Below are 115,343 nucleotides of genomic sequence, written 5' to 3' on the forward strand. Positions count from 1 at the left end.
AATTCATAGTTAAATAGGGCATCATGTTATTATGTGGCTGGTCGCCTCCTGCAGTTGCAATTGAATTTCCTCCCATTGCTGTTGCCGGACTTCCTGAAGTATATACCCTGACAGGATTGCCACGTCCTAAACTATTGTTTGCAGGAGTTGTGGACTGTGAGTTTAAACTTGCTACAGATAGAGTATGACTATGATTAGGTATTTCTGACTCAAGTAAAGTTACAGTTTCACTGCCTCCCATTTCTCCTAAATCATGCAATGATAATCCGGGACCTTGTCCGGGATGCATTGGTGCTCTGTCTTGTAAATTCGGAAGTGCAAAATTAGATGCTCCATTACCGCCATATGTTGTACCTAATAAAGAAAATAAAGCAGTATTTTGACTAAGAGGTAAAATCTGCCCATTACAAAATGCCCAGCCTCTAGGTGCAAAATTGAATGAGAATATGCGTATTTCGCTTACAAATGGATCTGCCATGTTGAATATATTTATTGGATTAAATAGCTAAGGGAATTAGAAAAAAAATTATGTTTGCGATGGAAATATTCCAAACAGTGAAATGATAAAATCAATACATAAATAGGGTTGAAAATTGTCATGAGGCTGACTGCCGCCTATCGGGCCTATTTCCTGTGGATGTAAAGCAACAGAAGGACTTGCTGTCGAATATATTTTATTACCTGTAGCAGTTGTGCTCAAATATGCATCTGTTGGACTGGCGCTATTGGCTAAGTCTGTCGTTGCAAGCAAAGAATGTGAATGTGCCGGAATTTGCTGCGTTGTCAGTGTTACTGATTCAGTCCCGCCTGTTTCTGCTAATATAAAACCATTTCCCTGATGGATAGGAATACGCCCACGTAAATCAGGTAAAGCAAAAGTTGATTGCCCATCACCACCATAAATAGTTCCAATTAATTGAAATAAGGTTTCATTTTCTGATATAGGAAGCAGCTGTCCTTCACAAAACATCCATCCGGCAGGAGCAAAATTTCCTGCAAACATTCTGATTTCACCAACGTAAGGTTGTGCCATAATTGTTTTTTTTAGAATTAAAATTAATTTTGAGAAGGAAAGATTCCCTGTAAAGCAATACAAAAATTCAATACCAGATAAGGTTGCATATTGAGATGCGCCTGACTGCCCCCGATATTTGAAACTGAAGCAGGATTCATAGCTGTTAGGTTCTGACCTGATGAATTATACACCTGATTTGGAGCTGTATTTCCTAATACAGAAACCCCACTTGAAGGGATATTAGTATCTACCGCCTGACTGGTGCTGATTAGGGTATGTTTGTGTGTTGGTAATTCACTTATTGTGAGGGTATGTGATTGCTCACCGCCTATCCGGCCAAGCCAAAAATTATTTCCAAAATGAATGGGAGTTCTACCTCTTAAATCAGGTAATGCAAAAGAGGTTTGTCCATTACCTCCAAAAGTTGTTCCTAATAAAGAAAATAAGGCCTGGTTTTGGTTTATAGGTAAAAATTGGCCGTTACACATTGCCCATCCTTTAGGAGCAAAATTAAAAGACATAATTCGGGTTTCAGCTAAAAATGGTTCTGCCATGTTGAGATATTTTAGATGTCTATTAGTTTGAATTATTTTATTAAACCAAAACAGAATTTACAGTAAGACTATGTTGGGATATTACTTCTTTTTCAAATACAATGTTTGATCCTTCCTTTACCACAATTTTCGTTGAAGTCTGATCGTAACAAAGTTGTGTTTTTAAAAACACACTTCCACTTTTGGTTTCAAAACCATATGGATTTAACTGATTTACAGGAGCAGGAAATAAATAGTTTGTTAAATCAAGCGTACTGTTTTTTGCTTTTAATTCTTTCATAGCTACTTTCATGGCTTCTAAATCAAATCCGGACAATGATTTTAATAAAATCCATTCGCCGTTTGATTTTTTACCAAGACATAATAAAAGATCGTCTAATTTACCTGCTCCATTTACCTGCAGATGCATTGGAAACATTTTTAATTGATTGTCGGGAGAACTGAAACAAAAAGTTCCTGAAGGCTTATATCCTGTTTTTTTCAGATTCTCGCTTGCTTTTTTATAACATTCTAAAAGTGCAGCATCTGCTAGAAGAGCATCTGAAGAATTAGATTTTGAAAAAAATGATAAAATATTTTCGTCTTCATTATCTGAGTCAATAAAAAAAGGGAAAGGAGTCTGAGATAAAAGAGAGCTTCCGCAAAAAAGTGTTGCAGTGCCTACAAATCCAACATTTTTGATAAAATTTCTACGTGTTAAATCAATCATAATAAAATGTTTTATAAGTAAAAAATTATGGTAAATTTAATAAAATTCTCAATACCTTTATTTAAATTTTGATTAATTTGTACCTTACTAGGTAATAATATCTATTTTTTATCGTTACGAAATCTTTTAAAAATTGCAAAATATAAGAACGGCAGTACATATTTTTAAAATTTCAACACAAAAAATCCCAACTAAAACCATAGTAGTTTCAGTTGGGATTCTAAAAAAAGAACACTTTGCAGCGTCTTATTTAACTTCTTCTTCTTGTTTTTTAACAGCAGACTGATCGTCTTTGGCAGCGTTTTTAAATTCTTTAATACCGCTTCCTAAGCCTTTCATTAATTCTGGAATTTTTTTACCTCCAAAAAGTAACAACACAATACCTACTATAACAAGGATTTCTGTAAGACCTAATCTTCCCATGATTGTATATTTAATGCCGAAGCAAATTGTTCTAATATTTGAGCAAAGGTATAGAAATATACGGACAACAATAGTTTTTCGGCTAAAATATTTGTTTTGAGCAGCGTTAAATATTTTATAAAATAATAATTTAAATAGTTTTATGCAAATTTCTTCAGCAGTAATTAAAACCATTAATTGTTATATTTGCGAGTATAAATAACCGTAATGCCAAGAAAAAAACATAATTTAAGGAAAAAATTATTCACCAAAAACCGATTGGTTATTTTGAATGAAGATACATTCGAAGAAATTTTTTCGTTTAAACTTAATCTAATGAATGTTTTTGTTGTTCTTTCTTTGGGCGGAATATTCTTAATACTAATCACTACTTATATAATTGCTTTTACACCTTTGCGTGAATTTATTCCGGGATATTCTTCTTCTGAGTTAAAAAAGAATGCTTTGGAACTGGCTATAAAATCAGATTCATTGACCACTTCACTTAAGAAAAATGAGGTCTATATCAAATCCATTCAAAAAGTATTAAAGGGAGAATTAGAATATTCCAAATTCAATAAAGATTCCATTTTGGCTGATTCTGAGGAAATTCCTAAATCCAATATGAATGCTTCAGAAGAAGAAATCAAACTCCGGGAAGAAGTTGCCAGAATAGAGAAGGAGTCAGGTGGTAACAAACCGAACAAAAAGAAATAATGCCGTACAAAATGTCAATTAAATCAATAGCAGCAAAAATTTTTGCTAGAAGAATATACAAAAAAACACTTTCCTGGTCTGATAAACCAGTTGAAACTCAACTGAAAGTTTTTAAAGATCTGATTGAAAACGCAAAAACAACAGAATTTGGAAAAGACCATCATTTGGATGCAATAAAAACAATTGCAGATTTTCAAAAGAATGTCCCTATTCGGGATTATGAAGATTTAAAATCGTATATAGAAAAAGTAAAATCAGGTCAGGAAAATATTCTCTGGAAAGGTAAACCCATTTATTTTGCCAAGACTTCCGGAACAACTTCAGGAGCTAAATATATTCCGCTTACCAAAGAATCAATGCCATCTCATATTAATGCGGCGCGTAATGCGATTTTGCATTATATCAACGAAACCGGAAATGCGAATTTTGTAGATGGAAAAATGATCTTTTTGCAGGGTAGCCCTATCCTGACTGAAAAACATGGAATTAATTTTGGACGACTTTCCGGAATTGTAGCGCACTTTGTTCCGAAATATTTACAGAAAAACAGAATGCCCTCATGGGAAACGAACTGCATTGAAGACTGGGAGACGAAAGTCAACGCCATTGTTAATGAAACGATTAAAGAAGACATGTCTGTAATTTCAGGTATTCCATCATGGGTTCAGATGTATTTTGAAAAATTACAGGAAAAAAGCGGTGGAAAAAAGATCAGCGAAATATTCAAAAACTTTAATTTATTCATTTACGGAGGCGTTAATTATGAACCTTATCGAGCCAAATTTGAGCAAATGATAGGCAAAAGAGTAGACAGTATTGAGTTATTTCCGGCTTCTGAAGGATTTTTTGCTTATCAGGATTCACAAAAAGAAAAAGGAATGCTTTTGTTGCTGAATTCAGGTATTTTCTACGAATTTATAAAAGCTGATGAATTTTTTACCCAAAACCCAAAAAGATATACCATTGGCGAAGTTGAGACTGGCGTAAATTACGCTTTAATAGTTTCTACAAATGCAGGACTTTGGGGCTATAATATTGGTGATACTATTCAGTTTACTTCTTTAGCACCATATCGTGTTATCGTTTCCGGACGCATCAAACATTACATTTCGGCTTTTGGAGAGCATGTAATTGCTAATGAAGTCGAAAATGCAATGAAAGAAGCAACTGCAGGAACCAATATCGTAATAAATGAATTTACAGTTGCTCCGCAAATCACGCCAGCAAGCGGATTGCCGTATCACGAATGGTTGATTGAATTTGAAAAAGAACCTGAAAATATGGAGGCTTTCGCCGAAGCAATTGACAATTCGATGCGAAAACAAAATATTTACTATGATGATCTAATTACCGGAAATGTTTTGCAGAAAGTAGTTGTAACCAAAGTTTCAAAAAATGGTTTTCAGGAATACATGAAATCTCAGGGAAAATTAGGCGGACAGAATAAAATTCCAAGGTTATCAAATGACAGGAAAATTGCTGATAATTTAAAACAGTGAAATAATTTTACGTTAAATTTTCTAACAATTTGATAAATGCTATTTAAGCAAAATTACAGCAATAATTCATAACTTTCGCTTAATTAATACCTAATCATCTTTAATAAAAGAAGATTTTTAAAATAAAAAACATGAAAGAAACCAAACATATATCAAGATCAAGAGCTCAGGAATCATCTGCAGCGATTGAAAAAATGTACATCACCATGCGTCATTTATTCAATCGTGGTTTTTACAAACCAATGGGAGTTTCAGGCGATAGTTTAAGAGAATCATTATTGGCGTTACGTCCTGAAATTTATGGAAATATAGCCGAGGAGAAAGTCGAATTAAACGGGCTTTTGTACGTTATTGAACGACTTCCGATAGGAATAGAACAATGCCGTTTCATCAATTTAACTTCAGACGAAGGTTATTCAAAATCACATTTTCAGCCGATTGTTCCTCCAAAAAGAAGAAGAAATTGTTACCGGATTGACGAAGAACAAATGAATGTTGAAATCACACGTGGCCGTTCAGACATTTACGATATCCTGACACATTTGACATTTATTTTTATCGAATCACATAAAATCAAAAACAGGGTTTTAATTGACGATGGAGGAGAAGTTTCGCGTGACTGGCTTAAACTGGAACAAGCCATACTTCAAACCAAAAAATTATCTCAGATAGAAAAAGAAAAAGCAATTTCGCATGCAGCTAATATTTTAGCCAGGACATTCGAAGAAGTTTTGGATATTTACGATGCTTTTGGTTCTGAAAATGCACCGGATCGTTTTCTGCATGTAATCTACTGGCTTGGAAAATTAGCCATTGAAGAAATGATTGACAACAATAAAAGAACCATCACTTTTAGTCCGGTTTTAAGAGAACGATTAGGACATCATATCCATGGTGAAATATGGGCGACCAACATCAAGGAAGTTTTAAAAGCAAATAATCTTTTAAAAAGACCAATTCATATTATTAGTGCAAACATGCACAGTGTTATGAATTCAATCTTTGCAACGCCGCTGTTGAAAACGAAATTTAAAGACAAATCGGATTTCTTCATTTATGAAGAATTGAGTAAATCTGCTGCCAAAGATATCAGAAGTTTAGTGGAAGAATTAGCCTTGAAAAACGGAATGATTTCTTTGCCAGACACATCAGGGACTAATATCGATGTGCAGATTTTTGATACTGCCAAAATAGACTGGAGCAAAACTGCCTTTACTTATGCGAATGTAGGAGAAGAAAAACCGGTTATAATTGTAATGGATTATGCTTTTGGTGAACAGGCTTATGAAACGATTGATGAGCTTTTAAAACCTTATAAAAAAGAAACTTTACTCAATGTAAAATCGGTTTCAATAATGGGAAAAGCCGGAATTCTGGAAGGCGGGAAAGGAGATATTATGATTCCGTCAGCGCATATTAATGAAGGAACTGCAGATAATTATTTCTTCGAAAATGAATTAACAGGAGCGATGTTCGAAGGAAATGATATTGCCGTTTTTGAAGGCGCCATGGTAACCGTTTTAGGGACTTCATTACAAAACAGGGATTTGTTGAAATTTTTCCACGAATCGACCTGGGGTGTAATTGGCCTGGAAATGGAAGGATCTTATTATCAAAAGGCAATTCAGTCGGCATCAAAAATTAGAAAAAGTGTACCTCAGGATATTAAAGTCAGATATGCTTATTATGCTTCTGACAACCCATTAGAAACCGGAAGTACTCTGGCTTCAGGTGGTTTAGGAACTACAGGGGTAAAGCCAACGTATTTAATCACGATTAAAATTCTGGAACAGATTTTAAATTTAAATAATCAGCTTGGAACAAATTTAATCAGCACAGAAAAAGATAAAAGTTAAATTTATTTTATAAAATTGAAAAAAGTAAATTTGCTGCAGGAAAAAAATTGATATGAAAAGAATACTTATTACGGGTGCCGCGGGATTTTTAGGATCACATTTATGCGACAGATTTATCAAAGAAGGCTACGATGTTATTGGAATGGATAATCTGATTACGGGAGATCTTAAAAATATTGAACATTTGTTCAAACTAGAGCACTTTGAATTTTATCATCATGACATTACGAAATTTGTTCATATTCCTGGCGAATTAGATTATATTCTGCATTTTGCTTCACCAGCAAGCCCAATTGATTACTTGAAAATTCCAATTCAAACCTTAAAAGTAGGATCATTAGGAACTCACAATTTATTAGGTTTGGCACGTGTAAAAAAAGCAAGGATTTTAATAGCATCTACTTCAGAGGTATATGGGGATCCTTTAGTCCATCCGCAAACAGAAGAGTATTACGGCAACGTAAACACGATCGGACCACGCGGCGTTTATGATGAAGCCAAACGTTTTCAGGAATCCATAACAATGGCTTACCATACTTTTCATGGTGTAGAAACCAGAATTGTGCGTATTTTTAATACTTACGGACCAAGGATGCGTTTAAATGATGGCCGTGTAATTCCGGCTTTTATTGGCCAGGCACTTCGTGGAGAAGATCTGACTATTTTTGGGGACGGAATGCAGACACGTTCTTTCTGTTATGTTGACGATCAGGTAGAAGGAATTTACAGATTATTGCATTCAGATTATGTGTATCCGGTAAACATTGGAAATCCGGATGAAATTACCATCAAAGATTTTGCTGAAGAAATTATAAAACTTACTGGGACAAACCAAAAAGTAGTTTACCATCCATTACCCATAAACGATCCTTTACAGCGCCAGCCGGATACTACAAAAGCAAAAGAATTATTAGGCTGGGAAGCTAAAGTAAGCCGTGCCGAAGGAATGAAAATTACTTATGATTATTTTAAATCGCTTTCAAAAGAAGAACTTTTAAAAGAAGAACATAAAGATTTTTCAAATTATATAAAATAAATGCGGACAAAAACAGGAAAATATTCAGGCTATATTCGTCCGTTCTCCTATTTGATTGATTTAATTATTATCAATTTTTTTGCGGTTTATATTGCGCATTTTCCTGTAGATCAAATTTTATTTTTAGCTGTACTAAATATTGGCTGGATTGGTATTGCCTCTGATTTAGGTTTTTACGAAGTATATCGTTATACTAAAGTGATAACGATTTTAAATTGTGCCTTAAAGCAAGCCTGCTTATTTGGTTTTGTAGTTTTTGCCCTTGCCTTCTTTTATGCAAAGCATACCAGTTTTAAAACCCTGTTGTTTTATTTATGGTTTATTTTTATTCTTATTTTATTCATAAAGTTTTCAATCTACTACTTCCTGCAAACCTATAGGGTTGTGTATGGAGGAAATCATAGACGGGTTGTTCTTTTAGGAAACAAAGAAAGTATTTCTCCTCTACGACATTTCTTTACTGAGAATCCGGATTATGGATATGAACTAATTCGTGTTTTTGAATTTGAAAAAGTAAAAACAGATCATATTGAACAAATGTTTGAATTTGTCCTGAATAAAAACATGGATGAAATGTATTGTTCAATTATTGGTTTGACTCAGGATCAAATAAACGAAATTATAGACTTTGCAGACAGTAACCTGAAGACACTGAAATTTATTCCGGACGACAATCAGATATTTTTTAGAAATTTCATTTTAGAATATTACGATTATATCCCTGTAATTGCCCTTAGAAGTATTAAACTCGATGAGCATTTATACAAGATAATGAAACGAACTTTTGATGTTGTTTTTTCAATCATCATCATCATTGGAGCTCTTTCGTGGGTGTTGCCAATTTTAGGAATTTTAATAAAACTCGAATCAAAAGGACCAGTTTTGCTCAGACAAAAACGCAATGGGCTTAATAACAAAGAATTCGATTGTTATAAGTTCCGTTCCATGAAAATGGGTAACAATGATTATTCAAATCAGGTTTCTAAAAACGATCCAAGAGTTACGAAAATTGGCCGGTTTATTCGAAAAACCAGTATTGATGAGCTGCCTCAGTTTTTTAATGTTTTGATTGGTGAAATGTCTGTAGTCGGGCCAAGACCGCACATAGTAAGCTATAATAAGGAGTATATACTTAAGGTTGATAAGTTTATGGTACGCCATTTTATAAAACCGGGTATTACAGGTTTGGCACAGGTAAAAGGATTTCGTGGAGAAATTGAAACCGATAATGATATTATAAACCGTGTAAAATATGATATTTTTTATATTGAAAACTGGTCCATTCTGTTAGATCTGAAAATTATTGTAACTACAATTTACCATATCATTAAAGGTGATGAAAAAGCATATTGATGAGTGAATTAGTTTCTATCATAACACCCACATATAATGCCGAAAAATACATTCGGGAAACCCTGCTGTCCGTAATAAATCAAAGTTATCAAAACTGGGAAATGATTCTGACCGATGACGATTCAAAAGATAATACGATTGCGATAGTTGAAGAATTTGCATTAAAAGACAACCGGATAAAAATTTTTAAATTACCGGAAAATCGCGGAAACGGTTATGCGAGAAATGCCGCTTTAGAAAAAGCAAACGGAAAATATATTGCTTATTTAGATGCTGATGATGTATGGTTTCCGGATAAATTAGAAAAGCAAATACAGTTTCTAAAAGCAAATAATTTGCATTTTACTTTTAGTTTTTATGATTCTATAGACGAAGAAGGAAATGATTTGAACAGAAGGGTAGAATCACCCAATCCGCTGACTTATAAACAATTATTTTTTTGCAATTATGTTGGCAATTTAACGGCAATTTACGATGCAGATTATTTTGGCAAAATTATTCTGGAAACATCACAAAAACGGCAGGATTGGAGAATTTGGCTGACCATTTTGAAACAGATTAAAATAGCAAAACCAGTTGCTGAATCTTTAGCTTTTTACAGAATCAGAAAGAACTCTGTTTCTTCTTCAAAATTCAAATTGATCAAGCACAATTTTGGAGTTTATAAAGAATTTCACGGACATAATTTTGTGTTTGCTGTCTTGCTTATGATTCGGTTTCTATATACACAGTTGATTCTAAAACGAAAATATATAAAGAAGATTTAAATTCACAATTTGTAACCTTGAAGAATTATTTTTTATATCCAATTTTTACCCTTTCAGTTTCGTGTTCTTTTTTCTCTGTTAATTCATCCAAATAAGAAAATACCAATTCTATATTTTTATCATGATTCTCTAACTTCTTCTGAATCTGAAGAATATCAACCTTAATTTCAGTGGTGTCTAAAAGCATTTGCCTCACTTTTGTGAAAATCCTCATGATTTGAATATTAGTTTGTATTGCTTTGTCACTTTTTAAGACACTCGAGAGCATTAGAACACAATGTTCTGTAAATGCAAATGGCAATTTTCTTGTTCCTCCCCAACTTGATGTCGCAATTTGCGACATCAAGTTTTCGAATTCAATTTCTGCAAGTTGAAACATAAAATCTGAAGGAAAACGTGCTATATTTCGTTTTACTTGTTCGTTTAATCTTTTCGTTTCAACTTCATATAGTTGAGCAAGATCAAAATCCAGTAATACCTTTTGTCCACGAATAAAATATATTTTATTAGAAATTGTTTCTTCCGAAAGTAAAGAATGATCGTTCATAAGTTTTTTAATTAAAAAACAAATGTAAGATTTTATTTATATTATAAAAAAGATTTAAATTGTTTTAGTTTACCACGATTGGTTCGTTCTAAAACAGTTTTTCGGATGAAAGTGAAGTTTAGATTTGGTTCTAAATATAAATCAATAGCTTGTTTTATTTTGTCGATTTGTTCTGAAATTAATTCTTTTTCAGCAACATACTCAACTTCAAAAGTATCGATTTTGGTTTGTTTAATAATGAATTCTTTGACGTTTCCGTCATCTTCAATAATGCTTTTGGTTACGTAATAAAATGTCAGACCAGGCGATTTTTTACCGTTTGGTAAAATGGCAACGTCATTGGTTCTTCCAACAAGTTTTTTCAGAATTGGTTTTTGTGGGGTGCTTTTTTCATCGAGAATTCCAATGTCGCCAATTTCATATCGAATAAACGGATTGGCTTTATTGTATAAAGATGTAATCACAATCTTACCTTCTGTTCCATGTGGAACAGGTTTGTTGTTTTCATCTAAAATTTCAACAAAAAGTGTTTCTGAATTTACCTGCCATTCACCCTGCGGATTTTCAAAAGCGATTAAATCTAATTCAGAAGCGCCATATTCATTGATAATTGGAATGCCGAATTGTTTTTCCAGTAATTTTTTATCCGATTCAAAAAGCATTTCAGAAGTAACAAAACAGGCTTTCAGCGTTGGACAAATTTCCTTTAAAACAATATTTTTTCGTTCTAAATATTTAGCAAACAAAACAATAGAACTGGTGTACCCGTTGAGGTAATCGAATTTTTTTGCTCTGAATTTTTTCAGGAATTTCTCCAGAATTTCATCAGACAGATCAAAAACAGGAAAACGAAAACGATGTGTTAAAAAATCCTTGAAACGTTCTTTTTGATATCCAATAATATCCATTGGAATTCCATAAAAACGCGCCTGATAAGATTTGTTAAAATCAATTCCAAACCAGCCAAACCGCATTATATTTGAAGCCCAGGTTAAGGCATGCGAGTATTTATCTTTGGAAAAAAAAAACGGAGTTCCGCTCGATCCGGAAGTCTTGTTGAGGTAGATGTTTTTTTTTGAATATCCTTTTGAAAGTCTTTCTTCAAGGGGTTTCTGTAAGTTTTGCTTGTTTAGAATGGGAAGATTTTCCCAGTTTTCAGCAGTTGTATTTCCGGCTAAGTCTTTGTAAAAAGAATTGTTTTTGAGGTGAAAATCAACAATTTCTTTTTTTTTATTTTGAAGAAAAACGGCAAACTCTTCATCAGAAAAACAAACAATTTTATCCAGTTCGGCTTTGGCTTCCTTTATTGGAAAACCATTTAATTGAAGTGAAATGTCAAAAAGGCGAATCATTTTCAGGATTATTTTCATCAAAAATAATATTTACTATCTACTAACAGCCAAGAATCAACAAGTTTTTGATATTTAATTATATTTTACGTTCAAAAGCAATTATTTTTGCACCACAACTAAATACAACAACACCATGACAATTTTATTATTGGGATCAGGCGGAAGAGAGCATGCATTTGCATGGAAAATGACACAGAGTCCGCTTTGCGAAAAACTTTTTGTAGTACCTGGAAATGCAGGAACTGCTGCAATTGCTGAAAACGTAGCAATATCTGCAACAGATTTTGAAGCAGTAAAAGCTTTAGTCCTTAAAGAGAATATAAGTTTAGTAGTCGTAGGACCAGAAGATCCATTGGTAAAAGGTATTTACGATTATTTTAAAAACGATGAAAGTTTAAAACATATTCCGGTTATTGGACCATCAAAATTAGGTGCGCAGTTAGAAGGAAGTAAAGAATTCGCAAAAGAATTCCTGATGAAACACAACATTCCGACTGCAGCTTACGATAGTTTTACTGCAGAAACAGTTGAAGAGGGATGTAAATTCTTAGAAACTTTACAACCCCCTTACGTTTTAAAAGCAGACGGATTAGCAGCTGGAAAAGGTGTTTTGATTATTCAGGACCTTGAAGAAGCTAAGACTGAATTGAGAAACATGTTGGTTCATGCAAAATTCGGTACAGCAAGTTCAAAAGTGGTTATTGAAGAATTTTTGGACGGAATCGAATTAAGCTGTTTCGTTTTAACAGACGGAAAAAGCTATAAAATTCTTCCAACGGCAAAAGATTACAAAAGAATTGGAGAAGGAGATACCGGTTTAAACACAGGTGGAATGGGAGCAGTTTCCCCGGTTCCTTACGTAGATGCAGTTTTAATGGAAAAAATTGAAACCCGTATTGTAAAACCAACAATCGAAGGTTTCCAAAAAGACGGAATCGAATACAAAGGATTTGTATTTATCGGTTTGATCAATGTAAAAGGTGAACCTATCGTTATTGAATACAACGTAAGAATGGGAGATCCTGAAACTGAAGTTGTAGTGCCAAGATTAAAATCAGATTTAGTAGAATTATTCCTGTCTGTTGCAGATCAAAAGTTAGGTGACTTTAATTTAGAGGTTGATCCAAGAAGTGCTACAACTGTAATGGTAGTATCTGGCGGTTATCCTGAAGATTTTGAAAAAGGAAAAGTAATTTCTGGTTTAGAAAATATTACAGATTCAATTGTTTTTCATGCAGGAACAAAATTAGATAACGAAAATGTCGTTACTAATGGAGGGCGTGTAATTGCAATAACATCTTACGGAAATAATTTCCAGGAGGCCATAAAAAAATCTTACCAAAACATAGATAAACTAAGCTTTGATAAGATGTATTTTAGAAAAGATATCGGTTTCGATTTAATCTGAAAATAAATTGACAAGCCCTTTTTAATTAAAGGGTTTGGTTTTTATTTTAAAAATGAATGAGCCGTTGTATCCTGGTTTTCTGTTCCAGCATCATCAAAAATACGTAATTGTTTAATCCAATAAACGATTGCACATGCACAGATGATCATAAAAATCCAGTTAATAGTGTTTGCACCAAACCATGTAATCAATTCCAAACGACGTAAAAAGTCAAGAGGAGCAAACAAAATGTTAACGAATAAGTATTGTATTCCTTCAAAAAAAGCTGTCATAATTTTTTAAAATTATATGTTATTTATTGTTGTGTAATGCTTTGAAGATAAAATTCGGTTTATTGAATCTTTTTTCAACTCGTTCGGTTTTTCATTTTAAACAAGTAGTATCTTTACAATCACAAAAGTATAAAATATCCTTATGATAACAAGTGTTTTTAAAAAATCTACACCATTAAATTATTCCCTGGTTGTAATTTTAATACTGGTTTTCTTTTTTATGTATCAAATTCAGGAACCATCATGGATGACTTCTTATTTTTTAGTGTTTCAAAAAATAAGTTTATTCTGCTTTGTGCTGGCTTCTTTTTTCCTGATAAATTTTATCGTTAAAAAGAATGGGCTCAGTAAAGACAACGGATATGCGATATTATTCTATTTACTGTTGCTATTATTTTTCCCAACGATATTCAATAACGCAAACGTCATTTATGCTAATTTTTTTCTTTTGCTGGCGCTTCGCAGATTAATTTCTTTACAATCTTTAAAATCTTCAAAAGAAAAAATATTTGATGCTTCTTTTTGGATTTTAGTGGCTACATTATTTCAGTTTTGGTGTATTCTTTTCATGATTTTGGTTTTTATATCTATTATTTTTCACGTTTCGAGGGATTATAGAAATTGGGTTTTGCCTTTTATTGCGCTTTTGGCTGTTGCTTTATTATTTTTAACAGTATCCTTGATTTTCAATTTTGATGCTGTGAAATTTATTCAGGACAGGGCATTTATCGATTTAAGGATTGATTATTTTAAAAATAATTATGAAAATGGGGCATTCTCAATTTATGTTGCAGTAGTTTTATTTTTTGTGGTTTCAATACTATCAACCTTGTCAAACAGACCACAGATTGTCCATACTTCATACAAAAAAGTGGTTGCCTGTTTTTTTATAGCGATATTTGTTTTCATTCTTTCGCCAGAAAAAAGCAATGATTTATTGTTGTTTAGTATTACGCCGTTGACCATTATGGCTTCGAGTAGTGTAGAATATATGCAGCAAAAACTAAATAGGGAAATTACATTCTATGTCCTTATCTGCTGCAGTTTGTTTACGTTTTTCTCTCAGCTATAATTTGTTTCCGTAAGCAAGATCACCGGCATCGCCAAGACCAGGAACAATATAATTTTTCTCGTTTAATTTTCCGTCCAGGGCAGCAATCCATAAATGACAGTTCTCCGGCAGATTTTTTTCAAGGTAGGAAACTCCTTCTGGTGCAGCAATAACAACTGCAATATGAATTTCCTTTGGAATAGCATTCTCAACTAATTTTTTATGAACCGCGACTATAGACTGGCCAGTTGCCAGCATTGGATCTAGAAGTAAAACTGTTTTACCGTTTAGGTTGGAAATTGCCTGATATTCAACTAAAATTTCAAACTCATCATCATTATTCGGGTGATGCCTGCTTGCCGAAACAAAGCTGTTTTCGGCATGGTCAAAATAATTTAAAAAACCGTTATGAAGCGGTAATCCGGCCCTTAAAATGGGACATAAAACCAAATCAGTTTCGATTTGAGTTGTTTTTTTTATACCAAGCGGCGTCTGAATTTCGACATTTTTATAAGGTAAAACCTTGCTCAGCTCATACGCCATAATTTCACCAATTCGTTCTATATTTCTCCGAAAACGCATACTATCGTTCTGAATATTTACATTTCTGATTTGTGATAAGAAATGATTTAGCACACTATTATTTTCAGAGATATAATGGATTTTCATAATAAATTTTTAGAATTATCAATTGCTTATAACTGGAAATGAAAAATTAAAGGTTTTTTACCTCACTATAAAAGTATAAAAAGTATCTTTGTAACTCTAAAAATAAATACATGTTTTCAAAATTAGCATATTCAGTTTTCGAACAAAGTATCAAAGATTATCATGAGTTTGATAGTGTTGATCAACCCATAAACAATCCTTTCCCAAAGGATAAATTCGAGCATTTATTGTATTTAAAAAACTGGATTGATACCGTTCAATGGCATTATGAGGATATTATCCGTGACCCGCAAATTGATCCTGTAGCAGCTTTAACTTTAAAAAGAAAAATTGATGCTTCTAATCAGGAAAGAACTGATATGGTAGAATATATAGATAGTTACTTCTTGCAGAAATACAGTCATATAAAAGCTAAAGACGGAGCTAAAATAAATTCTGAAAGCCCTGCATGGGCATTTGACAGATTATCAATTTTGGCTTTAAAAATTTATCATATGCACGAAGAGGCTACACGTGCTGAAGCTACGCAGGAACACAGAGATAAATGTCAGGAAAAATTAAATATTCTTTTAGAGCAAAGAACAGATTTATCTACAGCAATTGAAGAATTATTGACAGATATTGAAAACGGTGATAAATTCATGAAAGTGTACAAGCAAATGAAAATGTACAACGATGATGATTTAAATCCGGTTTTATATCAAAATAAAAAATAATTTGGCAGACTTGTCCACCCAAATTAAACATATAGCCGTCATGAGACTATCCGCAATGGGAGATGTCGCCATGACGGTTCCTGTTTTACGCGCTTTTTTAAAACAATATCCAACAGTAAAACTGACTGTAATTTCGCGTCCATTTTTTAAACCGTTTTTTGATGGAATTCCAAATCTTGAGTTTTTTGTTTTTGATGAAAAAGAAAGACACAAAGGATTTCGGGGACTTTTGAGATTATTCAGGGACTTGAAAAAACTTCAAATAGACGCTTTTGCAGATCTTCATAATGTTTTAAGATCTAAGGTTGTGAGTTTGCTTTTCGCTTTAAGCGGAAAAAAAAGAGCAACCGTTGATAAAGGCAGAGAAGGTAAAAAAGAATTGACCCGTGCCGAAAATAAAATTTTCAAACAATTACCAACGATGTTTGAAAGGCACACAAAAGTATTTGACGAACTTGGTTTTCCCTTAGATTTATCAAATCCTGAGTTTCCCGAAAAAGCTATTTTAAGCGCTGAAATTACAGATTTAATTGGACAGAATTATCAAAAATTAATAGGAATTGCTCCTTTTGCCCAATACGATTCTAAAGTTTATCCGCTGGATTTAATGCAGGAAGTAATTTCAAAATTAGCCGAAAATAAAGATCAGACGATATTACTTTTTGGAGGAGGAAAGAAGGAAATCGAGATTTTAGATTCACTTTCAAAACCATTTGAAAATGTGATAAACGTAGCAGGGAAAATTAAATTTCAACAGGAATTACAATTGATAAGTAATCTGGATATCATGCTTTCAATGGATTCCGGAAATGCGCATATTGCTGCAATGCTGGGTGTAAAAGTGGTTACACTATGGGGGGCAACGCATCCGTATGCTGGTTTTTTGCCATTTAACCAAAGTTTAAATAATGCCTTAACTTCGGATAGAAATCTATATCCAAAATTGCCTACTTCGGTTTATGGAAACAAAATTGTAGAAGGTTATGAAAATGCAATGCGTACAATTACTTCAGAATCTATAGTAAATCTTTTAAATTCATAAATACGCACTTTTTTAGTTAATACATATTAATAGTTGCATTTATTTTATCTGATATAAATAATTTTATCAATAATTTAACAAGTAGGTTTAAATACGTATTGTTAAATGAATTAATTTCGGCCGCTGTGAGTTACATCTTACAAAGCTGAAAGATATTAATGTTTAAATCAGAAACTGTCTATGCCAAAAATTACGGTAACAATTGCAATTTTGTTCTTATTCTCTTTTTCATCATTTTCTCAAAAAACAAGTCTTTCAGGTACATTGATTGATGAAAGCGAAAATACTCCCATTTATAATTCTGTTGTTGCTTTACTAACTCCTAAAGACTCCATCTTATATAAATTTACCAGATCTGATAAAGAGGGTAAATTTAATATCCGGAATATAAAAACAGGAAACTATATCCTCATGACCACACACAGCCATTATGCTGATTATCTGGATGCCATAATTCTTGAAGAGACTGAAAAGAATATGGGTACAATTGCTCTTATAAGTAAAATGAAACTATTAAAAGAGGTGATCATAAAAACAGGTTCCATTAGAGTTAAAGGCGATACCACAAGTTACAGGGCAAGTGATTTTAAAGTAGATGCTAATGCAAACGTTGAAGAATTGTTGAAAAAACTACCTGGAATACAAGTTGATAAAAACGGCTCCATAAAAGCTATGGGCGAAACAGTAGAAAAGGTATTAGTTGATGGAGAAGAATTTTTTGGTGATGATCCAGGGATGGCAGTAAAAAATTTAAGGGCAGATGCAGTCAAAGAAGTACAGGTCTTTAACAAAAAAAGCGATCAGGCTGAGTTTACCGGAATAGATGATGGCGAAACAAAAAAAACAATTAACCTGAAATTAAAAGAGGATAAAAAGAAAGGTTATTTCGGGAAGGTCGATTCAGCGAATCAGCCATTTTCAGATGCCGACTCCCGGTACAACATCAATTCGATGTTTAGCAGTTTTAAAGGGAAGAGGAAGTTATCCGCTTTTTTACTAAACGGAAATACAGGGCAGGATGGACTAAGCTGGCAGGATAATGAAAGGTTTGGCGGACGAGATGATATATCTATGAATATGGATGAGGACGGAAATGTCAGTTATGAATGGACAGGCGGCAATAATGATGAAGAACCTTATGTTGATACCCAAAACGGATTTATCAAAAATACTAATGCAGGATTGCAGTACAGCAACAAGTGGAATGACAAGCAAACTTTGAATTTGTCTCCTAAATATAATAAGCAGATTTATACGAACAATAAAAGTACATTTATACAACGCCAGGTCGGAGAAACCCAATTAAACGAAACTACTTCAACGGTGAGTAATGTAAACAGAGGCAACTTTAAATTAAATGCTGTTTACGATGTAAAATTAGATTCTTTAAATTCTATAAAATTTACAGCCAAAACTAATTTTTATGATACTGAAAGTGATGAATTTACAAATGGCGAAACTAAAGGAAGTGATGGATTGATCAAAAACAAACAGAGCAAAACTTTCATTACAGATTCAGATAAACAGTCTTTGAACGCAAATGTATTATTTAAGCATAAATTTGCTAAAGAACGCCGCACGATTTCGCTAAATGGTAGTTGGAATAGGTTGCATACAAATTCAGATAATTTTTTGAAGTCATTAAATGAAAGTTACAATGAAGGAATTATTTCTTCCAGCAATGATGTGGATCAAAATAAGACAGGAGAAAAAACGAGTCAAAATCTTTCATTAAATATAGTTTACACAGAACCTCTGAGTAAAAGGTTTGCATTACAATTAGGATATCAGATTAGTCATAACACCGGTAAGAGTAATTATTTAACCTATGATTATTCCGAGGACACAGGTAATTATGATTTGATTAACACCTCCTTGTCCAATCAGTTTAGACAAACAATAACAACAAATACGCCCAATTTAAAGTTAAGCTATAATGCAAAAAAAATAAACTACAGTTTTGGAAGTGGTTTTGGTTTTACTTCATTTGATTTGCAGGATGAAACCTTAAATAAACAATATAAACGTCATTATACTAACTTTTTTCCAACAGCAAATTTTAATTATAAGTATAAAAGCAACAGTAATTTGCGTTTCAGTTATCAGGGTGCAACTAAACAGCCAACGATTGATCAGTTACAGCCTTTAAGAAACAATCAGGATTTTTTTAATCAGATTGTGGGTAATCCGGATTTGAAACAATCTTTCACAAACAGGATATCTATATTTCATAACACCTATAGTATTTTGACAGAATCGCAGTTTTATCAGAATATTTCTTTAAATATGACTTCGAATTTAATTTCTTATAACAAAGATATTGATCCTGAAAGTGCAAAAACGATTACCAGGCCTATTAATACAAATGGTAATTTTTCAGGTAATTTTTATTTTGGTTACGGATTTAAGGTAAAGAAAATAGATTTATATGTAAACCTGAATCCAAATTTGAATTACAACAAAACGGTACTTAGTATTAATAATAAAATCAGCAATTCTAATACTTTAAATTCAGGGCTTGGAGTTTACCTGAGCAAATTTAAGGAAAAGAAATACGAATTCAGTTTAGGTAATAATTTTTCAAATAATAGAAATACTACTTCTCAAAATGATGAGGTAAAATCATTCAACACGAATAATTTTAGCTTAGAAGCAGGAGTTTATTTTAGAGAAAAATGGAAATTTTCAACAGATTATAATTTATTCTCCCGTCAAAAAACTGTTGATTTTCAAACCAATCTTAACAATCAATTGTGGAATGCAAGACTGCAGCGCAATTTCAAAAATGATGAGTTTACAGCTTATATCATGGTTAGGGATATTTTGAATCAGAATATAGGAATTAGAAGATACGTCTATGAAAATACAATTGGGGAAGAACAAAATGACAGACTGAAAAGATATGCAATGGTAGGTTTTACCTGGAATTTTAAAAACAAGGACGTACAGGCAAAAAAATAATTAGATGCTGCTCAGTAAAAAGGACGAACAGCACAATATAAAAATAAATCACAGGATTATGAAATCATTACTTTTTTTTATTGCAGCCTTAATGTTAACGAATACATCAAAAGCACAGCAATTTATAGATAAGGCAGTAATTGAATATGAAGTAAATACCAACCTCAAAAAAACAATGAGTAATGATAGCTGGGATGAGATGATGAAAGAGAATCTTTCTGATTTAAAAGTCTCCTATTTTACCTATACTTTTGCTGACAATAAAAGCATTTATAAATTTGAAAGATGGAGTCCGAAAACAAGAATACCAAAATATTTAAAAGATCAAGATGAAGAAAATATATGGTTTCATGATTTTACATCAGGAAAAATGACGATGCAAAAACAAATAGCAGGAACTAATTTTGTAATAGCAGACAGTATACAAAATATAGAATGGCAAATTACAAATGAACACAGGGAAATAGCGGGCTATAATTGCCGTAAAGCAATAGGAAAAAGGCCTGATGGCGTATATGTGTTTGCCTTTTACACAGATAATATTACCATCTCCGGCGGCCCATGTTCTATAAATGGTTTGCCAGGCATGATCTTAGGACTTACAATACCAAGATTATACACTTCATTTATGGCTGTGAAAGTAAATTTACAACTGGACAACACATCTGATATTAAGCCACTTTCGGATAAAAAAATGTATGATTTAATAGGATTAAAATCGCTTTTGGAAGAAAAAACAAAAGACTGGTTCAGCTATGGAGAGGATAAAGAAGAAAATAAGAAAAGAAAGGAAATGTTTTTTTGGAATGCTTTTTTATAAATATAATTCTGAATCTTAAAAAGTAAATATAAAGTTTGCTTTAGTTATTCACTTTCAGAACCATTGAATACCCTTAAGCAAGACTTTTACCCATTTGATAAAAGTTTAGATAATGCCTTAACTTCCGATAGTAATCAATATCCAAATTGCCTACTTCAGTTTATGGAAATAAAATTGTGGAAGGTTACGAAGACCCAATGAGAAGTATTTCTCAGGCAAAAATCGTCGAAAAAAAATAAAGAATCTAGTTCTATAAACTTAGAAAAAGATATCCCAATACTTTCTTTTTGTTTTTATCGACAACAATTTCTACAAAATGATTTTCTTGTTCTGTAGCCAGTAAAATGTGCTCAAAATCTTCGGTTGAATTTCTGTAAACTTTATGCACCAGTTCAGATTCTTTTATTTTTTTCGATAAAATTTTAGCTGCTTTTAATTCACTTACATACGGCCAAATATTGAAAAAACTATCTGAAGCTGCTATTTCTTTCATTCCCCCAATAATTGAAGAATTATACTTTTCTGGTGAAAGTAGTTTAGGAGCTTTTTTTTCTTTCTTTTTTTTAATTATGAAGTAAATACAAACGAAAGAAGTTAATACAAAAATTAAAATAAAAGTTAGGCGAAGATAATGATGTGTTGCCATGATATTTAATGTTAAATGTGTGACAATTAAATTAAGGCTTACAAAATCTATCATCAAGATAAAAAATGTATCAGTCTTGTAGATTCTACTAATTTACTAAATTCTAGGCATATATTTTAAAAATCTCCAAAAATATTAATGCTATTTTTGATATTTTTTAAATTGAAAATTCTACTTTAAAAATAGAATCAAATAAAAAATTCCAACTTCGGCTTACGGAAAAAAATGGTGGAGGGTTATAAAGATGCAATGCGATCGATTTTGCCATCAGCAGTGATACAAAAAATGGGTTTATGGCCCATGAGTTTTTCTCAGATTTTTAAAATCATCAACGGTATTGTTTCCAACATTAAAATTAAAAGAATATTTGAGGGTTGTAATTATAGCATTTCCGTTTAGATAAGCAGGTTTATAAAAATCAGGCATGCTTTTTATTATTTGTTCGAGCTCATTGCAAATTTCGGCATTCGGAGCAAATGCTTTTACATTTATGATTTTACCTTTATCATCTATTTGAAACGAAAAACGGATGTTGATGACGCCCTTAAGTTTTGTTTTATTTCGGATAGTTCTTTTAAAATTATTAACTACAAGATTTTTAATGTTTTGATTCATACAATCAATTAACTCATTTGAATTTGATGATTCACAATTCTTATCAAAAACAGGTGGTGTATGCACAAACGGTTTATCGTTAGACACAATTATATTTTTGTTAAATCTATTAATCATTAAAGGATAACTGTACGAATCTATTGCATTAACAGGTTTAATATTTAATTTTTCAAAGGGAAAATATCTAAAAATTGTAACAAGCTGATTATTAAGCTCTGTATTTGCATTCGTCTTAATATTTATTGGTTTACCTTTTTTATCAATATTAAAATATAAAAAAAGACCAGGATGTGCTAGGGGAAAAACAATTTTATCAAGCTCTTCAGCACTTATATATTTTTTAAAATGAAGTGCTAATTCGGTATTTGGGTTTAGGAATTCGCTCCTTACATTTAAAATATTTTCTTGATATTGATTCACTTCCTCTTTATATTTTTCATTGTCAGATTCTATTTCAAGAGAAATGGTTTTTTCACAAACAAAGCTGGTTGGATTACCATTAAGGGTTGCTGGAATTTTGGCTTTTGGAAAGACTGCTACTACTCGATTTAATTCTTTGGTCAAACTATCTGTTGGGGCTTTACAATTTACTTGATCAATCTCACCTTTTTCATTTACTGTGAATTTTACATGTAAATTTAATGATCCTAATATTTTTGCTTTTTTAATTTCGACGGGTGAAATATTATTTGCTACGTGTTCAGAAATTTTCTTTAGCAGGCAGTTGGATAGTTTTGTTTTATTTACAGCAGATTCACATCCTTCAAAAACAGGCAGTTTATCAAAGACAACATTTGTGCTGCAATTAATAATCATTTTATCTCCTTCTGTGGAAAGAATTTGTAGCGTATAAGTGTTCAGTTGGCTTTTTTCGGGAATATTTAAATCTTCAACATTGTAATTTATAAAGGCCTCACGGATATTTTTGTTTAATTCTGAGTATGGCGAATTGACAACAATATTGGTTACTTTATTTTTCGGGTCAATTTTAAAAGTCAGATAAACGAATTTTTTGTTTTTTATTGTATCGCTAATTTTATAATGGCTAAGTAAATCAGAATGGATTCTTTTTGAAAAATATTTAGAAAGAGTGTTGTTTTTATTAGGCTTTGCATAAAAAGAAAATTCTTCATATTTATCAATAAAACATTGATATTCTGATTGTGAAAAACTTATAGTAGAATAGATAAAGAAAAATAAAAACAAAAAGGGCTTCATAGCTACCTGATAATTAATGGCTGTAAATGTATGAAATCACTTTGTAATTTTGTTTCGGATAAATTTAAAATTTGTTATTAAACGTGGAAAAAAAAATTCCAAATCCCAATTATTAAGTTGGAATTTGGAATTTATAATTTTTTGGAAATTTCAACAATTATACATCATCAAAATCCACATAAATAGTTTCAGAAGTTGGATGCGCCTGACAGCTCAGTACCAAACCATCAGCAATTTCTTTATCGGTTAAGATTGAGTTTTTTGTCATTTCTGCACTACCCTGTGTTATACGGCAAAGACAGCTGCTGCAAATTCCGCCCTGGCAGGAATATGGAGCATCGATGCCCTGTTTTAAGGCTGCATCCAGAATGGTTTGTTTTTGAGACATTTCAAAAGTAACTTCGTCATCATCAACCAAAACAGTGATTTTTGTATGTCCTTCTAATGAAGTTTTGATTTCATTTTCCTGCGAAGAAGATGTAAAAAGTTCAAATTTAATAGCGGAGTCTTTTACGTTCTTTTCTTTTAAAATTCCGGAAACTGTATTGATCATTTCTTCCGGGCCACACAAATAAAATTTATCAAATTCCAGTTCCTTGTGTTTATTGTTCAGCACAAAATTTACCGCCGATTTATCGATTCTTCCAAACAAAGCATTTTCGGCTTTAGCCTGACTAAATACATAATGGACAAATAAGCGTCCTACGTACTGCAATTGTAAATCGTGAAGTTCTTGGTAGAAAATAGTTTCTTCAGGAGTTTTGTTTCCGTAAACCAATACAAAAGTACTTTTTGGTTCGCTTTTTAAAACCGACTTTATAATCGAAAGTACAGGAGTAATTCCGCTTCCGGCAACAAAAGCTGCGTAGTTTTTTTGTCTTTCAGCATCCGGTTCAAAAGTAAATTTTCCTTCAGGATGACCCACTTCAAGAACATCCCCTGCTTTTAATTTGGTATTGGCAAATTGCGAGAAAAGACCATTTTTAACCGCCTTTACGGCGATTCGTAATTCACCGCTTTCAGGTCCTGAGCAAATGGAATAAGCACGACGAATTTCCTGATTGTCAAGGGTTAATTTTAAGTTTATATATTGTCCGGCAATAAATTTATAGTCTGGTTTTAGTTCTTCGGGAACATTAAAAAGGATGGAAACAGCATCGGTAGTTTCGCGTTTTACCTCTTTAATTATGAGTTTTAAGAATGAAGGCATGATATGATATTTTATGCAAAAGTAGCAAACAGCAGTTAATTGAAAGGTACTAAACTATTTTTTTTAACTTTTTTTGTAACGTTTCGCTAAATTTGATCTCTTACTACAAAACTGAAAACCAAACAACCATGATTAAAAAGTTTATTTATCTCGAATGGAAGGCCTTTACCAGATCAGCGTCTTTTGGTGCAAATCTGGCAATGAAAATTTTGATAGGTTTTTTGATAGTTTATTTTTCCCTTATTTTTATCGGAATGGGAGTGGGATCATTTTATATCCTAAAGAAAATGAATCTTGAACCCCTGTCAACCATCAACAAATTTTTAATTTATTACTTTTTGTTCGATTTAGTTGTTCGTTTGCTAATGCAGGCGATTCCGGTATTGAATATTAAACCGTTACTGGTTCTGCCTTTTAAAAAACCTACAATTGTCCATTTCTCCCTTGGCAAAACAGTACTATCATTTTTTAACTGGGCGCATGCACTCTTTTTTGTTCCTTTCTCTATTGTACTGATTATTGAAGGTTATGATGTTGCGGGTATTCTTTGTTGGCTGATAGCAGCTTTTTCGATTGTTTATATTAATAATTTTTTGAATATCATTTTGAATAATATTGATAAATTATTTGTCCTTTTTCTGGGAATTGCCATGGCTTTAGGAGCTGCACAATATTATAACTTATTTGATATTACTACTTTTACAGGGCCTGTTTTTCAGGAATTTTATGAAACAAAAGGATTGTTTTTGACTCCTGTTCTGGTTTTAACGGGTCTATATTTTTTTGCATTCAGCTATTTTAAGAATAATTTATTTCTGGATGCCGGGCTTTCTAAAAAAGAGGATATTGCTAAAACTGAAAACCTTGCCTGGCTCAATCAGTTTGGCACTTTAGGAACGTTTCTTAAAAATGATATTAAACTTATCAAAAGGAACAAAAGATCGAAAACAACTATTTTCATGAGTGTTCTGTTTTTGTTTTACGGATTAATATTTTTTGGAAATTCACATCAGCCTGAGATCATGCATATTTTTGCCGGAATATTTGTTTCGGGCGGTTTTTTATTTGTTTTCGGACAGTTTGTGCCAAGTTGGGATAGTTCGTATTATCAATTGATGATGACCCAAAATATTCCGTATCGCGGGTATATCACTTCAAAATGGTGGCTGATTGTTATTGCAACTTTTATCTCTACAATCTTAGCATCATTCTATCTATTTTACGGACTGGAAATTTATCTGACTATTGTGGCTGGAGCAATTTATAATATTGGAGTCAATTCACATTTAGTACTTCTTGGTGGCGCATTTACTAAAACGCCAATTGACCTAAGTAATGCCGGAGGTGCTTTTGGAGATAAAAAAGCATTTAATATAAGTGCTATGTTACTGACGCTGCCAAAATTATTGCTTCCACTATTATTGTATTGGACAGGGCTTCACTTCGGAGATAAAACATTAGGACTTACTTTGGTTGCAGGGGCAGGCGTATTAGGTTTTGTGTTTAGAAATACCGTTTTTTCTATCATTGAAAAAAGATATAAAATAGAGAAATACAGTACAATCAGTGCTTACAAACAAAAAAATTAAAAGTAGTCAATTTGAAAAAATGTGTCAGTTAGATATTGAAATTAATTGACGGGTTTAAACTAAAAATTTAAAATAAAAGAACTATGATACAAGTAAATCAACTTTCAAAAATATACAACGGAACTACAGTTTTAAACATAAATAATCTAGAAATTCCGAAAGGTCAGAGTTTTGGATTAGTGGGAAATAACGGAGCAGGAAAAACTACTTTTTTCAGTTTACTATTAGACCTGATTCAGCCTTCAACTGGAAAGATTACCAGTAACAATATTCAGGTGAATACAAACGAAAACTGGAAATCATTTACAGGTTCATTTTTAGACGAGAGTTTCCTGATAGGTTATTTAACTCCAGAGGAATATTTCTATTTTATCGGAGATTTGCGCAATCAGAATAAAGCAGATGTTGATGCGTTATTGGCACAGCATGAAGAATTTTTTAATGGAGAAATTCTTAAAAATAAAAAATACCTACGTGATTTATCTAAGGGAAACCAGAAGAAAGTGGGAATCATTGCCACACTTATTGGCAATCCTGAAGTGATTATTCTGGATGAGCCTTTTGCCAATTTAGATCCGACAACTGTAAGCCGATTAAAAAAAATTATAAAAGAGCTGGCCGACAATCCAAATATTACCGTTCTCGTTTCCAGCCATGATTTACAACATACTGTTGAGGTTTGTGACAGAATTGTAGCGTTGAACAAAGGTGAAATTGTAAAAGATATTCAAACCTCAAAAGAGACACTACAGGAGCTGGAATCGTTTTTTGCGGTTTAAATTTCTATATTTCAAAAAGAAGCGTATTTTTACCGGTCTTATACTAAAAAACCTTTTTAGAAGTTAATTGATTTAAACTCTTTTCTATTGAAAAAGAATACGCTAAAATATAGTTTTCCATTTGTTTTTATATTTTTTTTGATAGCCTGTTCTACCAAAAGAGACACTTTTTTGGCCAGGAATTCTCATGCATTAAGTACAAAGTATAATATTTTATATAACGGTGGAATTGCTTTAGATAAAGGGCTGGCAACGATAAAAGGCAATGATCAGGATAATTTTTGGGAAATGCTGCCAATTGAAAAAATGCAAATCAATGAGGATATTTCTGAGAAGGAAAAAACAAAAAATCCCGATTTTGAATTAGCCGAAACCAAAGCAACAAAAGCGATTCAGAAACATTCGATGAATATTGGAGGCAGAGAGAAAAACACCCAGATTGATGAAGCCTATTTAATGCTCGGAAAAGCACGATATTATGACCAGCGTTTCATTCCAGCACTTGAAGCATTCAATTATATTTTATACAAATATCCCAACAGCAGTAATATTTATACCGCTAAAATCTGGCGCGAAAAAACCAATATGCGCCTAGGAAACGACGCAATTGCGATAAAAAATATCAAGCTTTTATTAAAAAACACAGATTTAAAAAAACAGACATTTTCTGATGCAAATGCTTTGCTGGCAGAGGCTTTTTTAAATCTGGAACAAAAAGACAGCGCCGTTACCAGACTTAAGGTAGCTGAAAAATTTTCAAGAATAAACGAAGACAAAGCCCGTTATCGTTTTATTCTGGGTCAGATGTATCAGGAAGCAGAAAAAAGGGACAGCGCCATTTATTTTTACAATAGCGTAATCGATATGAACCGTAAGGCTGACCGAAAATATATGATGCAGGCTTATGCCAAAAAAGCACAAATGTTTGATTATGAAAGTGGTAATGATACCCTGTTTTTAAAAACCTATAATAAGCTGGTTAAGGATCGGGAGAACAGACCTTATTATGACATCCTGTTTTTTGAAATGGGCGTTTATTATGATAACAAGAAACAGCAGGAAAATGCACTGGAATTTTATAATAAATCCTTAGCGAGAAAATCTAAAGACTCCTATTTGGTAGCTTCAACATACAGAAACATAGGAAATATGTATTTTAAAGCTACAGATTATACAATGGCTGCCAAATATTATGATAGTACATTGGTAAAATTAAACCCAAAAACGAGAGAATTTGCTTTTATCGAAAAAAACCGAAAAAACTTAGACAACGTTATCAAATATGAAGGAATTGCAAAACGCAATGACAGTATAATTAAAGTCAAAGCCTTACCGGATACCGAAAGAAAAGCTTATTTCGAAAATTATATTGCAGAGTTAAAAAAGAAAGATGAGGCAAAACGAATTTTAGAAGAAAAGGAGAAAGAACGATTAGCAAATATTGAGCAAAACTCAAATTCTAACAATGCGCCAGAAGCTGTAAATCCTCAGTCAGCAGGAAATAATTCGCCTGTGGCTATGCCCGGAGCTTTCAATCCGCCATCCGGAAATGATGCTGCTAGTGCTTTTTATTTCTACAATCCGTCAACAGTTGCTTATGGAAAATTACAGTTCAAAAAAATGTGGGGCAACAGAGCATTAAAAGGAAACTGGAGATTATCTGCTTCAAAGTCAAATGACAATACAGCATCGACAGATTCAATAAGTATGAAACAGGATTCCATAAATGCTTTGAAGGATTTAATAGTTGTCGAAAAATATACAACAGATTTTTACGAAAAACAACTTCCTACAACTCAGGTTGCCATGGATAGTATTGGAAAAGAACGAAATTTTGCCTACTATCAATTAGGGTTAATTTACAAAGAAAAATTTAAGGAATACGATTTGGCCAGTGGCAAATTTGAGCAGTTACTTCGTAATAATCCTGAAGAAAAATGGATTTTACCATCGATGTACAATTTGTATAAAATGTATCAGATTACAAATCCTGCAAGGGCTGAAAGGATAAAGTCTGATATTACTTTCAATTATCCAAATTCACGATATGCCCAAATTTTAAACAATACAAATCCTGAAAATGGCTCAAATTTATCACCTGAAAAAGAATATGAAAAATGGTATAAATTATTTCAGGAGGAACAGTTTGATGTAGTGCTGGACAACATTGACAATTTAATAAATCAATATTCAGGAGATGAGATTGTTTCAAAATTTGAATTGTTAAAAGCAAATACATTAGGAAAAGTGAATGGTTTGGCAGCCTATAAAAAAAGCATGGAAGAAGTTGCTGATAATTACCCAAATAGTGAAGAAGGCAAAACTGCACGTGAAAATTTAGAAAAGCAAATCCCAACACTTGAAAAACTTGATTTTACAACAGATGGGAAAAGCTGGAAGATTTTATATTTAGTGGATAGAAATGATACTAAAACAGCCAAAAAAATTGAAGAAGCGATTAAGGTTTTTTTATTAATTGAAAATTTTGAAAGATTAACCACTTCTTTTGATAAATATAATAAGACTCAAAGCTTTTTTGCTATTCACGGTATAAAATCTGAAGCTTATGCCAGAGATGTTGCAGGAGTTTTGAGAGATGATGAAAAATATAAAATTTTACATCCGTTCATTATTATTTCAAGTGAAAATTACAAAATAGTTCAGATGAAGAAAAACCTTCAGACTTACTTAGCGCCAAAAACTCCATAATTATGTTTGAAAAAGCAAAAAAAAGCGGGACAGAACTTTTAGGAAAAACCAACAGAATTGTTGAAGGAACTTCCATTATAGGGGATATAGTTTCTAAAGCAGATTTTCGACTTGATGGAGAATTAATTGGAAATTTTACTTCACAGGGAAAATTAGTCATTGGACCATCAGGTATTATAAAAGGAGAAATTATTTGCCATAATGCAGACATCGAAGGAGAATTCCAGGGAAAATTAAAAGTTTTAGAAGTCCTTAATATAAAAGCCACTGCACGTATTCATGGAGAAGTAGCAGTTGGAAAATTGTCTATCGAACCCGGAGCTGACTTTACGGCAACTTGTACAATGCTCGCTCATTCAAATCAGGTAATCATGTTAGAAGATGGAAAAGGATCCGAATAACAATAAAAGAAACAAATGGCTGGCTCTCATAAATATTCCTTTTCAAATGGGGGTCATTATTTTTTTGTTTTCTTACTTAGGATCCTGGCTGGATGAAAATCACCCAAGTACAAAAGTCTACTATAATAAGATATTAGTTATGGTTGGTGTAGGTCTTGCTCTGTATAACGTTATTCGACAGGTAAACGAAATCAATAAAACAAAGTAATTTACATTAAAACAGCTTTAAATAAATATTGCATCTTTGCATAAAATTATTTTGAAATGTCTTTAAAAAATTACAAACCTGTTTTATACTTATTTTTAGTCAGCTTCTTTACCTATATAATACACAAGTCGGTTTTTTATTTTTTAAAACTTGATGACAGTAATTTTCATTATACTCTGGAAACTTTATATTTAATCTTTTCAGTATTTGCGACAGTATTATTAGTTGTCATATTAAAGTTTGAAAAAGATAAATTTGACAGTATAGGAATGTTTTTTATGTTTGGGACTTTTATTCAAATGTTTTTGTCCTATCTGATATTGAAGCCGATTTTATCAGACAAAATTCATAGCGTATCTGTTGAAAAAATCAACTTTTTTGTAACATTTATTTTGTTTTTGTTATTTGAGACGGTTTTAACTGTCGGATTATTAAATAAAAAGCTATAAAACAGGGATTCTGTATAATAAGGTTCAAAAATAATTTTTTATATCCTTTTTAATATTAATAAAAAATGTACCTTTGCACCAAATTTTAGAAACGTAAAAAAATAAGATTTTCCACGATATGGTGATTTCAAACAAACCACTCAGATTTATTCTTGCAGCTTTAGTAGCTTGTCTTCCACTAATGAGCTTTTCAAATACAGAAAAAGACTCAGCGCATGTTCAAACTGAAGAAGCTCATGGAGCCGTTTCAGAAGGGCATCATGCAGAACAGACAGATATTAAATCTAAGATTAAGGCATTTATTGGTCACCACGTTTTAGACTCTCATGATTTTACTTTGACGCAGGATGATGAGACTGGTAAATATTATGGTTTTCCATTGCCTGTAATTATTTGGGATAATGGTCTTCAAATTTTTTCTTCTTCAAAGTTTAATCACGGACATTCAGTAGCAGAATCAAATGGTAACTATTATGTAATTAATCACCATGATGGTAAAATTTACAAAACAGATGCTGAAGGAACAATTACTGAAGATGAGAAAACAGGTCACCCAACAAATGTTCGTCCTTTAGATTTTTCAATTACAAAAACAGTAGTTTCTATTTTTGCAGCAGCATTATTGATGTTTTGGTTGTTTTCAAGTTTGGCTAAATCATATGCTAAAAACGGAGGGATCGCTTCTGGTGTTGGAAGAATCTTCGAACCGTTGGTAGTTTACATTCGTGATGAAGTTGCTATTCCAAACATTGGACAAAAACACTATAAAAAATACATGAGCTATTTATTGACAATCTTTTTCTTCGTATTGTTTTTAAATATTTTTGGATTGACTCCACTAGGGATTAATGCTACTGGTAATTTAACAATTACCTTTTCTTTAGCAATCCTTACTTTCTTAATTACAAATCTTACAGCAAATAAAAATTACTGGGGTCATATTTTTTGGATGCCAGGTGTGCCAAAACCAATGAGAATTATTTTGGCACCAATTGAATTGTTGGGAGTTTTCATCAAACCATTCTCATTAATGATTCGTTTGTATGCTAACATCTTTGCAGGTCACATCGTATTGATGAGTATTATTGGATTAATGTTTATCTTTAAAAGCTGGATTGGAAGCAGTTTGTCTTTTGGATTGTCATTTGTACTTTCTATACTTGAAATTTTAGTTGCGTTTTTACAAGCCTATATTTTTACTATGCTGTCTGCACTTTATTTTGGTTCAGCAGTAGAAGAGCATCATCACGAAGAAGAAGCTCACCATTAAGTCGAAAGTAAAATTGAAAAGTTAGAAGGCTGTAATAATGACTTTTAAACTTTAAGACTACTAGACTCTTTAAAAAGAATGTTTAATTTTTAATTTATATATTATGGAAATTCCAAATATCGTTGGAGCAGGATTAATCGTAATCGGAGCAGCATTAGGAATTGGTAGAATCGGTGGTTCAGCAATGGACGCTATCGCTCGTCAGCCAGAAGCTTCTGGAAAAATCCAAACAGCTATGCTTATCGCTGCTGCACTTATTGAAGGTATTGGTTTCGCTGCGTTATTCGCTGCTTAATTAAAACACAAAAACAATAGTTGCAACGGTTGGTTGTAACTATTGTTTTAAAATTAAAACATTACAATTCTCTGTAAATTGCAATTAAAAAAAGATAATTTAAAATTTATAATCATATATAATGGATAAGTTAATATATCAGTTTGAGTTCGGTTTGTTCTTTTGGCAAATATTAATATTTGTTGGATTGATTCTTTTATTGAAAAAATTCGCCTGGAAACCAATTCTTGATGCAGTAAATGAGAGAGAACAAGGTATCAAGGACGCATTACTTTCCGCTGAAAATGCAAGACAGGAAATGCAGAATCTTCAAGCTGACAATCAAAGAATTCTGAATGAAGCCCGTGCAGAACGTGACGCGATGTTAAAAGAAGCCCGCGAAATGAAAGAGCAAATGATTGCTGATTCTAAAAACGAAGCACAGGCTCAAGGTCAAAAAATGATCGAGCAGGCAAAAGCGGCTATCGAAAGTGAAAAAAATGCTGCTATGGCTGAATTGAAATCTCAGGTTTCGACTTTATCATTAAGCATTGCTGAAAAATTATTGAAAGAAGAATTATCTAACAAAGAATCTCAAACTAAATTGGTTGAGAAAATGTTAGGTGACGTAAAGCTAAACTAATATTATGGCAAGTACAAGAGCAGCAATTCGTTATGCAAAAGCAATTCTGGACTTAGCAAACTCTAAAGGTGTTGCCGAAGCTGTCAATAACGATATGAAGTCAATTGCATCAGCAATTGGCACAAACACAGAATTGAGTGACTTTATTCTAAACCCAACTACAAGAGTTGAAGTGAAGGAAAGTGCTCTTTTAGAAGTTTTTGCAGATGTAAATGGAGTAACTAAAGGTTTGTTTCATTTATTATTCGAAAACAAAAGGTTTGAAATTTTAGAAGCAATTGCAGTAGAATACAGTAAAGTATTTGACGAAGGAAACGGTATAGAAGTAGCAAAAGTTACGACAGCAATCCCAATGGACGCTGCTTTGGAAGCTAAAGTTTTAGCTAAAATTGCAACTTTATCAGATAAGAAAATAACAATTGAAAATGTAGTAGATCCAGCAATTATTGGAGGATTTATTTTAAGAATAGGTGATCAGCAATATAACGCTTCAGTTGCAAACAGATTACAAGTATTAAAGAGAGAGTTAAGTAATTAGTTTTTATAACACAAAAAGTGTCTAAATTATAAATTAAGATGGCGGAAATCAAACCTGCTGAAATTTCAGCAATATTAAGAAAGCAAGTAGAAGGTTTTGAATCTGGTGCTACGCTAGAGGAAGTAGGAACAGTACTTCAGGTTGGGGATGGTATTGCTCGTGTTTACGGGTTATCTAATGTACAATATGGTGAGTTGGTTGAATTTGAAAACGGACTTGAAGCTATTGTATTGAACCTTGAAGAGGACAACGTAGGTGTGGTACTTTTAGGGCCATCAACTGGTATCAAAGAAGGATCAACAGCAAAAAGAACCCAACGTATTGCTTCTCTTAAAGTAGGTGAGCAAATGGTAGGACGTGTAGTAAACACTCTTGGTTTTCCAATTGATGGAAAAGGACCAATTGGTGGAGATTTATACGAAATGCCTTTGGAAAGAAAAGCACCTGGTGTAATTTTCCGTCAGCCGGTAACTGAGCCATTACAAACTGGAGTTAAAGCAGTAGATGCTATGATCCCGGTTGGACGTGGTCAGCGTGAGCTTGTAATCGGTGACCGTCAAACAGGTAAATCAACTGTTTGTATCGATACAATCTTAAATCAAAAAGAATTTTACGATGCAGGAAAACCTGTATTTTGTATATATGTTGCAATTGGACAAAAAGCTTCAACTGTAGCAGGAATTGCTAAAATGTTAGAAGAAAAAGGCGCAATGGCTTATACAGTTATTGTTGCTGCTAATGCTTCTGATCCAGCTCCAATGCAGGTTTACGCTCCATTCGCTGGTGCTGCAATTGGAGAATACTTTAGAGACTCAGGCCGTCCGGCTCTTATCGTTTATGATGATTTATCTAAACAAGCTGTTGCTTACCGTGAGGTTTCTCTTTTATTAAGAAGACCACCGGGACGTGAAGCTTATCCTGGAGACGTTTTCTACTTACACTCTCGTTTATTAGAGCGTGCTTGTAAAGTGATTGCTGATGATGGTATCGCTAAAAACATGAACGATCTACCAGATTCTATCAAGCCAATCGTAAAAGGTGGTGGTTCTTTAACTGCATTGCCAATTATCGAAACTCAGGCTGGTGACGTTTCTGCATATATCCCAACAAACGTAATTTCGATTACAGATGGTCAGATTTTCCTTGATGGAGATTTGTTCAACTCTGGAGTTCGCCCTGCAATTAACGTAGGTATCTCTGTATCTCGTGTTGGAGGTAATGCTCAGATTAAATCAATGAAAAAAGTTTCAGGAACTTTAAAATTAGACCAGGCTCAATTCCGTGAATTGGAAGCTTTTGCTAAATTTGGTTCTGACTTGGATTCTGTTACTTTGAATGTAATTGAAAAAGGAAAAAGAAACGTTGAAATCTTAAAGCAAGGTTTAAATGATCCTTATCCTGTGGAAAACCAGGTTGCGATTATTTATGCAGGATCTAAAAACTTATTAAAAAATGTTCCTGTAAATAAAGTAAAAGAATTTGAAGCAGATTTCATCTCTTACTTAAACAGTAAACATAAAGATACGCTTAACGCATTGAAAGCTGGTAAACTAGATGACAACATTACTGATGTTATTGAAAAAGCAGCAAAAGAAGTTTCAGCAAAATATAACTAATTAGATAATTGGTAAATTAGATAATTAGAAAATGAACCAACATTATTCTAATTATCTAATTTTCAAATTGTCACATTTTCTAATTAATAGATGGCAAATTTAAAGGAAATCCGTAATAGAATTACTTCCGTTTCATCGACGATGCAGATTACATCGGCTATGAAAATGGTTTCTGCTGCAAAGCTTAAGAAAGCACAAGATGCAATCACTGCAATGCGCCCTTATGCCGAGAAATTAACAGAGTTACTGCAAAATCTTTCTGCTACACTTGATGGTGAAGTTGGAGGAGATTACACAGCACAACGTGAAGTAAAAAAAGTATTGCTTGTAGCAATAACTTCGAACAGAGGTTTATGTGGTGCATTCAATTCAAATGTTATTAAAGAAATCAAAAACCGTACTGAATTTTACGCTGGTAAACAAGTTGATGTTTTTCCTATTGGGAAAAAAGGAAACGATGTTTTGGCTAAAACACACAAAGTTCACGGTCATCATAATGCAATTTTTGATCATTTAACTTTTGATAACGTTGCTGCTATTGCAGATAATTTAACTGAAAGATTCTTATCTGGAGAGTACGATAGGATTGAATTGGTTTACAATCAGTTTAAAAATGCTGCAACTCAAATTGTTCAGGTTGAACAGTTTTTGCCTTTAGCTCCAATTAAATCTGACGAATCAGTTTCTGCCGGAGATTACATTTTCGAACCTTCGAAAGAAGAAATTGTTTTGACTTTGATTCCAAAATCATTAAAAACACAATTATACAAAGGTATTCGTGATTCTTTTGCTTCAGAACATGGAGCACGTATGACAGCTATGCACAAAGCAACTGACAACGCAACAGAATTAAGAAACCAATTGAAACTGACATATAACAAAGCACGTCAGGCTGCAATTACTAATGAAATCTTAGAGATTGTTGGTGGTGCTGAAGCCTTAAATGGATAGTGAATATTCAAAATTATATACAAAAAAAGAGCCTGCATTTGATTGCAGGCTCTTTTTTTGTATTTAAGAATTCCCCATTATTCTTAAATTAGATTTTAAAATGGTGATTCTGGAGAATTCTTTTCCCCAAGAATCATTACCATTTTAAAGAATTGAAGTGGATTTAACCCACTTTGCTTTGTTTTTATGGGAACAAACTAGCTTTATTAATCCCATTGCTCACTTTTTAAAGGGTTATATTCAGCTCTTACAATCCCTGTGCTTTGTTTTTATGGGAACAAACTAGCTTTATCAACCCGATGCTTACTTTTTTATAGGGTTATGTTTCAGCTCTTACAATCCCTGTGCTTTGTTTTTTTATGGGAACAAATTAGCTTTATCAACCCAATGCTTACTTTTTTTAGAGGGTTGTATTTCAGCTCTTACAATCCCTGTGCTTTGTTTTTTTATGGGAACAAACTAGCTTTATCAACCCAATGCTTACTTTTTAGAGGGTTGTATTTCAGCTCTTACAATCCCTGTGCTTTGTTTTTACGGGAACAAATTAGCTTTATCAACCCAATGCTTACTTTTTAGAGGGTTGTATTTCAGCTCTTACAATCCCTGTGCTTTGTTTTTACGGGAACAAATTAGCTTTACCAACCCGATGCTTATTTTTTAAGGGTTATATTTCAGCTCTTAAAATCCCTAGTGCTTTGTTTTTTACGGGAACAAATTAGCTTTATTAATCCCGATGCTTTGTTTTTTTAAGGGTTACCTCTTAGCTTTAATCAATCCCGTGCTTTGTTTTTAGGGTACAAATAGCTAAATTATCCCAAGCTCTGTTTTTTTACAGGTTACATATCAGCTGTATCAATCCTGTTATGCTTTGTTTTTAGGGTACAAAATAGCTTCATCAACCCGATGCTTTGTTTTTTTGAGGGTTACATATCAGCTGTATCAGTCCCTTATTTTTTATAAAAAAAGATTTACTTTTTTAGTATTACAAATATTTGATTATATTATTAAAACCACAATACCCACATTTAGTGATTTTTCAATTTTGTTATTTATATTAATTATAGTGTTTTAAGTAATTGATTTTCTATGTTTTATATTAGTTTTCCAATTTTAGTACTTGATTACTTATGTAGGGATATATTATATAATAGAGATTTGACAGAATACTTTTTGAAAATTATCGCAAATTTTAATTATAAATGATAGTAAACCAGTTTTGGTCTTATGAATTTGGTTGAACTTAAAATAAAAAAGCAAAAGAGCCAACAAATTAAAGTTGGCTCTTTTTAATATATAGTAGTTTCTAAATTTTTCATTAACTATAAAATGGTGATCCTCAACTTCCCCAAAAAATTGAGAATCAATACCATTTTATAAACAATTGACAGATTATTCTCTGTAGTGCTTTGTCTTTTATGGGAACAAACTAGCTTTATTAGTCCCAGTGCTCTGTTTTTTTAAGGGTTACATTTCAGCAGAATCAATCCCTGTGCTTTGTCTTTTATGGGAACAAACTAGCTTTATTAGTCCCAGTGCTCTGTTTTTATAGGGTTACAATACAGCAGAATCAATCCCTTTTGCTTTGTCTTTTATGGGAACAAACAAGCTTTATCAGTCCCAGTGCTTCCTTTTTTATAAGGGTTGTATTTAGCTTTCTCAATCCCTATGTGACAAATTTATGATGAGAATAGAAAAAAAATGTTACATAATTTTCTTGATTAAGTTATATATTTCACATGTGTAAGTTTTTTCTACTTAATTATTAAGATAATATTCTATATCTTTCTTAACAATAACTCACTATTAGATAATCTCATCAAAAAACAGAAAGTTATTTTCTGAATGATTTCATTTGTATGTCAATAAATTGCAATTGAAAATGACATCTTTATGCTGATAGGTGATGACGAGATAGTAATTATAAAGTGTAAATATTTTAAAGTTTACATTAATTGTAAAATACTTCATACTATTATAAAGGAGTTGGTAAATGAAGATCATAATTCATTATAACCAATAGGTTTTCATTTATTGTAAGTTGTAGATGAAAAGAAATTATCTTATTAAAATTGTCGTGAAGTTTTTTATTGATTCATTAAAAACACCAATAAAACCAAAGAATTGGTTATTTTTGTTTTCCGAACTTTATTACTAATTATTTTGGGATTATATAAAAATCTTTTCAAACAAACTGCAATTTATGGACTGGCAACCGTTTTACCACGAATGCTAAGTTTTTTATTAGTCAGATTATATACAGGTATTTTACCTACAGCTGAATATGGCGAAGTTTCGATTGTTTTGTCCTGGATGGTTTTCTTTAATGTAATTCTTTCCTATGGAATGGAAACTGCGTTTTTTAGATTTTACAGCGCCGAAGATGACAAGAAAAATGTAATTGCAACAGCTACAATATCGGTATTTTGGACTTCGATTGGATTTTTATTCGCCGCATTAATCTTTAGAAATACATTGGCAAACTGGGCAGAAGTTGATACGCAGTATGTTACCTATTCAGTTTGGATTTTAGTTCTCGATGCTTTGGTTTTAATACCGTTTTCTAAACTTAGAGCCAATCAGCGACCAATGGTTTACGCAGCCATTAAAATTGGAAATGTTGTTATAAACCTTTTACTGAATATTTTTTTCTTACTCTATTTGCCAAAACTGGCTAGCGATAATCCAAATTCTGTCTGGGATAATTTATATATTGAAAATTTTCAGATTGCCTATATTTTCATCGCAAATCTTTTAGCAAGTTTAGCCACATTCATTGTACTTTCACCAAATTATCTTTCCCTCGGAAGAAGATTTGACGCTGTACTTTGGAAAAAAATGATGAAATATGGTTTGCCAATTCTTGTTGCCGGAATTGCATTTGCAGTGAATGAACATTTTGATAAAATCTTATTGGGCTATTTATTACCAGAAAATTTAGCGAAGTCAGAAGTTGGCGCTTATTCGGCTTGTTATAAGTTAGGATTATTTATGGTTTTGTTTGCTACAGCATTCAGACTCGGAATTGAGCCTTTCTTTTTTAGTCATGCAAAAAATGAAAATGCGCCACAAACCTATGCCATTATCACGAAGTATTTTGTGATTTTAGGATCACTGATCTTATTGGGAGTAATTGTTTTTGCAGATATTTTAAAACTCCTTTTACTTGATAATAAATCGTATTGGGAAGCCATGAAAGTTGTTCCATTAATTATTCTGGCCAATTTTTTCTTAGGAATTTATAATAATTTATCTGTTTGGTATAAATTGACAGATAAAACAAGAATTGGCGCATATATTTCTATTGTTGGTGCTATTGTAACACTGTTCTTAAATTACTTGTTAATTCCAAAATACAGTTATTACGGATCAGCAATTGCAACTATATCAGCTTACGGAAGTATGATGTTCATTTCCTATATATTAGGAAACAAATATTATCCAATACCTTATGATATGAATAAAATTGGAGCTTATCTTGGAATTTCAATTGTATTTTCAGCTATTTCATTTTATTGGTTTAGAGAAAATTATTTTGTTGGAATTCCGTTATTGATAGGATTCATTTATTTTGTCTATCATAATGAAAAAGACACAATCAAAGGAATTATGAATAAAAAATAATGCCTTAAATTTTAAAATAAAAATGAAAATACAAATCATCAATAAATCGCAGCACGACTTACCAAATTACGAAACAATTGCTTCGGCAGGAATGGATTTACGTGCCAATTTAACGGAATCAATAACTCTAAAGCCATTAGAAAGAACCATCGTAAAAACAGGTCTTTTTATTGAGTTGCCAATTGGTTACGAAGCTCAGGTTAGACCAAGAAGCGGTCTCGCAGCTAAAAAAGGTGTTACGGTTTTGAACTCTCCCGGAACTGTAGATGCTGATTACAGAGGAGAAATAGGTGTAATTTTAGTAAATTTATCAAACGAAGATTTTGTAATCGAAAACGGAGAACGAATTGCACAATTAATTATTTCCAAACATGAAAGGGCAGAGTGGATTGAAGTTGAGGAACTTTCTGAAACATCAAGAGGAGCGGGTGGCTTCGGGAGTACAGGTGTGAAATAGTTTCAGTAATTATATCATTATTCTAAGCTGTATCGCTTTCCACTAAAGACTTTGCAACTTTACCTTTAAAATTTTCAACCAAACCAAGGAGATTTTTTTTAGTCTCGCCATAAAAAATAAATACAAAAAATGAAAATAATCGTTCCAATGGCAGGTCGCGGATCAAGATTACGACCTCATACTTTAACTGTTCCAAAACCATTAATTCCTGTTGCAGGAAAATCAATTGTTCATCGTCTGGTTGAAGATATTGCCAAAATATTAAAACAGCCAATTGAAGAAGTTGCCTTTATTTTAGGAGATGAAGCTTTTTTTGGTGATGATGTTGTTTCAAGTTTACAGGATTTAGCCAAAGGTTTAGGGGCAAAAGCATCTATTTATCGTCAGGATTTACCATTAGGAACAGGGCATGCAATTATGTGTGCTAAGGATTCTTTATCAGGACCGGCCGTAATTGCTTATGCAGATACTTTAATCAGAGCCGATTTTGAACTGGATCCGGCTGCTGATTCCGTAATTTGGGTGAAACAAGTGGATCAGCCTGAAGCATTTGGTGTAGTAAAATTAAACGGCAATAATGAAATTATAGAATTGGTCGAAAAACCAAAAGAATTCGTTAGTGATTTAGCCGTTATCGGAATTTACTATTTCAAAGAAGTGGGTGATTTGAAAAAAGAACTTCAGGGCGTTTTGGATAATAATATTCAAAATGGGGGAGAATATCAGATTAATGATGGTATTAAAGCTATGATGGCAAACGGAAAAGTTTTCAAAACCGGAAGCGTTGACGAATGGATGGACTGCGGAAATAAAGATGTTACGGTTGAAACAAATACCCGAATGCTTGGTTTTCTTCATAATGATGGAGAACATTTAGTGGATTATAATGTGACTTTAGAAAATTCAACTATTATTCCACCTTGTTATATTGGAGAAAATGTAGTACTAAAAAATGCAACTGTTGGGCCAAATGTTTCATTAGGAAAAGGATGCCACGTTACGGATAGTTCCATAAAAAACAGCTTGGTACAAACCTATTCGCAAATAAAAAATGCTGATTTGGATAATGCAATGATTGGAAACCATGTGAGCTATGATGGAAAATTTAAAAGTATCAGTATTGGTGATTATTCTGTTTTTGAATAAAATAGTAATTTAAAATGAAATTATGTAAATGATGAGAAAGAGAGTGTTAGTAATTTTATTTTTCGTTTTGCTAGTCAATTCTACCATGGTTATGGCGCAAACAGAACCTGAAGATATTGCTATGGCAACAGACGAATATCAGGACTCTTTTTATGAATCATTAAAACAGAAAGGAATTGAAAATTATGATAAGGCAATTCTATCTTTAGAAAAATGTATTAAACTCAAACCAAATGATGCCGTTGCTTATTTTGAACTGGGTAAAAATTATTTAAAATTAAAAGAATATCAAAATGCTCAAAACGCATTTGAAAAAGCGATTCAGATAGATCCAAAAAATAAATGGTACTGGTTAGGAGTTTATGATGTAAGTTTCGAAACCAAAAATTATACTCTGGCAATTGAAACGATCCAGAAAATTATTCCGTTTGACGAAGAATATAAAGATGATTTAATTTCATTATATATGATTACCAATCAGTTTGAAAAAGCACTTTTGGCAATCAATGAAATGAATGATAAATATGGAAAATCTGAAGATCGCGAAAGATACAAGCAGCAGATTTTATCTCAGGGCAAATTTCAAAATACCGAAATAGACAATTTGATCAGTCAGATCAAACAAAACCCTAAAGACGAATCTAATTATGTTAACCTGATTTTATTATATTCAAAAACAGCAGAAACAGATAAAGCTTTGGATGTTTCAAAACAGCTGGCCAGGGAAATTCCAAACTCAGAGTGGGCGCAGCTGAGTTTATTTAAAGGATATTTAGATCAAAACCAGGCAGACAAGGCGATAAAGGCAATGAATTTTATTTTATCCAGCCCAAAAATAGATTCTAAAATTAAGCATCGAACGCTGAATGAATTTTTAATTTATGTGAATAAAAATCCGCAATATGCATCTGATTTAGAGATAGCGATTGGCTATTTTGACAACGATCCAAATGTAGATGTTGCTAAAGAAATTGGAAAATTTTATCACAGTAAAAACCAATTTGAGAATGCGATTAAATATTATGAAAAACATTTAAGTTCCAATTCAGATAAAGATCGTGAAACAAATTTGCTTTTGCTTGAAGCGTATTCTCAGGCAAAGCAATTTGAGCCAATGACCCAAAGGGCGATGATGTTGATTGAAATTTATCCATCCCAGCCGCAATTTTATTATTATGCAGGATTAGGAAGTAACCAACTAAAACAATTTAAAAATGCAAAAACCGTTTTAGAAATGGGACTTGATTATGTAGTTGATGATAAAAAAATGGAAGCAAATTTTAATATTCAGTTAGGCGAGGCGTGCAATGGATTGGGAGATGCTAAGAAAAAAGAGGAATACTTTTTGAAAGCAAATGAGTTATTAAAACAAAAAAAGTAAGATGAAAAAATATATAGCAGTACTATTGGTAACAGGTTTAATGATTTCGTGTAAATCAAAAGCTGTTGCGGTGCAAAATAGTAATACGGAAACACCCGTTAAAATTGACAATAAAACGGTAGAAAAACATTATGAAAACAAATTAGATTTTTCTACATTATACGTAAAAGCGAGTGCGAAATATGTTGATGAAAAGCAAAGTCAGAATGTTACTGCTGAAATTAAAATTGAAAAAGACAAACAGATTTTAGTAAGTGTACGTTTTCTTGGAATCACAATGGCAAAAGCTTTGATTACCCCAACTACAGTAAGTTATTACGAAAAAATAAACGGTACGTATTATGAAGGCGATTTTACCAGTTTAAGTAAATGGCTGGGAACCGAACTGGATTACAGTAAAGTTCAAAATCTATTAGTGGGAGAAGCTTTGGATGATTTAAGAAAAGGAAAATATACACAGACAATTGTAGAAAACCTTATTCGTTTAGAAGATGAAAAAAGTACAAATCTGAAAAAGACTTTTTTTTTGGAGCCTGAAAAATATTTGCTGCAGAAAGAACAAATTTCGCAGTCTTCAGAAAATAGAATGTTAGAAATTAAATATTCTGACAATAAGGTTTTTAATCAGGGAACACTTCCAACCAGTATTGAAATTAATGCAATACAGCCCAAAGGAAAGACGGATATTAATTTAAATTATAATACAATTTCGTTTAATGAAGAACTTTCTTTTCCATATAGTGTGCCAAGTGGCTATAAAAAAGTTATAATTAACTAAATTTGCAAAAAGAACATTAAAAATGCCAAAATTTCTCCTAAGCCTAATTTTTATATGCACCACAGCTTTTGTGTGGGCGCAGGACTCGCAACAAGAAAAACTGGAAGAGCGCAAAGCCCAGATTCAGCAGGAAATCCGAGATAATGAAAAGATGCTGCAGTCTGTAAAGAAAAAAGAAAAATCAGCGGTTAGTGTCTTTTTGATTCAGCAAAATAAAATTAAACTGAAAGAAAAGCTTATTAATACTACGGCTAAGCAAGAGAGGCTTTTAAGCAATGACATGTACATTAATCAGTTAAAAGTGAATAAGCTTAAAAGAGAATTGGCAGTTCTGAAAGAGGATTATTCTAAAATGATCCTTAAATCATACAAAAGTCGTTCTGAACAAAGCAGAGCAATGTTTATTTTATCTTCTGAAAGTTTTTTGCAGGCGTATAAAAGAGCACAATATTTAAAACAATATACCAACTTCAGGAAAAACCAAGGTTTAGAAATCCAGTCTAAAACGGCAGAGTTAGTTGATTATAATGCTAAATTAAGTGGACAACGACAGGCAAAGAAAAAAATCATTGCTGAAAATCAAAAAGAAAAACAAAGCTTAGAAATTGAAAAGCAAGAACAACAAAAGTTAGTTAATTCAATTAAAAAGGATAAAAATAAAATTATTGCAGATACTAAGGCCAAACAGAAAGAATCAAAATCTATTGATGCTAAAATTAAGCAATTAATTCGTGAACAAATTAGATTAGCAAATTTAAAAGCAGAAGAAGAAAGACGAAAAAGAATAGCAGAAGGCAAAAGTACGGAAAGCAGTGAACCAGCAGCTAAAAGTTATTCATCAGATAAAATTGCATTAACACCAGAGGGGAAAATTTTAGCAGCGGATTTTAAAGCCAACAGAGGAAAATTGCCATGGCCGGTAGAAAAAGGATTCATTTCATTAGGTTACGGAGATCAGCCTCATCCACTATATCCGTCACTTACCGTTCATAATTCCGGAGTAGAGATTACTACGGAACAAGGTGCAACAGCGCGTGCCGTATTTGAAGGAGTAGTGTCAAAAGTTATAGCGTTGTCTCCTGTAAACAGAGCTGTTTTTATTCAGCATGGAGATTATTTTACCGTATATCAAAACCTAAGTTCGGTGTCAGTTGAACAAGGTGATAAAGTTAAAGTTAAGCAAAGTATTGGAAAAGTAAGAACCAGCGGTGATACCGGAAAAACAATTATTAAGTTTTTGATACTTCAAAATACATCCAATAACAATCCGGAAGGGTGGTTACAAAACAGATAAGAATAAAAGGAGCTCAATTGAAGCTCCTTTTTTTTGATCTAACATTTTTTCATAAAACTTGCAATTACCATTGTCATTGTTGTTGCTGCAGTTGATCCATATAATTTAATTGCTCTTGTACACTCGAGGATACTTCCTGTAATTTTACATCGTTTATTTCTTCAAAATGTCTTCCGTCTTCATAACCTATAGAAACACAAACGGAAAGAGTTTGTCTGGCTAATCCCTTAAAAGTTCCTTTTATTGGTGTACAATCACTAAAATTTCTTCCTACCGAAAGGCGGACATGATTATCCATTGTCCAAATATTATTTGTTGGATCTAACCCCAGCCAGCCCTGAGTGTTGGTGTAAATTTCAACCCAGGCATGTGTGGCGCCTTCACCTCTAAGCCCGCTTTCGTTGGGACAAATATAACCGCTTACATATCTTGACGGAATACCGGCTGTGCGTAAAAGATGCAGCAGTACGTTTGCAAAATCCTGGCAAACCCCTTTTTTGAGCATTAAAATTTCATCGACTGTCGTTTCAATATTGGTAATTCCTTTGGTATACGTAAAGTGTTCAAAAACATAAGCATTGCATTGTTGCGCAATTTCAATTATAGATTTATTTTCCAGACCTATTTTTTCTAATATGTCTTCAATTTCTGCTTGTTTTTCGATTTTATCAATATAGCATAGGCGTAATAATGAAATACTTTTTTCTTTTTCAGCCTGGATATCTTTCACGGAAGTGGAATCCATTTCAGGAATTTTAAGGGAATGATTTACCCGAACCAGCATTCGTGATTCAATAGTCATTTCGGTATGAGTGTCTAATACATTAAAATTGCCAACGCGGTTTCCATAATAATCCTGAGAGATATCAACGTTAGGTGCATGCGTAATTAAAAGCTGATATTGTAATACTTCCTGATTTTCAAAATGATGAGGAAATAGACGGATTTCGTTAATACTTTCTTTTATGGGATGATTATATTGGTATTTGGTGAGGTGAACTATTTTGAAAAGAGCCATATTTTTAAGTGTAAGAAAAGAATAATTTGGAAAAATCGGTCGAAAACTGAATTAGCTGGTTTTTTGTATTTCGCAAAACGTCCTCTAATTCCTGATTAGTCAGGTGCTGATAATCGGTAAATTCAATATAACTTTTCAATCTTCCAAATTGATTCATTAAAGTTCGTGCTTCGCTTAAATCAGTGTTTTTAAACAGACAGTCCAAATAAGTATTAATAAAATCCAGCGTGTAGATTACAGAGTGGGCGAAATCCATATTAAAAATTACCTGATGGACCACTTTTCGATTATGAGAAATATTACTGTAACTTTTCAGATATAATTCGTATCCCGAAAGTGACAGCAATAGTCTTCGCCAATATATCAAATCTTCTTCACCCTCAAGATTATAATTGATAGGAGCAAAGTATGCCTGAGTCATCGATATGGTCTGCAGGCATCTTTCGATATGTTTGCCAATACTCGAAAAACACCAGCCTAAACCACGTGGCATTGTAACCTGAAGAATTCCGTTGTAGAGCAATAAATCCTTATTTAGTTTTGTGATTACGCTTAGGGCATCTGAGGTTTCGAGCTTTTTTGGCAAATCAGGCGAGTTCATAAAATGATACATAGAATTAATATGCTCCCACAATTCTTTGGTTATTTTATCCTGAGAACCTCTGGCATTTTCTCGTGCTTTTATGACTAAGTTTTTTACCGAATTATCATTCTGGTTATCACAAATTATATATTTCAGCACATGAGGTGTGTCATATTGTATGGAATGAATTTTAGCCTTTGACAAACTCGTATAATATTCTAAGAGCGGTTTGTAGCCCTGAGAATCATTAATTTCTTTATCGAAAGATAAAATATAGGAAGTGTTTAAAGTAAGTAACATTCCGTCTGTTCTTTCCATGTATCGGTTGAGCCAAAACATTCCATCAGCAACTCTACTAAGCATATCTTTTATTTTTTGAATGTTTATATTATTTAATAATCCAGGTGTCTTTGCTTCCGCCGCCCTGCGATGAATTTACAACCAAAGAACCTTCTGTAAGGGCGACACGCGTTAGACCTCCAGGAACAATCTGAACTCCTTTTGGTCCACATAAGGCATATGGTCTTAAATCTACATGACGTAATTTAAGCTCACCGTCAATCAGACACGGAACTGTGCTGAGCTGAATAATAGGCTGAGCAATAAAATTTCGGGGATTGTTCGTAATAGCAATTTTTGCCTCGTCCATTTCTTCCTGGGTTGCTTTGTTTCCCATAATCATTCCGTATCCGCCACTTTGATTGGTTTCCTTGATAACCATGTTTTCCATGTTGGTAAAAACATATTCACGTTCGTCTAAATTTTCCATTCGATACGTCGGAACATTTTTTAAGATAGCTTCTTCATTCATATAATATTTGATCATATCGGGGACATAAGCATAAATCGCTTTGTCATCTGCTACTCCGTTTCCTACGGCATTAACCAACGCTACATTTCCCTGACGATAAGCACTTATTAAACCCGGAACACCAAGAGCGCTGTCCGGTTTAAAAACTAAAGGATCCAGATAATCATCATCTAAACGTCTGTAAATAACATCAACCTGTTGTAATCCTGAAGTCGTTTTCATGTACACTTTACTATTGTTAACAACCAAATCCCGACCTTCAACAAGCGGAATTCCCATTTGGCGCGCCAGATAACTATGTTCATAATAGGCTGAATTATAAACTCCGGGAGTCAGCAAAACGACATTTGGATTAGAAACATTTCGGGGTGAAAGTGAAACAAGAATACTGTGAAAAATCATCGGGTAGTTGCTCACCATACTCACATGATTTGATGAAAGCATATCCGGAAAAATTCGTTTGGTAATCTCACGGTTTTCAAGCATATAACTTACCCCGCTCGGACATCGCAAATTATCCTCCAATACATAAAATTCGCCTTTTGCTCCCCTGATCAAATCAATTCCGGCAATGTGCACATGTATGTTATGAGGTACTTTTATTCCCTGGACTTCCTGAATATAATGGGGGCATGAAGCAATTAATCCGGCTGGAATAATTCCATCTTTTACAATGTCTTGCTCATTATAAATATCTTCTAAAAATAAATTTAATGCCAGTAAACGCTGTTTGATTCCTGACTCTATTTCTAACCAGTCTTCTTGCGTTATGATACGTGGAATAATATCAAAAGGGAAAATTCGTTCAATTCCATTTTCATCATCACTATAAACCGTAAAAGTAATTCCCTGATTCATAAATAAATCAGAAGCCTGTTTTTGTTTACTGGTCAAAGTTTTATGATTCAAACCTTGTAAAGTTTGAAAAACCTGACGATAAGAATCCCGAACACCTTTATTAGAAAACATTTCATCCCAACCGCTATGATTTAAACTAGGTGCTAATTTTGCCATATTTTAAAATTATTAAATAAATACAATTTTAAGTGTTTTTATTAAAAATATTTATTTTTTTAATCCAAATTACAACTTTTAAAACCAATTATATGTAATTTATATGTGAATTTTGTAATTTATATCACATTCTTTTTTTGAGGTTTTAATTTTGAAAATCTTCTTTTTTAAGGCTGTGTTTTTTTGAGATTTGATATTGTTCAAATTTTTTTAGCCCTAAGAAACTTTGATTTTTTATGATTTAAATAATTTGATTTTTTAGAGAATTAATAATAATAGAATAAAAATCATTTGATTGTTGAATGTGAAATTGCAACGATTGAATTTAAAAAGTAGTATTTTTGCAATATGGAAACAAACAGACAGAAAAAAATAGGCGGTGTCATCCAAAAAGATCTGGTTGATATTTTGCAGGGTGAAGTGAGAAAAAACGGAATTAACAACTTAGTAATTTCGGTATCCAAAGTAAGTGTTACTACTGATTTATCAGTGGCAACTGTATATTTAAGTATTTTTCCGCAAGAAAAAGCAAAAGAGACTTTAGAAGGAATAAAATCGAATACGAATTTAATTAAGCACGATTTATCCCAGCGTGTACGTTTGCAATTGCGTCGTGTACCAAATCTGGTATTTTTTATTGATGACTCATTAGACTATATCGAAAAAATTGACAATGCTCTGGCAGGCAAAGAGAACCCAATCGAAAACCGTGATCTTTTAGAAAAAAGAAGAAAATCGTAAATTGAACTTCCCTCTCTACATAGCCAAACGTTATCTTTTTAGTATCAGTAAAAATAACGCTATCAATATCATCAATTCAATTGCCAGTCTCGGAATTATTGTTGGTACTATGGCTTTGTTTGTTGTTTTATCAGTTTTTAGCGGATTGAAAGTTTTCAGCCTTTCTTTTACCAATGAAATTGACCCTGATTTAAAATTGACAAGTACGTATGGTAAATCATTTTTGATTACACCGGAAGATGAAAATCAAATTAAGAAAATAGAAGGGGTTGCTTCGCACACCAAAATTATCGAAGAACGTGTTTTGTTTTTATTTAAAGACAAACAGCAGGTTACTTATCTAAAAGGAGTTGACAGCCTCTATCCGGTTGTGAACGATATCAAAAAAAAGCTTTTTAATGGGCAATGGCTGAAGCCAGACAGCTATCAGGTTGTAGTTGGATATGGGATTTCACAGGATTTTTCGATGGGGATTCTGGATTTTGAGAATCCGTTGCAGGTATTTGCACCAAAACCCGGAAAAGGCGCTATTGAAAATCCCGAAGAAGCTTTCAACAAAACAGATGTACTGCCTGTCGGAATTTATTCTATCAGTGAAGAACTCGATTCTAAATATATTTTTGCAGATTTAGGTCTGGCTCAGGAATTATTGATGTATAAGCCAAATCAGATTTCCGGAATCGAATTGAAATTGAAACCTAATGCTGATGAGAAAGCGATACGCTCTCAACTTCAGACCATTTTCAAAAATAAAATTACAATAAAAAACAGGGCACAGCTAAATGAGTCTTTGTACAAAATGCTTAATACCGAAAATATTGTTGTTTATCTGATTTTTACGCTCGTCATAATTGTAGCACTTTTTAATTTGGTAGGGGCTTTAATTATGATGATTTTAGAAAAGAAAGGAAACTTAAAAACCCTTTTTAATTTAGGTACTGAAATTAATCATCTTCGAAAAATATTTTTATTGCAAGGAACATTATTAAGTGTTTTTGGAGGTATTATCGGTCTTTTCCTGGGTATGATTTTAGTATTATTACAGCAGCAATATGAATTGATTATGATAACACCAACTTTGGCTTATCCTGTTGTTTTCTCATTCGAAAATGTACTTATTGTAATGGCAACTATTGTTATTCTGGGCTTTGTGGCTTCCTTAATTGCCAGCAGCCGTGTAAGCAAAAAGTTGCTGGATTAATATTTCTGCATAAAAAATATTACTTATATTTACCGACTCAAAAATCTACAGCATATGATTGTTTCTGCTTAATCCTATTTTATTTTTTAGAATAATTAGGATACTTACGCTTTTATTTTCAGTTCAGACTACTACATACATCTGGACAATTTTATCATTTATCCTAAAATATCATGACAGAAACAACTATAAAGAAGAATCTATTTTCTAAAATTTTTGCCACATTAAAACAAGCCCTGAAAGGCGACGAATCCTTTGATTATACATCCGGAAGCATCAAGAAAGCAGTAATTCTTCTTGCCATTCCAATGGTTTTGGAAATGATGATGGAGTCTGTTTTTGCTTTAGTCGATTTATATTTTGTCGGACATTTGGAAAACAGCAGTTTTGCGATTCAGACTGTTGGTTTAACCGAATCGGTATTGACGGTTATTTATTCGCTTGCCATCGGAATGAGTATGGCGGCGACAGCAGTTGTGGCCAGACGTATCGGGGAAAAAGATCCGGTTGCTGCAGCAAAAGCCGGAATGCAGGCTATTATTATTGCTTTTGCAGTTAACAGCGTATTGAGCATTTTCGGAATTATGTATGCAAATGATATCCTGATTTTAATGGGTTCTTCATTAGAATCAGCTGAACATGGTTTCAGGTTTACTCAAATCATGATTGGTTCCAGTTTGTGCATTATGCTTTTGTTCCTGATAAACGGAATTTTTCGAGGTGCCGGAAATGCAGCAATCGCTATGAAAAGTCTCTGGATTGCCAACATCTGCAATATTATTTTATGTCCGGTTTTAATTAACGGTTTAGGACCGGTTCCGGCTTTTGGATTGGTTGGAGCAGCATTAGCCACAACATGTGGAAGAAGTATTGGAGTTTTGTATCAAATTTATCATTTATTTTCAGGGAACGGAATTTTAAAAATAAAAATATCCTATTTCGCTCCGGATTTTACACAAATAAAAGCGCTAATAAAAATTGCAGCTCCCGGAATTTTACAATTCGTAATTGCATCCTGCAGCTGGATTTTCTTAGCCCAATTAGTAGCCACGACCGGAGGCGATCATGGTTCTGCAGGTTATCAGACAGCGCTTAGAATTATGATGTTTTTTATTCTCCCTGCCTGGGGATTAAGTAATGCGGCGGCAACTTTGGTGGGACAGAATTTAGGTGCTAAACAAATTGAACGAGTCGAAAAATCAGTTTTTACAACAGCCCGGTACAATGTCATTTTCATGGCAACTATTATGGTGATTACCCTAATTTTTGGAAACTATATTATTTCGTTTTTCACTAATGACGAAATGGTAAAAACAATAGCAGCTGAAGCGTTGCAAACGATGAGTATCGGATTTGTTTTCTACGGAATCGGAATGGTTTTGATCAATACCTTCAATGGTGCGGGAGATACCTGGACACCAACCGGAATCAATTTTTTCGGGTTTTGGCTGTTCCAGATTCCGCTTGCTTATGTATTGGCAAAACATTTTAATATGGGACCAACCGGAGTTTTTATTGCCATTCCGGTTGCTGAAACTGCCATTACTTTAGCCGGAATCTTTTTCTACAAAAGAGGAAAGTGGAAACGAGTACAGGTGTAAAAATTTAAATTGCCGATTGTTCGGCTGTAAAAATGAATATTAGTTTTTACTTTGTTTTTTCATAGTATACAGTGAAATAAACAGTTTTTTAAAATATTAATTTATGAAAGGATTTATTGTCATTTTTGTTTTCCTGGTAGTTTCCTGCAATAAAAAAAGTAACGGTGAAATTATTACATCTGATATGAATTCAGCAACTTTTTTTCGGGAAAAGTTATATAATAAAAAACTTATGGATAGTTTAAACTATCTTGTATTGAGTAAAGGTGATACTTTGGCTTATAATGAATTAAAAGGAATCCACTATATAGGAGAACAAAAATTTACTGGATTTCTATATTATGCATTAATAATGTCAAATAAATACAATTACAAAGTAGCTTCTTTCGACGTTTATGATATTTTAACAACTGATAAGAAATTTTTAGATAAGAAGACAAAAAAAATGGCTAATGAATATTTATTAAAAAGTAAAAGACCTTCAAATTTTTGAAGGTCTTTTTTATGTTTTAAACAAATTCATATCCTGCATAAACCTGTTCAATTTCTTTCATAATGGCGAACAAATCTTCAGGTGCATCAGTGGTAACTAATTTTTGTTTGAATTCTTTAAACGAATGGATTCCTTTGAAGTAGTTGGTATAATGACGACGCATTTCTACAATTCCCAAACGTTCGCCTTTCCAGTCCATTGACCATTGCAAATGATTTCTGGCAGCTTCAACACGATCAATAACGGTTGGAGCAGGCAGGTGTTCTCCGGTTTTAAAGAAATGTTTGATTGCATTAAAAATCCACGGATAACCAATCGCAGCACGGCCAATCATGATTCCGTCAATTCCGTATTCGTTTTTATATTGTAAAGCTTTTTCCGGACTATCGATATCGCCGTTTCCGAAAATAGGCATGGTAATTCTTGGGTTGTTTTTTACACGTGCAATATGAGACCAGTCAGAATGGCCTTTGTACATTTGGGCACGGGTTCTCGCATGAATAGTCAAAGCCTGAACGCCAATATCCTGAAGCCTTTCTGCCACTTCGTCAATATTAATGGAGTTGTCATCCCAGCCTAAACGTGTTTTAACAGTAACAGGCAAATCTGTACCTTTGATAACCGCTTTAGTCAGACGTACCATCAAGTCAACATCTTTTAAAACTCCGGCACCAGCACCTCTGCAGACTACTTTTTTTACAGGACATCCAAAATTAATATCCACTAAATCCGGTTTTACAGTAGAAACAATTTTAGACGACATTTCCATCGCTTCTTCATCACCACCAAAAATCTGAATTCCCACTGGACGCTCGTAGTCAAAAATATCCAGTTTCATGCGGCTTTTTATAGCATCACGAATCAATCCTTCCGATGAAATAAATTCAGAATACATCATGTCAGCACCGTGCGTTTTGCATAATCTGCGAAACGGCGGATCGCTAACATCTTCCATCGGTGCGAGTAATAAAGGAAATTCGGGTAATTCTATGTTGCCAATCTTGACCATCTTCAATATTTTTTGCAAAATTACAACATTTAGTTCAATTCACAGCAAAACATTCAATAAGCTGAAATTAAACCATATAAGTGATATAAGTTCATTTCAGCTTTACGCAAAGTTTAATATGAACTTACATAATAACTTATATGGTGAAAAAAATTATATAGTTGTTTTCCTGTAATCAAAAAACCGAATGGGTTTTCGGCTCATCGGATTAAAAACCAAAGGATTTAAAACTTCTTTTGAGGCAAATTCTATTTTTGGTGTTACTCTTAATTTGGCTCTAAAGTGATCTTTAATTTCCTGAAGAAATTCCGGAGTCTGGTTTTTAACCGCAATTTTTATCAGGATTTCATCCGTGCCTAAATCATTGGTAGAGATTTCAATCAAATGATTTTCGATATTGTCGAAACTCCTCAAGACATCGTTCATCGCAGGTGGATACAATGTTGTTCCTTTGTATTTGATCATCTGTTTTTTACGGCCGACAACCGGACCGACACGCAAAGTATTTCGCCCACAAGAACATGGTTCATTGTGAAGCTGTACAATATCTCCGGTTTTAAAACGCAGTAACGGCATGGCTTCAATTCCTAAAGTAGTAAAAGTCAGTTCGCCAGTTTCGCCATTTTTTACGGGAATATTATTTTCGTCCAGAACTTCAACAATAATTAATTCGGGATGATGGTGTCCGCCTTTTCCGTGTTCACATTCTGTAAAAGCGGTACTCATTTCGGTAGAAGCATAAGTCGAAAACAACTTAATATTCCATTTATCCGTAATTTTTTTGGATAAAATATTCATTGAAAAATCCTGTTCTCTTAAGGATTCTCCAATACAAATGGCACCTTTTATACTCGAATTATTATAATCGATTCCGTGGATTTCGGCATATTCAATTAATTTCAAAAGGAAAGAAGGAACCGTAATCAAGTAACTCGGATTGTATTTTAAAATCGAATCCCATTGCATTTCGGGAATTCCGGCACCCACACGGATAACGCCAACTTTCAATTTTCTCAAACCTAAAAAATAGGCAAGACCTGCCATAAATTTTCGGTCAATTGTTGTCATCAACTGAACTACATCGCCTTCAGCAATTCCGGCGCAGGCAAATGAAATGGCTTCATTATACGCTAATCGGTCCAAGTCAGAGTCAGTTAAACCAAAAGTTACCGGATCACCTAAAGTTCCGGACGTTGAAGCGTAATCAATAATTTTATGCTGCGGTACACACACAAAATCATCGTTGTATTGTTGTAAATCTTCTTTGGTAGTAACGGGTAAAAATTGTAAATCTTCCAGCGTTTTTACTTTCGAAATATCAATATTCTGCCCTGCGAAAAGTCTTTTATAAAATGGAGAATTCTCGCTGATATAAGTTAAAAGTTCAGCTAATTTTTGTTCCTGAAAAATTTTAATTTCCTCTAAAGAATTTTTTTCTATTGCCGGAATCATTGTAATTTTCTTTTGAGTTTTTTTAAATATTTTTCAATTTCTGCTTTTTCAGGAGCAGTGGTAATTTCTTTGGTCAGTGCTTTTTCAAAATTTACCTGAGCCTGCTGAAATTCTTTTTTTTGGTAAAAATACAATCCTGTTTTATAATACACAACCCAATAATCCGGGTTTAACGATTGATAATTTTGAATGAATTCAGCAGAAATGGTTTCTTTCTTTTTCAGGTAAAAATCCATTTGATGATCTTCAATTTTAAACTTTTTATAGTTTTGGAAAGCTTCTGTTTTTATAAAAGGATCTTTCGCAATATTTAAATTCTCTTGTTCAAATGAAATTTCGGTATTCGATTTTTTGCCATTAAAAACAGCATCCAGATTGTAACAGACAAATTCCCCCAATTGATACGGATTTGCCGAAACCCAGACTAATTTTTCTTTCGGTTTAAAAATAACTCCATGATGCGCCATTAACTGATTCAAAGCTTTTTCATTGCCGTAGCCCAATGGAAGATTATTTAAACCGTTTTTATCCCTGAGAATTTCAGAAGCAATCTGCGGATTTATCTTTTTATTTTCTGATAAAAGTTCCTGAATTCTTTCGAATCGGTATTCAGAATGACTGTTTACAATTTGTTCCTGATTTCGCTTATCATCCTTAAATGCTTCTCCCTGAAAATGATTCGAACAGATTAACTGACTGGTATTCGGCATATCATAAACATCCATTTTTTTAGGAGAAACCTCAATCAAAACGGCTTTATTATCCTGAGCACTTCCTACCATGATAGATTCTGAAACAAACACTTTTCTTTTTTTTGCAATCGCAATGGCTTCGTCAATATTTTGAGCGTGTTGTAAAATTTCGCGTGTCAGAATTGAAATAGGTGTTTTGGCAACTAGCGGAATTTTAGATTTTGATGCATTAATGGTTACAGTCAGACCTTGCTGGTTCATTCCGGAAACGGTTCCAATCATTCCGGGCCACGTAACCATCATAAAATTATGACCCTGTTTTGGTTTTACAAACGCAATGATTTTATTTTCTGCGAAAGCATCATTTACATAAAAATCAAAATTGCGTCCCAGAATTAAATTTCCGTCTTCAGATTTTTCATTCCATGCTGCAAAAGACGAACAGCCAACCAAGGCTAAATCCTGCAAAGCATGACCAATGTCGTGAGCAGCGTGCAGATATAATCCTCTTTGATATTGTGGGGCGATGTTATCAAATTCATGTGAAGTGTATTGCGAAACGCCATAAATTTCTGTTTGATATTCTTCCGGAACATTCAGATATAGCTTTCGATTGAACCAACTCAAAAAATGACGCAGCATTTTCTGCTGAAATTTTGAAGGGACAATATCTGTTATTTTAGAGAAAAAAATACGTTGTTGTTTCTGCAAGAGAGAATCTGACAAAGCGCCGGTTGTAAGCCCAATTTCCAAGGGATCGCCTTCTACATATAATTCCCAAAGGCCTTGTTTGTTTTTTGAAAACGAATTATTCCCCGAAATAAAAGTGCTGTCAGAACGTTTTGTAACCACTGGTTTTGTAGCATTATAAGCGGAAATATCAGGCAGATGTTTTTTTGATTTTGCTGTGCCGCACGAAACCACAGTTCCTAAAAAACCGATGAATAAAAGATATGAAACCCAGTTTTTCATCACAATTAAGCCTGATTGATTTTGGTAATTAAATATTCTTTCCCAACAATTTCAGAACAGGTTACAACAGCCCCGATTGTTACACCCAAAACCCCATGCATGCTGATGCTCTGACCCGTGAGATACAAATTTTCTAATTTGGTTTTGGACGGAATCAACGTTTTCATCGGATTTTCGGAATCTTTGACATAGCCGTACATATTGCCTTTATCACCGCCAATATAATCACGGTAAGAAAGCGGACTTGAGGTATGAACAGACTGTATACAATCCCGGATCCCCGGAAATTTTATTTCGATTTCATCCAAAAATTTAGCTGCTTTTCTGGCTTTGAATTCTTCATAACTTTCACCACGTTTATTTTTTTCGATAGTTGTATTAAAAGTATTTACCCAGGGCAGTACATCATCAAATTTCATGTAGGTGATAAACGTCATTCCATCAGCCCATATTTCGTCTTTTTTAGACGCATTCATAGAAGCCATATACATTTTTGGCCATGAATTTTCATCGTATTCATGCGACGTCCAGACTTCACCGCTATTTTTAAAATGATAATAATTGTGGTTGATGTATTTGAAAGTTTCCGGTTTAAAAACCAGATACAGACTAAAAGCCGAAAGAACGCCTTCAAGGTTTTGAATCCGGTTGAAAAATGGCTTTCTGAAGTTCTCTTCACCTGCCATTTTCAATGTTGTTTTGGGTTCAATATTCGAAATAAAAAGCTTTCCGGAAACCTGTGTCCCGTCTTTCATTTTAACCGAATTCACTTTGTGATTTTCGACTTCAAAATGGATAACTTCTTTATATTTATAAAATTCGCCGCCGTATTTTTTAAGCTGTTTCAAAAGCTGTTTGGTGATCTGGCTTCCGCCGTTGATGCAGCGCCATGAACTTTCGATATACGAATTTACAATCAGGGCATGAACATAAAAAGGGGACTTATCCGGAAGTCCTGCATATAGAAAATTAGAACCTGCCAGAACGGCTTTTAGTTTTTCATTTTCTGTAAAAGAATCAATTGTTTCTTTTGCATTCAGCCTTAAAATTTCATCTTCATATTTACCTTCCCATTCTAAATTATAGAGCGGAAAAGAATCGCAGACTTCTCGTAAACTTTTACAATATTTTTCAATGTTCTCTTTTTCTCCGGGGAAATATTTTTCTAGTTGGCGAACAAAATTCTCATAGCCCTGTGCATGCGGATACTCGGTACTATCATCTTCAAAAGAAATAATATCGAAAGCATTTTTGTCTAATTGCTTCAGGTTTAGTTTATCGATAATCCCCAGGTATTTAAAATACTGATACAGATTTTGGCCTTCGCCCAAACCTCCTATGTAATGAATTCCGGTATCAAAAATCGTCTTATCGCGAACAAAAGTCTGAAGATTTCCGCCGTATTGACTGTTTTTTTCGAGCACACAAACGCTGTAGCCTTCTTTAGCCAGAATGATCGCCGAGACTAATCCGCCTAAACCGCTGCCTACAATTACTACGTCGTATTGCTCTTTCATTTTAATTTTTCTTTAAAATGATGATATTATTTTCTTCTAAAACAGAATCAAAACCCAAGTCAGTTACTTTATTTTTTAAACGGGAAGAACCAATCAAAATTATAGAAGAAGCACTCGTAATTTTCGAAAAATGCTCAAAGTTTTCATCTGAAATCAATGTAACATCATACTCCCCATTTGTTAATTCTAATTGATCCAGATACGATATTTTTCTTTTTTGGGCGATGTAATTGGTTTTGGCAACCTCTCTTTTTTCTTCATCAGAAATGTACGAATCAATTTTTCGCTGCGGTTCCTGCAAAGTAAGTAAAACGTCTAATTGCCCGAAATCATTTGCTAAATGCAGGATTTTGGCTTTCGCCGAAATGTACCGGTTTAGATGATAATAGGTTTCTAGATTTGATTTCAGATTTTCTTTTACACTTTTTACCACTTCAATTTCTTTGTAATCATAACTATGAATCAGCATTTTTTTGAAATAATCAGATCCTTCAATTTGCTGACGTATTTTAGAGAATTCAGATTTAAAAAAGGCACTAATCTGTTTGGTTCTTTCAGCATAATTTTTTCCAAAAGAATGATTATCAGGACTTATTCTTTCTAAAATAGAAATGGTAATACTGCCGTCATAAATTATAAAATCGCCTTTTGGCAAGACTTCCGAAACACCATGAATTAAAATTGGAAGAATGTCTAAATTTAATTCTTCAGCAAGATAAAAAGCACCTTTATGAAAACGTTTAATCTGATTGCTTTCAGAACGAGTTCCTTCAGGAAAAATGATTATCGAATACCCTTCTTTTGCTTTTTGGCGCAAATGCTCAACGCCGTTTTCAAGCCCTTTTGAAACGGGATAAAAACCTGCTTTTTTAACAATTGGGCCAAAAAACAGGGAGTTGTACACCCAGTCATTTACTAAATAAATGACTTTCGGAGTCAGCATTCCGATTGTCAGCGTATCTAAAAATGATGCATGATTGGCAATAATTATGGCTGGTTTTTCAAAATTTTCATGAAAAGGATTAATCACTTTTTTGACCACAAACGGATTGGAATACAAGACTGATTTCATAAATTTTGAAATCACAAAACGGAATCCGCTCATTTTAGATTTTTCCTTTATTGGAAGAATCGGCATAATAAGCAAACAGTAAAGCGACATTAAAATTCCGCCAAGTCCGTAGTAAAAAAAGGATATAATACCATTTAAAAAACTGCGTAGTGCGAAAGGTGGATTTCCGTTTTTTGAACGGTTTGATATAAAAAGTTTAAAGAGAATCGGATAGAAGATGAACGTAATAATCAGTGCCGCAAAAACCCCGATTAACGAAACTGATGAAATTGAAGTTAGTGCAGGATGCTTCGCAAATATCATGGCGCCGATTCCTAAAATTGTCGTGATTACAGCTAAAATGATTGATGTTCTGTAAATCGCAATTTCATTTTTTCCGGTAGTATATTCTTTTTGAAGTGCACTTGTCATAAAAATGCTAAAATCAACTCCATGACCAAAAATCAAAGTGCAGACAATCATACTGAAAATATTCATCTGAATGCCAAAAATGCCCATAATTCCTGCTGTAACAATTCCGGTTAAAGCAATCGGGATACAGCTGACAATCACCAATTCGATTCTTCTGAAAAAGAAAAACAGAATTAAAATCACGGCGATAAAGGAATAATTGACAAGCGAATTGAAATCGGTTTTCAAAGTGCTGAAAAAGGTTTCATTCATTTGCTGGCGGTCAATTGCAATCAGGTTTTCTTTGGCGGAAGCCGATTTTACAAAAGTATCACGCTGTTCAGGAGAAACTTTTACCAAAGTTGAAATCGTGTAAAAACCATTTTTTTCGGTTACAAATTCTTTTAATTGTAAAGCCTGAATTTTTAGATAGGCCGAAGCAGAAATGGGCTTGAAATCCAAATTTAAATGATCGAAAAAAAGATTGTATGTCGTTGGCTTGAATCCAAGTTTTGAACCTTCCGCAATTAATTGAGATTGTAAAAATTGTTTTTTACTGGCATTCCAAAACGAATTCCATTTTTCAATTTTTTGACGCTGTTCCTTCTGCGAAAGCATAATTCCTCCAACAGAACTGAAATTTAAAATTTTCTTCTCTTTTTTTTCTTTTGTTAAATCGGTAAAAAGCTTGCTGTTGTGTTGCAGAACTTCTTCCATACTTTTTCCGTACGAAGCCACATAAATGGTTTTTGAAGTCAGACTCGTGCTTTCTTCCAGTTGTTTCTCGGCAGCTTTGATTTCTTTAGGAACAAAATTTAGCTGTGACAAATCATTATTGAAACCAACATTATTATAAGTAAAAAAGCAAATGATTGTAATTATAACACAAAAGCCAATCAAAAATTTATTGTTGTGAAAGGAGAAATGAGCCAGTTTATCGATCACATTTTTCTTATGTTCAAAATTATTTTCTTTGGGTTTGTATAAATGAGGAACAATCAGAAGTGAGAAAAACGCGGATGCCATAACGATCACGGCAGCGAAAATTCCGAGGTCATTCAGTGCATCTGATTTTACAAAAAGCAGACATAAAAATGCAACTGCCGTAGTCGAACTGCTCATGATGACAGGCATCGTAATGTCTTTATACAAGGTTTTGATGTCACTGTTGTGTTTGTAATGCGTGAGAATATGTAATGAATAATCAATTGTGATTCCCAATAAAATAGATCCGATTCCGAGTGAGATTGCCGAAATCTGTTCTTTTACAAAATATAAAAAGGCAACGGCAAACAAACCGCCAAATATTGTTGGAATAAAAATAATGAGCGGAATTAATATTTTTCGGTAGAATAAAATTAATATCAGCATTAGCGTAATCATGGCGATGGTCGTCGTCAGGACAATATCACTTTTAATCTGAGTGGCATTTGCAACGGCAATCAAAGCGGACCCAAAATAACTGACAGAAGTTTTTCCTTTAAACTGCTGATTTAAATTTTCCTGAATCGATTTTAGCTTTTCAGCAAAAAGAGTGTTTTTTTCGGTTTCGCTGGATGAAATATCTGAGGTGATAAAAAGCAATAATTTCTTTTTGTCTTTGGTCATTACAAAACCATTTTCCAATGTAAAATCATCACCAATATTTAATTGCTGTAATTTTTTTAAAGCTATAAACGAAATCCCAAGCGGATCCTGCAGAATAAAATCTTTTGTTACAAAGCCAGAAGGTGAAATAATCGATTTATAATTTGCCTGAACTGTCGCTGCAATACTGTCTTTTTGCATTTTTTTTTCGATAGAATCATAATCTTTATCATCTAAAAAAAGCGGCAGATTATTGTAAACAAAATCGATTGTTTCCTGAATATTCTCTTCGTCAATTTTTCCCTGGATTCCGGTAATATAAGGTTTGCAGGATTTAGAAACACTATCCGAAAAAGCAGTGGCCATTTCTTTCAAATCGTCTTCAGAACCATTTTTTTCGAGTTTGAAAATGACAGTGGTTTTGTCTGCGAAATTTAACTGTTTGAGAACTTTTGCCGTAACATCAGCTTTGTCATTGGTTGGAATGAGTTTGGTTATGTCTTCTTCAAATTTAATTTGAGACGCAAAAAATCCAAAAATAAAAAGCATCAGCACAGCCAAAAAAACCGAAAGTGATTTTCGTCGGTTTACAAATAAATGAATGGCGTAGAAGTATTGATGCATGATTATAGCTTAAATTTTTCAGCCACAAATTCACGAATTTATTTTGAATAAATTGTACTAATTTGAGAATTCGTAGCGAATTGACATAGAATTTTATTCTGTACGTTTCTTACTAAAAGCGGTTAAAAGTAAATAACTTATTAAACCAGCTGATAAAGCCGAAACGGATGCTAAAATAAGACTTCCTACGATATATTGAGCGGCATTTTTTTGAATATCGTCAAACGTCATCGAACTGTCCAAAAAAAGTGAAGTATCAGAAGGGACAAAAATGCTTCCTATTTTTAGAGAAGCGTAGATAATAAAAGGAATGAAAGGAGGAAAACTAATATTGGAAGTTAAAAAAGCAATGACTTTGTTGAGCCTGAATAACGCAGCTAAAGCAAAAAGCAAAATGGTCTGAAAACCCCAGAAAGGTGAAAGACCAATAAAAATTCCTAAAGCAATTGCAGCGGATTTTTTAAAATTTGAATCCTTGCTTTCTAAAATATCCTCGAGAAAGAATTTTTTAAAACCTTTTTTTTTTGCTCTTCTGAAAAAATCCCTTGGTTTGATGTAAAGCAACGCATTTGTTACCAAAACGGTATTTAGAATACTGATTCTGGTAAAATCACGAAACGGACGAAAATGAGACACACGCTCTGCAGGATCGTACAAAACCTGAATCGGAATGTTTTTTACTGTAATTCCTTTCCATGCAGCACGTACAATAACCTCAATTTCAAACTCAAATTTATTGGTATAAAATCGTTTTGGTAGCAATCGAAGCGGATATAATCTAAAACCGGATTGCGTATCATCAAGTTTGATTCCGGTTTCAAACCTGAACCAGAAGTTCGAAAATTTATTTCCGAAACTACTTTTCTTAGGCACATTTTCCTGCGTCATATTTCGGCTTCCAATCAAAAGAGCATTTGGCTCCTCTTGGATAGCTTCTAAGAAAATGGGAATATCAGCAGCAAAATGCTGTCCGTCAGAATCGATTGTGATGGCATATTCGAATGTCATTTCGATTGCTTTTCGAAAACCGTTTCTAAGCGCCCGTCCTTTTCCTAAGTTTTTAGGATGATGAATTTGAGTAAGCTGTGAATACGATTTTAATATTTCGCTCGTAGCATCAGTAGAACCGTCATTGACAATAATGACATTTGTGGTGAAATTTAAAACAGAGTCCAGAACTTTTTTTAGCGTTTTTTGATTATTATACGTAGGTACAATAACGCAAAAGTTAGTCGAACTAAGTAATTCCTGATGTGATTTCATGTGCCGTTTTTTGAGCTTTATTTTACGAATTGCTTCTCTTTTTCAGAGAAACTTTTAGATTGTAAAACAAAGTCTTTAAGATAATCTTTCAAAGCCGCACCCTGCGAAGCATAATACGTTGTTATGAATTTTTTATCTTCTTTAATATTTTTCTTGTAACCTGTAATGCCCGGAACATCTTCCTGAATGCTCAGTCTGATCATTCGCATTTCGATATTACTTGGATCACTTTTTATTGTAGCTTCAAGTAATTTTGCGCCTTCTTTAAAACGCTCAATTTTTGCGCCTAATTTTTTTTCAAATTTTGATTCCAGTAAAATGGAAGCCGCTTTGTAAGCCACTAAAATTTTATCATCATTATTGGAAATGCCTGCAAGTTTGGCTACAAATTCTTTGGCATTATTTTCAGATTTTGTAATGTCAGCATACATTTTTCGAATGGTAGCCAGATCCGGATTGCCTGCAAAATTTACCAGTAGAAGTAATGTCATTAGCAGTTTCATACTTAAAGTTTTTTATATACGTTGCTCAGTTTTAAAGCAACAGTATCATTAAAATAAGTTGTGTTTTTTACTTTAACCAAATTGTCTTCGGTTGTTGCAATATCTAGTTCCAGACGTAATTCCGGAGTGCTCTCCGGATTTATGAGTGCCATAAATTTTACATTTGAAAGCGTCTGAATCATTAAAGTTTCCTGAGTTATTTTCTCTGTCAGTTCTTTAATAATCTGAATCATGCAAACACCAGGCATAATCGGATTTCCCGGAAAATGACCTTTGAAAACTTCATGTTTTTCATTAACCAAAATCGTAATAATATGTTTCGAATCGGATATTTTTTCTTCCGAAAGTATTTTGTAAAAGTCTTTTAAAACCATAATTTTTATTTTCCAAATGTATATGCCACACCTATTTGATAAACCAAATTAGGATTTGTAGTAGCCGCTCCATTAGCATCATCAAATGCGTCTCTTGTCCCTTTTTTGATTCTTGCTTCGAATGCAATTCCTTTTGGGAAGTTAAATCCAACTCCGCCAATAATTCCAAAATCAATATCTTCTCCTTTTGAAACAGAGGTAAAAAATCCATTTGATTTATCATATTCGATTTCATCTCCAATTACAAAGTCAACAAACGGACCAGCCAAAAGATATATCTTTTCAGTAATGTTAAATTTATTTATAGTTATAAATGACAAATATTGTAATGAAATATCCAGATTTCTATTTTCAGTTATCGTTTCTGCTTGGCCGTCAGGTAAGAAGTTATAATAAAATCCCTCGACAGTACCTTTTGCCCCTTGTCTGGAATAAGTTAATTCAGGCTGTAACGTATAAAATTTACTCAATTTCAAAGCTCCAAAACCACCAATGTAGAAATCTGTTTTACTGTTCACATCAAAATCAGTTTTTGAAATTTTAGAAATGTTAATTCCTGCATGAATTCCAGGTTTAAAAGTTACCTGAGCCTGCATTTTTAAAAATGCAAAAAAAGAAAATGCAATAATTGCTAAATTTTTACTTTTCATAATTTTTATTTTCCAAACGAATAGGAAACCCCTAATTGAAAATTAATATTTGTGTTATAATCGCCAAAAAGATAATTATTATTAGAATCATTGTAATAATAATCACTATCTAATATATCGTAAAAACCTTTTTTAAATCGGGCTTCAAATGTTAAACCTGATGGCAGACGATAGCCAATTCCGGTAACAAAAGCCAAATCATTCGCATCTTTTCTTTTGACTAAATTATGATTTACAAGAAAATCTGCCGATGGACCAAATTGTATCTGAATACCGGGTCCAAAAGTAAACTTATTTAACAATGTAAACGAAAAATAATCAAGTCTTAAATTTTCTTTATTAAATTTTTCAGTACCTGAATTCTCATCATTGTAATTTCGGACCACATTGTCAGAACCTTGTCTGCTATATGTTATCTCAGGCTGAAGAGCATAATATTTACCCAGCCTGATTTCGCCAAAACCACCTACATAAAAATCTTTTTTATAAGTGGAATGTGTTTCCGAAATCGTAGAAAAACCCAATCCAGTTCTTATTCCTGGCTTGAAACTAACTTGTGCGTGTGCCTGTATGATAAAAAATAGGGCTATTATACTTTTATAATTCAATTTCACTACATTTTAAAAGTGTAACTGATGCCAAGCTGAAAGACCTGATTCAAAATTATTTCGTCATAATAATAGTCATCATCAACTCCGTCATAGCCATAAATATCAATGAATCCTTGTTTAATTCTGGCTTCAAATGCCAGTCCGTTTGGCAATGTATAACCAACACCTGCAACAATTGCCATGTCAAAACCTTCTGGATCAGAGTTGATGTAATTATCATCTACTTTAAAATCTAAAGAAGGTCCTGCCAAAACATGAAAGCCACTACCACCAAAGTTAAATTTAGCAACGGCTCCAAGTGTTATATAATTTAGCTCATATTTTTCAGAATAATAGCGGCCATTTTCAAAATACCTTCCTTCATCACCTTGTCTTGAATACGTTATTTCAGGCTGTAATGAGAAATACCTGTTGAATTTAATATCTACTAATCCACCAACATAAAAATCAGTTTTAGTACTGTTGTCATCGATATTAGTCAATGTAGAAAAGTTTAATCCGCCTCGAAGTCCCGGGCTAACCCTTACCTGTGCCTGAGATGTTATTAGACCTATAAATAAAACGAATATTATTAAAGTTACTTTTTTCATTGTGTATTTGGTTTAGGTTAATTTATTTTTTATTCTGATTTAAAATAATTTAGCTCAATTTTCAATTTTATATTTTGATGTAAAATGACTACTTTTTTAGCAAAAATATCGTTTTCTAAAGTAAAAGTAATTGTTATTTTATCTTTTGTTTTAGAGGAGCGGACTACTTTTTCTAATTTTTGATCTTTTTTGGAGAAGAAAAGATAGTTGTCACGTTTCCCGTCTGCCGATTTATAAATGTTACTTTCCTCGTTTTCGAATTGTTGCTGAATTAAATATTTGTTTTTAAGAAGCAGTCGAAAATCTTCTTCCAATGTATTAATCAGGATTTTCCTGTCGAGTTCAGAAACAATCGAATTGACTTTAAAATCGTTTTCAGAAATTTCAAAATCCATTAATTTGTTGCCGAATTCAGTTGTAAAAACGACCCGGTGTGTGGTATCATTTATTTTTTTAGCGATGAAAATTCCGGACATTTCGTGACCATAGACCAAGATATTGGTTTTGTAAACATAATCGGTTTTGGAGTCTGAGAAATAAGGAACTTCAATCGTCGTTTTATCTAATTTTTTAGGCGTATAATTTTTTGTGACGGAGCCACAGGAAACCAAAACAATTGCCAGAAAACAATTAATTAGTAAAAACTGAATCGTCGATTTTTGCATTGATTACTTTATTTTTTAATACAATTCGGGTATAATCGTCAGATGATTCCAATAATTTTACCTGAACAACAGTGGCTTCTTCTTTATCAAAAGTCAGTTCGATTTGTTTGATGTATTTTTTCAGTGTCGCATCTTTCGGAATAAACTTCGCCAGATTTTGTCCTTTTAATTTAAAATATGAAATCGTAAATTCTTTGTCATCAAACATATTTCCGCTCACGCTTCCCACAATTAATTTATTGATGCGGGCAAAGATTTTGCTGTTTCCAATATCAACGGCACTTTTCTTTCCTTCGTCGTTAATCAGGATTTTTCCGTTTTTGAAAACGATGCTGTAATTGTATGGTTTCTTGTATTGCCAGGACAATAACGCCGGTTCCTTGAAAAACATCTTTCCGGACGTTTCAATGTCTTTCGACAAAAAATCCAAATGTTTGTATTGCACAAAATCAGTATTTAAACTTTTAATTTTTTTGGAGACAACATTCACATCTTCTTTAAATGAGGCTATTTCGGCAGGAGTCATTTTTTGTTCCTGAGCAAACAAATTGCCTGAAATAAAGAGAATTAGTAGTGCTATTTTAGTTTTCATATTTTGTAAGAATAAAATCAGTTTTTATCTGTGTTTTCGCTTTAGCGAATCTGTTTTATCAGCGTTCAATTTTCATACGCTTTAAGATTCAATAGTTCTTCAATCGAAACGACCTGATAATTGTTTTGCTGCAAAAATTGCAAAAACTGTTCCAATATCAAAACAGAGTGTGGCGCCGTGTCGTGCAAAAGTACAATTCCGCCGGGAGAAACCCGTTTTTTAATTCGATTCAAAATTAATTTTTCATTTTTTAATCCACCGTCAAGCGAGCGAATATTCCAGCCGATTACTTTATGACCGGTGATTTTTAAAGCTCTGCCAATTGATGGTGTTGTAACCCCATAAGGAGGACGAAAAAAGTTTATTTTTTTGGAAGTGAATTTTTCCAGAAGTTTATCTGTTTTCTGGAGCTCTTTTCTTATCGTTGGTTCGGTATAAAAATCAAAAAACTTAGAATGCGAATACGAATGATTTCCCACCAAATGACCTTCGGCGATAATTTGTTTTACAATTTCAGGATGATTTTCAATATTTTTTCCAATGCAGAAAAAAGTCGCTTTTGCATTGTATTTTTTTAAAAGTTCTAAAACTTCTAAAGTAAATTCACTTGGACCGTCGTCAAAAGTAAGTGCGATTTTTTTCTCTGTTTCTAATGGATTACCGCAGAAAGCCTTTACATGATAATTAGATGAAATCCTGGCAGAACCGAAAGCATTTATTCCGATCCAGATAAAAATTATAGCAAAAAAGAACCACAGATTTATTGCAGTATAAAGATTCAGAAGAAATACTAAAAGCAACAAAAAGATAAAAAACAGCGATATGTTTTTATGCGTTATCATTTTGACAGCAGCGTAAAACTATGGTTTTTTCCGTTTAATTGATTGTATAATAAAATGGTTTTGTAAAACGGTTTTGAAGCCGAATTCACTTTTACGATTTCAGGAATTTCCTGTATTTTCAAAATTTTAGCAGCCATCCAAAATGCAAAAGCCGAAGCCGTATCGTATTCGCCGCTTAAATGTTTGTAATACAAAACCGGAGTGTTTGCAAAAGTGTTTTCGCTCAGATTTTTATAATAATTTTCGAAAGATGTATTTCCGTCAAAGCCTAAGACTAAAGCATCAATATCTGAGATCTCTAAATTATTCGATTTCAGGAAAGATAAAATTTCACTTTCAATCTCGTTTTCTTCTAAAGTATTGATAATAGCAACATCCAAAAGTTCAGCGTAAGTATTGTCTTTTCTTTCATTTTCTAAAACAAAAAAACTAGCGCCTTCTCCATAAACGGCACCGCTTGTAGTAGAAGTTAAAACATCATATGGAGCCGCATTGTCTTGTTTGATTCTTCCGTTTAATTTGAAAAGGGCAGTAGTGTAATCTCCATTTTCATCAACGCCCCCAACTAAAATAGAATTAGTTTCCTCTTCTTCAATCTGCATTTTTGCATCAATCAAAGCCGATTCAAAAGAAACCGCGCCATTCACGTAAGTAAAATTGTAACCTTTGCATTGCTGTAAAAGTGCAATCTGTGCGCCAACTGTATTGTGAGTCGATTGAATAAACGAAGTCGGGGTTAAAAACTCTTCATTATTATCTAAAATGCTTTTCAGGAATTTTTCAGAATCTTCGATACATCCTAAACCAGTTCCGGTAATAATGGCATCAACATTTTCAACATTCGCATCTTTCATGGCCAGAGCCGAAGCTACGATTCCGTTTTTTACCCCTTTTGCCATTCTTCTGCTGGCAGCTGGAGAAATATATTCTTTGTACGCCGGCGGAACAATTGCCAGTACATTTTCGTTATGATTTACAACCGCTTCTTCCAAAAAAACTGTATCAAATGTTTTTTGAGTCGAAATACAGCCTACTCCATTTATATATGTTTTTTTACTCATCAGCTTTTTGAAAATATAAGGGTGGAACAGTTTCCTCCAAATCCAAAAGAATTAGAAAGAACATGTTCAATAGTTTTATTTTTTAAAGTAGTCTGTGGTTTTAAATCGAATTCTTCCATTGGAATTTCGAAATTTAGATTCGGATAAACCACATTATTTTGAATGGCCAAAACGCTGTACACTGCTTCAATTGCTGCGGCCGCCGCTAAAGTGTGACCTGTAAAAGGTTTTGTCGAACTGAAATCGGGAACTTTTTCGTTTTCGTAAATTCTTTTTAAAGCACGCCCTTCAGATAAATCGTTGTTTGGTGTTGCGGTTCCATGAACGTTGATGTAATCAATTTCAGAAGGTTTTAAACCTGAAACGTCAAATGCTTTTTTCATGGCCAAAAATGCACCGTCTCCATTTTCGGAAGATGCAGTCTGATGGAAAGCGTCATTGGCATTTCCGTAACCCGAAACTCTTGCCAGCACTTTTTTATTTTGCTTCGCCACAATTTCATCCGATTCTAAAACTAAGTAAGCTGCTGCTTCGCCAAGATTTAAACCTTTACGATTGTTGTCAAAAGGTTTGTTGTAATCGTCCGATAAAATCATTAAAGTCTTAAAACCGTTAATGGTAAATTTTGCCAAAGCATCAGCACCGCCCACAATCACGCGATCTAATTTTCCGGTTTTGATCAATCTTGCGCCCAGCATAATCGAATTGGCTGCAGACGAACAAGCCGTACTGATGGTCGTAACCATTCCTTTTAAACCTAACTCTTCGGCAATTTTATCCGCCACATCACCACCGTCATGGCAGGTAATATATTTTACCAGTTCCGGTTTTTCGAAATAATCGTAATAATGCTTTTCGGTCATATCCATTCCGCCCACACTGGTGGCAGAAATCAGTCCGGTCCTGAATTCGTTTATCGATGTAATGCCTGCATTTTCAACAGCTTGTCTGGCTGCCAGAGTGCCAATCATAGCGGTTCTCGAAAAATTATTATTTTCAGAAAGCTGTAGTTCGGCAATCAGTTCTTCATTGGTTTTTTTGATTTCACCAACTTTGATGACATCGGCATGAACTGTCGGAATATTTTGAATACGCGAAATACCAATTTTGTTTTCGATCAAAGAAATATAATTTTCCTCGACTGAATTCCCAATCGCTGAAATAATTCCCATGCCCGTTATTGCGACACCTTTCATTTTTTAGACATCTTAGATTATTAGATTTAGACATCTTAGATTTTACTTTCAGACTTACTTGGATTTTAGATGGACTTTCTAAGTAGTCTAAAAATCTAAGCCAGTCTAAGTTAGTCTAAGTTAGTCTTATTTCGTTCTGTTAGCGTCAATGTAAGCCGCCATCGTTTCGATAGACTGGAAAATAGATTTTCCTTCTTTCGGATCCACTAATTTAATTCCGTAATCTTTATCTAAAATTACGATAAGTTCAAGTGCATCAATAGAATCTAAACCTAAACCGTCTCCAAATAAAGGATCGTTATCAGCAATATCTTCTACAGCGATATCTTCAAGGTTTAGGGTTGTAATGATTTTGTTTTTTAATTCTGCTTTTAATGCTTCCATGATTATTTATGGTATAATGTATTGATATTTTCGTTTTTATATTTTTCGTTTTCTGCAGTACTTATGATGCAGAGAAACGCTTTGTAATTGTCATTAAAAAATTCTGTCCAGCCGCAAAGCACTAAATCTGCTTTATTTGTATTCAGTAAAATGTTGGAATAATTCGATAAAAATTCGCCGTTAAAAGCATCAAATATAAAGAAAGAATTTTCACTTTTCAGCTGATGGCGGATACTTATTTCGCCCAAACAAATATTGGGCAGTGTATACACAAAAACCGCGGGACTTGGAAAATAGTTTTCTTTGTCTGAAATGGATTCCTGGTATTTTACATCGGTATCCAGACTTGACGATTTATTAGCCAGAACCAAAGCGATATTGTTTTCCTGTTCAGTAGAAACTATCGGACTCAAAAGCAGTTCTGAACCTAAAAAAGCCAGTTTGCTCAACCCATCCATTTTGAAAAATTTTGGATATTGTATTTCAAAATTACGATAGGCTTGTTTGGAGAAATCTGCAAAATCGGTTGGTTCAGTTTTGAAAACAGAAGTTCCGTTGAGAACAATTTCGTTGTTTTCGATTTTGATATAGGATTGTATGTATGTTTTGTTTTGAGTCATTATTAAAAACTAAGTCAAAAGAATTTTTTCACTTTTCATTATTTCTACTGCTTTTTCAGTTTCTTTCGAGCCGTCACTCAAAGAGCCGGGAAGCATAATTAATCTTTTCTTTAGCTTTCCATTCTCATCTTCAAATGTAATTTCAAATCTTGATCTTGTTAATCCAGTTTTGCCATTTATAAATTGCGTGTCTTTTATTTTATTTCTTTCTATAATTGGCGTAGCCGAATTATTTAAGCTTTTTAAAATTGCATAAACCAAAAAAACAGCAAATAAAACATAAAATATTGCAGAACCATTTTGTTGGTTTTTAAAACTTACAAATGCATTATAAAACATAAAAACAGCAAGCCCGCCATAAATAATTAAAATTCTGGAAATATTATTTCCAACAACTGTTTTAGAAACATTTCCAATTATTCCATCTCTGGTTAAAACTATTTGATCAGGAAGAACATGACAAAATCCTGTTTTTGTTTTGAATGTTTTTTCTTTTTCCATTTTATTATTTAAGAATTGGACTTGTACGTTTATTATAAGTTGATTTCTTTTGTTTGAATTATTCGAAATTTTAAAACAGTTAAAAGAATCAGCAATTTAATTTGTGATAATTAGTGCAATTCGTGTTTCACTTTCTCAAAAACCACAGCCGTATTACAACCTCCAAACCCCGAAGCTGTTTTCAAAAAGAAATCAATATTGGTTTCTTCATTTTTCTCAATCACATTGATAGATTCGCTCACACCAATTTCATCAAAACCTTTGGATTCAAAAAGCCTATTTTGATTGACAGATTCAATCGCAATTACCGTTTCCAACAATCCTGAAGCACCAAGTGTGTGCCCGTAAAAACCTTTTAAACTATTAACCGGAACGTTTTGCAGATTCAGTCTGCTAAAAGCAATCGCTTCCATTTCGTCGTTAAACGGAGTTGCAGTTCCGTGTGCTGAAATATAATCTAATTTCTGGGCTTCAATTTTGGCTTCTTTCAAAGCATTCTCAATACTTCTGAACAAACCTTCGCCCGTTCTTGAAGGACCTGAAATATGATTCGCATCGTTGATTGAACTGTCACCAATGACTTTTATTTTAGCGTTTTTGGCTTCCGCCGAAACTAAGACGGCAGCGGTTGCTTCTCCTAAACTGACTCCGGTTCTGTTTTTAGAATACGGTTTACAAGGCAGTTCGCTCATCGCCTGAAATGCATTAAAACCGGACAAAACAAACTCCGAAACTTCGTCGCCTGCCACAACAAAAATGTTATCATAAAGCTCTGATTGAATCATTCTTTTAGCAACAGAAACGGCTAAAATTCCGGAAACACACGCATTAGAAATTACAATTGGCTGTGTTTGAAAGTTGAAAAATTCAGCAACATTTTTTGCCAATATATCTAAATGTGCGTTATTGAAACTTTCTTCAGAATTGTTTTTTAATGCGGTAACATTTCCTTTTGTGGTCGAAAGTATAAAAGCGGTTTTTGAATTTAATTCAATTCCCGAGTTTTTGATAACCGGCTCCAAAGCCAAAATCATCATTTTTTCTAAACGGGAATATTTAGTTTCAGAACTGATTTTTGCAAAAGCACTGTTTATTTTTTCATCACTGATAATGGAAGCATAAAATGAATTCGGCATCAAAGAAACATCATGGTGCAGTTGAATTCCCGAATCACCACGAAGAATCGCTTCGATGTTTGATTCAACATCAAAACCTAGAGGCGTGATACAATTTGTTTCTGTGATGTATATTTCTTTTATCATTTAATTCCGGTTTCTCCTGCAAGGTTTTCTAAACCTTGTAGGTATTTATTTTAAGCTCCCGCAGATTTGCTTCGTCTGTTCGCTATCGCTCGGGTTGAAGATTAAGCTGATTTGTTTTTACCTAAAAGTTTCACTCAGATTTTACTATTTTAATTTGTGAAAATTTGTGAATTTGCGGTTAAACTTTATTTCAACAACCCAACTTTCCTTTTCCATTCTTCATAAAAAGGCGGATTTGTTAGCATTAAATTTCCGTCTTTATCTAAAAAAACCTGAACGGTTTCTCCTGTACAGGCCACTTCGCCTTTGGCATCTATAATTTTAAATCTGTAAATCATTTTGGCAGCTGGTGTATCTACAACCGTAGTTTCAATTGTCACAACATCGCCATAACGCAAGGACAATTTATGCTCGCATTTCGATTTTACGATGGGTGTTGTATAACCAGTATTGCCAATATCTAAATAAGTAAGTCCATGCTGACGTCCAAAAGCCTCACGTCCATCTTCGAAATACGTAATATAATGACCGTGCCAGACGATTCCAAGCGGATCTGTTTCGTTAAAACGAATTCTGATTTCGTGAGAAACGGTCAGGTTGGCGGCTTCGTTATACTGTTCTTTTCTTTTTGTCATAAAATAAGGCGATGGCGGTTGTAATAATGAAAAACAAAAATAACAAACTTATTTTTGTAATAATTTCGATGAAAGAACTGTTGCGTAATAAAACATCATAAAATGCTTCTAATCCCCAGTTCATTGGAGACGATTTTGCGATATACTGCATGATTTTCGGCATCGCAAAAACCGGAACCCAAACGCCTCCAATTGCTGCTAAAATGATTACACTTGTGGCACCAAAAGGAGCAGATTGTTCCTGCGTACTGGCGACAGTTCCTAATAAGATTCCGTAGCCGATTGCTGCGAAACCTGAAAATAGTGCTACAACACTTGTCAATATAAAGTGTCCTTCGATGTTTAAAGAAGGTAATCCGATTGAGGGGAATAAAAACATTGCAACAGCAACCATCATATAAAACTGAATCATGCAAATGATCGAGTAGGTGATGGTTTTGCCAATAATCACAACTAAATTAGAAACAGGATTGGTTCTTAACCGAACAAAAGTTCCCTGTGTTTTTTCTTTTACAATATTGATCGATAATGGAATTACAATAAAAAAGATCGCAAAAAGTGTCCAGGCCGGAACATTGTGCTGAACCGAATTCGGAAGCACTTCTTTGTTATTGATTCTCGGAATTATTTCTTTGAAAGTAATAAAGTTTTTTTGCTCAAAATGGATTGTTTCTTCCCCTAATTGTTTTTGAAAAGTCGAATAAATCGATTTGGTTTCAATCTGTGAAATCATTTTGTCAATCGAACTCATAACGGCATTTTTGAAACTCATCTGAACAGCCGGATCAAAATACAGTTTTACCTCTTTTTCTTTAATGATGCGTTGAGGTTCAGATACTGCAGTACTGTCTGCCAAACCTAAATTGCTGACAATTTTTTCTACATTCTGCTCGACTTTAGCTTGTAAATCTGAACTTAGATTTTCCGGAATTACAATCGCCAGCTGGAATTTTCCTTTGTACACATTTTCTCTGGCAATTTCTTCGCTAACCGGTTTATTGTCGATTTGTGTTACAACGGTAAAATACTTGCTTTTTTCTAAATTTTCAAACACGGTCTTTGAAACAGATCCTTTGTCTTTATCTACCAAAAGAATCTGAATTTTAGAATTGGATACCGTTTTAAAAGTACTGTCCTGAATTATGGTTACGGCAATGACCAAAACCAAGGGCATGACAAATAAAATAATTAGTCCGCCTAAATCTCTTTTTAACAAAAGAAATTCTTTTACTACCGACATCCAGATTTTATAGATCATCTCTCAACGCTTTACCGGTTAATGAAATAAAAACATCTTCGAGATTTCGGGCATCTTTTGTATCTTCAATCAATGCTGATGGAGTATTTTGTGCATAAATCTGTCCCTGATCTAAAATTGCGATTTGCGTACAGAAATCTTCGGCTTCAGCCAAATGATGCGAGGTATAGATAATAGTCGTTCCGTTTTGATTCAGCACTTTCAAATAATCAATAATCGCAGTTTTAGAATGTACATCGACACCCACAGTTGGTTCATCTAAAAATAAAACTTTCGGATTGTGCAGGATTCCGGCAATCAGATTGACACGGCGTTTCATTCCGCCCGAAAAAGTCTGAACTTGTTTGTCGGCAAATTTCAATAATCCTAAAAGATCCAAAGCCTCGATTACTTTGTCTTTTAAATCGGAACCTTTCAAACCGTACATACTTCCAAAATAAAGCAGATTTTCCCTCGCGGTCAATGTAGGATACAAAGCATATTCCTGAGGCACAACGCCTATGATTTTTTTGATTTTTGAAGCATGATGCTGATAGTCTAGACCATCAATTGTAAAATGTCCCGAAGTAGGTTTAATCAAACCGCAGAGCATGGAAATGAGAGTTGTTTTTCCGGCTCCGTTTGGTCCCAATAAACCAAAAATCTCACCTTCGTTGATATCCAGCGAAACGTTGTTCAAGGAATACATTTCTGCTTCTTTGTACTTTTTCGAAAGGGATTCTATTTTTATAATGGGCTGCAAAATATCGTTAGCTGATGGCTTTTTTTAGTTTTTTGAAAAAGATTTCTTCACGATTGGCGATGTCTAAAAGTTCATCGGCAATAGCATTGTAGGCATCTTCTTTGGCGCTTCGGTTTTTGTAAATTCGGGAAGCTTCTACGGCAAAATCACGCCATGAATCCCCAATTTGGGTCATTTCTTTCGAAAGATTTTTCAATTCCTCATTATTCAGAATCACCGATGCTTCCTGTAAAAAAGCCGCATAAATAAAACGGAAACCTCCGCCTCCGGTACCAATTTCTTCCTGCATGCGAACCATTTGCGCCAGATAATGATTGGCTTTTTTTACCCCGTGTTTTGCAGGCCATTTTCTGATTCGTTTTGATACGAATTTGATACCACGAACACCTACAATTGGCATTGGTGCCAACATATAACGACAGGTATTTTTGATTCCTTTGATGATTGCACTTTTGAAATCAACATTATCCGGAACCTGAATTGGATAATACATCTGGCCTCTTGGCGCAAAAGCTCCTTTAGCAAAACGAACTTTGTCCAGTTCATCGTGCGTTAAAGTCGTAACCGTTTCCATTACCGGATCACTGATCAGATAATCCGTTTCGGTTTTTCCGTAAACAACTAAATTGTGGGCGTTGAAATGAAAGCGGTATTCATCAGGAAAATAACTCAAATGATACACGCCGACTTGTAATCCCGTCGGAATATTACTTTTCAGGTTTTCCTCTAAAGCTTTATTCGCATTAGAAACAGAAGAAAATTTTTGTCTTTTTATTTTTAAGTTTAACCGATTGGCGACTTTATTGAAAATCTGTCCCGGCAAAGTTCTGTAGCTTATTGCCGGAGCATGATTGACTTTTAAAAAAGGCAGATACACGAATAAAAGTCCCGAACCGATTCCGAAAACCATTGGCTCGCTGATATTAAGTCCGCTGTTTTTTAAGAGGTTTGAAGCTACTCCGTTTTCACAATGAGCAGATTGATGATGTGTAAAAGTAACTTGCATTATTTTGTGATACTATTTTTGAGTTCAGCAATTGAAATATCAAAAGCGTCGGCATATTTTTGTAAAGTATTGTCGTTTAATTTGGCAAAAACAGAGGGTTTAAAATGTCTTTTTACGCGCCATTTCCACATGTCAACATAACCAGCAAGAATAGAAAGATCCATTTTATTGAGTTCCATGAAATAACAAATCGGACTCAACTCGCCATTCTGAACTTTTAGTCTTGCTTCTTCGGCACGTTCTTTTATGTCGTCAATCGCGTTTGAAAGTGCGATGGCTTTTGGTTCCCAGCCTGTACTCAAAGCGGTAGTATAATTACCGTTTTCATCTGTGGCATAAACGAGTTCCTTGATATTTTTTTTGCTTAAATTTCCATCGTGCTGCGGTACATTTTCTTTTTCCATGACGGTTTAAATTTTAATTAGCATTATGTTGCTGCCGAAATCATCTTTTGAATAAACAAATTAATTTCGCATTCTAAAAGAATTTTTTCCTGTATTAAACTTTCACATTTCATAGTACACAAAGTATAATCATCGCCTATGAATTTTGAAACTAAAGTTGCTTTTGTGATAATGATTTCACCAACTTTTGGCAGTGAATGAATTTTCAGGTTTTTTATGGCGCTGATAAAACCCAGTACGCTGATATCCTTATTTTCTGTACCGTCTTCTTCAAAAAAATATTTCTTTCCAACAATTGAAGAACAAGTCTGAGCTGTATTTTCAATTAATCCGGCTTCAATAAAAGTACCATTGTCAACAAAAATATTATCTTCTTTAATTAAAAATTCGGTTTCGACAAAATTGGCATCGATATCCAAAATCAAATCAACCATCAGCATTGGAGCGCGATGAGGTAAGTAATTTTGAATGTCAATTCCTACTTTCATATCTTTTTATTTGGCTATAACGGTTTTCATTTGTCCGCTTGCAATTTCTTCATTGTTTAAAAAAGTCACGATATCTACTAAAGTTACTCCGGCAAATTCCTGCAAAATCGTAACATTCGACTGAATACTATCGTTAATTTGAGGCAATTTTTTAATCTGAATATCTTTAATAGAACCAATATATCCGGTTGGAGCAGTTTCATTTTTCAAAAAAAACTGATAACCGGTATGCAAAGCGACTGATTGCGCCATATGTTCAATTAAGCCTGCTTCTAAAAAAATGTTTTCTTCTAAAAAAATATTGCTGTCCTGAATTTTCAAACCGGAAACTAATCCTGTTTCTGAATATGAAAACATACAATCTATCATTACGAAAGGAAACTTTTGCGGAATCAGGTTTTCAACCGCTTCTTTTTCTAAAATTACGGAGGCCTCCATTAGCAAACCGTTAAATACGCATACGCAAAAGAGAATCTTCCGCTTTCGGGAACAGATAATAAAATTTTATCTCCTTTTTTCAAATTTCCAGAATTCATTAATTCTTCAAGAGCAAGGTAAATAGAAGCGGAGCCTACATTTCCAACCCTAGAAAGATTCATGAACCATTTATTATCACTCATTCCAATACCTTTTTCATTTAATCCTTTTTTCAATCCTTCGACAAAAAAGTTAGAAGAAACATGAGGAATAAAATAAGTAATATCTTCCGATTTAATATTGTTTTTATCCATCGCGTCTTTCATGCTTTCCGCACCTTTTGACAGGATAAATTCGTCTAATAATTTAACGTCTTGTTTTATAGAAAAAACAGAATCGTTTAGCCATTGGTCTGGAGCATAATCGCTCCAGCCTTTAATTTCACCGTTTTCCAATTTATCACCTCCGGCATACATGCAAGTTTCTAATTCGTAAGCATACGAAAAAGCTTCCATCCATTCGATTTTTAGCGAGATTGGGCCTCTTGGTTTATTTTCTAATAAAAAGGCACCAGCACCGTCTGAAAGCATCCATCTTAAGAAATCTTTTTTGAACGCAATAATCGGCTGTTCTTCCAGATTTTTTAAATTTTCGGCTTCGTGATTGTATTTTTGTGCATTCAGCCAGGTCGAAACTTTTTCTGATCCTGTGCAGATTGCATTTTTAGAATTTCCAGATCTTACCGAAAGAAAACCAAATTTAAGAGAATTCATTCCGGCACAGCATACGCCTGTTGAAGAGTTAAGTTCTACAGATTTATTTTTTAATAAACCATGAACCATTGCAGCGTGAGAAGGAAGGAATATGTCGGGAGTTGAGGTTCCACATGAAAGTACTTCTAAATCCTGCGGCGTAAAATTTTCGTCGAATAGCGGTAAAATAGCATTACGTGTTAATTCGGCATTGCTGTGAGTGCTTTTCCCAGATTTATCAACAGCATAATATCGGCTTTGAATTTTATTATTACGCAAAATAATACGTCTTGCTTTAGAAGCAGTATCGTTGATAAGGCCTAAATAGGTTTCCATTTCATCATTAGAAATGGCGTCATTTGGCAAATATTTTGCAGCTTTTGTAATGTATACTTCAAACATAATCTAAATCTCTTCTAAACTCCCTGATAATATTGAGTTTGTTTTTTTATTGTTTTTAGCTTAAAAGGATAGCTAACGAGGTGCAATATATACACTATTGGCGAGATTAACCATATTGCTAAGAATAAATAAATATAAAATATTTTGAGAAGCTGTTTTCTCTTTTTCGGATTCTTATGAATAAAATTTGACCACTTATTAAAAATTTTGTTGGCTGTTTTATCAACGGTCACTAAATAAGGGCTAATCCGTACAGCATCAGCAGCTACTAATTTGGGCTGTACATCATTTAATTTGTTCTGACTGAAATGTGAAAGAATAATATCTCCAAATTTTGTTGATTCCTGAATGTCTTTTTCAGAAACGCCCGGCAACGGAAAGAAGCCTAAATATTTCTTTTTTACTCCGGAAAACATCCATTCGACAATCGTCAAAACGCTAATTAAGTTTCCTACACGGTCAACCAATGCGATATTTCCAACCAATTGAGCGTTGGCTTCTTTTAGCAGAACCTTAATTTTTTCCTGACCCATAATCCACATATTGCGGGAACCACTGATGGTAACTACAGGTGTATTATTCAGGATTTTTTTTCCTTCTTCACTTTTCAAAAAAGAATTTATAGGAATCGATGGCGATAAATACCAAACCTGATAGTGAAACAAAACCAAATCAAATTTGGTATTCAGAATCTCATTAGGAACAGGTTTTAATGTTGTTGGAATCTGTAAAAAGGATTCCGGGAAAGCATCAAAAAAGGAGTCTTTGTTCCAAGGAAAGGGGAAAGGCTTTTCTAATTGTATTTCATGAAAAGTTACTTTTATTTCATCGGAGTTTAAAAATGGTTTTGCAATATTTTGCGCAATCGATTTTAATTGCCCGGACTGAGAATAAAAAATAACAAGGACATTTTTCATTTTGGTTTTACCTTAGGTTGCAGGCAAAAATAGTAAATTTATTGAAACGGATTTTATGGTTTCAAATCACTCCAAAAATCGAAATAATTGAACCATTGCAATGGATATTTTTGCAGAATACTTTCAACACTTTTAATATATTCTTTCAGTAATCCTTTTTCGTCCCGATGTTTTACCGTAGCTTCTCTTGCGTATAAATGATAATGAAGGTTTGGTTCTTTCATTACATAAACAAAAACTACAGGAACTTTTAATCGGGAAGCTATTAGAAATGGGCCTGCAGGAAAATTAGCTTCTTTTCCTAAAATAGTTTCAGAAAGTGATTTGGAGCCTTCAAAATAACGGTCGCCGGTAAAGCAGATTAGTTCGTTATTGGCCAAAGCGGCATTAATCTCAAAAATATGCGAGAGATCTTCTTTGATGATAATGAATTTTACAGCAGATTTCTGCGTAACGCTTTCTAGATAATTTTTAATTGCCGAATGTTCTAAATCGGTAGTGACCAGATTGATTTGGAAATCAAGATCGATGTCTCCAAAAAAGTGTTCCGCAATTTCGAAATTTCCGATATGCGCGCTGATTAAAACACCGCCTTTTTTTTCGGCTAAAAGCCTTTTCAGGATTTCGATTCCGTCAAATTCATAGGTGAATTTATTTCGCAGTCCGGCAGAAATAGAAACTTTGTCAATAATGGTCTGGCCAAAAGTATAATAGCTTTTGAAAACCATTTTTTTTGACTCGAAATACGAATAGCGAAGTCTTTCTTTAAAATAATAAGAAATGGCCTTATTGCTTTTCTTTAAAAATAGAAAGTAATAAGAAGCAACAAAATAAAGTAAAAAATAAGCTGATTTAACACCCGCTTTCCGAATCAAAAAAACGAATATTCTATAGCCTAAAACTGTTCCTTTTGATTTGCCGTCCCATTGACTCATTAAGCAGTTTTAGCTTTTAATTTGGATTCGATAAGGTCATAAAAGTTTTGAAAAGTAGCGATTCCGACAAAATCCACTTCAACCAGTTTAACACCAAAGTTCGATTCGATTGAAACGACTAAATCAACGTAATCTAAACTATCCAGCCCAAGTGTATCTTTTAAATTAGCATCTGGTTCAATTTCGTCATTGTCAACTTCAAATTCATCAACCAAAAAACCATTAATTCGTTCTATAATCTCTTCTTTATTCATTTTTCATTTAAACTTTTTAACCACCAATGCAGAATTGGTTCCTCCGAACCCGAAAGAATTGGACAAAAATATATCAAATTTTTTGTTTAACGTACTTTTAACTAAATTTAATTTTGAGGCATCTTCATCAGGAGTTTCTAAATTGATGTTCGGAGCAATGAAATCATGCTGCATCATTAGAATAGAGTAGATTATTTCACTGGCGCCGGCCATCCAGCATTCGTGTCCGGTCATTGATTTTGTTGAACTTACAGGAGGATTTTTCTCACCAAAAACTTCAAAGATAGCTTTAGCTTCGTTTGCATCACCAACAGGAGTTGAGGTTGCATGTGCATTTATGTATTCAATATCTGATGCTTTTAAGTTTGCCTCTTCAAGAGCTCTTTTCATCGCTGTAGCCGGTCCTTCGACATTTGGAGTCGAAATATGCCCTCCATTTGATGAGAATCCGTAGCCGGAAACTTCGGCAATAATGGTGGCTCCTCTTGCGATGGCAGATTCGTAACTTTCTAAAATTAAAGTCGCACCGCCGCCACTCGGAATTAATCCGTCACGACCTGAATCAAATGGTCGTGAGGCTTTTTCAGGATCACTTTCTCTGTTAGAAAAAACGCCTAAGCCGTCAAAACTGCTCATCGCATATTTGTTGATTTCCTGTGCACCTCCGGTAATTACGATATCCTGAAAGCCGCTTTTGATTAAAAAATAAGCCAGTCCAATAGAATGTGAACCACTTGCACAGGCTGCACTTACAGTTAAATTAATGCCACGAAGTTTAAAAATCGTAGAAAGATTCATGGTAACCGTAGAATTCATTGATTTGAAAATCGCTCCCGAACCAATTAGCGCAGTATCTTTTTTCTCGCGAACAATATCTGTAGCATCGATAATGGCTTTAGAAACACTGTCGTTTCCGTACATAATGCCAACTTCGCGATTTTCAAAAAAAGCATCGTCAATATTGGCATTTTTCAATGCTTCGATAGTAGCCATATAAGCATATTCGGTTTCTTCACCAATGCTCATACGCTGTCTCCGGTTTAGTAAATTTTTCAGATCTGGTTTTGGGACCATTCCCGTCAATGCAGACTGGAAACCAAATTCTTTTCTTTCAGCATCAAACTGAATGCCCGATTTTCCTTTATACAAGGAATCTTTAACTTCTTCAAGTGAAGTCCCGATGCAGGAATAAATTCCCATTCCAGTAATTACAACTCTCCTGTTCATCTTCTTTAAAGTAATTTTTTAAGAATATATTCCACCGTTTATGTTGATAATTTCGCCGGTAATATAACTTGATTTTTTTGAAATCAAAAAGCTTACCAAATCTGCGACTTCTTCTGCTTCGCCAAAACGATTTACAGGAATTAGTTTTAATAATTCTTTTTCATCCAGTTCACTCGTCATATCTGTTCTGATAAAACCCGGTGCAACTGCATTTACAGTAATATTACGTTTGGCTACTTCCTGAGCCAAAGCTTTTGTAGCAGCAACTATGGCACCTTTGGCAGCAGAATAATTGGTTTGCCCGGCTGTTCCTTTTACGCCTGAAACCGAAACCATATTTACGATTCGGCCATATTTATTGCGAAGCATCTTCTGAATGAAAAATTGTGTTACATTAAAAAATCCGTTGAGACTTGTATTGACAACACCGTTCCAGTCTTCGGGAGTCATCCACATAAAAAGACCGTCTTTTGTGATTCCTGCGTTATTTACAATCGCTTCAACAATCGCTTCGGGATTGGCTTCCTGCCATTGTGTTAAAACAGATTGTACCTGTTCAAAATTAGCAACGTCAAAACCTAAAATTTCTCCGGTTGCGCCTAATTTTTGTACTTCCTGAAGCGTTTCTTCGGCGGCAGTTTTATTTGAATGATAATTAATCAGAATGTGATAATTAGATTCGACAGCTAATTTTTTACAAATAGCACTACCAATTCCTCTTGAACCGCCTGTTACTAATACACACTTCATAATATGTGGAATTTTATTTTTTTGTTACAGTGATACCTTATTATTTCTTTTTTTTGGGAGCTGATTTTCCTGCAGAATTTGTCGATTTGGTTGCCGATTTAGGTTTTTCAGCAGGGACATTTCTTTCAGCGGATTTAGAAAATAGTTCAGCATTTTCAAACCACTGATTGCTTAATACGGTTCCGTCAGGTTTGAGAAAACCCCATTTTCCTTCATTTTTTACTCTTGCGAGACCATCAATGAATCCCTTGTCCTGCTGAACAAAAAGGGCTGCTATTCCATTTGCAGTAATGCCGTATTGTGTTGGGATGACTAATTTTCCACTTTCATTAATGAATCCCCAATTGCTTTCTTTTACAGGAGCGAGACCATTTGAAGCGAAAACTTCTGCATCACTGTATGTTGGCGGAATTACAAAATCTGCTTTTAGATTAATATAACCCCATTTTGATCCTACCAGTACTGGTGCCAGATTTTTTGAGAAAGCTTTCGCTTTATCATATATTGGCAGAATAACCCAGTTTCCTTTTAGATCAATGAATCCGATTTTTCCGTTTTTTTTGGCAAATGTCAAATCCTGTATTTCAAAATCCCAGATTTTTTCGGCACCATCAACCGGAGTAAATTTACCATTGCTTACGATTCCAAAAGTTTTGTCTTTTCTGGCCCAGGTTGTGTTTTTAAAATAATTCCCTATTTCGGCATAAGCAGGTTCTACTAATTCTTTTCCGTCAGTATTTATAATTCCCCAGTTTTTGTTCAGCTCAACTCTGGCATAACCGTTTTCAAAAGGTTTGATCTGATCGTATTTTGGTTCTAAAACAACAGCCATTTTAGAATTGATTAACCCAACTTTGTTTCCTTGTTTTATAAAAGCTACGCCGTCATTAAAATCATATAATTTTTCAGAAGCAGGTGCTTTTAAGATTTCTCCTTTTGTATTAATATAAACCCAGTCTTTATCTTTTTGAACAATTGCAATTCCGCTGTTAAAATCTTTGGCATTTTTAAAATCTGCCGGAATTACCCAGGTTCCTTTTGCATCAATAAAACCCCATTTTCCATCTTTTTCGACAGCAGCCAGACCTTCAGAAAAACTTTTGGCAGATTTGTACTGAGGCTCAATCTTAAAAGAACCATCTTTAGCGAGATATCCAATTTTTGAATTCTTTTTAACTAATGCCAGTCCCTGACTATTAACAAATTGAACACCTGCCAGTAACAAAAAAATAAATACTTTTTTCATGATTTTAAAATTCAATGTTTAAAAATATAAAAGTTAAACTCGTTGGGGCATAAAATTTTAAATACACTATTCTGTATAGAATATTAACTGTTGATCAAATAATCTTTTACTTGCTGAACAAAAGGATACATGACCTGATCTTCTTTAAATGTTGGAATTATTTTTCGAACATCATCATACCATTTTTTAGAAACCGATGAAATTTTATCTTTTTGTTGTAAATAATCAATGGCCTGAACAATGGTAATTAATTCGATTGCCAATACTTCAAACGCGTTTTCGATAACTTTTGAAGTAATTACAGCCGAGTTGGTTCCCATGCTTACAATATCCTGATTATCGTTGTTGTTTGGGATACTATGAACATACATTGGGTTTGATAACATCTGGTTTTCGGCAGTTGTTGAGGTTGCAACGAACTGAACACCCTGCATTCCAAAATTAAATCCTAAGGTTCCTAAATTTACAAACGGAGGCAGTAATTCGTTAATTTTTGAATTTAATAAATAATTCAATTGACGTTCTGCCAGCATTGTTAATTTGGTAATCACGATTTTCAGCTTATCCATTTCAAGTGAAATATAATCTCCGTGGAAATTTCCGCCGTGATAAACGTGCTGGTTTTTTACATCTATAATAGGATTGTCGTTTGCCGAGTTAAATTCGTCTTCTAAAATGGAAGCTACGTTATTAATGGTTTCCAAAACAGGCCCCAAAATCTGAGGTACACATCGTAAAGAATAATACTCCTGAACTTTTTCTTTGAAGATTTCTTCGGTATTTTCACCGGAATATAAATGATCTTCTCTTTTACGTATCAACGTACTGTCAGAAAGGTTTTGGCGCATTTTTAAAGCTACTTCCTGCTGTCCTTTATGACGTTTGGTCTGGTTTAATTCTTCTGAAAAATGATCGTCATATGCCTGAACCAGTTCGTTTATCGCGCAGGAAGCTTTTAAGGACCAGTCTAATAATTTATTGGCATGATGTACATTTACAACGCCAATTCCGGTCATAACAGAAGTTCCGTTTATTAAAGCCAGCCCTTCTCTGATCTCTACCTGAATTGGTTTTAAACCTTCGATTTCAAAAACTTCGGGAGTTGGTCTTCTTTCTCCTTTATAAAAAACTTCGCCTTCGCCAATTAAAACTAAAGCTAAATGAGATAATTGCACTAAATCCCCACTGGCACCAACTCCGCCATGTTCGAAAATTAAAGGCGTGATATCTCTGTTGATCAATTCAGCCATTAAATGAATAACGGAAGGATGAACACCGGAATTTCCTAATGATAATGAGTTTAAACGCGCTAAAATGGCTGCTTTTGCACAAACAGGACTTAAAGGTTTTCCTGTTCCTGATGAGTGGCTTCGGATTAAATTATATTGCAGCTGAATCTGGTCAGACTCTTTAATTCGATACTGGGCCATAGGACCAAAGCCCGTATTTACACCGTATATAACTTTGTTTCCTGAAAATTCTTTTAGGAAATTAAAACTTTCACTAATGCGGTTTAGAACTAAATCGCTAATGACAACTTTCTGGTTTCCAAATATAATAGCCTCAAATTCGGCCAAACTTAAATATTCATTAATTGTATTCATTAAACTCGTTTTGATTGCGCTAATTTAATTTTATTTATCAAAATAAATGTAGTTATTTTGATGATGGCAAATGTAAGTTAATAAATCAGAACATTTCTATTATGACAAAGGAGTTTGTAGACGTTTTAATCATAGGTGCAGGACCATCAGGATGTGTTTCGGCATCCTATCTTCATATGAATGGTGTTAAGATAAAAGTGGTTGAAAAAACAAAGTTTCCAAGACTAGTTGTGGGTGAGAGCCTTATCCCGAGGGTTATGGATCATTTTGCGGAGGCTGAGCTTTTTGAAAGTTTAGAGGCGATGAATTTTGAAAAGAAATTAGGAGCCCGTTTTATAAGAGGAGAAGAAATTTGCGTTTTTGATTTCAGCCAGAAATTTGGTGAAGGCTGGGACTGGACGTGGCAGGTGCCAAGAGCGGATTTTGATAACACCATGGCACAGGAAGTAATTCGAAAAGGTATTGATCTGGAATTTGAAACAGAGGTTCTGGAAGTTTCCTTTGAAGGGAAAAATTCTAAAACCATCGTAAAAGATAAAGATGGAAACCTAAAGGAAATCCATGCGAAATTTATTATTGATTCCAGTGGTTACGGACGTGTTCTGCCAAGACTTTTAGATTTGGATACGCCTTCGAAACTCGATCCTCATTCGTCTATTTTTACGCATGTAAAAGATATAAACAGAGAAGAAGGTGAGGAGGGAACACAGATTTCGTTCGATATTCTGGAAACTGAAGTCTGGCTTTGGGTAATTCCGTTTTCGAATGGAAATACCAGTTTAGGAGTTGTAGGGCCAACCGATTTTATCAATTCGCTTTCAGAAAATAAAGATAATGCGGAGGCTTTGCGAAATGCGATTCAGAAATCCGATTATTATATTAAAAGATTTAAAGGTACTGAATTTTTATTTGAACCTGTAAAACTGGAAAATTATTCAAGAGCCGTAAAAAGAATGTACGGAGACGGTTTTGCCTTAACGGGAAACAGCTCCGAATTTTTGGATCCTGTATTTTCATCCGGAGTCGCTTTTGCAACTGAATCCGGAATGCTGGCAGCAAAATTGTACCTGAAAGAAGCTCAGGGAATTCCTGTTGACTGGGAAGTAGAGTTTACGCAATACATGAAACGCGGTATTGCTGTTTTTACTACTTATGTACAGGAATGGTACACCGGAAATCTTCAGACGCTGTTTTTTCATCAGCCTGAAAACGCGGATGTGAAAGAAAAAATATGTTCAGTTTTAGCTGGTTATGTCTGGAACGAAGAAAATCCGTTTGTGAAGAAACATGACCATGTCATTAAAAATATGGCCTATTTACTCAATATGCAAAAAGAACAAAGCCCTGAATAATCAGGGCTTTGTTTTTACTATTACTATTTGTAGGCTTTCTTTGCAATTAGTTTGGCAAGTGATTTGGCTGTTTTAGCATAACCTTCACCGATTCTTGATTCATTGCTAAAATTATTTCCCCATTGATCTCCTGGTGCTTCTTCGCTTGTGATTTCCAACAAAACATTTGATTTATTGGCCGTTTCAACAAATTTTAAATTGGTTGTAACTTTTGCTGGCTGTTTCATGACTCCGGCATCCCATCCCGGATAGATCCATACCGTTTTTACTACTAAGGTATAAGGAGTTTTTACGCCTTCCTGAAAATTTAAATCCTTATGTTCTTTAGTTAGTACTACATTAGCAATTTCTAAAAATTTAGGAGTCCATATTTGTTCTTTGGCAGAAATCCATTTTTTCTCCCAGATGTTTCCGTTTCCTTTTCCTTTTTTGTCTAAATCGGCTTTATGTTCTTCAACATACTGAGCTTCTGGTTTGTTTTCTTTCATCATAGTAAAATTACTATAATCAAATTCTACGTTAACTTCTTTTTGTGTTTTTAAAAAATCAAAATTTCCGTTTACAACTTTCATGTCCTGAGCAAATGTAAATCCTGAAACGAATAACAATGCGAATACTATTTTTTTCATAATTACGATTAGTTTAGATTTCAAATGTAAATATTTTTTTAAATAACAACCATTTTTTTGAATATTTATGTAGGTTTTTTAGCATTACTTATTGATGATTATAATTATAGATTAAATAATAAAGCCATTCCGGTATTAGGAATGGCTTTGGTTTCTCTTTTTTGAGAAGTATGTTTTAAAGTTTATTTTAAAGTTACTTTTATCATAACATCTTCTTTTTTCTTTTTGTAAGCTTCAAAGACAAAAGTTGTATTATTTGTTTTAACTATACGGTCTGTCGAAAATTGATGCAATTCGAAATCTTCTACTTCCCTTGCATTTAAGATGGAGCCTTTCTTAATTTCTCCATTAACATCATTAATTTTTACAGCTGTTAAGTAACCGCCATGTCTGTCAGAGTGCATTGCCGGAGTTTTATCTATTGGAAGATCGATATTTTTGACATTGTCTAAAAAGACGAAGAAATTATCGGTATCATTACTAAAGAATTTATAAGACATTCCGCCCTGACCGGCAAACCCTCTTTGATATTTAGGAATTTTTTTCATCCATCCTAATTTGCCGTCAGGATTAATTTTTGTAACAACAATGTCTGTATATATATAACTGGTTGAAGTGTATGTACTCATCGAGCCGTTAGAGAAACTGGTTGTGGTTGTTGTAATTGTATATTGTTTTTCTCCTGCCAAAATAATACTGCCATCTTCACGGACAACAAGATCTGTAATTTTTAAATCGCTAATTTTAGCACCTTCGCCTTTTTCTTCTTTTTTGGCATTTTTCTTTTTCTCTTTTTCAGAAGCATATTCATTTATTAAATCTAAAGGAATTTCATATGTAAACTGATCCGTAAGACTGCCATCTTCTTTCATTTTAAACAGGATTATTCCATCGCAGTTTTGTTCAAAATGTTTGCCTTTCCCATTGTTATAGTATCCGCCAATAACAGTACCTCCTTTTGGTGAATCAAACATCCAGAGTCTTGTAATGAATTTTTCTTTGTTTTCGATTTTTGTAATATTCAGTTTTTCAGAATCTGCTCTAAGAGTAAACAATTCAATATGATAATTTGCAACAGTATCATTTTTGCTTTTTTTATCATCGTCACTATCATCATGATATACTTTTGTTAACATAAAAAGATTTCCCTTATTGTCAATTTGATAATCCAGATTATCCATGCGGCGTTCTGTATAAGGCATGGTGATTTCTTTATTGGATATCTTATTTAAATTGCCATCAAAAGAATGTAAGCCTATAATATCAAAGCTTTTTTTGTCATTTTTGAATTCTGGTTTTTTGCGATATTTTACTAAAAGAGATTTCTTGTCTAATGTTGGAAGAATTTCAAATTTACCGTAGGTCACGCGACCTTTTACATCAAGAAATAATCTTGGACTCCCTGAAAACTCACCTTTTGCAAAATCTATTTCCTGAACGAACAATTGTTCTATTTCGTTGTCTTTGTCGAATAAGGAATAAAAAACATAGAATTTATCATTGATTTCTTTAATTCCTTCAATTAAACGGCCTTTCGGGAAATATTTTTCATATTTTTTTTCAGAAATAAACTCAGGTTTATCAGCATTAAATTTCTGAATATAGATGTCTTTATCATCAAATTTAATTGACATTACTTCATTACCCTGTGAGAAGTATCTTTTTAAGTCGGCATCTCTCACCCTGTACGGGTTGCTTACATCATATTTATAATCATTTGATAGTTCTTTCTGCGAATGGGCCTGCAAAATTGGTAATAAAATCAGGAATGTAAAGAGTAGTTTTTTAATCATAGATTATAATTTGAAATGTTAAATAAAGCCTTTTTGAGGGTTTAAAAGTAAATAAATCCAAATCATAAACACTAGATTTATTAATATATATCATGTTAATTTTTTTAATCATTCTATTTCAGATAGTTAACTTTTGATGGGGTTTGAATAAATGTGATTTTAATCTTTTTAATATGAGATCTAATTTAATATCGAGGCCAAAATTTAACGCTCCCATTCAAAATGCATATTACACTATTGCGTAATTTTGCAGTATGTATGCTTTAGTCGATTGTAATAATTTTTATGCTTCATGTGAACGTGTTTTCCAGCCGGGATTCAACGGAAAACCTGTTGCGATATTATCGAACAATGATGGTTGTGTGATTTCGAGAAGCAATGAGGCTAAAGCAGCTGGCGTTCCTATGGGTGCGCCGGCATTCAAGATCCGGGAATTGGTAAAAGAAAAAAATGTCAAATTGTTTTCGTCGAATTATCCTTTATATGGAGACCTGAGCAATCGTGTAATGGAAATTTTGAGACAGTTTACCCCGAATGTCGAGATTTACAGTATTGACGAAGCTTTTCTGAATTTTGATGGTGTGGGTGTTTTGGATTATCAGGATTATGGACTTCAAATGAAATCCCGTATTCAAAAATGGCTTGGGCTTCCGGTTTGTATTGGCTTTGCCGAAACAAAGGCTTTGTCAAAATTAGCTAATAAAATTGCCAAGGAATTTCAAGACAGAACCAAAGGTGTTTATGTGATCGATACCGATGAAAAACGGATCAAGGCTTTGAAATGGACTAAAATTGAAGATGTCTGGGGCATAGGTTACCGTACCAAAAAGAAAGCCAAACTTCGAAATATTAATACAGCTCTCGATTTTATTGATCCTGTGCACGAAGTCTGGATTAAGAAAGAAATGGGAGTGATTGGTCTTCGGCTGAAATGTGAACTGGAAGGCAAATCGGTTTTGGAATTAGAACCTTTGCCGGAGCAGAAAAAGAGTATTGCAACTACGAGAAGTTTCCCTAAACAAATTTCTGATTTTGATTTACTGCGTGAGCGTATTGTTACTTTTGCCTCTGTTTGTGCGGAGAAACTACGCAAGCAAAATTCCTGCTGTCATACCATTATTGTTATGCTGGTGATAGATAAACATTTGGTAAAATCATCCCAATATTATTTTAATATGGCTGTAACACTGCCGTATGCTACTAATTCAACTTTGACTATTTCCAATACGGCTATCGAAATGCTGAAGAAATTACACAAAGGAAACGAAGGAATCCGGTTTAAAAAAGCTGGCGTTATAGTGACCGAACTGATTGATGAGGATAAAAAGCAGTTTCAGTTGTTTGAGGAAGAAAACCCGAAACATCTTGCCCTGATGAAAGTAATGGATCAGCTGAACACCAAAATAGGAAACCGGAAAGTAAAACTGGCTTCGCAAAACCTTAAATTAACCTGGAATATGAAGCAGGATCATTTATCGCCTAAATACACAACCGATTTTAGTAAACTTCTGGAAGTAAAATGTCTGTAAAGAAAGAAACAAAACTGACCTTTTTTCAGCCTGATTTTGAAAGTGACATCAGGATTCCTTATATCAGTGAGGGTGTTTCGGCCGGTTTTCCGTCGCCGGCTGCTGATTTTATGGAAAGCAGTATTGACCTGAATAAGGAATTAAGCGAAAATCCGCTGGCTACTTTTTACATCAGGGTAACAGGCAATTCGATGATTGATGCAGGTATCAACGATAAAGATGTTTTGGTAGTTGACCGAAGTCTCGAGCCACAAAATAATAAAATTGCGATTTGTTTTATCGATGGCGAGTTTACCGTAAAACGCATTCAGGTCGAAAAAGACTGTTTGTACCTCATGCCCGAAAATCCAGATTACAGCCCCATAAAAGTTACCGAAGAGAATCAGCTTATTATTTGGGGAATGGTTACTTATGTGATTAAGAAGGTGTAAGATGCCTTATTTGATGTAATAAGAAATGTTGTTAAAAGAAAGTTCTTTAGTGTTATTTCTTTTTCTTATCCTCTAATTTCTTTTCGATAATAGCGACAATTTTATCTGTAGTCGCTTCTTTGTCAAAGTATTTTAAGAAAGCTTCGTATCCGGGATCTGAATTTTGGTACACTGAATTTGGGTCACGCAAAATATTATTTTGATCCTGTTCAATTTCTATATCTCCTACCCCGGTTAAAACCCAGTTTATATTTAAATTAGGATAAACCTGCATAATTTTTTTCAAAATATTCATTCCCAATGACCTTGAATTGGTTAAAATTGGATGCAAAGAGGTGTATAATATATCATTTTCTATACAGAACTGCCTAAGGTTAACTTCCTTGCTTTCAATGTAGTAGCGTAATCTCTCGCCTTCTGTTTGCATTTTTTTTAAATTTTTGTATTAAAAATGATACAATATATTAATAAATGATATATATTTGAAGTAGTTACTTCGTAGTAAAATCGTAGTAAAAATACAATAATTATATGATTCTAATAATACTTATCTATGATTACAGCCGCACAAAGGAATAAAATGAAGAAAGTCTTTAAAACAGGCTACTCAAAAGAGGTTAAAAAGCTTTTAGAAGAGAAAGAGATCTGGAACAAAAAAGGGCTTCCGTTTAGCAATTCTTATATCACTCATGTTTTTAATGGCAGAAATACGAATAATGATATTGAGGAAGCAATCATTGAATTGTATCAAAAAAGATTATACGAAGAAACTAAGATCACATTACGCAGAAAAGAAATTTTCGGCAAAAAAATATAGCTGCAGGTGTAAATATAAAATGATGCAGAAAAGAAATATATCAGCTTAAAATCTACAATGGATTTTAAAAGTAAGTACAAGTCTAATCAGGATTAATTATCAAAGTTACAAATCAAATAAATCGAGTAATTATGGCAATAATAAAAAATGAAAGTTTAGAAAACATGGGTTACTTCTCAGATAAACATGGTGCATTAACGAATTTTATTTTTGAAATTTTATCTGTTGAATACAGGGATAATCTGTACGGCTATTTTAAAATAAAGATGACAAACGATAATTCAGTATTTGTGGTTATTGATAATCTCAGCATTTGTGGTAAATTTTCAGATAGTTTTCCGGACCGGGTATTAGAAGAGGGTTCCTATTTCTGCCATCCGGATTTGAGCCATGAACTTGTACTGGATATTTTTAGTTATGAATTTGATTTGTATAAAAGCAGATTAGCAAAATCTGCATAAAAAGGATGTGTTTGCCGGTTTGGAAATGCTGTGTTTTGCTTTTGAATCAAATCATTGAATATTATAAGGTCCTAGGTTTTTTTGTTCATTTTTTTACGACATACATACTTGAAAACTTATTCTTATTATCAAACATTAGCTGTATTTTTAAAACAGCATTCTTAATTTCAATGTAATTTGAAAATTTTAAATCGTCATAATTTTCAATCTGGCTTTTATCCCATTTTTTTACTATTTCTTCTTTTGTAGAAAAGGGTTTTAATCCATTTTCAAATGAAATTTCGACACTCTTGAAGTCTGCTACAGAATAGGCATTTACAATATTGTACTTTGGATTTTCATTGCTTTTTTTGGTGATATCAAAAAAGAAATAGAAATTATTGTAATCATTATCGTAAGTAAGTTCACTAATATCACCATTGCTACCTTGTATGACAATATTCCGTTCAAAATTTTTACTGGTTTTGGATTTTGTAAAATCAGTTTCATTCGATTTTCCAATTGTAATATCATTTATACTCCAATCGTTATGGATCGTAAGAACAGGTTTGTTCTGTATGTTTTCAGGCTTTGTAGAATTAATAAGTAACTCTTTAAAATAATTTTCATTATTACATCCCCCAAAATCTATCCAACCATTGTAAGTGTCCCAATAACAGGTTTTCGATAATTTTGTGTTCTTTAAAATGGTTAGCCTGCTATAATCCGGTGCATAAAAAATATACTTCCCCTCTTTTTTAAAATTCCAGTATAAACCGTTATCTGTGTTGGGATTTTTTGTGCCTTTTCCATATTTGTTTTCAAGTTTTTTCAGGATTTCATTTTTAAATTCAGAAGTTTTCATTTCTATCCTAAAACCATACAAATAATTATCTGCCTTGTATTTTTTAAAAAGCGGAGCCAATTGCTCTTTCTTTTTTAAGGTTATAAAATCCATATGACCTCCACCGGATTTTGTAATACTGTCTGTTTTTAATAATTCTGAGTTGATTTGAAAATATACTGTTTGCTTTTTTAAATCCAGACCATCAAAAGTGTATTTCGTTGAATTATCAATTTCTGCCAATAAGCAAAATGGATATTCAAGCGTTTCAACTCCAATATAAATAGAATCGTTGAAATCAATTATGCTTTCAAATTTTTCATTCAATTTCAGATTCATCAAATCTACTGTTTCAACTTTTTCTTGTTTTTGGCAAGCAATTAAAGTGGTCATTAAAATAATAGCTGATGTAATAATTAGGTGTGATTTCATTGTTAATAATTTCAATTCAGGTTTTATTAAAGTCATGATTTTATTTAGCTTATTTTGAAGTGGTTTGATACAATTACTCCAGCTGATTTTGTAGTTCGATTCCTTATGAGCATTTAATTTTTTCTTAAGAAATTTTAATTTTTATAATACATGAATGACTGTTAGTGATATTGAAGAACAAATAAGAGAAGTCTATAAATTTGACATATCAACCTCCACTATTTCCAGAATTACCGAATCAGTTTCCAATGATATAACAGCTTGGCAAAATCGCCCGTTAGAATCTGTTTATTTAATCGTTTGGATGGATGGGATTGTCTTTAAAGTTCGAGAGAACTCAAAGGTTATTAACAAAACTATTTATCTTGCTGTTGGTCTGAATCGAGAAGGAAAAAAAGAAGTTTTAGGCATGTGGTTAGGCAAGAATGAAAGTGCCAGCTTTTGGTTAGGGGTTTTAACAGATTTAAAAGCCAGAGGTGTTGAGGATATATTAATTACAGCTACAGATAACCTAAACGGCTTTACTCAGACTATTAAAAATGTATTCCCTGAATCACAGACTCAAATCTGTGTAGTACACCAAATACGTAACTCAGCGCGTTATGTAGTATGGAAAGATAAAAAGGAGTTCTCTAAAGATATGAAGCAGATTTATGATGCTCCAACTAAAGAAGCTGCTAAAGCTGCTCTTGAAGATTTTGCCTTTAAATGGAATCAAAAATATCCTTATGCCGTTAAATCCTGGCAGGAAAACTGGGAAGAACTTACAGTCTTTTTTGACTTCCCTATAGAAATTAGGAAAATAATTTATACCACTAATCTAATTGAAAATCTAAATGGAAAGGTTAGAAAATACACCAAAAATAAATTATCATTCCCCACAGATGAAGCTGTTTTAAAATCTGTATATTTGGCTTTAAGAGAAGCTACCAAAAAATGGACAATGCCAATCCATAATTGGGGATTAATACTCAATCAGTTCTTAACTATATTTGAAAAAAGGGTTCAACTTTAATTAAAAAGTCAAACCCCGTTATTTTTAAACTTACACACTTTTAAGGACAGTGTCGAATAGAAGTCTATTTGAGGGTTTTAAATGATTCTATCTAATAATTTCTAACGGCAAACCTCTTTCTTTTCTATGAAAATATACATTTAAACTAAAACCTATTGCTTCTTCATTTTTTATCTTAGGATCATATCTAAATCCAGGTAACTCATAAAGCATTCTAACACTTGCTAATTTTCCATTAGCATAAAGTTCCAACTTGTAAAGATTATTAGGTAAAGGAAGTATGTATTTGTCTTGAGGAAGAAATGGAGGTTCATCACTAGATGGCAAATACAATGATTTATTTAATTCTGAATCTCTTATTTTGAATTTTTTTTTATAATTTTCCTGATTAGACGTTTGATAAATAGTCGCAATCTCCTCGTTACATTTAATAATTTCTTTATATAGTTCGTCGCTATCTTCTTTTGATAAATCAACAGAGTTTTTCCAAGCTGAAAAGTTAAAAGGCAATTCTGCTTCAAAAACATCTTTCATTATATAAATAGGTAATTTTTTCTTGTCTAAAAATGTAATTTCAATTTCTTTAGAAACTAATTCTTGTGGGACATACTCTAAAATAGCCTCAGATTTAAAAATTTTAATTTTAATAAAAGCTTTCTCTAAAATTAAAGTACTGTTTTTTAAAGGCATTACTTTTATTTCAAAATGTTGTAATCCGTTTTCTATAATAAAAGGATTTATAGGCCATTCTATGGTTGCAGTACTAGCAGTATTAGCTTCTTCAAAATGATTATAGGCTGGAACACCATTCACTGAAAGTTCAACTGAACATCTACTTGATGTTATTTCTGCAATATAATATGGATTTTTTATCATGTTTTGTTTTTTTTCTTGCCCTGATGTAGTGAATATTACTACTATTATCAGTAATGTTGTTATTTTTATCATTGGTTTTTTAGACTTTTACCTATCTTCAAGTACACTTATTTTTTTTGTTTTAAATTGAACCATCTCTTTTATAAATTCTTTCTACAGTTCTATCATATCTATCATATAGAATTTTCCAAGGTAATCCCACGGATCGAATTGTTTTATAATAAGGAATTAGAGAGCATCTTCTTTGACTCTTTTATTATACTGGTACAATAATTACAATACGGTAAAATCAAAAATTAACTTCTGGTTTTTTATCCTGAGCTATACAATGATTTTTTATTATATCATTAGTTACCTCTATATATTCTCCAATACTCGCTGAATTTTCATCAATTCCTAATCTTTTTTCGTAGTTTTTAATTGCATTACTTAACATTTTATGATGTTCTTCAAAATATTCGGGAGAATAATTCCCCATCCTTACATCATATTTTTTATCTAATATCAATGTGCATGAATCAGAAAGGGTATAATGTGAATAGTTGAAATATTCACAAAACGAAATGTTTTTTTGATCTAAACTATCTAATAATTTATTAAACACGGCTAGAGTGTCTTTTTGTATGTGCACCTTAGAAAGTATTTCTTCTCTAAAAGTATCATTTACTTTTAATTCTTTTTTACAGCTTATTAATGCAAAAAAAGCGGCAAGTACTAATAATTTATTGGTCTCAGATCGGGGTTTAAAACCCTGCAATTTATTGCAGTACTTTAGTAATGCGAAAAAATCTAATCTTTGACTTTTGATAATATTTTTAAATAAGTTTTTAAAATGGAGAGACTTTTAGTCTCTCGTCAAAACAAACCTCTGCACTTTCAGTGCAGAGTGGTTTAGTTTTCATATTTTGTATTTTTATATAATCTCAAGTTCTGTTTTTCCTTTTGGGATATAGAACATCTGATCAATCATAAGTTCTTCTTTTGTCTCAGGATTATACAAATAAAAAGCAGGTTCTCCGTTTAGTTTTTTGAATGTTGCTAATTTGCCATAACCATAAAATCTTAAAATAGTATCTTTAGGAAAAGGCATTACTTTAAAGCCATTTTTAGCATCTTCAAGCAAACCGTTAATTCTGGCATTCGATTCAGAATTGCTTAAGTACATGGATGTCGCCATGTTTTTTTCTCTGACTTTAATCTTTTCTGCGAACTCGCTATATTTTTCCTCTTTAAGCAAATTTGCCAGTTTATCGTATGCTGTAATAATTTTTTCTTTAAAATTTTCTATATCTTCCAGGTTTTCACCATCAGTCCATTTTGTTAATGAATAGGGTATTTCAGCTTTGAATCCTGTTGAGGTTTCCAAAATTGGAATCTTTTGATTTTCTTCAACCTTTTGAAAAGCTGTTTCCGGAAAATCCTTGATATGTTTAAATTCGTTATTTGCTACATCATATAACCTGATATTAAATCTCAAAGAAGCTTCAGGATGTAAACTTTCTTGTCCTGACAGCGGTTTTATGATAGCTTTTACAAACTGTTCTCCGGAATTATAAATAGCATAATTAACAGGGACATTGGTAGCGATTTGCCCCTCGACTTCCATTGTTAGTACAGGAATATCGTTAATCAAAATTTCAAAATTGCAGGCTGCGACTGAAAAGTCTAAGGTGTAATAGGGCTCGTATATCATTGTTGCTTTTGGTTTAAGATTTATTTATCCGTTAGTTCTAATTCGTCTAACGTTCCTTCGGACTTCAGGATTTTATTGTATTCTGATTGTAAGTCTTTTAATTCTGTTTCAATGTCTTTTAGATCAATTTTTGGCATTATAATCTTTTTGCCATTTGCATAGATGCTTGATACATATGTTTTTAAGTCTAAATTATAGTCTGAAAGCTTCGGGTTTTTAATTGGATATTTCAAATTATTCCAGATATGAGGATTTCTCTCTTTTGCTTCTTCCAGAATAATAGTTGGATACACCGATTCACCGGTTTTTAAAACATAATCCTCCTTTTCATAGCCATGTGATTGTATTGATATTGCATGTTTTGTGTTGATTTCTTTTAGCTCAATTGATATTTCAAAAGGGCTTTTTAAATCAGCTTTTCCAATATATTTGTATTTGATTTCTAAACGTGGAGACATTTCTCCAAACCAATCAGTTTCATTTAGCTCTAAGGATTCAATTTTAAACAGATTAAGTTGTTTCTGAATACTTAATATTGCCGTTCTCTTTTTTTCTAATTTGTTTATTTCGGTCGATAATTTTTCCGCTTCTTTTTTATTCCGCTCTTGTAAAAAATCTTCTGCTAAATCGGTCACAGATGAGTAGCTAAGTCCGTCAAGAAGTTCTAATGCTATATCATTAAATGATTTGCCTTTATATTTATTTGATTCATCCCATTTTAGCATCATTGCTTTCAAGGCGATGACTCTAATTGCTTTTTCCAGTTTAATTTTTTCATCAGCATTTAATTTTTTCTCTACTTTTTCTTTAGAAATTTTAAAATCTTTTTCTGATTTGCTATTAAATTTTTCCTGACAGCTTGTGATTATTAAAACAAACAAAGCAAATAGGCTAGCTTTTAATATATTATATTTCATTTTGTTGAAAACAGGTTTTATTATATTTTTTGATTAAGGCTCTACATAATTATCTATACAAAAATCAGAACCTTCATCTTCCATGATTTTTGCATATTGATAATATGAAATTTGCTTTTGAGTTTTATGATTTTTATTTAAATATTCTAAATAGTCATAATAATACATAAAGGGACCTGAAATTCTATTATCATATAATTCTTTGTAACTGATGTCAAAAACTGTTAACCACGCAGAATTTTGGGTTGTGCCCATTAATAGATAAATTATTTGTTTGTCTTGCCATATGTATGAGTCAGGAAGGTCGTCGGTTAAATCTAATTTAGAAACAAATTTTGCCTTTCCAAATTTAGAATTTAACGCACCAATCATTTTTTGTATTGATTTTTCGGTATTTAAATCAACAATGTGTTCGCATAAAATATGATCTTTTTTAGTAAAAGCAAAACGCACAGAGTTAGTTCCAAAACCCCCTTCTTCTGTTCGATAATCACTCAAATTTGAACCATTAAAATGTAGAATTTCATCAGACTCAGATTCATAATAACCGGTATATGTTTTTGCTAAAACTGATAGCTCAAATTTGTTAGGGATTTCACCAAAGAAAGTATCGTATTTTTCAGTAAAAGTGATTTTTGATAAATCTTTCTTTGGAGAGTTACAGCTTTGAGTAAGAATACAGAGAGTGATAAAAATTAAGTTTCTCATAAAAAGCTAATTAACTGATTTAAGATTCCCAGGATCAAAGCCTAATGATCCAATAAAATCTACCCATTCTTTATCATTTTTTTTGTAAACAAACAAGACCCTATAAAACTCATTATTATCTTTTGTAAAATAATAATAACAGATATTGTTATTTATCCATAGAGTAGTATTAATAGAACCCAAGCTATAAGTATTCTTTGGCTTTCCAAATTGCAGCTTAAGATTATCATGCAGTTGATCAGATTCAGATTTTGTGTATAAATTTATTTGGTACATTCCTAAAACATTATTTTTTTCATTGTTAAGGACTCCAATTTCCGGATCAATTTTACCGTAATGAAATATGACACGATTAATGCCTAGATTGTTTTTATTAGCAAGTTTAATTTTGTTGAATATTAATAATTTATCAGAACTGAAAACAAGTTTTGCATTGCCCATTAAAGTTACTTCATCATTTTTTATTGTATCTTTTTGAGAAAGATTTTCAGATAACAAAACATCATTTATATTTTCATTTAAAGTTAAATTAGCCAAATCAAATGGTTTCGATATTGCTGTTTTTTTCATTTCTTTATCTTTTGTTTGAGAATTACATGCTTGTAATAGGATCAATACTAATAAGATAGGTAATAATTTTGTTTTTTTCATTTTGTTTTAATTTATAATAATTGTACTTTAGAACTTAACCCTGTTATTTTTTCAAATTTTTGTATTACATCAAAAGGATCAAAAAGATTTTCTTCATATTTGTAGTCAACTAATTCTTTATCGTGGTCTCCTTTAAAAACTCCCTTCTTTATTAATAGACCAATTTTAGCTTTTATAACTCCTTTGACTCTTAGTCCATCAAAACTTAACTTGGGTTGATAATAAATAGAAGTTTGTGTACTGTTTTTTTCAAACAAAAGACCATGCCCAAAAGTTACGGAGCCAACGGCCTTTCCTGATACTTCAGCACTAACATAGGCTTCTCCAACGATAAGTACTGCGGTTGCTTTTAATTCTATACCAGCTCTAAGCTCTATTTTTAAAATTGTTTCCAGTTTAGCCTCTCCATTATTTTCGTCTGAAGCAGTATTTAAATTTAATTTAGAAAATCCGTTTATAGTTCCAGTAATTTCTAAATCAATATACATTTTAAGTTTTATGGCATTATCATCTTCATCCAGCCAATCTCTAACCTCATTAAATATTTTCATTGCGGCTACATTTCCTGAACCACCTGTTGTTGCTGCCACTCCTAATTGGACTAATCCAGCTAACAAATCAATATTTAAACCCAAAGCAATTAATGGCTCTGCTTTGAAATAGAATTCAAGGGCAGTACCTATCTCTAATGTTTCTTTTCCTTTATTTTTTCCTCTAGCTAAACTCCATTCAGCTCCTAAACAAAAATTTGGAGGATCCATTTCAACCCACAGAGGCCATTTTTTTCCTAACCTGGTTTTGCTTACAGTACCTTTAGTTTGTTCTGTAATTGACTTTGAAAATTCTTTTAATGAAGCAAAAACAGAATAAAACTGTTTGATTTTTTTCTCATATTTTTTAGTAGCATCATAATGCCCATTATATTTATCACCTTCAATTTTATCCCACTTAGCATCTATGGCTACTCCAAAATCTATTTCTGTCTGTTTCCATCTTTTTTCAGCACCAATTTTTCCTGCTTTACTTTGCATTTCTTTATGCTTCTCCGGAGATAGATTTTGCCATTTTACACTTAGCTTATTACTAAGATTTAAAAAGAAATGGAAGTCCCACTTAATGTCAGCATAAGCTTTTACTAAAACTGTTGTGTTTGCGTTATTTGAAAAATAACGACAGGAATGCACGTGAATATTATATTCATTAGCAAATACTTTAGGCCAGATATATAGTATTGGTAAAGGATTTGAAACGGATAGATTTGATTTTACAGGAAAATCTAATTTATTAGTAACTTTATCTATCGAATCTGGATATTCTGGTGAGTTGATTCTTATGTTTTTTTTATGTTTTGCGTCCTTAAAACAAGCTTTATTTTGATATTCTGTAATATCTATAGTAAGATTTTGTTCACGACTTGTCGCAATAGTTTCATAAATGATAGTTTGGGCATCGTGACCAAAAGTATCAAAAGTAATGTCTACGCGACGGTTTTCTGTGTATTCCTTTTCGTCTTTGTGTTTTATATTGTCTCGACCTTTTTTATCGTCAGTTGGATTTACTTCTCCAAGTCCAGTGGAGACAATTCTGTTGCCATCTAAACCTCCATCAATAAATATTTTTTTTACGGCATCACTTCGTTGCTGAGATAATTTTTGATTGTATTGTTCTTTTCCGATAACACATGCATGCCCATCAATTTTGATGTAAGAATGTTGTGCCCCTAACAAATATTGCAAGACATTATTGAGGATTGTTTTGGCATCAGAGGTTATATCATATTTATCAAAATCAAAAAGGATTGTTTTGGCGATAGGCGTTTTAGGGTTTGATACGTTTTTTAAATTTTCACCATTATCAAAAATCAGTGTTGGTGTTTTTTTGGGTTCTGTAATGCTAATGGATTGAAATCTGCAAAGCTCAAATCGTTCTTTGGTTTTTTCTGGTTTACCAGTTTTTAAAGGTGATAAATTAGTAGGAGGTTTTATTTCCTGAGAAACAATTTTTTTATTAATTCTTAAAAAACGTGCATGTACTGTGTCATTATATTTTTCATCCGGAATATAAAGTCTATTGGAAGGATCAAAAACTTTGATATAAAACTCTTCCTTTTCTTTTATATTCTTAAGTTTAGGATACCACGTATTTGTACTTTTAATCTCCAGATTAATTTCTCCATCGACAACATCAACACTTGTATATCTGTATATGAGCGGGTCTGTTTGAAAATCTAAATGTCTGAAGATGTCGATACATAAGTTTAAGTGACCGTTTAAACCTTCGGTTGTTAAATTAAGATAGACCGTTTCTCCATAATTAAAAAAATGATCTTTTCGAACATCTTTTCCATCTTTAGTTGTAGACCATTTGCTGTTTAGGATTCTTGTAGGGCAATTGCCGCTTATTATAAGACCAGTTTGATTAACTAAATCTCTTTGTCCTGAAGTACTTGCTTCAAGATAATATTCAAAGGGACCACATAAAGCCTTAGGGATACTTATTTTTTTAGGTACATAAGCAGGTTGTACTCTTTGTACAATAATAGTTTTCTTTCTACGGTCTTGTAAAATCCAGGTTAAGGTTTTCTTCTTGTCTGCTTCTGTAGTCCCTTCATACCATAAATCTACTTCAAAAGAAACATATTCGTCAGGATGAATTACTACCTTTTTATTAGGAATAGATAAGTTCGAAATTACTTTTCCATCCCCTGTCCATTTTATTCTTTTAACACCTTTTGCCATTTAGTAAAAATTAATTGTTAAAAATTAGACCCTCATGCTTAGCCTCTTTCGCATACATATCCCTCACATCCACCATTGGGTTTACAAGATTGTGCACCATAGGCTCTGCATTTTTAAAATTTTGTTCGCCGGGTTCAGCTGTTTGTCCGTGGTCTGTAATTTCAATGCAATCGGGTGCTCCCATGGGGCAGGTTCCTTTGCTGTTTTCGAGCAGTATTTTGCCCTGATTGCTAAGGGTTACATTTTCATAAAAACCGCTCCATTTTGTTATTTGTGCCTGGCAGGGCAAAAAGCTATTGCCGGCAGGTTGTTTTTTGCATTTGCCAAAGGTGTTTTTTTCTAAAGTCTGCCCAATTTCTTTGGTGGTAGCAATTAGTTTTTCTGATCCTTCCTTATCATTTCCAAAATGTTTTTTGTGTGATTTGACCTTAATTTTATCCGTTTTTGAAGGGTCTTCACTAAACTTGCATTTACAGGTAGCGCCCTGTACAACAAAATGTTTTTCGCTCATAATTTAGGTTGTTTAAAATTGCCACCATTTTTTTTGAGGCTGGGTTTCTTCTATAAATAATTCCTGTTTCGGCGTCGTACTCATTTCTTTGCGATCGTTTAAGTTAGAAATAGAAACCGAATATTTTTGCGGCACTTCGAGTTCTAAATCGCAGGATATAAAAATGCTCTCGGGAATATAATCCTCAGGGTTTAAAAAATATTTTGCCCTGTAGCTGCCAGAAGCTTTTTGATCTGAATATTCTTTTACGGGTATTTGCAGCTCGTTTTCAAAGTCAGTTTTGGTGCGGTCATCACAGAGTTTTCCATTAATGTCCATCACTAAAAAATTATCGACATCCAGACGGTCGTCTACTTTTTGATCAACGAAATATTTTATATTTTCAGTTTTGGCAATAAGAGGGAAATCAATTTCCTTCTGAATCGATAATGAAGGAGGATATTGCGTATGGATTCCATTAAAAAAGGCATTTAAAAACCAGTCTTTTGAAAGGGAAATATATAAGGAATCACTATCTTCTAAATTTCTGTCGTAAAGAGACAGGTATTTTTCGACATGATCACCTTTATAATATTTTAGGATTTGTTTTTTGGTTTCCTGCCAGCGTTCTTCAATCTGGCTAAAGTTGTTAATGTAAACCCATTTTCCGTTTTGGTCCACAACAACTAATAAAGGATAGAGGGCAGCAGAAGCTTTTTCGGCAATTTCTTCGGCCATAGTGCTGGCGGCGGTATCATTAATATAAACTTTTCCGATACGGCTCACTTCAAAAAAGTAATAACCGTTTTCGTTTTTTGCTTTCCATTCAACACTCATCTCCTGTTTTATGGTATGTGTTTCTGATCCGTTTTGTATAGTGTAGAGTACGCCATATGAGTTACTGATTTTTGCATTATTCAAAGACATTTTGAAAGACGCCTCATGAAAAACTATTTTTTTACGCTGCTTTTCTCTTTCTTCATCAGAAAGTTTTATTTCGGGGGGTGGTAAAATGAGGTAGTCAAGCTGTGATGGAAAATCAGCTTCAATCAAATCCTGTAAAGGACAAAATTTATTGTGGTAAGCCCTAAGTGTATAGCTATCAATGCTTAAATTTTTAGCGACACTCGTTAGCGTATCGCCTTTTTTAATAGTATAAGTTAAATAATCCTTATAAGAAGGCTCGGGAATGTAAGACATATAGGTTTGACATTTGGGGAGTTCAAATATATGTTTTTTCTTTCAATTTTTTAAAAGGATGTAAAAAAAAGACTGCCTTTTAAAGCAGTCTTTCTTTTAAATATAAAATATAATTATTTTTTTACCAGAACTTAACGTATAAGGCTACAATTACCAATAAAGTAATTACAATCAATACTGTTGTTTGTGGCTTTACAGAGAACATTCCAGGTTCTGTTTCGAAAGCTTTTGGGTTCACTTTTGGTCCTGCAAAACTCATTGCTACCATTACAAGTGTTGTAAAGAAAAATGATAATCCCATACAAATGTGGAACGGAATTTCGTAGATACCTTTAGCATTTTTATAAGCTGTGTACAATAAAGTTTCGTTTCCGAACAAGGCAGGTGCATATTCGTTGAATAAAACAGATAACACAAATCCTAAAATTACACCCACAATAGCTGCAGATCCTGTAGTTCTTTTCCAGAACATACCTAAAACGAACATAGCAAATACTCCAGGGCTAATAAATCCTGTATATTTTTGGATGTATGTGAATCCACCAACACCGCCAATTCCAAGAACGTCATTCCATGTAAATAAAACAGCCAAAAGCATCGCTGCGAAAACGGCATAACGACCAATGTTTACCTGATGTCTGTCGCTGGCATTTTTCTGAATGTATTTTTTGTGAACGTCTAAGGTATAAATAGTAGAGATACTGTTTACTTTACCCGCTAATGAAGCTACGATAGCTGCTGTTAAGGCGGCAACAGATAATCCTTTAAGACCTGTAGGAAGGAAAGTTAACATAGCTGAGTACGCTCCGTCTTTTCCACCAACCAATTGTGGCAGATCACCATTTTGGTATAAAACATAAGCTGCAATACCAGGCAACATTACGATAACAGGCATTAATAATTTTAAGAAACCTGCGAACAAAATACCGGTACGGGCAGTTTGTAAATCAGCACCCAAAGCTCTTTGAGTGATATACTGGTTACATCCCCAATAGTTAAGGTTGATAATCCAGATACCTGCAAGGTAAGACATCATTCCTGGGAAAGTAAGGTATTTGTCAATTTCATTTTGCGTAGAAGTTGCCGTTGGCTCAGGAATAATCATTTTGAAATGCTCCGGAGCTTTTTCCATCAAAAGGTTGAAACCTGCAAGAGCGTCTTTTCCGAAACCAAAACTTTCTGCTACCACAGTCAAAGCAATGTAAGAAGTAACCAAACCTCCAATGATTAAAACCGCTACCTGAATAACGTCTGTATAAGCAACCACTTTCATACCTCCCAATGAAATGATCAAAGCAAAAACAGCCAGACCAATCATAATAACATGCAGATACTCACCACCTGCCAAACCGTTAATGGCAACCGCTCCTAAATATAAGATAGAAGTAAGGTTTACAAAAACGTATAAAAACAACCAGAAAACCGCCATGATTAAGGCCGTAGATTCGTTGTAACGTGTTTTTAAGAATTGTGGCATTGTATAGATCTTATTTTTTAAGTATACCGGGATAAACCAAACGGCAACGATAATAAGAGCAATAGCGGCAATCCACTCGTAAGCAGCAACTGCAATTCCTAAGAAAAAGCCCTCACCGCTCATTCCGATAAATTGTTCTGCTGAAATGTTTGAAGCAATTAATGAAGCTCCAATTGCCCACCATGTAAGGGTTCCTTCTGCAAGGAAATAAGCCTTGGCATCGTGTTCGTTTTTTTCGCGCTTGCGATAGATGATGTATCCATAAATAGACACAACGAGGAAATAGATAATAAATACTGCATAATCTGCAAAAGCAAGGTTCTGGCTCATTTGTTAGTAATATTTTAAATTAATATTAAGTGATTTTTGAAAGTTTTAAATTTTATGAATGTCAAAAATAGTTGATAGTGGTTGCGAAACTAAGTAATTTATTCTTTTAATTCGAAAAAAATACGATATGTATTTTAATTCTGCCATTTTTTTAGCAAATCGAAAATCAAAAATAAAGTAAAAATAGTTACGGACAACACAAATAAATGTATTTTTTACATTTGTAACAAAAAGATACAATTTGTATATTTTCTTCAGACTTATTGTTTTCTGATTTTTTGTTCCCATTTCCAGGCACTTGCAATGGCTTCATCAAGACCTAATTGCGTTTTCCAGCCCAGAACATTATTAGCTTTGTCTGTATTTGCATAGGCTTCTGTTACATCACCTTCTCTTCTGGCTACAATTTTATAAGGTAATTTTTGTCCGCTTGCTTTTTCGAATGCCTTAATTACTTCTAAAACAGAACTTCCTTTTCCGGTTCCTAAATTGAAAATCTCCAGTTTTTCTGTATTGGTTTTGTTTACCAGTCTTTGCATGGCAATAACATGTGCTTTTGCCAGATCTACGACATGAATATAATCACGAACACAGGTTCCGTCAGGAGTAGGGTAGTCATTTCCATAAACTGCTAGTTCTTGGCGTAATCCAACACCTGTTTGTGTGATAAAGGGTACTAAGTTTTGTGGAACCCCAAGCGGCAATTCGCCAATTTCGTTTGACGGGTGTGCACCAATCGGGTTAAAGTAACGTAACAAAATAGCGTTAAGATTGCTCACTTTAGTCAGATCAGTAATGATTTCCTCACCAATTTGTTTGGTATTTCCATAAGGAGACATTGCTGGCTGGATAGAAGTAGATTCTGCAATTGGCATCTTTTCGGCCTGACCGTAAACCGTACAGGATGAACTGAAAATAAAGTTTGCCTCAGGTTTTTTGTTTAATTCCTGAAGGATGTAAACCAACGAGTTTATATTGTTTTCATAATACAGCAAAGGATTCTGAACACTTTCACCCACAGCTTTTGAAGCTGCAAAATGAATAACGCCTGAAACATCAGAATATTTTTTGAAGAAATCCTGAACAGCAGTTTTATCTCGTAGATCAATTTGTTCAAAAAGTGGTTTTTTACCTGTAATTTTTTCGATACCATCTAAAACTTCAATTGAAGAGTTAGAAAGATTATCAATTACGATTACTTCGAAATTTTCGTTTTGTAATTCAACAACGGTGTGTGATCCAATAAAACCCAAACCACCTGTAACGACTATTTTCATTTTATTTATTTTTATAATGTATATCGGATAGTTCTCTTAAAACGGCAGCACTTTTTTCAGGTGTAATATCACGTTGTGATTCGCCTAACATTTCATAGCCAACCATGAATTTTTTTACGGTAGCAGAACGCAATAACGGCGGATAAAAATGCATGTGAAACTGCCATTCTTCGTGCGCTCCTCCATCTGTAGGTGCCTGGTGAATTCCTGAAGAATATGGGAATGAAGTGTTGAAAAGATTGTCGTACTTCGTAGTCAGCTGTTTCAGGATAGTGGCATAAGAGGTCACTTCTTCTGCTGTAAAATCAGTAATTTTGGTAATATGTCTTTTGCTGATGATCATGGTTTCGTAAGGCCAGATTGCCCAGAACGGAACTAATGCTGCAAAATGATCATTTTCGATTACAATACGGTCCTCTTTTACTAATTCGGCTTTAAGATAATCCTGTAAAAGATTACGATTGTTTTTGATAAAATAATCTTTTAGGTTTTTTTGGGTTTTTTCAACCTGTGTCGGCAAGGACGACTGAGCCCAGATTTGTCCGTGCGGATGCGGATTACTGCAGCCCATAACACTTCCTTTATTTTCAAAAATCTGAACGTGGTTGATATAATCGATATTGCCTAAATCAGTATATTCTTTTTGCCAGGTACGGATAATATTTTCGATACCTGCAACTTCCATTTCAGGTAAAGTAAGATCGTGTCTTGGAGAAAAACAAACCACTCTTGAAATCCCTCTTTCCGGTTGTGCCTTAAAAAAAGTTTGTTTGATATCGTCTTCGAACATAATTTCATCCTGCTTCATAGCAGCAAAATCATTTTCAAAAACAAACGAACTTTCATAATTAGGATTATTTACACCATTGGCTCGAACATTTCCCGGACATAAATAACAGGTTGGATCGTATTCCGGTAATTTTTCTGTTGAGATAGTTTCATTCTGACCTTGCCATGGTCTTTTTGCACGATGAGGTGAAACCAAAACCCATTCGTTTAATAATGGATTGTAACGTCTGTGCGGATCTTCATTAATATCAAAATTTCTCATTCTTAATTTGTGGTATAAAGTGATGTTCCGTTTGAGACCTTCACATCATAAATTTTTAAATCAATTCCAAATGTATCAAAATAAAGGCTGGTAAATGCTTCTTTGACTCTGTTTTCGTTTCCTTTTTTAATTAACGTAATCGCACAGCCTCCAAAACCGCCTCCCATTAATCGGGAACCCACAACGGCTTCTTCTTTTTTGGCCTGTTCAACAATAAAGTCTAATTCCGCGCAGCTAACTTCATAATCTTTAGATAATCCGTCATGGGTATCAAAAAGCAGCTTTCCTAAAAGTTCAATATTACCGTTATCCAAAGCCTCGCAAGCCTGAGTTACACGCAAAATTTCTTTTACAACAAAATGGACTCTTCTGAAAACAACTTCAGACATTTTATCCTTCAGGCTCAAGACCTGTTCTTCGGTACAATCCCTGAACGTTTTGATTTCCGGAAAATGATTTTTGATGATCGAAAGTCCTTCTTCACACTCCAGTCTTCTGTTGTTGTATTCTGATGTAAAAAGGGAGTGTTTTACATTACTGTCAAACAAAACCAGTGAGTAGTCTTTGAAATCAGCATTGTGATATTCAAATTCTAACGTATTGCAGTCCAGTTTTATTACTTTGTTTTCAAGTCCGTGAACGCTTGAAAACTGGTCCATAATACCACAATTGATACCTACCCAGTGTTCTGCTTTTTGTCCCATAAGAGCAACATCAACTTTCTCAATTTTCAAACCGAATAATTCTTTGATTCCGAAAATCATTCCGCACTCTAAAGCTGCCGATGATGATAATCCTGAACCAACTGGAATATTACTGCTGAAAACACAATTGAAACCTTCGAAAGAAAAACCATTGTCCTGCAATTGTTTGATAACGCCAAGGATGTAATTGGTCCAGACTACATCGCTTAATTTGATTTCCTGAGTCAGATCAACTTCAAATTCCTCATTCAAATCGATAGCGATAATTTTAGATGTTTTCGAATTGCTTTTTTCAAAGGCAAAACAAATAATCTTATCAATTGCAGCAGGTAAAACATAACCGTCATTGTAATCGACATGTTCGCCGATAATATTGATTCTTCCTGGAGAAAGTACAATTTTTTGAGGAGCTGTCCCGAAAGATTTCTCAAAAAAAGAAGTGGTATTCTGTATTAAAATCTCGTTCATTATTTTTAATTTTCTGAATTGTTTGGTATAATTTTAATTTATATTTTCAAATTTATAAATAGTAGTCTGCTGATATTCGTCTCCCTTTTTTAAAACAGAATTAGGAAAATGACTGTGATTTGGAGCATCAGGGAAATTTTGGGTTTCAAAACAAATTCCGCTCACCGGAGTGTAATTTGCATTTTCTTTTCCTCTTAAAATATCGAAACAATTTCCACCTACATAAATATGAACGCTCGGCTGATCCGTGTAAACGCTCATCTTTAAATTGTTTTTCGTGCTGAATAACTGAGCAGCGATTGCTGTAACTGGATTAATTACAAACGAATTGTCAATAGAAGCCGGGCAGTTTTTTCTGTTTCTGAAATCGAAATCATGACCATCGAGAGCAGTAAATTTTCCGGTTGGAATACTCTCATTATTGGTTTCAAGAATAGTATCCGCGTCAATAAAGATTTCCTGATCCAATACGTCCGAATCATGACCATTAAGATTGAAATAACTGTGATGGGTTAAATTTATAATGGTGTCTTCTGTAGTCGTTGCTTTATATTCGAGTTTTAATTCGTTTTCTTCGGTTAAGGTATAGGTTAAAAAAACTTCTAATTCTCCAGGATAATTTTCTTCTAAATTTTCACTGATCAGATGAAAAGTTACCGACTGGTCTGTTAAATCAGTGACATCCCATATTTTTTGACCAAAACCGGTATTTCCTCCGTGCAAAGCATTTCCGTTATTGTTTCCTGCAAGTTGAAATGTTTTATCATTTAAAGTAAAACGACCTTTGTTGATACGTCCTGCATAACGACCGACAGTTGTGCCAAAATAAGGTCCGCTAGGCAAATTATAGGATGCAATATAGGCTTCGGGATTGTCAAAGCCCAAAACTACATCTGTCAGTTTTCCATCTGTAGCAGGAACTTTTAATGAAGTTACAGTCGCACCATAGTTCGTAAGCTGTACCCTCATTCCATTTTTATTGGTTAGTTCAAAGCAATAAATTTCTTCGTTATCAGGGGTCAAACCAAACAATTTGCAATTAGAGTAATCTTGTAAATGCGATATATGCTTTAAATTCATGTTATTTTTATCAAAAGTGAAAATTCAAAATTATATATATTTTCGATTTTTGTATACCAGTACCTACCAGTTTTTTGTATATTGCCAAAAAATCTTTTTTGTATGAGTATCATTTCGATTCAAAATAATCTGGGTTTGCCAAAATATAAACAGATAATTCTTTCAGTTGAAAAAGCAATTGATGAAGAAAAGCTAAAAAAAGGGGACAGGCTTCCTTCTGTAAATAAAGTATGCCTGGCATTTTCCTTATCTCGCGATACGGTTCTCCAGGCCTACGACGAGCTTAAAAAAAGGGGAATAATTTATGCTATTCCGGGCAAGGGCTATTATGTTAAAAGTATTGAAACCAGTATCAAACAGAAGATTTTTTTGCTTTTTGATGAACTTAATATTTTTAAAGAAGACATTTATAATTCTTTTTTAAAAAGTATTGGAAAAAATGTTCAGGTCGATATTTTTTTCCATCATTTTAATGTACCGGTCTTTAAAAAACTAATAAATGACAGTAATGGCAATTATACCAAATACATTATCATGCCGACCAACCTGACAGGTATAATTGAGACCATAAAAACCCTACCAGTAAACGAAGTGATTATCCTGGACCAGACCAATGCCGACTTAAAAATGTATCCTGCCATTTACCAAAATCACCAAAAAGATATTTTTGAAGGGCTTTTAAAAGGAAAATCAAGGCTGGGCAAATACAAAAAACTGATTTTAATTTTCCCCGGTTTCCGTGAGCCGTTAGGAATGAAAACCGGATTTGAAAATTTTTGTACAAAATATAATTTTAACTACGAAATCATCACTCAGTTCACTGATCATGAAATCGAAATTGGAGATTTATATGTGATTCCAAATGATCGTGACCTTGTTGGAGTAATTGAAAATGCAAGAAATCAGAACCTTAAATTAGGAACTGATTTTGGCATTATTTCATATAATGAAACTTCTTTAAAAAAAGTCGTAGCAAACGGAATCGCTACCATTTCGACCCATTTTGAAGATATGGGAAAAATACTGGCCGATATGGTACTTAAAGCAAAAAATGAACAGATAGAGAACAAATCGTCGCTGATTATGCGAAACTCACTTTAAGATTTTGTTGAAATCCGTTTGGTGTGATTAGTTTTTGATGATAATTTTTCGTCAGTTCGAGTGATCCCGATTTTTCATCGGGATTGTATCGAGAACAGAAAAGTTATCATTAAAAACGGTTCTCGATACACGTCACTTCGAGTACGGAGTGTATCGAGAAGTTTTGTTCCGTTTCGTGCACAAAAAACACTCGAACTGACGTTTTTAATAATTGCACTCAACGGAATTTTGTTTTTTACCATGATTCCTTTAGTTTTGGAAAAAAAACAATGAAAGTATTTGATGTAGCCATCATTGGAAGCGGGCCTGCCGGAGCTTCTGCAGCTTTTGAATTATCGAAAAGCGGAATTTCCACTGTCATAATTGAGAAAGAAATGCTGCCAAGATATAAAACCTGTGGTGGTGGTTTGGTCCACAGAGGAAGAAACAATATTCCTTTTGATGTTGCATCAGTTGTTGAAAAGGAATTCTATGAAGTCGATACTTATTTTTCAAATACAAATATCAAACTCACGACAAAAAGAGACAAGCCCATCATTAGCATGATTATGCGTGATGCTTTTGATAATCTGATTGTAGAAAAAGCAAAAGAAAACGGCGTTACTCTTTTGCAAAACCATAAGGTTAACAGTATCACTTTCGGAGAAACTCAGACAATTCATACTTCTGAGGGCGATATACAGGCGAAATTTATTATTGCCGGAGATGGTGCCTTAAGTCCAATAGCTAAAATGGCAGGCTGGCAGGAAACCCGGACTGTTATCCCGGCTTTGGAATATGAGATAGAAGTTCCTCTGGCAGATTTTGAAAGATTATCAAAAAATGTGCGTTTTGATGTCGACGCTATTCCGAGTGGCTATGGCTGGTGTTTTCCTAAAAAAAATCATTTATCTGTAGGAGTTTGCATTTTGGTAAAAGCGAATCAGAAGATTGATTTGAAAAAATACTATGCAGCCTATTTAAAAACGTTGGGAATTACAGAAATTGTAAAAGAAGATGCACACGGATTTGTCATTCCGGTTTCTCCAAGAACGGATACTTTCGTCAAAAAGAATGTTTTTTTAATTGGCGACTCAGCAGGGTTTGCAGATCCTGTGTTGGCTGAAGGAATTTCAAACGCCATATTAAGCGGAATTTTAGCAGCACAATCTATTATAGAAGGTAAACTTGACCCTGTAAGGTCTTCAGAATTGTACCATGAAAAATTAGAAAACAGCATTTTACCAGAAGTAAAAGCGGGAGTCACATTAGCCAAAATTTTCTACAGCAAAAGGGTCTTGCGTAATTTCGTTGCCAAAAACTACGGTACTGTTTTATCCAATGCGATGACAGATATTTTTATGGGAACCAGAACTTATCCTAAAGATTATAAAAAGAAGATATGGGAAAAAATTAAGGAGGCTATTTTTTAATTTGAATGATAATCCCTTAAATTTTTTAAAATAACATAAAAAAAACCTGTTAGAATTTTTAGTTCTAACAGGTTGTGATTTTGGCTTGTCATAATTTGTATAACCTTTTTGGGATCAGTCTATATCTAGGCAACCTCTTCAATCATAATATTTTTTATATTTTTCAGGATGGTCAGTTGAAAAAACTACTTTTTTAATCAACAATATAGGTATTGGTTTTTATCAAATTAACACTGGTATCGGTAAAAACAAATTCTAATTGATTACTATCTAAATTGATTGTGCCATTGCAAGATTGATTTTTTATAAACAATTTTGGTTTGTTGGCTTCAAAGAATAAATAAGCTTTTGTAGTGCTGCTAAGATAATTACAAGAAGTGTTTTGGGCTGCAAACTTACCGATTTCGGATACTATATAGCTGTTTTTTTTGATGTTAACACTATAAACAACACCATTATCTGTTTCGAAAAAATTAAAATAATCGCTGTCTGCCACAAAAGGGGTATTACACGAACTTGCCGAAACTATTTTTTCCATACTTAACAAACGGGTACTCTCAGTTTTTACTTTATACTCTGACTTATAGGCTGCACAAGCTTTATTAGCCCTAAAATTAGTATCGTCAGTACTGATAAAAACATCCAACAGAGTAGTTATTTTATCGTTGACATTGGTAGGATAAGTAACTTCAGAATTATCGAAGCCATCATATTGATACAAACTACTGCTTTTGGGAGTAAGTGCTAAGCATTTTAAGAGTTCGGATTTCGTGAAACTATCGTCCAGCTTGGTTAAGATTAAATCAACATTTTCAGGAAAAAGCGATTTGACACGAACTCCTCCTGGGCATTCCTCTCTGCGTCGAAGATCTAAAGGATTCCATGAATAATAAAAATTCATAGTTGTTGGGCTTAATGATTTTAGCCTGATCCAGCCTTTTTGTCCACAACGTGAATTAGCACCCCAATAATTAAGCTCGTAATTGGAAGAATCTTCTTTCCTGAAGCAATTAGCTGCTATATACAGTTTGCCACCATTTCTGGAATCTTCGATGATGGTACCTGTACTATTATCCACGATATAATGACGAACTTCTAATTCATCAAACGAATTAGTACGACCTTGTCTTGTTGTTTTTGTGACATAAAAAGTATAGGTCTTATTATCTATACTTCCCTGCCAGGTACCTATCAAAGGATCCATCAAGTGGTTTACATCTTTAAAATAAGTATTAGTAATAATACCTTTACCACCTCCTATGTAATCAATATGTTTCTCTATGGGTATAATATTTTGTGCTTTTGTTTGCCCTAGAAATAATAGGAATAAAGCTAATATATAAATGTTTTTCATTTTTTTAAATTTTAGTTACAAGGGGTTTCTTTTACCTGATTATTTGCATCTAGCTCTAGTTTTTTTGCTCCGGTTTCATCTACTTTGTACAAGGCAATATCGGTAATTTTTAAAGTGTCCCGCATAAAAAGGAGTAATGCTTTAATTTGTCCATTTTCAGGGTCTTTAGCTAATGCTTTGAATATTCCTTCATTTTCGTCTGTATCGATAAGGTCTCTTTTTTCTTTGAGTTGCTCAAACGGCAGATTGTCTGATTGTCCGGTGTAGCGCAACTGAAAATACCCAAGGCTATTGATAGTACCTGTATAATTATTGCCCGGGTCTGTACCACTTTGTCTGCTCACATTATAATCGGTATAAATTGTAGCAATATCCCTTGGTGAAGGCATTGGCAAAACAGTATTGACAGAACCATTTGCAGGATTGACCCATTGATTCTGGTGTACATGGTTTATATTTTGATACCCTCCAGATCCATAAGGCACAAAAACGCCCGGTTCTCCTTCAAATACTTCCATTGGTTTATAGTTACCCGCTTTGTCCTGATAATAGCCTGTTTCGTGATTCAATTTAAGTTTTTCAGGATCTTTAAGATCAGTTATCATCTTTTTAAATTCTTGATCAGCCAGTTGTTTTTTTATCTCTGCACAGGGATCTATCGGGTCACAAACATTTGTATCACTGTATCTCGAATCATCACAATCTACACCTTTAGAAGTGCCTTCTTTCCAATTTGGTCCAGGGCTTGTTTCTGCTGTATAGGTTCCTGAATCATAGCCATCTCCATCATTGTCTAAATACCAGTTTGCGAGTCCACAATTATTACCATACTTTCTGGCATCGTTATCATCACAATCATCTCCTTTTGTTGACTCTTTATAATTTCCGGTTGGTTTTTCTCCCTGATACACCGATCCACCGTCATAATCATCCCCATCATTATCTAAATACCAATATCTTGGTATAGGAACACATGCACATAAAGTAGTATTGACTTCGTAACCTGTTTTAGTACAAACAGATAATGTACAAACCTCAGGATCTGGAGTAGCGGGAGTTTTTGGATT

General features: G+C 33.4%; 110 protein-coding genes and 1 pseudogene (2 of these 111 running past the window's edge). 41 read left to right on the forward strand and 70 right to left on the reverse strand.

Annotation, left to right across the window (positions count from 1 at the left end; translation table 11 throughout):
• The 5 genes from OZP09_RS12690 to OZP09_RS12710 form a co-directional block, all read right to left on the reverse strand.
• On the reverse strand, positions 1–478 hold the 5' portion of the coding sequence (locus tag OZP09_RS12690; protein WP_269234093.1) for a phage tail protein. It extends 41 nt beyond the left edge of the window; the window shows 478 of its 519 coding nt (coding positions 1–478); the start codon lies at positions 476–478; its stop codon lies beyond the left edge, outside the window.
• 48 nt (positions 479–526) lie between these two features.
• The gene (locus tag OZP09_RS12695; protein WP_269234094.1) at positions 527–1,033 is read right to left on the reverse strand and encodes a phage tail protein; all 507 of its coding nucleotides are present in this window, start codon (positions 1,031–1,033) and stop codon (positions 527–529) included.
• Between the two features lie 23 nt (positions 1,034–1,056).
• Positions 1,057–1,569 (reverse strand): phage tail protein, encoded by a 513-nt coding sequence (locus OZP09_RS12700; protein WP_269234095.1) that lies wholly within the window; start codon positions 1,567–1,569, stop codon positions 1,057–1,059.
• Positions 1,570–1,609: 40 nt separating this feature from the next.
• Positions 1,610–2,278, reverse strand: coding sequence for a hypothetical protein (locus tag OZP09_RS12705; protein WP_269234096.1), 669 nt, complete (start codon positions 2,276–2,278; stop codon positions 1,610–1,612).
• A 246-nt stretch (positions 2,279–2,524) separates the two neighbouring features.
• A complete protein-coding gene (locus tag OZP09_RS12710; RefSeq protein ID WP_163396186.1) occupies positions 2,525–2,701 on the reverse strand; it encodes a Sec-independent protein translocase subunit TatA/TatB in 177 nt (58 codons plus the stop codon).
• A gap of 207 nt (positions 2,702–2,908) precedes the next feature.
• Here OZP09_RS12710 and OZP09_RS12715 point away from each other — a divergent pair, with 207 nt between their 5' ends.
• From OZP09_RS12715 to OZP09_RS12740, 6 genes are all read left to right on the forward strand, one after another.
• A complete protein-coding gene (locus tag OZP09_RS12715) occupies positions 2,909–3,397 on the forward strand; it encodes a peptidase (RefSeq protein ID WP_281309480.1) in 489 nt (162 codons plus the stop codon).
• Between the two features lie 11 nt (positions 3,398–3,408).
• Entirely contained in the window at positions 3,409–4,896 is a 1,488-nt protein-coding gene (locus tag OZP09_RS12720; protein WP_269234098.1) for a GH3 auxin-responsive promoter family protein, read from the forward strand.
• 131 nt (positions 4,897–5,027) lie between these two features.
• The gene (locus OZP09_RS12725) at positions 5,028–6,752 is read left to right on the forward strand and encodes a DUF6909 family protein (RefSeq protein ID WP_269234100.1); all 1,725 of its coding nucleotides are present in this window, start codon (positions 5,028–5,030) and stop codon (positions 6,750–6,752) included.
• A 52-nt stretch (positions 6,753–6,804) separates the two neighbouring features.
• Positions 6,805–7,788, forward strand: a complete 984-nt coding sequence (locus OZP09_RS12730) for a UDP-glucuronic acid decarboxylase family protein (protein ID WP_269234101.1) — start codon at positions 6,805–6,807, stop codon at positions 7,786–7,788.
• Positions 7,789–9,141, forward strand: coding sequence for an exopolysaccharide biosynthesis polyprenyl glycosylphosphotransferase (locus OZP09_RS12735; RefSeq protein ID WP_269234102.1), 1,353 nt, complete (start codon positions 7,789–7,791; stop codon positions 9,139–9,141). It begins immediately after the preceding gene.
• Positions 9,141–9,908 (forward strand): glycosyltransferase family 2 protein, encoded by a 768-nt coding sequence (locus OZP09_RS12740; protein ID WP_269234104.1) that lies wholly within the window; start codon positions 9,141–9,143, stop codon positions 9,906–9,908. Before OZP09_RS12735 ends, OZP09_RS12740 begins: the two co-directional genes overlap by 1 nt.
• Positions 9,909–9,933: 25 nt before the next feature.
• Here OZP09_RS12740 and OZP09_RS12745 read toward each other — a convergent pair whose 3' ends face one another.
• Positions 9,934–10,455, reverse strand: a complete 522-nt coding sequence (locus OZP09_RS12745) for an ORF6N domain-containing protein (RefSeq protein WP_269234105.1) — start codon at positions 10,453–10,455, stop codon at positions 9,934–9,936.
• A gap of 41 nt (positions 10,456–10,496) precedes the next feature.
• Positions 10,497–11,807, reverse strand: coding sequence for a phenylacetate--CoA ligase family protein (locus tag OZP09_RS12750; RefSeq protein WP_281310762.1), 1,311 nt, complete (start codon positions 11,805–11,807; stop codon positions 10,497–10,499).
• Positions 11,808–11,940: 133 nt separating this feature from the next.
• On the opposite strand from OZP09_RS12750, the gene purD reads away from it, so the two are divergent.
• Positions 11,941–13,215, forward strand: a complete 1,275-nt coding sequence (gene purD / locus OZP09_RS12755) for a phosphoribosylamine--glycine ligase (RefSeq protein ID WP_281309481.1) — start codon at positions 11,941–11,943, stop codon at positions 13,213–13,215.
• A 41-nt stretch (positions 13,216–13,256) separates the two neighbouring features.
• On the opposite strand, the gene OZP09_RS12760 is transcribed toward purD, so the two are convergent.
• A complete protein-coding gene (locus tag OZP09_RS12760) occupies positions 13,257–13,487 on the reverse strand; it encodes a DUF6341 family protein (RefSeq protein WP_029271378.1) in 231 nt (76 codons plus the stop codon).
• 142 nt (positions 13,488–13,629) lie between these two features.
• On the opposite strand from OZP09_RS12760, the gene OZP09_RS12765 reads away from it, so the two are divergent.
• Positions 13,630–14,559, forward strand: coding sequence for a DUF6427 family protein (locus tag OZP09_RS12765; protein WP_269234106.1), 930 nt, complete (start codon positions 13,630–13,632; stop codon positions 14,557–14,559).
• Here OZP09_RS12765 and upp read toward each other — a convergent pair.
• The gene (gene upp, locus OZP09_RS12770; RefSeq protein ID WP_281309482.1) at positions 14,554–15,207 is read right to left on the reverse strand and encodes a uracil phosphoribosyltransferase; all 654 of its coding nucleotides are present in this window, start codon (positions 15,205–15,207) and stop codon (positions 14,554–14,556) included. The two genes, OZP09_RS12765 and upp, sit on opposite strands and share 6 nt — an antisense overlap.
• Positions 15,208–15,317: 110 nt before the next feature.
• On the opposite strand from upp, the gene OZP09_RS12775 reads away from it, so the two are divergent.
• The 4 genes from OZP09_RS12775 (at position 15,318) to OZP09_RS12790 (ending at position 20,746) form a co-directional block, all read left to right on the forward strand.
• The gene (locus OZP09_RS12775) at positions 15,318–15,923 is read left to right on the forward strand and encodes a DUF4254 domain-containing protein (protein ID WP_281309483.1); all 606 of its coding nucleotides are present in this window, start codon (positions 15,318–15,320) and stop codon (positions 15,921–15,923) included.
• 40 nt (positions 15,924–15,963) lie between these two features.
• Positions 15,964–16,965 carry a glycosyltransferase family 9 protein gene (locus OZP09_RS12780; RefSeq protein ID WP_281309484.1) on the forward strand — a complete coding sequence of 334 codons (1,002 nt, stop codon included), beginning with the start codon at positions 15,964–15,966 and terminating at the stop codon, positions 16,963–16,965.
• 180 nt (positions 16,966–17,145) lie between these two features.
• Complete coding sequence (locus OZP09_RS12785) at positions 17,146–19,926, forward strand: outer membrane beta-barrel family protein (RefSeq protein ID WP_281309485.1); 2,781 nt, start codon at positions 17,146–17,148, stop codon at positions 19,924–19,926.
• Between the two features lie 58 nt (positions 19,927–19,984).
• The gene (locus OZP09_RS12790; protein ID WP_281309486.1) at positions 19,985–20,746 is read left to right on the forward strand and encodes a GLPGLI family protein; all 762 of its coding nucleotides are present in this window, start codon (positions 19,985–19,987) and stop codon (positions 20,744–20,746) included.
• A 250-nt stretch (positions 20,747–20,996) separates the two neighbouring features.
• Here OZP09_RS12790 and OZP09_RS12795 read toward each other — a convergent pair whose 3' ends face one another.
• The 3 genes from OZP09_RS12795 to OZP09_RS12805 form a co-directional block, all read right to left on the reverse strand.
• On the reverse strand, positions 20,997–21,392 hold the full coding sequence (locus tag OZP09_RS12795; RefSeq protein WP_281309487.1) for a hypothetical protein: 396 nt from the start codon (positions 21,390–21,392) through the stop codon (positions 20,997–20,999).
• A gap of 291 nt (positions 21,393–21,683) precedes the next feature.
• Positions 21,684–23,213 carry a hypothetical protein gene (locus tag OZP09_RS12800; RefSeq protein WP_269234113.1) on the reverse strand — a complete coding sequence of 510 codons (1,530 nt, stop codon included), beginning with the start codon at positions 23,211–23,213 and terminating at the stop codon, positions 21,684–21,686.
• Between the two features lie 169 nt (positions 23,214–23,382).
• Positions 23,383–24,435 (reverse strand): ferredoxin--NADP reductase, encoded by a 1,053-nt coding sequence (locus OZP09_RS12805; RefSeq protein ID WP_025571297.1) that lies wholly within the window; start codon positions 24,433–24,435, stop codon positions 23,383–23,385.
• Positions 24,436–24,563: 128 nt separating this feature from the next.
• Between OZP09_RS12805 and OZP09_RS12810 the strand changes: the two genes are divergently transcribed.
• From OZP09_RS12810 to OZP09_RS12890, 17 genes are all read left to right on the forward strand, one after another.
• Complete coding sequence (locus tag OZP09_RS12810) at positions 24,564–26,024, forward strand: DUF5687 family protein (RefSeq protein WP_269234116.1); 1,461 nt, start codon at positions 24,564–24,566, stop codon at positions 26,022–26,024.
• A gap of 83 nt (positions 26,025–26,107) precedes the next feature.
• On the forward strand, positions 26,108–26,803 hold the full coding sequence (locus tag OZP09_RS12815; RefSeq protein WP_223682331.1) for an ABC transporter ATP-binding protein: 696 nt from the start codon (positions 26,108–26,110) through the stop codon (positions 26,801–26,803).
• 87 nt (positions 26,804–26,890) lie between these two features.
• A complete protein-coding gene (porW, locus tag OZP09_RS12820; protein WP_281309488.1) occupies positions 26,891–29,512 on the forward strand; it encodes a type IX secretion system periplasmic lipoprotein PorW/SprE in 2,622 nt (873 codons plus the stop codon).
• Between the two features lie 2 nt (positions 29,513–29,514).
• Positions 29,515–29,913 (forward strand): bactofilin family protein, encoded by a 399-nt coding sequence (locus tag OZP09_RS12825; RefSeq protein ID WP_281309489.1) that lies wholly within the window; start codon positions 29,515–29,517, stop codon positions 29,911–29,913.
• Positions 29,894–30,121 carry an AtpZ/AtpI family protein gene (locus OZP09_RS12830; RefSeq protein WP_269234118.1) on the forward strand — a complete coding sequence of 76 codons (228 nt, stop codon included), beginning with the start codon at positions 29,894–29,896 and terminating at the stop codon, positions 30,119–30,121. The genes OZP09_RS12825 and OZP09_RS12830 overlap by 20 nt, the downstream gene beginning before the upstream one ends.
• Before the next feature lie 567 nt (positions 30,122–30,688).
• Positions 30,689–31,840, forward strand: a complete 1,152-nt coding sequence (gene atpB, locus OZP09_RS12835; protein WP_269234119.1) for a F0F1 ATP synthase subunit A — start codon at positions 30,689–30,691, stop codon at positions 31,838–31,840.
• 103 nt (positions 31,841–31,943) lie between these two features.
• Complete coding sequence (gene atpE / locus OZP09_RS12840; RefSeq protein ID WP_163396160.1) at positions 31,944–32,135, forward strand: ATP synthase F0 subunit C; 192 nt, start codon at positions 31,944–31,946, stop codon at positions 32,133–32,135.
• Between the two features lie 121 nt (positions 32,136–32,256).
• The gene (locus OZP09_RS12845) at positions 32,257–32,757 is read left to right on the forward strand and encodes a F0F1 ATP synthase subunit B (RefSeq protein WP_269234120.1); all 501 of its coding nucleotides are present in this window, start codon (positions 32,257–32,259) and stop codon (positions 32,755–32,757) included.
• A 4-nt stretch (positions 32,758–32,761) separates the two neighbouring features.
• Positions 32,762–33,295 carry an ATP synthase F1 subunit delta gene (gene atpH / locus OZP09_RS12850; protein WP_269234121.1) on the forward strand — a complete coding sequence of 178 codons (534 nt, stop codon included), beginning with the start codon at positions 32,762–32,764 and terminating at the stop codon, positions 33,293–33,295.
• 38 nt (positions 33,296–33,333) lie between these two features.
• Positions 33,334–34,911, forward strand: coding sequence for a F0F1 ATP synthase subunit alpha (gene atpA / locus OZP09_RS12855; protein WP_269234122.1), 1,578 nt, complete (start codon positions 33,334–33,336; stop codon positions 34,909–34,911).
• A 90-nt stretch (positions 34,912–35,001) separates the two neighbouring features.
• Complete coding sequence (atpG, locus tag OZP09_RS12860) at positions 35,002–35,862, forward strand: ATP synthase F1 subunit gamma (RefSeq protein WP_025572978.1); 861 nt, start codon at positions 35,002–35,004, stop codon at positions 35,860–35,862.
• A 2,160-nt stretch (positions 35,863–38,022) separates the two neighbouring features.
• A complete protein-coding gene (locus OZP09_RS12865) occupies positions 38,023–39,483 on the forward strand; it encodes a lipopolysaccharide biosynthesis protein (protein WP_269234123.1) in 1,461 nt (486 codons plus the stop codon).
• Between the two features lie 22 nt (positions 39,484–39,505).
• A complete protein-coding gene (gene dut / locus OZP09_RS12870) occupies positions 39,506–39,940 on the forward strand; it encodes a dUTP diphosphatase (protein ID WP_269234124.1) in 435 nt (144 codons plus the stop codon).
• A gap of 129 nt (positions 39,941–40,069) precedes the next feature.
• Entirely contained in the window at positions 40,070–41,086 is a 1,017-nt protein-coding gene (locus OZP09_RS12875; RefSeq protein WP_269234125.1) for a sugar phosphate nucleotidyltransferase, read from the forward strand.
• Between the two features lie 31 nt (positions 41,087–41,117).
• Positions 41,118–42,467 carry a tetratricopeptide repeat protein gene (locus OZP09_RS12880; RefSeq protein ID WP_269237876.1) on the forward strand — a complete coding sequence of 450 codons (1,350 nt, stop codon included), beginning with the start codon at positions 41,118–41,120 and terminating at the stop codon, positions 42,465–42,467.
• A 1-nt stretch (position 42,468) separates the two neighbouring features.
• Positions 42,469–43,245: a lipoprotein insertase outer membrane protein LolB1 gene (gene lolB1 / locus OZP09_RS12885; RefSeq protein ID WP_281309490.1), complete on the forward strand. Its 777-nt coding sequence runs from the start codon at positions 42,469–42,471 to the stop codon at positions 43,243–43,245.
• A gap of 22 nt (positions 43,246–43,267) precedes the next feature.
• Positions 43,268–44,539: a murein hydrolase activator EnvC family protein gene (locus OZP09_RS12890; RefSeq protein WP_281309491.1), complete on the forward strand. Its 1,272-nt coding sequence runs from the start codon at positions 43,268–43,270 to the stop codon at positions 44,537–44,539.
• A gap of 73 nt (positions 44,540–44,612) precedes the next feature.
• Here OZP09_RS12890 and OZP09_RS12895 read toward each other — a convergent pair whose 3' ends face one another.
• The 3 genes from OZP09_RS12895 to OZP09_RS12905 are packed head-to-tail and all read right to left on the reverse strand — an operon-like array spanning position 44,613 to position 47,965.
• On the reverse strand, positions 44,613–45,557 hold the full coding sequence (locus tag OZP09_RS12895) for a transglutaminase family protein (RefSeq protein ID WP_269234128.1): 945 nt from the start codon (positions 45,555–45,557) through the stop codon (positions 44,613–44,615).
• 4 nt (positions 45,558–45,561) lie between these two features.
• Complete coding sequence (locus OZP09_RS12900; protein WP_269234129.1) at positions 45,562–46,503, reverse strand: alpha-E domain-containing protein; 942 nt, start codon at positions 46,501–46,503, stop codon at positions 45,562–45,564.
• A 25-nt stretch (positions 46,504–46,528) separates the two neighbouring features.
• A complete protein-coding gene (locus OZP09_RS12905) occupies positions 46,529–47,965 on the reverse strand; it encodes a circularly permuted type 2 ATP-grasp protein (protein WP_269234130.1) in 1,437 nt (478 codons plus the stop codon).
• 348 nt (positions 47,966–48,313) lie between these two features.
• Between OZP09_RS12905 and rbfA the strand changes: the two genes are divergently transcribed.
• The 4 genes from rbfA (at position 48,314) to OZP09_RS12925 (ending at position 52,001) form a co-directional block, all read left to right on the forward strand.
• A complete protein-coding gene (gene rbfA, locus OZP09_RS12910) occupies positions 48,314–48,706 on the forward strand; it encodes a 30S ribosome-binding factor RbfA (RefSeq protein WP_281309492.1) in 393 nt (130 codons plus the stop codon).
• Position 48,707: 1 nt separating this feature from the next.
• Positions 48,708–49,907, forward strand: a complete 1,200-nt coding sequence (locus OZP09_RS12915) for an ABC transporter permease (RefSeq protein ID WP_281309493.1) — start codon at positions 48,708–48,710, stop codon at positions 49,905–49,907.
• A 173-nt stretch (positions 49,908–50,080) separates the two neighbouring features.
• Positions 50,081–51,508 carry an MATE family efflux transporter gene (locus tag OZP09_RS12920; protein WP_281309494.1) on the forward strand — a complete coding sequence of 476 codons (1,428 nt, stop codon included), beginning with the start codon at positions 50,081–50,083 and terminating at the stop codon, positions 51,506–51,508.
• Positions 51,509–51,611: 103 nt separating this feature from the next.
• Complete coding sequence (locus OZP09_RS12925; protein ID WP_269234132.1) at positions 51,612–52,001, forward strand: hypothetical protein; 390 nt, start codon at positions 51,612–51,614, stop codon at positions 51,999–52,001.
• A gap of 16 nt (positions 52,002–52,017) precedes the next feature.
• Here the strand turns inward: OZP09_RS12925 and dusB are convergent, their stop codons facing one another.
• The 35 genes from dusB to flxA form a co-directional block, all read right to left on the reverse strand.
• Positions 52,018–53,010: a tRNA dihydrouridine synthase DusB gene (dusB, locus tag OZP09_RS12930; RefSeq protein ID WP_269234133.1), complete on the reverse strand. Its 993-nt coding sequence runs from the start codon at positions 53,008–53,010 to the stop codon at positions 52,018–52,020.
• A gap of 153 nt (positions 53,011–53,163) precedes the next feature.
• Positions 53,164–54,462 (reverse strand): flexirubin biosynthesis putative acyl-CoA ligase FlxY, encoded by a 1,299-nt coding sequence (flxY, locus tag OZP09_RS12935; protein WP_269234134.1) that lies wholly within the window; start codon positions 54,460–54,462, stop codon positions 53,164–53,166.
• The gene (locus tag OZP09_RS12940; RefSeq protein ID WP_281309495.1) at positions 54,459–56,126 is read right to left on the reverse strand and encodes a C45 family autoproteolytic acyltransferase/hydrolase; all 1,668 of its coding nucleotides are present in this window, start codon (positions 56,124–56,126) and stop codon (positions 54,459–54,461) included. Before OZP09_RS12940 ends, flxY begins: the two co-directional genes overlap by 4 nt.
• A 5-nt stretch (positions 56,127–56,131) precedes the next feature.
• Positions 56,132–57,643 (reverse strand): phytoene desaturase family protein, encoded by a 1,512-nt coding sequence (locus OZP09_RS12945; protein ID WP_281309496.1) that lies wholly within the window; start codon positions 57,641–57,643, stop codon positions 56,132–56,134.
• A 1-nt stretch (position 57,644) separates the two neighbouring features.
• A complete protein-coding gene (locus tag OZP09_RS12950; RefSeq protein WP_281309497.1) occupies positions 57,645–61,316 on the reverse strand; it encodes a 1-acyl-sn-glycerol-3-phosphate acyltransferase in 3,672 nt (1,223 codons plus the stop codon).
• 93 nt (positions 61,317–61,409) lie between these two features.
• Positions 61,410–62,579, reverse strand: coding sequence for a DUF2062 domain-containing protein (locus OZP09_RS12955; RefSeq protein ID WP_281309498.1), 1,170 nt, complete (start codon positions 62,577–62,579; stop codon positions 61,410–61,412).
• Between the two features lie 17 nt (positions 62,580–62,596).
• Positions 62,597–63,082, reverse strand: coding sequence for a hypothetical protein (locus OZP09_RS12960; RefSeq protein WP_281309499.1), 486 nt, complete (start codon positions 63,080–63,082; stop codon positions 62,597–62,599).
• Positions 63,083–63,084: 2 nt separating this feature from the next.
• Complete coding sequence (locus OZP09_RS12965; RefSeq protein ID WP_025571873.1) at positions 63,085–63,456, reverse strand: ApeI family dehydratase; 372 nt, start codon at positions 63,454–63,456, stop codon at positions 63,085–63,087.
• Positions 63,457–63,461: 5 nt separating this feature from the next.
• Positions 63,462–64,106: an outer membrane beta-barrel protein gene (locus OZP09_RS12970; RefSeq protein ID WP_269234141.1), complete on the reverse strand. Its 645-nt coding sequence runs from the start codon at positions 64,104–64,106 to the stop codon at positions 63,462–63,464.
• Positions 64,107–64,111: 5 nt separating this feature from the next.
• Positions 64,112–64,714 (reverse strand): outer membrane beta-barrel protein, encoded by a 603-nt coding sequence (locus OZP09_RS12975; protein ID WP_269234143.1) that lies wholly within the window; start codon positions 64,712–64,714, stop codon positions 64,112–64,114.
• Between the two features lie 5 nt (positions 64,715–64,719).
• Complete coding sequence (locus OZP09_RS12980) at positions 64,720–65,307, reverse strand: porin family protein (RefSeq protein ID WP_281309500.1); 588 nt, start codon at positions 65,305–65,307, stop codon at positions 64,720–64,722.
• A gap of 29 nt (positions 65,308–65,336) precedes the next feature.
• Positions 65,337–65,972 carry a flexirubin biosynthesis protein LolB2 gene (gene lolB2, locus OZP09_RS12985; RefSeq protein ID WP_269234145.1) on the reverse strand — a complete coding sequence of 212 codons (636 nt, stop codon included), beginning with the start codon at positions 65,970–65,972 and terminating at the stop codon, positions 65,337–65,339.
• Positions 65,938–66,564, reverse strand: coding sequence for a flexirubin biosynthesis/transport protein LolA2 (gene lolA2 / locus OZP09_RS12990; protein ID WP_269234146.1), 627 nt, complete (start codon positions 66,562–66,564; stop codon positions 65,938–65,940). Before lolA2 ends, lolB2 begins: the two co-directional genes overlap by 35 nt.
• Positions 66,565–66,629: 65 nt before the next feature.
• The gene (locus OZP09_RS12995; protein ID WP_269234148.1) at positions 66,630–67,406 is read right to left on the reverse strand and encodes a polysaccharide deacetylase family protein; all 777 of its coding nucleotides are present in this window, start codon (positions 67,404–67,406) and stop codon (positions 66,630–66,632) included.
• Positions 67,403–68,467, reverse strand: a complete 1,065-nt coding sequence (locus tag OZP09_RS13000) for a beta-ketoacyl synthase N-terminal-like domain-containing protein (protein ID WP_269234149.1) — start codon at positions 68,465–68,467, stop codon at positions 67,403–67,405. Before OZP09_RS13000 ends, OZP09_RS12995 begins: the two co-directional genes overlap by 4 nt.
• On the reverse strand, positions 68,467–69,663 hold the full coding sequence (locus OZP09_RS13005; RefSeq protein ID WP_281309501.1) for a beta-ketoacyl-[acyl-carrier-protein] synthase family protein: 1,197 nt from the start codon (positions 69,661–69,663) through the stop codon (positions 68,467–68,469). Before OZP09_RS13005 ends, OZP09_RS13000 begins: the two co-directional genes overlap by 1 nt.
• 126 nt (positions 69,664–69,789) lie before the next feature.
• Positions 69,790–70,047, reverse strand: coding sequence for a phosphopantetheine-binding protein (locus tag OZP09_RS13010; RefSeq protein ID WP_135223264.1), 258 nt, complete (start codon positions 70,045–70,047; stop codon positions 69,790–69,792).
• A gap of 2 nt (positions 70,048–70,049) precedes the next feature.
• Complete coding sequence (locus OZP09_RS13015; protein WP_269234152.1) at positions 70,050–70,667, reverse strand: beta-ketoacyl-[acyl-carrier-protein] synthase family protein; 618 nt, start codon at positions 70,665–70,667, stop codon at positions 70,050–70,052.
• Positions 70,668–70,676: 9 nt separating this feature from the next.
• Positions 70,677–71,168, reverse strand: coding sequence for a phosphoribosylaminoimidazolesuccinocarboxamide synthase (locus OZP09_RS13020; RefSeq protein WP_269234154.1), 492 nt, complete (start codon positions 71,166–71,168; stop codon positions 70,677–70,679).
• Positions 71,169–71,278: 110 nt separating this feature from the next.
• On the reverse strand, positions 71,279–72,430 hold the full coding sequence (locus OZP09_RS13025; protein ID WP_269234155.1) for a beta-ketoacyl-[acyl-carrier-protein] synthase family protein: 1,152 nt from the start codon (positions 72,428–72,430) through the stop codon (positions 71,279–71,281).
• 185 nt (positions 72,431–72,615) lie between these two features.
• Positions 72,616–73,065, reverse strand: a complete 450-nt coding sequence (locus OZP09_RS13030; protein WP_269234157.1) for an acyl-CoA thioesterase — start codon at positions 73,063–73,065, stop codon at positions 72,616–72,618.
• Positions 73,040–74,323 (reverse strand): ABC transporter permease, encoded by a 1,284-nt coding sequence (locus OZP09_RS13035; RefSeq protein ID WP_281309502.1) that lies wholly within the window; start codon positions 74,321–74,323, stop codon positions 73,040–73,042. Before OZP09_RS13035 ends, OZP09_RS13030 begins: the two co-directional genes overlap by 26 nt.
• The gene (locus tag OZP09_RS13040; protein ID WP_269237877.1) at positions 74,313–75,011 is read right to left on the reverse strand and encodes an ABC transporter ATP-binding protein; all 699 of its coding nucleotides are present in this window, start codon (positions 75,009–75,011) and stop codon (positions 74,313–74,315) included. Before OZP09_RS13040 ends, OZP09_RS13035 begins: the two co-directional genes overlap by 11 nt.
• Positions 75,012–75,072: 61 nt before the next feature.
• Positions 75,073–76,071: a BtrH-related acyltransferase DarH gene (gene darH / locus OZP09_RS13045; protein ID WP_281309503.1), complete on the reverse strand. Its 999-nt coding sequence runs from the start codon at positions 76,069–76,071 to the stop codon at positions 75,073–75,075.
• On the reverse strand, positions 76,071–76,475 hold the full coding sequence (gene DarG, locus OZP09_RS13050; RefSeq protein WP_269234161.1) for a flexirubin biosynthesis protein DarG: 405 nt from the start codon (positions 76,473–76,475) through the stop codon (positions 76,071–76,073). The genes darH and DarG overlap by 1 nt, the downstream gene beginning before the upstream one ends.
• A 23-nt stretch (positions 76,476–76,498) precedes the next feature.
• Positions 76,499–76,963: a hotdog family protein gene (locus tag OZP09_RS13055; RefSeq protein WP_269234163.1), complete on the reverse strand. Its 465-nt coding sequence runs from the start codon at positions 76,961–76,963 to the stop codon at positions 76,499–76,501.
• A 6-nt stretch (positions 76,964–76,969) separates the two neighbouring features.
• Positions 76,970–77,401 carry a hotdog family protein gene (locus OZP09_RS13060; RefSeq protein ID WP_281309504.1) on the reverse strand — a complete coding sequence of 144 codons (432 nt, stop codon included), beginning with the start codon at positions 77,399–77,401 and terminating at the stop codon, positions 76,970–76,972.
• A complete protein-coding gene (gene darB, locus OZP09_RS13065) occupies positions 77,401–78,534 on the reverse strand; it encodes a dialkylresorcinol biosynthesis protein DarB (RefSeq protein WP_269234165.1) in 1,134 nt (377 codons plus the stop codon). Before darB ends, OZP09_RS13060 begins: the two co-directional genes overlap by 1 nt.
• 14 nt (positions 78,535–78,548) lie before the next feature.
• Complete coding sequence (locus OZP09_RS13070; RefSeq protein WP_281309505.1) at positions 78,549–79,451, reverse strand: NADPH-dependent FMN reductase family protein; 903 nt, start codon at positions 79,449–79,451, stop codon at positions 78,549–78,551.
• 53 nt (positions 79,452–79,504) lie between these two features.
• Positions 79,505–80,386 carry a lysophospholipid acyltransferase family protein gene (locus tag OZP09_RS13075; protein ID WP_281309506.1) on the reverse strand — a complete coding sequence of 294 codons (882 nt, stop codon included), beginning with the start codon at positions 80,384–80,386 and terminating at the stop codon, positions 79,505–79,507.
• Positions 80,386–80,640, reverse strand: a complete 255-nt coding sequence (locus OZP09_RS13080; protein ID WP_025571909.1) for an acyl carrier protein — start codon at positions 80,638–80,640, stop codon at positions 80,386–80,388. Before OZP09_RS13080 ends, OZP09_RS13075 begins: the two co-directional genes overlap by 1 nt.
• Positions 80,641–80,643: 3 nt before the next feature.
• The gene (locus tag OZP09_RS13085; protein ID WP_223682370.1) at positions 80,644–81,867 is read right to left on the reverse strand and encodes a beta-ketoacyl-[acyl-carrier-protein] synthase family protein; all 1,224 of its coding nucleotides are present in this window, start codon (positions 81,865–81,867) and stop codon (positions 80,644–80,646) included.
• 18 nt (positions 81,868–81,885) lie between these two features.
• On the reverse strand, positions 81,886–82,617 hold the full coding sequence (flxB, locus tag OZP09_RS13090; RefSeq protein ID WP_269234167.1) for a flexirubin biosynthesis SDR family reductase FlxB: 732 nt from the start codon (positions 82,615–82,617) through the stop codon (positions 81,886–81,888).
• Between the two features lie 40 nt (positions 82,618–82,657).
• Complete coding sequence (locus OZP09_RS13095; protein ID WP_281309507.1) at positions 82,658–83,863, reverse strand: WG repeat-containing protein; 1,206 nt, start codon at positions 83,861–83,863, stop codon at positions 82,658–82,660.
• 83 nt (positions 83,864–83,946) lie between these two features.
• Entirely contained in the window at positions 83,947–85,467 is a 1,521-nt protein-coding gene (gene flxA / locus OZP09_RS13100; protein WP_269234169.1) for a flexirubin biosynthesis tyrosine ammonia-lyase FlxA, read from the reverse strand.
• Positions 85,468–85,568: 101 nt separating this feature from the next.
• Between flxA and OZP09_RS13105 the strand changes: the two genes are divergently transcribed.
• Entirely contained in the window at positions 85,569–86,819 is a 1,251-nt protein-coding gene (locus tag OZP09_RS13105; RefSeq protein ID WP_269234170.1) for an NAD(P)/FAD-dependent oxidoreductase, read from the forward strand.
• A 23-nt stretch (positions 86,820–86,842) separates the two neighbouring features.
• Here OZP09_RS13105 and OZP09_RS13110 read toward each other — a convergent pair whose 3' ends face one another.
• Both OZP09_RS13110 and OZP09_RS13115 read right to left on the reverse strand, forming a co-directional pair.
• Positions 86,843–87,448: a hypothetical protein gene (locus OZP09_RS13110; RefSeq protein ID WP_269234171.1), complete on the reverse strand. Its 606-nt coding sequence runs from the start codon at positions 87,446–87,448 to the stop codon at positions 86,843–86,845.
• Positions 87,449–87,630: 182 nt separating this feature from the next.
• A complete protein-coding gene (locus tag OZP09_RS13115) occupies positions 87,631–89,241 on the reverse strand; it encodes a hypothetical protein (protein WP_269234173.1) in 1,611 nt (536 codons plus the stop codon).
• Between the two features lie 254 nt (positions 89,242–89,495).
• Here OZP09_RS13115 and OZP09_RS13120 point away from each other — a divergent pair, with 254 nt between their 5' ends.
• On the forward strand, positions 89,496–90,770 hold the full coding sequence (locus OZP09_RS13120) for a Y-family DNA polymerase (protein ID WP_269234174.1): 1,275 nt from the start codon (positions 89,496–89,498) through the stop codon (positions 90,768–90,770).
• Positions 90,761–91,201: a LexA family protein gene (locus OZP09_RS13125; RefSeq protein ID WP_269234175.1), complete on the forward strand. Its 441-nt coding sequence runs from the start codon at positions 90,761–90,763 to the stop codon at positions 91,199–91,201. The genes OZP09_RS13120 and OZP09_RS13125 overlap by 10 nt, the downstream gene beginning before the upstream one ends.
• Positions 91,202–91,253: 52 nt before the next feature.
• Here OZP09_RS13125 and OZP09_RS13130 read toward each other — a convergent pair whose 3' ends face one another.
• Entirely contained in the window at positions 91,254–91,628 is a 375-nt protein-coding gene (locus OZP09_RS13130) for a hypothetical protein (protein ID WP_269234176.1), read from the reverse strand.
• Positions 91,629–91,781: 153 nt separating this feature from the next.
• On the opposite strand from OZP09_RS13130, the gene OZP09_RS13135 reads away from it, so the two are divergent.
• On the forward strand, positions 91,782–92,018 hold the full coding sequence (locus OZP09_RS13135) for a hypothetical protein (protein ID WP_269234177.1): 237 nt from the start codon (positions 91,782–91,784) through the stop codon (positions 92,016–92,018).
• A 131-nt stretch (positions 92,019–92,149) separates the two neighbouring features.
• On the forward strand, positions 92,150–92,479 hold the full coding sequence (locus OZP09_RS13140) for a hypothetical protein (protein WP_269234178.1): 330 nt from the start codon (positions 92,150–92,152) through the stop codon (positions 92,477–92,479).
• An 85-nt stretch (positions 92,480–92,564) separates the two neighbouring features.
• Here OZP09_RS13140 and OZP09_RS13145 read toward each other — a convergent pair whose 3' ends face one another.
• Positions 92,565–93,770, reverse strand: a complete 1,206-nt coding sequence (locus OZP09_RS13145) for a hypothetical protein (RefSeq protein ID WP_281309508.1) — start codon at positions 93,768–93,770, stop codon at positions 92,565–92,567.
• 118 nt (positions 93,771–93,888) lie between these two features.
• Between OZP09_RS13145 and OZP09_RS13150 the strand changes: the two are divergent.
• Positions 93,889–94,749 (forward strand): annotated as a pseudogene (locus OZP09_RS13150) (IS256 family transposase); the annotation flags it as partial.
• An 87-nt stretch (positions 94,750–94,836) separates the two neighbouring features.
• Here OZP09_RS13150 and OZP09_RS13155 read toward each other — a convergent pair.
• From OZP09_RS13155 to OZP09_RS13220, 14 genes are all read right to left on the reverse strand, one after another.
• Positions 94,837–95,697: a hypothetical protein gene (locus OZP09_RS13155; protein WP_281309509.1), complete on the reverse strand. Its 861-nt coding sequence runs from the start codon at positions 95,695–95,697 to the stop codon at positions 94,837–94,839.
• A gap of 217 nt (positions 95,698–95,914) precedes the next feature.
• Positions 95,915–96,382: a hypothetical protein gene (locus OZP09_RS13160; RefSeq protein ID WP_269234184.1), complete on the reverse strand. Its 468-nt coding sequence runs from the start codon at positions 96,380–96,382 to the stop codon at positions 95,915–95,917.
• A 156-nt stretch (positions 96,383–96,538) separates the two neighbouring features.
• The gene (locus tag OZP09_RS13165) at positions 96,539–97,318 is read right to left on the reverse strand and encodes a hypothetical protein (protein WP_269234185.1); all 780 of its coding nucleotides are present in this window, start codon (positions 97,316–97,318) and stop codon (positions 96,539–96,541) included.
• Between the two features lie 20 nt (positions 97,319–97,338).
• Complete coding sequence (locus OZP09_RS13170; protein WP_269234186.1) at positions 97,339–98,235, reverse strand: hypothetical protein; 897 nt, start codon at positions 98,233–98,235, stop codon at positions 97,339–97,341.
• Between the two features lie 33 nt (positions 98,236–98,268).
• A complete protein-coding gene (locus OZP09_RS13175) occupies positions 98,269–98,943 on the reverse strand; it encodes a hypothetical protein (RefSeq protein ID WP_269234187.1) in 675 nt (224 codons plus the stop codon).
• A 6-nt stretch (positions 98,944–98,949) separates the two neighbouring features.
• Positions 98,950–99,594 (reverse strand): hypothetical protein, encoded by a 645-nt coding sequence (locus OZP09_RS13180; RefSeq protein WP_269234188.1) that lies wholly within the window; start codon positions 99,592–99,594, stop codon positions 98,950–98,952.
• A gap of 11 nt (positions 99,595–99,605) precedes the next feature.
• On the reverse strand, positions 99,606–102,332 hold the full coding sequence (locus OZP09_RS13185) for an OmpA family protein (protein WP_269234189.1): 2,727 nt from the start codon (positions 102,330–102,332) through the stop codon (positions 99,606–99,608).
• Between the two features lie 10 nt (positions 102,333–102,342).
• On the reverse strand, positions 102,343–102,843 hold the full coding sequence (locus tag OZP09_RS13190; protein WP_269234190.1) for a DUF4280 domain-containing protein: 501 nt from the start codon (positions 102,841–102,843) through the stop codon (positions 102,343–102,345).
• A 12-nt stretch (positions 102,844–102,855) separates the two neighbouring features.
• Entirely contained in the window at positions 102,856–104,022 is a 1,167-nt protein-coding gene (locus OZP09_RS13195) for a peptidoglycan-binding protein LysM (RefSeq protein WP_281309510.1), read from the reverse strand.
• A gap of 121 nt (positions 104,023–104,143) precedes the next feature.
• Entirely contained in the window at positions 104,144–105,829 is a 1,686-nt protein-coding gene (locus OZP09_RS13200; protein WP_269234193.1) for a sodium/sugar symporter, read from the reverse strand.
• A 260-nt stretch (positions 105,830–106,089) separates the two neighbouring features.
• Entirely contained in the window at positions 106,090–107,106 is a 1,017-nt protein-coding gene (gene galE, locus OZP09_RS13205; RefSeq protein ID WP_269234194.1) for a UDP-glucose 4-epimerase GalE, read from the reverse strand.
• 1 nt (position 107,107) lies between these two features.
• Positions 107,108–108,157: a UDP-glucose--hexose-1-phosphate uridylyltransferase gene (locus OZP09_RS13210; protein ID WP_269234195.1), complete on the reverse strand. Its 1,050-nt coding sequence runs from the start codon at positions 108,155–108,157 to the stop codon at positions 107,108–107,110.
• A gap of 2 nt (positions 108,158–108,159) precedes the next feature.
• On the reverse strand, positions 108,160–109,329 hold the full coding sequence (gene galK / locus OZP09_RS13215; protein ID WP_281309511.1) for a galactokinase: 1,170 nt from the start codon (positions 109,327–109,329) through the stop codon (positions 108,160–108,162).
• A gap of 33 nt (positions 109,330–109,362) precedes the next feature.
• The gene (locus tag OZP09_RS13220) at positions 109,363–110,409 is read right to left on the reverse strand and encodes an aldose epimerase family protein (RefSeq protein WP_269234196.1); all 1,047 of its coding nucleotides are present in this window, start codon (positions 110,407–110,409) and stop codon (positions 109,363–109,365) included.
• A 102-nt stretch (positions 110,410–110,511) separates the two neighbouring features.
• Between OZP09_RS13220 and OZP09_RS13225 the strand changes: the two genes are divergently transcribed.
• Both OZP09_RS13225 and OZP09_RS13230 read left to right on the forward strand, forming a co-directional pair.
• The gene (locus OZP09_RS13225) at positions 110,512–111,510 is read left to right on the forward strand and encodes a GntR family transcriptional regulator (protein ID WP_281309512.1); all 999 of its coding nucleotides are present in this window, start codon (positions 110,512–110,514) and stop codon (positions 111,508–111,510) included.
• A gap of 269 nt (positions 111,511–111,779) precedes the next feature.
• The gene (locus OZP09_RS13230) at positions 111,780–112,922 is read left to right on the forward strand and encodes a geranylgeranyl reductase family protein (RefSeq protein WP_281309513.1); all 1,143 of its coding nucleotides are present in this window, start codon (positions 111,780–111,782) and stop codon (positions 112,920–112,922) included.
• Between the two features lie 193 nt (positions 112,923–113,115).
• Here the strand turns inward: OZP09_RS13230 and OZP09_RS13235 are convergent, their stop codons facing one another.
• Entirely contained in the window at positions 113,116–114,276 is a 1,161-nt protein-coding gene (locus OZP09_RS13235; protein WP_269234200.1) for a hypothetical protein, read from the reverse strand.
• Positions 114,277–114,287: 11 nt separating this feature from the next.
• Positions 114,288–115,343: the 3' portion of a hypothetical protein gene (locus OZP09_RS13240; RefSeq protein WP_281309514.1), read on the reverse strand. The gene runs 336 nt beyond the window's last position; only the last 1,056 of its 1,392 coding nucleotides appear in the window; its start codon lies beyond the right edge, outside the window; it ends in the stop codon at positions 114,288–114,290.

Source organism: Flavobacterium flavigenum (genome assembly GCF_027111255.2).
GTDB lineage: Bacteria > Bacteroidota > Bacteroidia > Flavobacteriales > Flavobacteriaceae > Flavobacterium > Flavobacterium flavigenum.

What these genes read in the sequence shown, in the direction of transcription:
- OZP09_RS12695 (WP_269234094.1), bottom strand. Translation starts at nt 1,033, where the DNA reads ATGGCACAACCTTACGTTGGTGAAATCAGAATGTTTGCAGGAAATTTT.
- OZP09_RS12700 (WP_269234095.1), bottom strand. Translation starts at nt 1,569, where the DNA reads ATGGCAGAACCATTTTTAGCTGAAACCCGAATTATGTCTTTTAATTTT.
- OZP09_RS12705 (WP_269234096.1), bottom strand. Translation starts at nt 2,278, where the DNA reads ATGATTGATTTAACACGTAGAAATTTTATCAAAAATGTTGGATTTGTA.
- OZP09_RS12710 (WP_163396186.1), bottom strand. Translation starts at nt 2,701, where the DNA reads ATGGGAAGATTAGGTCTTACAGAAATCCTTGTTATAGTAGGTATTGTG.
- OZP09_RS12715 (WP_281309480.1), top strand. Translation starts at nt 2,909, where the DNA reads ATGCCAAGAAAAAAACATAATTTAAGGAAAAAATTATTCACCAAAAAC.
- OZP09_RS12720 (WP_269234098.1), top strand. Translation starts at nt 3,409, where the DNA reads ATGTCAATTAAATCAATAGCAGCAAAAATTTTTGCTAGAAGAATATAC.
- OZP09_RS12725 (WP_269234100.1), top strand. Translation starts at nt 5,028, where the DNA reads ATGAAAGAAACCAAACATATATCAAGATCAAGAGCTCAGGAATCATCT.
- OZP09_RS12730 (WP_269234101.1), top strand. Translation starts at nt 6,805, where the DNA reads ATGAAAAGAATACTTATTACGGGTGCCGCGGGATTTTTAGGATCACAT.
- OZP09_RS12735 (WP_269234102.1), top strand. Translation starts at nt 7,789, where the DNA reads ATGCGGACAAAAACAGGAAAATATTCAGGCTATATTCGTCCGTTCTCC.
- OZP09_RS12740 (WP_269234104.1), top strand. Translation starts at nt 9,141, where the DNA reads ATGAGTGAATTAGTTTCTATCATAACACCCACATATAATGCCGAAAAA.
- OZP09_RS12745 (WP_269234105.1), bottom strand. Translation starts at nt 10,455, where the DNA reads ATGAACGATCATTCTTTACTTTCGGAAGAAACAATTTCTAATAAAATA.
- OZP09_RS12750 (WP_281310762.1), bottom strand. Translation starts at nt 11,807, where the DNA reads ATGATTCGCCTTTTTGACATTTCACTTCAATTAAATGGTTTTCCAATA.
- purD (WP_281309481.1), top strand. Translation starts at nt 11,941, where the DNA reads ATGACAATTTTATTATTGGGATCAGGCGGAAGAGAGCATGCATTTGCA.
- OZP09_RS12760 (WP_029271378.1), bottom strand. Translation starts at nt 13,487, where the DNA reads ATGACAGCTTTTTTTGAAGGAATACAATACTTATTCGTTAACATTTTG.
- OZP09_RS12765 (WP_269234106.1), top strand. Translation starts at nt 13,630, where the DNA reads ATGATAACAAGTGTTTTTAAAAAATCTACACCATTAAATTATTCCCTG.
- upp (WP_281309482.1), bottom strand. Translation starts at nt 15,207, where the DNA reads ATGAAAATCCATTATATCTCTGAAAATAATAGTGTGCTAAATCATTTC.
- OZP09_RS12775 (WP_281309483.1), top strand. Translation starts at nt 15,318, where the DNA reads ATGTTTTCAAAATTAGCATATTCAGTTTTCGAACAAAGTATCAAAGAT.
- OZP09_RS12780 (WP_281309484.1), top strand. Translation starts at nt 15,964, where the DNA reads ATGAGACTATCCGCAATGGGAGATGTCGCCATGACGGTTCCTGTTTTA.
- OZP09_RS12785 (WP_281309485.1), top strand. Translation starts at nt 17,146, where the DNA reads ATGCCAAAAATTACGGTAACAATTGCAATTTTGTTCTTATTCTCTTTT.
- OZP09_RS12790 (WP_281309486.1), top strand. Translation starts at nt 19,985, where the DNA reads ATGAAATCATTACTTTTTTTTATTGCAGCCTTAATGTTAACGAATACA.
- OZP09_RS12795 (WP_281309487.1), bottom strand. Translation starts at nt 21,392, where the DNA reads ATGGCAACACATCATTATCTTCGCCTAACTTTTATTTTAATTTTTGTA.
- OZP09_RS12805 (WP_025571297.1), bottom strand. Translation starts at nt 24,435, where the DNA reads ATGCCTTCATTCTTAAAACTCATAATTAAAGAGGTAAAACGCGAAACT.
- OZP09_RS12810 (WP_269234116.1), top strand. Translation starts at nt 24,564, where the DNA reads ATGATTAAAAAGTTTATTTATCTCGAATGGAAGGCCTTTACCAGATCA.
- OZP09_RS12815 (WP_223682331.1), top strand. Translation starts at nt 26,108, where the DNA reads ATGATACAAGTAAATCAACTTTCAAAAATATACAACGGAACTACAGTT.
- OZP09_RS12825 (WP_281309489.1), top strand. Translation starts at nt 29,515, where the DNA reads ATGTTTGAAAAAGCAAAAAAAAGCGGGACAGAACTTTTAGGAAAAACC.
- OZP09_RS12830 (WP_269234118.1), top strand. Translation starts at nt 29,894, where the DNA reads ATGGAAAAGGATCCGAATAACAATAAAAGAAACAAATGGCTGGCTCTC.
- atpB (WP_269234119.1), top strand. Translation starts at nt 30,689, where the DNA reads ATGGTGATTTCAAACAAACCACTCAGATTTATTCTTGCAGCTTTAGTA.
- atpE (WP_163396160.1), top strand. Translation starts at nt 31,944, where the DNA reads ATGGAAATTCCAAATATCGTTGGAGCAGGATTAATCGTAATCGGAGCA.
- OZP09_RS12845 (WP_269234120.1), top strand. Translation starts at nt 32,257, where the DNA reads ATGGATAAGTTAATATATCAGTTTGAGTTCGGTTTGTTCTTTTGGCAA.
- atpH (WP_269234121.1), top strand. Translation starts at nt 32,762, where the DNA reads ATGGCAAGTACAAGAGCAGCAATTCGTTATGCAAAAGCAATTCTGGAC.
- atpA (WP_269234122.1), top strand. Translation starts at nt 33,334, where the DNA reads ATGGCGGAAATCAAACCTGCTGAAATTTCAGCAATATTAAGAAAGCAA.
- atpG (WP_025572978.1), top strand. Translation starts at nt 35,002, where the DNA reads ATGGCAAATTTAAAGGAAATCCGTAATAGAATTACTTCCGTTTCATCG.
- dut (WP_269234124.1), top strand. Translation starts at nt 39,506, where the DNA reads ATGAAAATACAAATCATCAATAAATCGCAGCACGACTTACCAAATTAC.
- OZP09_RS12875 (WP_269234125.1), top strand. Translation starts at nt 40,070, where the DNA reads ATGAAAATAATCGTTCCAATGGCAGGTCGCGGATCAAGATTACGACCT.
- OZP09_RS12880 (WP_269237876.1), top strand. Translation starts at nt 41,118, where the DNA reads ATGAGAAAGAGAGTGTTAGTAATTTTATTTTTCGTTTTGCTAGTCAAT.
- lolB1 (WP_281309490.1), top strand. Translation starts at nt 42,469, where the DNA reads ATGAAAAAATATATAGCAGTACTATTGGTAACAGGTTTAATGATTTCG.
- OZP09_RS12890 (WP_281309491.1), top strand. Translation starts at nt 43,268, where the DNA reads ATGCCAAAATTTCTCCTAAGCCTAATTTTTATATGCACCACAGCTTTT.
- OZP09_RS12895 (WP_269234128.1), bottom strand. Translation starts at nt 45,557, where the DNA reads ATGGCTCTTTTCAAAATAGTTCACCTCACCAAATACCAATATAATCAT.
- OZP09_RS12900 (WP_269234129.1), bottom strand. Translation starts at nt 46,503, where the DNA reads ATGCTTAGTAGAGTTGCTGATGGAATGTTTTGGCTCAACCGATACATG.
- OZP09_RS12905 (WP_269234130.1), bottom strand. Translation starts at nt 47,965, where the DNA reads ATGGCAAAATTAGCACCTAGTTTAAATCATAGCGGTTGGGATGAAATG.
- rbfA (WP_281309492.1), top strand. Translation starts at nt 48,314, where the DNA reads ATGGAAACAAACAGACAGAAAAAAATAGGCGGTGTCATCCAAAAAGAT.
- OZP09_RS12920 (WP_281309494.1), top strand. Translation starts at nt 50,081, where the DNA reads ATGACAGAAACAACTATAAAGAAGAATCTATTTTCTAAAATTTTTGCC.
- OZP09_RS12925 (WP_269234132.1), top strand. Translation starts at nt 51,612, where the DNA reads ATGAAAGGATTTATTGTCATTTTTGTTTTCCTGGTAGTTTCCTGCAAT.
- dusB (WP_269234133.1), bottom strand. Translation starts at nt 53,010, where the DNA reads ATGGTCAAGATTGGCAACATAGAATTACCCGAATTTCCTTTATTACTC.
- flxY (WP_269234134.1), bottom strand. Translation starts at nt 54,462, where the DNA reads ATGATTCCGGCAATAGAAAAAAATTCTTTAGAGGAAATTAAAATTTTT.
- OZP09_RS12940 (WP_281309495.1), bottom strand. Translation starts at nt 56,126, where the DNA reads ATGAAAAACTGGGTTTCATATCTTTTATTCATCGGTTTTTTAGGAACT.
- OZP09_RS12945 (WP_281309496.1), bottom strand. Translation starts at nt 57,643, where the DNA reads ATGAAAGAGCAATACGACGTAGTAATTGTAGGCAGCGGTTTAGGCGGA.
- OZP09_RS12950 (WP_281309497.1), bottom strand. Translation starts at nt 61,316, where the DNA reads ATGCATCAATACTTCTACGCCATTCATTTATTTGTAAACCGACGAAAA.
- OZP09_RS12955 (WP_281309498.1), bottom strand. Translation starts at nt 62,579, where the DNA reads ATGAAATCACATCAGGAATTACTTAGTTCGACTAACTTTTGCGTTATT.
- OZP09_RS12960 (WP_281309499.1), bottom strand. Translation starts at nt 63,082, where the DNA reads ATGAAACTGCTAATGACATTACTTCTACTGGTAAATTTTGCAGGCAAT.
- OZP09_RS12965 (WP_025571873.1), bottom strand. Translation starts at nt 63,456, where the DNA reads ATGGTTTTAAAAGACTTTTACAAAATACTTTCGGAAGAAAAAATATCC.
- OZP09_RS12970 (WP_269234141.1), bottom strand. Translation starts at nt 64,106, where the DNA reads ATGAAAAGTAAAAATTTAGCAATTATTGCATTTTCTTTTTTTGCATTT.
- OZP09_RS12980 (WP_281309500.1), bottom strand. Translation starts at nt 65,307, where the DNA reads ATGAAAAAAGTAACTTTAATAATATTCGTTTTATTTATAGGTCTAATA.
- lolB2 (WP_269234145.1), bottom strand. Translation starts at nt 65,972, where the DNA reads ATGCAAAAATCGACGATTCAGTTTTTACTAATTAATTGTTTTCTGGCA.
- lolA2 (WP_269234146.1), bottom strand. Translation starts at nt 66,564, where the DNA reads ATGAAAACTAAAATAGCACTACTAATTCTCTTTATTTCAGGCAATTTG.
- OZP09_RS12995 (WP_269234148.1), bottom strand. Translation starts at nt 67,406, where the DNA reads ATGATAACGCATAAAAACATATCGCTGTTTTTTATCTTTTTGTTGCTT.
- OZP09_RS13000 (WP_269234149.1), bottom strand. Translation starts at nt 68,467, where the DNA reads ATGAGTAAAAAAACATATATAAATGGAGTAGGCTGTATTTCGACTCAA.
- OZP09_RS13005 (WP_281309501.1), bottom strand. Translation starts at nt 69,663, where the DNA reads ATGAAAGGTGTCGCAATAACGGGCATGGGAATTATTTCAGCGATTGGG.
- OZP09_RS13010 (WP_135223264.1), bottom strand. Translation starts at nt 70,047, where the DNA reads ATGGAAGCATTAAAAGCAGAATTAAAAAACAAAATCATTACAACCCTA.
- OZP09_RS13015 (WP_269234152.1), bottom strand. Translation starts at nt 70,667, where the DNA reads ATGACTCAAAACAAAACATACATACAATCCTATATCAAAATCGAAAAC.
- OZP09_RS13020 (WP_269234154.1), bottom strand. Translation starts at nt 71,168, where the DNA reads ATGGAAAAAGAAAAAACATTCAAAACAAAAACAGGATTTTGTCATGTT.
- OZP09_RS13025 (WP_269234155.1), bottom strand. Translation starts at nt 72,430, where the DNA reads ATGATAAAAGAAATATACATCACAGAAACAAATTGTATCACGCCTCTA.
- OZP09_RS13030 (WP_269234157.1), bottom strand. Translation starts at nt 73,065, where the DNA reads ATGACAAAAAGAAAAGAACAGTATAACGAAGCCGCCAACCTGACCGTT.
- OZP09_RS13035 (WP_281309502.1), bottom strand. Translation starts at nt 74,323, where the DNA reads ATGATCTATAAAATCTGGATGTCGGTAGTAAAAGAATTTCTTTTGTTA.
- OZP09_RS13040 (WP_269237877.1), bottom strand. Translation starts at nt 75,011, where the DNA reads ATGTATTCCTTGAACAACGTTTCGCTGGATATCAACGAAGGTGAGATT.
- darH (WP_281309503.1), bottom strand. Translation starts at nt 76,071, where the DNA reads ATGCAAGTTACTTTTACACATCATCAATCTGCTCATTGTGAAAACGGA.
- DarG (WP_269234161.1), bottom strand. Translation starts at nt 76,475, where the DNA reads ATGGAAAAAGAAAATGTACCGCAGCACGATGGAAATTTAAGCAAAAAA.
- OZP09_RS13055 (WP_269234163.1), bottom strand. Translation starts at nt 76,963, where the DNA reads ATGAAAGTAGGAATTGACATTCAAAATTACTTACCTCATCGCGCTCCA.
- OZP09_RS13060 (WP_281309504.1), bottom strand. Translation starts at nt 77,401, where the DNA reads ATGGAGGCCTCCGTAATTTTAGAAAAAGAAGCGGTTGAAAACCTGATT.
- darB (WP_269234165.1), bottom strand. Translation starts at nt 78,534, where the DNA reads ATGTTTGAAGTATACATTACAAAAGCTGCAAAATATTTGCCAAATGAC.
- OZP09_RS13070 (WP_281309505.1), bottom strand. Translation starts at nt 79,451, where the DNA reads ATGAAAAATGTCCTTGTTATTTTTTATTCTCAGTCCGGGCAATTAAAA.
- OZP09_RS13075 (WP_281309506.1), bottom strand. Translation starts at nt 80,386, where the DNA reads ATGAGTCAATGGGACGGCAAATCAAAAGGAACAGTTTTAGGCTATAGA.
- OZP09_RS13080 (WP_025571909.1), bottom strand. Translation starts at nt 80,640, where the DNA reads ATGAATAAAGAAGAGATTATAGAACGAATTAATGGTTTTTTGGTTGAT.
- OZP09_RS13085 (WP_223682370.1), bottom strand. Translation starts at nt 81,867, where the DNA reads ATGAACAGGAGAGTTGTAATTACTGGAATGGGAATTTATTCCTGCATC.
- flxB (WP_269234167.1), bottom strand. Translation starts at nt 82,617, where the DNA reads ATGAAGTGTGTATTAGTAACAGGCGGTTCAAGAGGAATTGGTAGTGCT.
- OZP09_RS13095 (WP_281309507.1), bottom strand. Translation starts at nt 83,863, where the DNA reads ATGAAAAAAGTATTTATTTTTTTGTTACTGGCAGGTGTTCAATTTGTT.
- flxA (WP_269234169.1), bottom strand. Translation starts at nt 85,467, where the DNA reads ATGAATACAATTAATGAATATTTAAGTTTGGCCGAATTTGAGGCTATT.
- OZP09_RS13105 (WP_269234170.1), top strand. Translation starts at nt 85,569, where the DNA reads ATGACAAAGGAGTTTGTAGACGTTTTAATCATAGGTGCAGGACCATCA.
- OZP09_RS13110 (WP_269234171.1), bottom strand. Translation starts at nt 87,448, where the DNA reads ATGAAAAAAATAGTATTCGCATTGTTATTCGTTTCAGGATTTACATTT.
- OZP09_RS13115 (WP_269234173.1), bottom strand. Translation starts at nt 89,241, where the DNA reads ATGATTAAAAAACTACTCTTTACATTCCTGATTTTATTACCAATTTTG.
- OZP09_RS13120 (WP_269234174.1), top strand. Translation starts at nt 89,496, where the DNA reads ATGTATGCTTTAGTCGATTGTAATAATTTTTATGCTTCATGTGAACGT.
- OZP09_RS13125 (WP_269234175.1), top strand. Translation starts at nt 90,761, where the DNA reads ATGTCTGTAAAGAAAGAAACAAAACTGACCTTTTTTCAGCCTGATTTT.
- OZP09_RS13130 (WP_269234176.1), bottom strand. Translation starts at nt 91,628, where the DNA reads ATGCAAACAGAAGGCGAGAGATTACGCTACTACATTGAAAGCAAGGAA.
- OZP09_RS13135 (WP_269234177.1), top strand. Translation starts at nt 91,782, where the DNA reads ATGAAGAAAGTCTTTAAAACAGGCTACTCAAAAGAGGTTAAAAAGCTT.
- OZP09_RS13140 (WP_269234178.1), top strand. Translation starts at nt 92,150, where the DNA reads ATGGCAATAATAAAAAATGAAAGTTTAGAAAACATGGGTTACTTCTCA.
- OZP09_RS13145 (WP_281309508.1), bottom strand. Translation starts at nt 93,770, where the DNA reads ATGACTTTAATAAAACCTGAATTGAAATTATTAACAATGAAATCACAC.
- OZP09_RS13155 (WP_281309509.1), bottom strand. Translation starts at nt 95,697, where the DNA reads ATGATAAAAATAACAACATTACTGATAATAGTAGTAATATTCACTACA.
- OZP09_RS13165 (WP_269234185.1), bottom strand. Translation starts at nt 97,318, where the DNA reads ATGATATACGAGCCCTATTACACCTTAGACTTTTCAGTCGCAGCCTGC.
- OZP09_RS13170 (WP_269234186.1), bottom strand. Translation starts at nt 98,235, where the DNA reads ATGAAATATAATATATTAAAAGCTAGCCTATTTGCTTTGTTTGTTTTA.
- OZP09_RS13175 (WP_269234187.1), bottom strand. Translation starts at nt 98,943, where the DNA reads ATGAGAAACTTAATTTTTATCACTCTCTGTATTCTTACTCAAAGCTGT.
- OZP09_RS13180 (WP_269234188.1), bottom strand. Translation starts at nt 99,594, where the DNA reads ATGAAAAAAACAAAATTATTACCTATCTTATTAGTATTGATCCTATTA.
- OZP09_RS13185 (WP_269234189.1), bottom strand. Translation starts at nt 102,332, where the DNA reads ATGGCAAAAGGTGTTAAAAGAATAAAATGGACAGGGGATGGAAAAGTA.
- OZP09_RS13190 (WP_269234190.1), bottom strand. Translation starts at nt 102,843, where the DNA reads ATGAGCGAAAAACATTTTGTTGTACAGGGCGCTACCTGTAAATGCAAG.
- OZP09_RS13195 (WP_281309510.1), bottom strand. Translation starts at nt 104,022, where the DNA reads ATGTCTTACATTCCCGAGCCTTCTTATAAGGATTATTTAACTTATACT.
- OZP09_RS13200 (WP_269234193.1), bottom strand. Translation starts at nt 105,829, where the DNA reads ATGAGCCAGAACCTTGCTTTTGCAGATTATGCAGTATTTATTATCTAT.
- galE (WP_269234194.1), bottom strand. Translation starts at nt 107,106, where the DNA reads ATGAAAATAGTCGTTACAGGTGGTTTGGGTTTTATTGGATCACACACC.
- OZP09_RS13210 (WP_269234195.1), bottom strand. Translation starts at nt 108,157, where the DNA reads ATGAGAAATTTTGATATTAATGAAGATCCGCACAGACGTTACAATCCA.
- galK (WP_281309511.1), bottom strand. Translation starts at nt 109,329, where the DNA reads ATGAACGAGATTTTAATACAGAATACCACTTCTTTTTTTGAGAAATCT.
- OZP09_RS13220 (WP_269234196.1), bottom strand. Translation starts at nt 110,409, where the DNA reads ATGAATTTAAAGCATATATCGCATTTACAAGATTACTCTAATTGCAAA.
- OZP09_RS13225 (WP_281309512.1), top strand. Translation starts at nt 110,512, where the DNA reads ATGAGTATCATTTCGATTCAAAATAATCTGGGTTTGCCAAAATATAAA.
- OZP09_RS13230 (WP_281309513.1), top strand. Translation starts at nt 111,780, where the DNA reads ATGAAAGTATTTGATGTAGCCATCATTGGAAGCGGGCCTGCCGGAGCT.
- OZP09_RS13235 (WP_269234200.1), bottom strand. Translation starts at nt 114,276, where the DNA reads ATGAAAAACATTTATATATTAGCTTTATTCCTATTATTTCTAGGGCAA.